The 114,911-nt window shown below is 56.3% G+C and carries 99 protein-coding genes, 2 tRNA genes, 1 other RNA gene and 2 pseudogenes (1 of these 104 running past the window's edge); 62 read left to right on the top strand and 42 right to left on the bottom strand.

Features of this window, described 5'->3' with window-relative positions; genetic code table 11:
• Positions 1-254: the 5' portion of a helix-turn-helix domain-containing protein gene (locus DSD30_RS21875; RefSeq protein ID WP_245418420.1), read on the bottom strand. Its footprint begins 169 nt before the window's first position; the window shows 254 of its 423 coding nt (coding positions 1-254); its start codon is at positions 252-254; its stop codon lies beyond the left edge, outside the window.
• Between the two features lie 455 nt (positions 255-709).
• Between DSD30_RS21875 and ypfJ the strand changes: the two genes are divergently transcribed.
• Entirely contained in the window at positions 710-1,630 is a 921-nt protein-coding gene (gene ypfJ, locus DSD30_RS10305; RefSeq protein WP_114009524.1) for a KPN_02809 family neutral zinc metallopeptidase, read from the top strand.
• 86 nt (positions 1,631-1,716) lie between these two features.
• Here the strand turns inward: ypfJ and carA are convergent, their stop codons facing one another.
• Positions 1,717-2,931, bottom strand: a complete 1,215-nt coding sequence (gene carA / locus DSD30_RS10300; RefSeq protein WP_114009523.1) for a glutamine-hydrolyzing carbamoyl-phosphate synthase small subunit — start codon at positions 2,929-2,931, stop codon at positions 1,717-1,719.
• Positions 2,932-3,543: 612 nt separating this feature from the next.
• Here carA and DSD30_RS10295 point away from each other — a divergent pair.
• The 3 genes from DSD30_RS10295 (at position 3,544) to rpoD (ending at position 8,757) form a co-directional block, all read left to right on the top strand.
• On the top strand, positions 3,544-3,993 hold the full coding sequence (locus DSD30_RS10295; protein ID WP_114009522.1) for a GatB/YqeY domain-containing protein: 450 nt from the start codon (positions 3,544-3,546) through the stop codon (positions 3,991-3,993).
• Positions 3,994-4,206: 213 nt separating this feature from the next.
• Complete coding sequence (gene dnaG / locus DSD30_RS10290) at positions 4,207-6,213, top strand: DNA primase (RefSeq protein WP_114009521.1); 2,007 nt, start codon at positions 4,207-4,209, stop codon at positions 6,211-6,213.
• A gap of 492 nt (positions 6,214-6,705) precedes the next feature.
• Complete coding sequence (gene rpoD, locus DSD30_RS10285; protein WP_114009520.1) at positions 6,706-8,757, top strand: RNA polymerase sigma factor RpoD; 2,052 nt, start codon at positions 6,706-6,708, stop codon at positions 8,755-8,757.
• 76 nt (positions 8,758-8,833) lie between these two features.
• Here the strand turns inward: rpoD and DSD30_RS10280 are convergent, their stop codons facing one another.
• Complete coding sequence (locus DSD30_RS10280) at positions 8,834-9,553, bottom strand: SIMPL domain-containing protein (protein ID WP_114009519.1); 720 nt, start codon at positions 9,551-9,553, stop codon at positions 8,834-8,836.
• A 307-nt stretch (positions 9,554-9,860) separates the two neighbouring features.
• Between DSD30_RS10280 and DSD30_RS10275 the strand changes: the two genes are divergently transcribed.
• Positions 9,861-9,937, top strand: a tRNA-Ile gene (locus DSD30_RS10275).
• Positions 9,938-10,008: 71 nt separating this feature from the next.
• Here the strand turns inward: DSD30_RS10275 and DSD30_RS10270 are convergent.
• From DSD30_RS10270 to DSD30_RS10240, 7 genes are all read right to left on the bottom strand, one after another.
• Positions 10,009-11,232 (bottom strand): efflux RND transporter periplasmic adaptor subunit, encoded by a 1,224-nt coding sequence (locus tag DSD30_RS10270; RefSeq protein ID WP_114009518.1) that lies wholly within the window; start codon positions 11,230-11,232, stop codon positions 10,009-10,011.
• A gap of 25 nt (positions 11,233-11,257) precedes the next feature.
• Positions 11,258-13,621 carry an ABC transporter permease gene (locus DSD30_RS10265; protein ID WP_114009517.1) on the bottom strand — a complete coding sequence of 788 codons (2,364 nt, stop codon included), beginning with the start codon at positions 13,619-13,621 and terminating at the stop codon, positions 11,258-11,260.
• A 16-nt stretch (positions 13,622-13,637) separates the two neighbouring features.
• A complete protein-coding gene (locus tag DSD30_RS10260; protein ID WP_114009711.1) occupies positions 13,638-14,354 on the bottom strand; it encodes an ABC transporter ATP-binding protein in 717 nt (238 codons plus the stop codon).
• A gap of 89 nt (positions 14,355-14,443) precedes the next feature.
• Positions 14,444-15,568 (bottom strand): ABC transporter permease, encoded by a 1,125-nt coding sequence (locus DSD30_RS10255; RefSeq protein ID WP_114009516.1) that lies wholly within the window; start codon positions 15,566-15,568, stop codon positions 14,444-14,446.
• The gene (locus DSD30_RS10250) at positions 15,565-16,506 is read right to left on the bottom strand and encodes an ABC transporter ATP-binding protein (protein WP_114009515.1); all 942 of its coding nucleotides are present in this window, start codon (positions 16,504-16,506) and stop codon (positions 15,565-15,567) included. The genes DSD30_RS10255 and DSD30_RS10250 overlap by 4 nt, the downstream gene beginning before the upstream one ends.
• Before the next feature lie 10 nt (positions 16,507-16,516).
• A complete protein-coding gene (locus DSD30_RS10245) occupies positions 16,517-17,476 on the bottom strand; it encodes an HlyD family secretion protein (RefSeq protein WP_114009514.1) in 960 nt (319 codons plus the stop codon).
• The gene (locus DSD30_RS10240; protein WP_114009513.1) at positions 17,473-18,126 is read right to left on the bottom strand and encodes a CerR family C-terminal domain-containing protein; all 654 of its coding nucleotides are present in this window, start codon (positions 18,124-18,126) and stop codon (positions 17,473-17,475) included. The genes DSD30_RS10245 and DSD30_RS10240 overlap by 4 nt, the downstream gene beginning before the upstream one ends.
• 171 nt (positions 18,127-18,297) lie before the next feature.
• Here DSD30_RS10240 and ung point away from each other — a divergent pair, with 171 nt between their 5' ends.
• From ung to ettA, 3 genes are all read left to right on the top strand, one after another.
• On the top strand, positions 18,298-19,011 hold the full coding sequence (gene ung, locus DSD30_RS10235) for a uracil-DNA glycosylase (RefSeq protein ID WP_114009512.1): 714 nt from the start codon (positions 18,298-18,300) through the stop codon (positions 19,009-19,011).
• Positions 19,012-19,340: 329 nt separating this feature from the next.
• Positions 19,341-20,258 (top strand): sensor domain-containing diguanylate cyclase, encoded by a 918-nt coding sequence (locus DSD30_RS10230; RefSeq protein ID WP_114009511.1) that lies wholly within the window; start codon positions 19,341-19,343, stop codon positions 20,256-20,258.
• Positions 20,259-20,470: 212 nt separating this feature from the next.
• Positions 20,471-22,123 carry an energy-dependent translational throttle protein EttA gene (gene ettA / locus DSD30_RS10225; protein ID WP_114009510.1) on the top strand — a complete coding sequence of 551 codons (1,653 nt, stop codon included), beginning with the start codon at positions 20,471-20,473 and terminating at the stop codon, positions 22,121-22,123.
• A gap of 69 nt (positions 22,124-22,192) precedes the next feature.
• Here the strand turns inward: ettA and tsaA are convergent, their stop codons facing one another.
• Positions 22,193-22,693: a tRNA (N6-threonylcarbamoyladenosine(37)-N6)-methyltransferase TrmO gene (gene tsaA, locus DSD30_RS10220; RefSeq protein ID WP_114009509.1), complete on the bottom strand. Its 501-nt coding sequence runs from the start codon at positions 22,691-22,693 to the stop codon at positions 22,193-22,195.
• A 191-nt stretch (positions 22,694-22,884) separates the two neighbouring features.
• On the opposite strand from tsaA, the gene DSD30_RS10215 reads away from it, so the two are divergent.
• Together DSD30_RS10215 and DSD30_RS10210 are read left to right on the top strand one after the other, a co-directional pair.
• The gene (locus DSD30_RS10215; protein ID WP_114009508.1) at positions 22,885-23,964 is read left to right on the top strand and encodes a DUF2336 domain-containing protein; all 1,080 of its coding nucleotides are present in this window, start codon (positions 22,885-22,887) and stop codon (positions 23,962-23,964) included.
• Positions 23,965-24,122: 158 nt separating this feature from the next.
• The gene (locus tag DSD30_RS10210; protein WP_114009507.1) at positions 24,123-24,527 is read left to right on the top strand and encodes a VOC family protein; all 405 of its coding nucleotides are present in this window, start codon (positions 24,123-24,125) and stop codon (positions 24,525-24,527) included.
• A 105-nt stretch (positions 24,528-24,632) separates the two neighbouring features.
• Here DSD30_RS10210 and galU read toward each other — a convergent pair whose 3' ends face one another.
• Positions 24,633-25,526 carry a UTP--glucose-1-phosphate uridylyltransferase GalU gene (gene galU / locus DSD30_RS10205; protein WP_114009506.1) on the bottom strand — a complete coding sequence of 298 codons (894 nt, stop codon included), beginning with the start codon at positions 25,524-25,526 and terminating at the stop codon, positions 24,633-24,635.
• Between the two features lie 191 nt (positions 25,527-25,717).
• Between galU and DSD30_RS10200 the strand changes: the two genes are divergently transcribed.
• The 3 genes from DSD30_RS10200 (at position 25,718) to hisN (ending at position 29,194) form a co-directional block, all read left to right on the top strand.
• Positions 25,718-26,986, top strand: coding sequence for a lytic murein transglycosylase (locus DSD30_RS10200; protein ID WP_245418419.1), 1,269 nt, complete (start codon positions 25,718-25,720; stop codon positions 26,984-26,986).
• 38 nt (positions 26,987-27,024) lie between these two features.
• Positions 27,025-28,230 (top strand): SGNH/GDSL hydrolase family protein, encoded by a 1,206-nt coding sequence (locus tag DSD30_RS10195; RefSeq protein ID WP_114009504.1) that lies wholly within the window; start codon positions 27,025-27,027, stop codon positions 28,228-28,230.
• 169 nt (positions 28,231-28,399) lie between these two features.
• The gene (gene hisN, locus DSD30_RS10190; RefSeq protein ID WP_114009503.1) at positions 28,400-29,194 is read left to right on the top strand and encodes a histidinol-phosphatase; all 795 of its coding nucleotides are present in this window, start codon (positions 28,400-28,402) and stop codon (positions 29,192-29,194) included.
• Positions 29,195-29,211: 17 nt separating this feature from the next.
• Here the strand turns inward: hisN and DSD30_RS10185 are convergent, their stop codons facing one another.
• Together DSD30_RS10185 and DSD30_RS10180 are read right to left on the bottom strand one after the other, a co-directional pair.
• Positions 29,212-30,219, bottom strand: a complete 1,008-nt coding sequence (locus DSD30_RS10185; RefSeq protein WP_245418418.1) for an alpha/beta fold hydrolase — start codon at positions 30,217-30,219, stop codon at positions 29,212-29,214.
• Between the two features lie 232 nt (positions 30,220-30,451).
• Positions 30,452-30,910: a hypothetical protein gene (locus tag DSD30_RS10180; RefSeq protein ID WP_114009502.1), complete on the bottom strand. Its 459-nt coding sequence runs from the start codon at positions 30,908-30,910 to the stop codon at positions 30,452-30,454.
• Positions 30,911-31,257: 347 nt separating this feature from the next.
• On the opposite strand from DSD30_RS10180, the gene DSD30_RS10175 reads away from it, so the two are divergent.
• On the top strand, positions 31,258-31,722 hold the full coding sequence (locus DSD30_RS10175) for an Hsp20 family protein (protein ID WP_114009709.1): 465 nt from the start codon (positions 31,258-31,260) through the stop codon (positions 31,720-31,722).
• Between the two features lie 191 nt (positions 31,723-31,913).
• Here the strand turns inward: DSD30_RS10175 and DSD30_RS10170 are convergent, their stop codons facing one another.
• The 6 genes from DSD30_RS10170 to DSD30_RS10145 form a co-directional block, all read right to left on the bottom strand.
• Positions 31,914-32,993: a threonine aldolase family protein gene (locus tag DSD30_RS10170; RefSeq protein WP_114009501.1), complete on the bottom strand. Its 1,080-nt coding sequence runs from the start codon at positions 32,991-32,993 to the stop codon at positions 31,914-31,916.
• A gap of 132 nt (positions 32,994-33,125) precedes the next feature.
• Positions 33,126-33,713: a DoxX family membrane protein gene (locus DSD30_RS10165; RefSeq protein ID WP_114009500.1), complete on the bottom strand. Its 588-nt coding sequence runs from the start codon at positions 33,711-33,713 to the stop codon at positions 33,126-33,128.
• A 67-nt stretch (positions 33,714-33,780) separates the two neighbouring features.
• Positions 33,781-34,569 carry an HvfC/BufC N-terminal domain-containing protein gene (locus tag DSD30_RS10160; protein ID WP_114009499.1) on the bottom strand — a complete coding sequence of 263 codons (789 nt, stop codon included), beginning with the start codon at positions 34,567-34,569 and terminating at the stop codon, positions 33,781-33,783.
• A complete protein-coding gene (gene bufB / locus DSD30_RS10155; protein WP_114009498.1) occupies positions 34,559-35,452 on the bottom strand; it encodes an MNIO family bufferin maturase in 894 nt (297 codons plus the stop codon). Before bufB ends, DSD30_RS10160 begins: the two co-directional genes overlap by 11 nt.
• A gap of 55 nt (positions 35,453-35,507) precedes the next feature.
• The gene (locus tag DSD30_RS10150) at positions 35,508-35,807 is read right to left on the bottom strand and encodes a BufA1 family periplasmic bufferin-type metallophore (RefSeq protein ID WP_114009497.1); all 300 of its coding nucleotides are present in this window, start codon (positions 35,805-35,807) and stop codon (positions 35,508-35,510) included.
• 683 nt (positions 35,808-36,490) lie between these two features.
• Positions 36,491-37,393: an N-formylglutamate amidohydrolase gene (locus DSD30_RS10145; protein WP_114009496.1), complete on the bottom strand. Its 903-nt coding sequence runs from the start codon at positions 37,391-37,393 to the stop codon at positions 36,491-36,493.
• Positions 37,394-37,827: 434 nt separating this feature from the next.
• Here DSD30_RS10145 and cpdR point away from each other — a divergent pair, with 434 nt between their 5' ends.
• The 3 genes from cpdR to DSD30_RS10130 all read left to right on the top strand — a co-directional run bounded on the left by cpdR (position 37,828) and on the right by DSD30_RS10130 (position 38,908).
• Positions 37,828-38,187 carry a cell cycle two-component system response regulator CpdR gene (gene cpdR / locus DSD30_RS10140; RefSeq protein ID WP_114009495.1) on the top strand — a complete coding sequence of 120 codons (360 nt, stop codon included), beginning with the start codon at positions 37,828-37,830 and terminating at the stop codon, positions 38,185-38,187.
• Positions 38,188-38,354: 167 nt separating this feature from the next.
• Positions 38,355-38,429, top strand: a tRNA-Val gene (locus DSD30_RS10135).
• Positions 38,430-38,716: 287 nt separating this feature from the next.
• Complete coding sequence (locus tag DSD30_RS10130; protein WP_114009494.1) at positions 38,717-38,908, top strand: hypothetical protein; 192 nt, start codon at positions 38,717-38,719, stop codon at positions 38,906-38,908.
• 640 nt (positions 38,909-39,548) lie between these two features.
• On the opposite strand, the gene DSD30_RS10125 is transcribed toward DSD30_RS10130, so the two are convergent.
• Positions 39,549-40,214 carry a TetR/AcrR family transcriptional regulator gene (locus DSD30_RS10125; protein ID WP_114009493.1) on the bottom strand — a complete coding sequence of 222 codons (666 nt, stop codon included), beginning with the start codon at positions 40,212-40,214 and terminating at the stop codon, positions 39,549-39,551.
• 102 nt (positions 40,215-40,316) lie between these two features.
• Here DSD30_RS10125 and DSD30_RS10120 point away from each other — a divergent pair, with 102 nt between their 5' ends.
• The 9 genes from DSD30_RS10120 to DSD30_RS10080 all read left to right on the top strand — a co-directional run bounded on the left by DSD30_RS10120 (position 40,317) and on the right by DSD30_RS10080 (position 51,041).
• Positions 40,317-41,195: a shikimate dehydrogenase gene (locus tag DSD30_RS10120; RefSeq protein WP_245418417.1), complete on the top strand. Its 879-nt coding sequence runs from the start codon at positions 40,317-40,319 to the stop codon at positions 41,193-41,195.
• 43 nt (positions 41,196-41,238) lie between these two features.
• Entirely contained in the window at positions 41,239-42,255 is a 1,017-nt protein-coding gene (locus tag DSD30_RS10115) for a DctP family TRAP transporter solute-binding subunit (RefSeq protein WP_114009492.1), read from the top strand.
• A 67-nt stretch (positions 42,256-42,322) separates the two neighbouring features.
• Positions 42,323-42,850, top strand: a complete 528-nt coding sequence (locus DSD30_RS10110) for a TRAP transporter small permease (protein ID WP_114009491.1) — start codon at positions 42,323-42,325, stop codon at positions 42,848-42,850.
• Complete coding sequence (locus tag DSD30_RS10105) at positions 42,847-44,121, top strand: TRAP transporter large permease (RefSeq protein ID WP_114009490.1); 1,275 nt, start codon at positions 42,847-42,849, stop codon at positions 44,119-44,121. Before DSD30_RS10110 ends, DSD30_RS10105 begins: the two co-directional genes overlap by 4 nt.
• Positions 44,121-45,053, top strand: coding sequence for a hydroxymethylglutaryl-CoA lyase (locus DSD30_RS10100; RefSeq protein ID WP_157967642.1), 933 nt, complete (start codon positions 44,121-44,123; stop codon positions 45,051-45,053). The genes DSD30_RS10105 and DSD30_RS10100 overlap by 1 nt, the downstream gene beginning before the upstream one ends.
• Positions 45,050-45,886: a sugar phosphate isomerase/epimerase family protein gene (locus DSD30_RS10095; protein ID WP_114009488.1), complete on the top strand. Its 837-nt coding sequence runs from the start codon at positions 45,050-45,052 to the stop codon at positions 45,884-45,886. The genes DSD30_RS10100 and DSD30_RS10095 overlap by 4 nt, the downstream gene beginning before the upstream one ends.
• A gap of 29 nt (positions 45,887-45,915) precedes the next feature.
• A complete protein-coding gene (locus DSD30_RS10090) occupies positions 45,916-47,322 on the top strand; it encodes an aldehyde dehydrogenase family protein (RefSeq protein WP_114009487.1) in 1,407 nt (468 codons plus the stop codon).
• On the top strand, positions 47,322-49,109 hold the full coding sequence (locus tag DSD30_RS10085; RefSeq protein WP_114009486.1) for a thiamine pyrophosphate-binding protein: 1,788 nt from the start codon (positions 47,322-47,324) through the stop codon (positions 49,107-49,109). Before DSD30_RS10090 ends, DSD30_RS10085 begins: the two co-directional genes overlap by 1 nt.
• Positions 49,110-49,169: 60 nt before the next feature.
• Positions 49,170-51,041 (top strand): bifunctional sugar phosphate isomerase/epimerase/4-hydroxyphenylpyruvate dioxygenase family protein, encoded by a 1,872-nt coding sequence (locus DSD30_RS10080; protein ID WP_114009485.1) that lies wholly within the window; start codon positions 49,170-49,172, stop codon positions 51,039-51,041.
• 250 nt (positions 51,042-51,291) lie between these two features.
• Here the strand turns inward: DSD30_RS10080 and DSD30_RS10075 are convergent.
• Positions 51,292-52,143 (bottom strand): annotated as a pseudogene (locus tag DSD30_RS10075) (glutamate synthase-related protein).
• A 146-nt stretch (positions 52,144-52,289) separates the two neighbouring features.
• Between DSD30_RS10075 and DSD30_RS22020 the strand changes: the two are divergent.
• Positions 52,290-52,659: pseudogene (locus tag DSD30_RS22020) on the top strand (transposase); the annotation flags it as partial.
• A complete protein-coding gene (locus DSD30_RS22015) occupies positions 52,654-52,938 on the top strand; it encodes an IS3 family transposase (RefSeq protein WP_425359457.1) in 285 nt (94 codons plus the stop codon). The pseudogene DSD30_RS22020 and the gene DSD30_RS22015, both read left to right, overlap by 6 nt.
• Positions 52,939-53,302: 364 nt before the next feature.
• On the opposite strand, the gene DSD30_RS10055 is transcribed toward DSD30_RS22015, so the two are convergent.
• The 9 genes from DSD30_RS10055 to DSD30_RS10015 all read right to left on the bottom strand — a co-directional run bounded on the left by DSD30_RS10055 (position 53,303) and on the right by DSD30_RS10015 (position 62,236).
• A complete protein-coding gene (locus DSD30_RS10055) occupies positions 53,303-53,749 on the bottom strand; it encodes an EF-hand domain-containing protein (RefSeq protein ID WP_171021905.1) in 447 nt (148 codons plus the stop codon).
• 103 nt (positions 53,750-53,852) lie between these two features.
• On the bottom strand, positions 53,853-55,184 hold the full coding sequence (locus DSD30_RS10050) for a sensor histidine kinase (RefSeq protein WP_114009480.1): 1,332 nt from the start codon (positions 55,182-55,184) through the stop codon (positions 53,853-53,855).
• Entirely contained in the window at positions 55,181-55,849 is a 669-nt protein-coding gene (locus DSD30_RS10045; protein ID WP_114009479.1) for a response regulator transcription factor, read from the bottom strand. Before DSD30_RS10045 ends, DSD30_RS10050 begins: the two co-directional genes overlap by 4 nt.
• Before the next feature lie 180 nt (positions 55,850-56,029).
• Complete coding sequence (locus DSD30_RS10040) at positions 56,030-57,091, bottom strand: ABC transporter ATP-binding protein (RefSeq protein WP_114009478.1); 1,062 nt, start codon at positions 57,089-57,091, stop codon at positions 56,030-56,032.
• Positions 57,092-57,095: 4 nt separating this feature from the next.
• The gene (locus DSD30_RS10035) at positions 57,096-57,941 is read right to left on the bottom strand and encodes a carbohydrate ABC transporter permease (RefSeq protein WP_114009477.1); all 846 of its coding nucleotides are present in this window, start codon (positions 57,939-57,941) and stop codon (positions 57,096-57,098) included.
• Position 57,942: 1 nt separating this feature from the next.
• On the bottom strand, positions 57,943-58,929 hold the full coding sequence (locus DSD30_RS10030; RefSeq protein ID WP_114009476.1) for a carbohydrate ABC transporter permease: 987 nt from the start codon (positions 58,927-58,929) through the stop codon (positions 57,943-57,945).
• On the bottom strand, positions 58,926-60,191 hold the full coding sequence (locus DSD30_RS10025; protein ID WP_114009475.1) for an ABC transporter substrate-binding protein: 1,266 nt from the start codon (positions 60,189-60,191) through the stop codon (positions 58,926-58,928). The genes DSD30_RS10030 and DSD30_RS10025 overlap by 4 nt, the downstream gene beginning before the upstream one ends.
• 73 nt (positions 60,192-60,264) lie before the next feature.
• Positions 60,265-61,443 (bottom strand): aminotransferase class I/II-fold pyridoxal phosphate-dependent enzyme, encoded by a 1,179-nt coding sequence (locus tag DSD30_RS10020; RefSeq protein ID WP_114009474.1) that lies wholly within the window; start codon positions 61,441-61,443, stop codon positions 60,265-60,267.
• On the bottom strand, positions 61,436-62,236 hold the full coding sequence (locus tag DSD30_RS10015) for a FadR/GntR family transcriptional regulator (protein ID WP_198662891.1): 801 nt from the start codon (positions 62,234-62,236) through the stop codon (positions 61,436-61,438). Before DSD30_RS10015 ends, DSD30_RS10020 begins: the two co-directional genes overlap by 8 nt.
• A 78-nt stretch (positions 62,237-62,314) precedes the next feature.
• Here DSD30_RS10015 and DSD30_RS21520 point away from each other — a divergent pair, with 78 nt between their 5' ends.
• The gene (locus DSD30_RS21520; protein WP_157967640.1) at positions 62,315-62,473 is read left to right on the top strand and encodes a hypothetical protein; all 159 of its coding nucleotides are present in this window, start codon (positions 62,315-62,317) and stop codon (positions 62,471-62,473) included.
• Between the two features lie 16 nt (positions 62,474-62,489).
• On the opposite strand, the gene DSD30_RS10010 is transcribed toward DSD30_RS21520, so the two are convergent.
• On the bottom strand, positions 62,490-63,095 hold the full coding sequence (locus DSD30_RS10010) for a histidine phosphatase family protein (RefSeq protein WP_114009473.1): 606 nt from the start codon (positions 63,093-63,095) through the stop codon (positions 62,490-62,492).
• Complete coding sequence (gene kdsB / locus DSD30_RS10005) at positions 63,092-63,874, bottom strand: 3-deoxy-manno-octulosonate cytidylyltransferase (RefSeq protein WP_114009706.1); 783 nt, start codon at positions 63,872-63,874, stop codon at positions 63,092-63,094. The genes DSD30_RS10010 and kdsB overlap by 4 nt, the downstream gene beginning before the upstream one ends.
• A gap of 410 nt (positions 63,875-64,284) precedes the next feature.
• Between kdsB and DSD30_RS10000 the strand changes: the two genes are divergently transcribed.
• Positions 64,285-64,950 (top strand): HAD-IA family hydrolase, encoded by a 666-nt coding sequence (locus tag DSD30_RS10000; protein ID WP_114009472.1) that lies wholly within the window; start codon positions 64,285-64,287, stop codon positions 64,948-64,950.
• A gap of 596 nt (positions 64,951-65,546) precedes the next feature.
• Here DSD30_RS10000 and DSD30_RS09995 read toward each other — a convergent pair.
• Positions 65,547-65,750: a hypothetical protein gene (locus DSD30_RS09995; RefSeq protein ID WP_114009471.1), complete on the bottom strand. Its 204-nt coding sequence runs from the start codon at positions 65,748-65,750 to the stop codon at positions 65,547-65,549.
• 205 nt (positions 65,751-65,955) lie between these two features.
• Positions 65,956-66,330, bottom strand: a complete 375-nt coding sequence (locus tag DSD30_RS09990; RefSeq protein ID WP_157967639.1) for a hypothetical protein — start codon at positions 66,328-66,330, stop codon at positions 65,956-65,958.
• Between the two features lie 276 nt (positions 66,331-66,606).
• Between DSD30_RS09990 and ykgO the strand changes: the two genes are divergently transcribed.
• The gene (ykgO, locus tag DSD30_RS09985; RefSeq protein ID WP_097153051.1) at positions 66,607-66,732 is read left to right on the top strand and encodes a type B 50S ribosomal protein L36; all 126 of its coding nucleotides are present in this window, start codon (positions 66,607-66,609) and stop codon (positions 66,730-66,732) included.
• Between the two features lie 282 nt (positions 66,733-67,014).
• Here ykgO and pyk read toward each other — a convergent pair whose 3' ends face one another.
• Both pyk and DSD30_RS09975 read right to left on the bottom strand, forming a co-directional pair.
• The gene (gene pyk / locus DSD30_RS09980; protein ID WP_114009469.1) at positions 67,015-68,457 is read right to left on the bottom strand and encodes a pyruvate kinase; all 1,443 of its coding nucleotides are present in this window, start codon (positions 68,455-68,457) and stop codon (positions 67,015-67,017) included.
• Positions 68,458-68,467: 10 nt separating this feature from the next.
• Positions 68,468-68,854, bottom strand: a complete 387-nt coding sequence (locus tag DSD30_RS09975) for a DUF1036 domain-containing protein (protein WP_114009468.1) — start codon at positions 68,852-68,854, stop codon at positions 68,468-68,470.
• A gap of 547 nt (positions 68,855-69,401) precedes the next feature.
• On the opposite strand from DSD30_RS09975, the gene DSD30_RS09970 reads away from it, so the two are divergent.
• From DSD30_RS09970 to DSD30_RS09945, 6 genes are all read left to right on the top strand, one after another.
• A complete protein-coding gene (locus DSD30_RS09970; protein ID WP_114009467.1) occupies positions 69,402-69,698 on the top strand; it encodes a DUF1244 domain-containing protein in 297 nt (98 codons plus the stop codon).
• Between the two features lie 215 nt (positions 69,699-69,913).
• On the top strand, positions 69,914-70,171 hold the full coding sequence (locus DSD30_RS09965) for a DUF2312 domain-containing protein (RefSeq protein ID WP_114009466.1): 258 nt from the start codon (positions 69,914-69,916) through the stop codon (positions 70,169-70,171).
• Positions 70,172-70,375: 204 nt separating this feature from the next.
• Positions 70,376-71,347, top strand: a complete 972-nt coding sequence (locus DSD30_RS09960; RefSeq protein WP_114009465.1) for an ArsR/SmtB family transcription factor — start codon at positions 70,376-70,378, stop codon at positions 71,345-71,347.
• A 124-nt stretch (positions 71,348-71,471) separates the two neighbouring features.
• A complete protein-coding gene (gene metF, locus DSD30_RS09955; RefSeq protein ID WP_114009464.1) occupies positions 71,472-72,386 on the top strand; it encodes a methylenetetrahydrofolate reductase [NAD(P)H] in 915 nt (304 codons plus the stop codon).
• 96 nt (positions 72,387-72,482) lie between these two features.
• Positions 72,483-76,181, top strand: a complete 3,699-nt coding sequence (gene metH / locus DSD30_RS09950) for a methionine synthase (RefSeq protein WP_114009463.1) — start codon at positions 72,483-72,485, stop codon at positions 76,179-76,181.
• Between the two features lie 518 nt (positions 76,182-76,699).
• Positions 76,700-77,437, top strand: a complete 738-nt coding sequence (locus DSD30_RS09945; RefSeq protein WP_157967638.1) for a DNA alkylation repair protein — start codon at positions 76,700-76,702, stop codon at positions 77,435-77,437.
• A 15-nt stretch (positions 77,438-77,452) separates the two neighbouring features.
• Here DSD30_RS09945 and DSD30_RS09940 read toward each other — a convergent pair whose 3' ends face one another.
• Entirely contained in the window at positions 77,453-78,745 is a 1,293-nt protein-coding gene (locus tag DSD30_RS09940) for an amidase (RefSeq protein WP_114009461.1), read from the bottom strand.
• 179 nt (positions 78,746-78,924) lie between these two features.
• On the opposite strand from DSD30_RS09940, the gene DSD30_RS09935 reads away from it, so the two are divergent.
• The 3 genes from DSD30_RS09935 (at position 78,925) to DSD30_RS09925 (ending at position 81,309) form a co-directional block, all read left to right on the top strand.
• Entirely contained in the window at positions 78,925-79,626 is a 702-nt protein-coding gene (locus tag DSD30_RS09935) for an extensin-like domain-containing protein (RefSeq protein ID WP_157967637.1), read from the top strand.
• Between the two features lie 160 nt (positions 79,627-79,786).
• The gene (locus DSD30_RS09930) at positions 79,787-80,497 is read left to right on the top strand and encodes a TerB family tellurite resistance protein (RefSeq protein ID WP_114009459.1); all 711 of its coding nucleotides are present in this window, start codon (positions 79,787-79,789) and stop codon (positions 80,495-80,497) included.
• 65 nt (positions 80,498-80,562) lie between these two features.
• Positions 80,563-81,309 (top strand): peptidoglycan recognition protein family protein, encoded by a 747-nt coding sequence (locus DSD30_RS09925; protein ID WP_114009705.1) that lies wholly within the window; start codon positions 80,563-80,565, stop codon positions 81,307-81,309.
• 32 nt (positions 81,310-81,341) lie between these two features.
• Here DSD30_RS09925 and DSD30_RS09920 read toward each other — a convergent pair whose 3' ends face one another.
• The 3 genes from DSD30_RS09920 to DSD30_RS09910 all read right to left on the bottom strand — a co-directional run bounded on the left by DSD30_RS09920 (position 81,342) and on the right by DSD30_RS09910 (position 84,058).
• A complete protein-coding gene (locus tag DSD30_RS09920; RefSeq protein WP_114009458.1) occupies positions 81,342-81,770 on the bottom strand; it encodes a glyoxalase superfamily protein in 429 nt (142 codons plus the stop codon).
• Positions 81,767-83,176, bottom strand: a complete 1,410-nt coding sequence (locus DSD30_RS09915; protein WP_114009457.1) for an MATE family efflux transporter — start codon at positions 83,174-83,176, stop codon at positions 81,767-81,769. The genes DSD30_RS09920 and DSD30_RS09915 overlap by 4 nt, the downstream gene beginning before the upstream one ends.
• 213 nt (positions 83,177-83,389) lie before the next feature.
• Entirely contained in the window at positions 83,390-84,058 is a 669-nt protein-coding gene (locus DSD30_RS09910) for a pyridoxamine 5'-phosphate oxidase family protein (RefSeq protein WP_114009456.1), read from the bottom strand.
• A 121-nt stretch (positions 84,059-84,179) separates the two neighbouring features.
• Between DSD30_RS09910 and pdxR the strand changes: the two genes are divergently transcribed.
• The 22 genes from pdxR (at position 84,180) to ligA (ending at position 112,411) form a co-directional block, all read left to right on the top strand.
• Positions 84,180-85,673: a MocR-like pyridoxine biosynthesis transcription factor PdxR gene (pdxR, locus tag DSD30_RS09905; RefSeq protein ID WP_114009455.1), complete on the top strand. Its 1,494-nt coding sequence runs from the start codon at positions 84,180-84,182 to the stop codon at positions 85,671-85,673.
• A gap of 32 nt (positions 85,674-85,705) precedes the next feature.
• An RNA gene (rnpB, locus tag DSD30_RS09900) (RNase P RNA component class A) lies at positions 85,706-86,094 on the top strand.
• A gap of 539 nt (positions 86,095-86,633) precedes the next feature.
• Positions 86,634-87,119 carry a division/cell wall cluster transcriptional repressor MraZ gene (locus tag DSD30_RS09895; protein ID WP_114009454.1) on the top strand — a complete coding sequence of 162 codons (486 nt, stop codon included), beginning with the start codon at positions 86,634-86,636 and terminating at the stop codon, positions 87,117-87,119.
• Positions 87,116-88,150 carry a 16S rRNA (cytosine(1402)-N(4))-methyltransferase RsmH gene (gene rsmH, locus DSD30_RS09890; RefSeq protein ID WP_114009453.1) on the top strand — a complete coding sequence of 345 codons (1,035 nt, stop codon included), beginning with the start codon at positions 87,116-87,118 and terminating at the stop codon, positions 88,148-88,150. Before DSD30_RS09895 ends, rsmH begins: the two co-directional genes overlap by 4 nt.
• A complete protein-coding gene (gene ftsL, locus DSD30_RS09885) occupies positions 88,147-88,518 on the top strand; it encodes a cell division protein FtsL (RefSeq protein ID WP_114009452.1) in 372 nt (123 codons plus the stop codon). Before rsmH ends, ftsL begins: the two co-directional genes overlap by 4 nt.
• Before the next feature lie 9 nt (positions 88,519-88,527).
• Positions 88,528-90,249 carry a peptidoglycan D,D-transpeptidase FtsI family protein gene (locus DSD30_RS09880; RefSeq protein WP_114009451.1) on the top strand — a complete coding sequence of 574 codons (1,722 nt, stop codon included), beginning with the start codon at positions 88,528-88,530 and terminating at the stop codon, positions 90,247-90,249.
• Between the two features lie 46 nt (positions 90,250-90,295).
• Positions 90,296-91,792: a UDP-N-acetylmuramoyl-L-alanyl-D-glutamate--2,6-diaminopimelate ligase gene (locus tag DSD30_RS09875; RefSeq protein WP_114009450.1), complete on the top strand. Its 1,497-nt coding sequence runs from the start codon at positions 90,296-90,298 to the stop codon at positions 91,790-91,792.
• The gene (locus tag DSD30_RS09870) at positions 91,789-93,192 is read left to right on the top strand and encodes a UDP-N-acetylmuramoylalanyl-D-glutamyl-2,6-diaminopimelate--D-alanyl-D-alanine ligase (RefSeq protein WP_114009449.1); all 1,404 of its coding nucleotides are present in this window, start codon (positions 91,789-91,791) and stop codon (positions 93,190-93,192) included. The genes DSD30_RS09875 and DSD30_RS09870 overlap by 4 nt, the downstream gene beginning before the upstream one ends.
• 45 nt (positions 93,193-93,237) lie before the next feature.
• Complete coding sequence (gene mraY, locus DSD30_RS09865) at positions 93,238-94,323, top strand: phospho-N-acetylmuramoyl-pentapeptide-transferase (RefSeq protein WP_114009448.1); 1,086 nt, start codon at positions 93,238-93,240, stop codon at positions 94,321-94,323.
• Between the two features lie 76 nt (positions 94,324-94,399).
• On the top strand, positions 94,400-95,827 hold the full coding sequence (gene murD, locus DSD30_RS09860) for a UDP-N-acetylmuramoyl-L-alanine--D-glutamate ligase (protein ID WP_114009447.1): 1,428 nt from the start codon (positions 94,400-94,402) through the stop codon (positions 95,825-95,827).
• Positions 95,824-96,966 carry a putative lipid II flippase FtsW gene (gene ftsW / locus DSD30_RS09855; RefSeq protein ID WP_114009446.1) on the top strand — a complete coding sequence of 381 codons (1,143 nt, stop codon included), beginning with the start codon at positions 95,824-95,826 and terminating at the stop codon, positions 96,964-96,966. The genes murD and ftsW overlap by 4 nt, the downstream gene beginning before the upstream one ends.
• 59 nt (positions 96,967-97,025) lie before the next feature.
• Positions 97,026-98,132, top strand: coding sequence for an undecaprenyldiphospho-muramoylpentapeptide beta-N-acetylglucosaminyltransferase (gene murG / locus DSD30_RS09850; protein WP_114009445.1), 1,107 nt, complete (start codon positions 97,026-97,028; stop codon positions 98,130-98,132).
• Entirely contained in the window at positions 98,129-99,538 is a 1,410-nt protein-coding gene (gene murC / locus DSD30_RS09845; protein WP_114009444.1) for a UDP-N-acetylmuramate--L-alanine ligase, read from the top strand. The genes murG and murC overlap by 4 nt, the downstream gene beginning before the upstream one ends.
• Before the next feature lie 4 nt (positions 99,539-99,542).
• Complete coding sequence (gene murB / locus DSD30_RS09840) at positions 99,543-100,496, top strand: UDP-N-acetylmuramate dehydrogenase (protein ID WP_245418416.1); 954 nt, start codon at positions 99,543-99,545, stop codon at positions 100,494-100,496.
• A gap of 284 nt (positions 100,497-100,780) precedes the next feature.
• Positions 100,781-101,704 (top strand): D-alanine--D-alanine ligase, encoded by a 924-nt coding sequence (locus DSD30_RS09835; protein ID WP_114009442.1) that lies wholly within the window; start codon positions 100,781-100,783, stop codon positions 101,702-101,704.
• A complete protein-coding gene (locus tag DSD30_RS09830; RefSeq protein ID WP_114009441.1) occupies positions 101,692-102,624 on the top strand; it encodes a cell division protein FtsQ/DivIB in 933 nt (310 codons plus the stop codon). The genes DSD30_RS09835 and DSD30_RS09830 overlap by 13 nt, the downstream gene beginning before the upstream one ends.
• Positions 102,625-102,650: 26 nt before the next feature.
• Complete coding sequence (gene ftsA / locus DSD30_RS09825; RefSeq protein ID WP_171021967.1) at positions 102,651-103,946, top strand: cell division protein FtsA; 1,296 nt, start codon at positions 102,651-102,653, stop codon at positions 103,944-103,946.
• Positions 103,947-104,150: 204 nt separating this feature from the next.
• Positions 104,151-105,992 carry a cell division protein FtsZ gene (ftsZ, locus tag DSD30_RS09820; RefSeq protein ID WP_114009439.1) on the top strand — a complete coding sequence of 614 codons (1,842 nt, stop codon included), beginning with the start codon at positions 104,151-104,153 and terminating at the stop codon, positions 105,990-105,992.
• Between the two features lie 288 nt (positions 105,993-106,280).
• Positions 106,281-107,246, top strand: coding sequence for a UDP-3-O-acyl-N-acetylglucosamine deacetylase (gene lpxC / locus DSD30_RS09815; RefSeq protein WP_114009438.1), 966 nt, complete (start codon positions 106,281-106,283; stop codon positions 107,244-107,246).
• Positions 107,247-107,609: 363 nt separating this feature from the next.
• Positions 107,610-108,428 carry an outer membrane protein assembly factor BamD gene (locus DSD30_RS09810; protein ID WP_114009437.1) on the top strand — a complete coding sequence of 273 codons (819 nt, stop codon included), beginning with the start codon at positions 107,610-107,612 and terminating at the stop codon, positions 108,426-108,428.
• A gap of 180 nt (positions 108,429-108,608) precedes the next feature.
• Complete coding sequence (gene recN, locus DSD30_RS09805) at positions 108,609-110,288, top strand: DNA repair protein RecN (RefSeq protein WP_114009436.1); 1,680 nt, start codon at positions 108,609-108,611, stop codon at positions 110,286-110,288.
• A gap of 2 nt (positions 110,289-110,290) precedes the next feature.
• Positions 110,291-112,411 carry an NAD-dependent DNA ligase LigA gene (ligA, locus tag DSD30_RS09800; RefSeq protein ID WP_114009435.1) on the top strand — a complete coding sequence of 707 codons (2,121 nt, stop codon included), beginning with the start codon at positions 110,291-110,293 and terminating at the stop codon, positions 112,409-112,411.
• 58 nt (positions 112,412-112,469) lie between these two features.
• Here the strand turns inward: ligA and DSD30_RS09795 are convergent, their stop codons facing one another.
• Entirely contained in the window at positions 112,470-114,287 is a 1,818-nt protein-coding gene (locus tag DSD30_RS09795) for an aminopeptidase P family protein (RefSeq protein ID WP_114009434.1), read from the bottom strand.
• Between the last annotated feature and the right edge of the window lie 624 nt (positions 114,288-114,911).

Raw genomic sequence — 114,911 nt, 5'->3', positions numbered from 1 at the left:
TTCAAGCCAAGCAAATCAGCGGCATCCTTTTGTTTCAGCCCCATATTCTTCCGCCAGATGCGGAACTGTTCCGGAGGCATTGGATCAAGCGTGGTTTCTTTTTTCTGACTGGGCACGAGAAGCATCAACCTTAGACTAAATTTAACTTCGTTCGGGTGGCTTGGTGCAATTTGTGCGCTTTTGTCTGTTGACATTGGCGCACAATGTGCACATATATAGTCGTGTAAGCGCACTAAGTGCAGTTTCAGGTCCATTTAAAGCCTAAGCTTCCTTATGGTCAATCTGATAATTGCCGTTTGGTGCGACAATCATCGGGATGTCATCGTCCCAACAACTTTTGGAGAAACCCAATGTTGGCTGATCTTGTAGCTAGCCGTGCGACGTTGGGCGTCAGTCGTCGGTGTGATGTACATAAGGTTGCTAGTTTCCGTTGCTCGTTTGCACGGATCTGGCGCTCTATTGTAGACTAAAACGCCCAATAATGTCCCGGTAAAAATCCGGGCATTTATAGACAAGAAGAAGGCCCGCACCCTACGCGGGCCTTTCTTGTTATCTGGCCTTTGGTGCAGCCCGATTTCCGCCGAGCCTGCCTCCTCTATCCCGCCTATATTTTGTTGCCATTGGTCAGATTTCTGATTGCAATTCGCTTGAGGCTTCGTGCAAGCTCTTTGTGACTATGGACCGGGTGCGAGATTCAGGGACTTAAGACATGCGTTGGCGAGGACGAAGACAAAGCAGCAATGTGGAAGATCAAAGAGGGATGCGTCCCGCTTCCATGCCAAGGGGCAGCATCCGCCTGCCTTTGGGGCGAGGGGGGCGTCGTGGCAGCCCAAGCCTGATTGTGCTTCTGGTTGTGGGGGGCGTTCTTTGGATGATGGGAGTCAGCCCGACCACAATCCTTTCAATGCTGATGGGTGGGGGGGATGTCTATCTCCCGCAACAGACATCACCGCAGAGCCAGCAGGCCCAACCGGGGCAATCTGCTGCCAATGACGAGATGGCGGCCTTTGTGAAAGTCGTGTTAGCCGAGACGGAAGATGTCTGGGGGAAGATCTTCCAGCAGGCGGGAGAGCGCTATCCCGAGCCGAAGCTGGTTCTCTTTTCCAATCAGGTCCGATCAGCCTGCGGGTCAGCCTCTTCGGCGACCGGGCCCTTCTATTGTCCGGGAGATCAGAAGGTCTATATCGATCTTGGCTTTTACCGCGAGTTGAAGACCCGTTTTGAGGCGCCGGGGGACTTTGCCCAAGCCTATGTGATTGCCCATGAAGTGGGGCACCATATCCAGAATATCACCGGGGTGCTGCCTAAATTCAATCAGATGCGGCGCTCCATGAGCAAGCTGGAAGAAAACCAAATGTCGATCCGGGTCGAATTGCAGGCGGATTGTTATGCTGGCGTCTGGGCCCATCGTACCAACCAGAAAGGCCTGTTGGAGCAGGGGGATCTGGGAGAAGCCCTGAATGCGGCTACCCAGATCGGTGATGATGCCTTGCAGAAGCGCACGCAAGGTTATGTAGTGCCTGACAGCTTCAACCACGGCACGTCCGCTCAGCGCAAGGCATGGTTTACCCGTGGCTATGAGGGCGGCAAGGTGGCGGCGTGTGATACCTTTTCTGTCGCCAATCCCTGAGACACGCCCTTTAAGGACAAAAGAAAACCCGCCGGGCAGGAGCCTTGGGCGGGTTTTCTGTATTTGAATATCAGCGGTTGCGGCTGTTATTCCGGGCGCTGCTCCATGCCTTTTTTCACCCGGATCAGATTGGTGAAGCGGGTGAAGAGATAATGACTGTCCTGCGGGCCAGGAGAGGCTTCGGGGTGATACTGCACCGAGAAGATCGGTTTGCCGTCTACCGCCAGGCCGCAGTTCGAGCCGTCAAACAGCGACACATGGGTCTCGGAGACGCCAGCAGGCAGGGTCTCACCATCAACGGCGAAGCCATGATTCATCGAGGTGATCTCGACCTTGCCGGTGGTCTTGTCCTGAACCGGATGGTTGGCGCCGTGATGGCCCTGATGCATTTTCTCGGTCTTGGCACCAAGAGCCAACGCCAGCATCTGATGGCCAAGGCAAATACCGAACAAAGGAATGCCCGCCTCGATCACCGCCTTGATGGCGTCGACGGCATAGGTGCCGGTTGCTGCCGGGTCGCCGGGGCCGTTCGACAGGAAGACCCCGTCGGGATTAAGGGCAAGGATCTCTTCGCCGGTTGCTATGGCAGGCAGGACGGTCAGCTTGCAGCCCTGTGCTGCCAGCAGACGCAGGATGTTGCGCTTGACGCCAAAGTCGATGGCCACCACATGGAAGGCATCTTCGGCGCGTTCGCCATAGCCCTTGTCCCATTGCCAAGGGGTTTCGTTCCATTCGAAGCTGGCCGCCGTGGTGACATCCTTGGCGAGGTCAGCCCCGACAAGACCATTCCAGCCCGCTGCCTGACGTTTGAGGGCGTCGACATCGAAGTCACCATCCGGAGCGTGGGCGATGACCGCATTGGCCAGACCCTTTTCGCGGATGAGAGCTGTCAGGGCGCGGGTGTCCACACCGGCAATGCCGATGATGCCACGGCTTTTCAGCCAGGCGTCGAAATGGCGGGAGGCACGATAGTTGGATGGTTCCGTGATATCGGTCTTGATGACCGTGCCGCGGACGCCCGTCTCGCTTTCCATGTCGATCGTCTCGACGTCTTCCTCATTGGTGCCGATATTGCCCACATGCGGGAAGGTGAAGGTGACGATCTGGCCAGCATAGGAGGGATCCGTCAGGATTTCCTGATAGCCGGTGATGGCGGTGTTGAAGCAAACCTCGGCAACCGCAGAGCCAGTGCTGCCGATGCCTTGTCCTTCAATGACAGTGCCGTCCGCCAAGACAAGCAAGGCGGTTGGTTTGGTATCTTCCCAAGGTGCTGGGGCCGAGTTGGTAGCGGGGTGAGCCATGCCGAATGCGTCCTGAAAGTGTTTCGTTTCCCTCGTCCAAGCCAGTGACCGTGTCAGGTTCGTGCTGGGTTCGTGCCAGTTTGCAGCCCGCCAGCGCCCGTCAGGCGCTTGCAGAACATGGGCGGTTTGGCGGATTTGGAAACACCTGTTCTCAGAAGACATGATCTAGGGCAAAAGATGGCCATCGTCAATGTGATGTTGAAAATTAATCAGATAATAGTTCTGATTTTCTGACTTATTCGGCATTTTGTGTTGCGATGCTGCGTAAATCTCCTCTGGCGACCGAGATCTTTTTGTTGTACATGCTCAGATCCTTCGTAGCGACGAAGGGCTATAAGTGGAATGTCGACTTGCTCTTTGGCCGCTGTGGCTGTATTCAGGTTAGGTTTTTGTGATAGCCAAATGGCGTCCAAAAGCACTGGTTGCCGCCATGTAACGGTGCATTGTCCGTGAATCTTGACGCACGAGCGATGCGGTAAGTCTTTGAAGAAAGATGTGGTCTGGCTTTGATAGACATTTGTGTCGACAGACTATGTCCAGATGAAACTTCTACCGTCGAGATCTGGCAGCGGTACCATGGGTGCCCGGCCAGTCATGAGATGTGAGGCAAATATGCGTGAGCAAATTTCGGAACACCTGAAAGAAGCGATCAAGGCTCAGGACAAGCGTCGGATTGCGACCTTGCGACTGATCAGCGCTGCGATCAAGGATCGGGATGTCGAAGCACGTGGACAAGGCAAGGAACGGGTTTCTGACGACGAATTGCTGCAAATTCTGGCCAAGATGGTCAAACAGCGCGATGAGTCGATTGCAATTTATGAAGAGGCCGGTCGGCTGGAACTTGCTGAACAGGAGCGGGAAGAAGCGGTGATCATCAAGGAGTTCCTGCCTCAGCAAATGAGTGAAGACGAGGTTGCGGCTACCTGCTCGCGGGCGGTCGAGGAACTGGATGCCGGTGGCCTGCGCGATATGGGCAAGGTGATGGCGCATTTGAAGGCGCATTATCCGGGCCAAATGGATTTTGGTAAGGCAAGCTGCATCGTCAAGGGCATGTTGCTTTGATCTGACCGTCTGTTTTAACAGAGTTTCGCAATGGCTCCCTTGGTCGGGGGCCATTGTGCGTTTGACCTGCCGTCTCTTTACGAGACTGGCATTTTGCCCCACTTTCTGTAGCATGAAGGGGGTGGCAATTGGGAGCCATTCGGCTCGCGAGCCCGGATCAAAGGCTGATGCCTGATCGATGGCTGATAAAAGAATGAAAGTCTGGTCGCATCCATGAAGTTTCCGCAAAGTCTGCTGGAGGAAATCCGTGAACGGATTCCGGTATCGGATGTGGTGGGTCGCAAGGTCAAGCTGCGCCGCCAGGGGCGGGAATATGCCGGTTTGTCGCCCTTCAACAAGGAAAAAACACCGTCTTTCTTCGTCAATGATCAAAAGCAGTTCTATCATTGCTTCTCCTCTGGCAAACATGGGGACATTTTCAAGTTTCTGATGGAGACCGAAGGACTGAGCTTTCCCGAGGCCGTCGAGGCGCTGGCGCAACAGGCGGGCGTTGTCCTGCCTTCACCGGACCCTCAGGTTGAACGGCGGGAACGGGAACGGGCCAGCCTTTATGATGTGATGGAAATGGCTGCGCGCTATTTCCAGCTGCAGTTCAGCTCGGACCTCGGGCGTGAGGCAAGGCGGTATGCGCAGGCGCGTGGCCTGACGGGGGAAACGCTCAAGACCTTCCGCTTCGGCTATTCTGCCAATAGTCGCGATCATCTGAAAAGTTATTTGCTGGAGCGCGGTGTCAGCGAAGATGATATGCTGGCGACCGGGCTGGTGATCAAGCCTGATGATGGTCGGGCGACCTATGATCGATTCCGCAATCGTCTGATGATCCCGATTGAGGATGAAAAGGGTCGCGTGGTGGCTTTTGGTGGCCGTATCCTTGATCCGGACGGCAAGCCGAAATATCTCAACTCGCCCGAAACCAAGCTGTTCTTCAAGGGCACGATGCTGTTCAACGCCCATCGGGCGCGACAAGCTGCCTACGAGGCAGGGTCGGCCATTGTGGTCGAGGGCTATATGGATGCGATTGCCCTGCATCAGGCGGGCATACGCAATGTGGTGGCCTCCCTTGGAACCGCCTTTACCGAGCAGCAGATTGCCCGCATGTGGCGCTTCTCCAATGAGCCTTACATCTGTTTTGATGGCGACCGGGCAGGGCGACAGGCGGCCCACCGCTCGATTGAGCGCATTTTGCCCAGTTTGAAGGCTGGTTATTCCTTCCAGTTCGTCTTTCTGCCAGACGGCAAGGACCCGGACGATCTGGTGCGCAGTGGCGGGGCCGAGGCCTTCCGGCCGGTGCTTGGTTCGGCCAAGCCGTTGTCCGAGGTTATCTGGGAGCGGGAGTTGGACGCTCAGCCGGTCGATACACCAGAGCGCAAGGCGGCGTTTGAGAAACGAATCGAGGATCTGCTCAATACCATTCAGGATGAGCGGGTTCGGCGACAATATCAATTGTCGTTTAAATCGGCGCTCTCGACCCTGTTCTGGCAACAGGAGCGGCAGAAGCGGGATGAAAGCCGCAATCGCGGATTCACCGGCGGTGGGGCGCGGGCTGGTAAGGGGGCAGGGCCATCGAATGCCTTGCAAGCATCGGGCAATATCTCGCGGGTGCCGGAAGAGGGGCAGTCGACCGAATATGAATATTGCCTCATTGGTCTGGCGATCCACATGCCTTTCCTGTTTGAGGAATTTGCCGAACAGATTCTCGAACTGCCGTTCCAAAAGGCAAGCCTTGAGGCCTTCAAGCATGTGCTGGCGCAAATCATCTTCGATCACAAAGCCCAATCCTATGAAGATGTCTATTTTCATTGCGGCGATGACTTGAAGGGGCTGCTTGACGACCTTCATGGGTTTGAGGAACGCAAGGAGGATGGCAGCCTTGTTCATCCATGGGGCTGGCGTCTTGCCGGGCGTCGACGGGTGCATCAACTGGTCTATGGGCCTTCGCGGCTCTTCTTGCAGCGTCTGTTCCAGTCCTATCTGAATGTGCTGGAAGTGCGTGAGATCGAGAAGGACCTCGAGCGGGAAATGGGGCAATTGTCCGGCTCGGTGGATGAGGCCCTGTTCGATCGAATCCGCACCCTCAATAACGAGCTGCATCGGCGGCGCGAGGAAAATCTGCGTGAAGAGCAGGAATTGTCCGAACTCTACAATCAGATGAAGGAAAGCGGGATTTCGGACACTCTGGAAGATACCCTGGCGCAATTGGCCAAGCCGGGCATGGGCTGACCTGTACCGAATCAGCTTCATTCTGGTCAAAACGAATCAGTTGCTTTGCTTACTTGGCCGTAGGGGAGGACTTGATTGCAGGGTAAATTGCGCTAAATGATTCAAAAAAGTCGGTTTTCTGGCGGTTTTTGACGTCTGTGGGGGTTGCCGAATCGAATCACTGCGCTAAATATCATGGTTCGGCAGCGCTATGCGCCAAAGTCAAGTTGGCGAGGGAATGATTGTTAGCTGCGTTATTCAAAGGAAACCTGAGCCGCAGACCAATTGGTCTGACCGGCCTGATTGGGTGTGGATAGGGTCTTGAGGGGTTAAGACAGCTGCATGCAACAGGTTTCGGTTAAGGGGCGTTTAACGTCAACACGGTATGAAGGTCCGATAATCCTGAAAAATCATGCCACTGGCAAGGCGAGTGCCTGATGGATATGAAATAGCGTCCGTGCGAATGGATGACGTTCAGCACAGGGTCTGAATGGAGCATCCTTGGAGACAGGAATGGCAACAAAGGCAACACAGAATACTGAAGAAAAGTCCGGCTCAGAAGGTGCAAGTTCCGACGCACCGCTGCTGGACATGACCGCGTCTGCCGTCAAGCAGATGATCAAGACTGCCAAGAAGCGCGGATATGTCACCTATGACGAGTTGAACGAGGTTCTGCCTTCTGAAGAAGTTTCCTCCGAGCAGATCGAGGATACCATGTCGATGTTGTCTGACATGGGCATCAATGTGATCGAGGCGGAAGAAGCCGAAGAAAACGAAAGCGAGAGCAATTCGACCGAGTTGGTGGAAGCCAAAGGGTCCACGGCTGTAGCGAAAACCACGACCAGCAAGGAGCCGACGGACCGGACCGACGATCCTGTGCGGATGTATCTGCGCGAGATGGGGTCGGTTGAGCTTTTGTCGCGAGAAGGCGAGATTGCCATTGCCAAGCGGATCGAAGCCGGTCGCGAGGCGATGATTGCCGGATTGTGCGAAAGCCCGCTGACTTTCCAGGCCATTATTATCTGGCGTGACGAACTGGTCGAAGGCAATATTCTGCTCAGAGACATCATTGACCTTGAGGCCACCTATGCTGGCCCGGACAATGACGTGGATGACGACGAGGAAGAGGGCGATGAGACTGCGGAGGGCGTTGCCACCGAAGCATCCGGTGCGCCCGCTGCTTCGTCTGATACGCCAAAGCCTGCTGGTGCCGCTCAGCCGAAATCCGGCGAGGAGGGGGAAGAACCCGAGAGCGAAGGAGAAGGCGACGACGATGACGATGACGATCTCGAGAACAACATGTCTCTCGCGGCGATGGAAGCCGAGCTGAAGCCGAAGGTTCTGACGATTTTCGACCAGATTGCCGACGACTACAAGAAGCTGCGCCGCCTGCAGGATCAAATCGTTGAAGTCCGCATGGCCAACAAGGCTTTGTCTCCTCAGCAGGAAAAGAAATATGACAAGCTGAAGGAAGACATCATTGTCGAGGTCAAGAGCCTTTCTTTGAACCAGAATCGTATCGATGCTCTGGTCTCCCAGCTCTATGACATCAACAAGCAGCTTGTCGGTCGTGAAGGGCGTCTGTTGCGTCTGGCCGAAGCCTACGGTGTCAACCGTGGTGAGTTCCTCAAGCAATATCAGGGTCACGAGCTGGATCAGGCATGGTCCGAGCGTGTTGCGACTTTGACCAGCCGTGGCTGGAAAGACTTCATCCATCACGAGATGGACCGGATCGCTGAACTGCGTGAAGACATCCAGATGCTGGCAACCGAGACGGGCCTTGAAATCGGCGAGTTCCGCCGCATCGTTTCCTCCGTGCAGAAAGGCGAGCGGGAAGCCCGTCAAGCCAAGAAGGAAATGGTCGAAGCCAACCTGCGTCTGGTGATTTCGATCGCCAAGAAATACACCAACCGCGGTCTGCAATTCCTCGACCTCATTCAGGAAGGCAATATCGGCCTGATGAAGGCGGTCGATAAATTCGAATATCGCCGTGGGTACAAATTCTCGACCTATGCCACATGGTGGATCAGGCAGGCGATCACCCGCTCGATTGCCGATCAGGCCCGGACCATCCGTATTCCGGTGCATATGATAGAGACAATCAACAAGATTGTCCGCACCAGCCGCCAGATGCTGCATGAAATTGGTCGTGAGCCAACGCCGGAAGAGCTGTCTGAGAAGCTGCAGATGCCGCTTGAGAAGGTCCGTAAGGTGCTGAAAATCGCCAAGGAGCCAATCTCCCTTGAAACGCCAATCGGCGACGAGGAAGACAGCCATCTGGGTGATTTCATTGAGGACAAGAATGCGATCCTGCCGATCGATGCGGCCATTCAGGCCAACTTGCGCGAGACCACGACCCGCGTGCTGGCCTCGCTCACCCCGCGTGAAGAACGCGTGCTGCGCATGCGCTTCGGCATCGGCATGAATACCGACCACACGCTGGAAGAGGTTGGTCAGCAATTCTCGGTGACCCGTGAGCGTATTCGCCAGATCGAAGCCAAGGCGCTGAGAAAACTCAAGCATCCAAGCCGCTCCCGCAAACTGCGCAGCTTCTTGGACAGCTAAGGGCAGCTTGGATTTGGAAACAAAAAGGCCGGACAAATGTCCGGCCTTTTTCGTTCTGGACCATGTTGGCAATGGCTTATTGGGCCAACTCCCAATTGGTGTTGATGGTGATGGACATGGACAGGGTGCCTTCGGCGACGGGGACGTCGGCGACCATCATCTCTGCTTTGCCGGCGCGCATCATCATCGGGACCGGGGGACGATTGCCGCCATTCTCGCTTAGTGAGGTGAGGCGTTTGATGCTGGTGCCCAGCTCAGTGGCATAAAGCTCGGCCTTCGCGCGGGCATTGGCAATGGCCGCCTTGCGGGCTTCGTCCATCAGATTCGCTTTATCAGAGACATCAAAGCGCAGGCCCGACATGTTGTTGGCCCCGGCATTGACCAGAGCGGTGAGAACCGAACCGACATTTTCCAGTTTGCGAATTTTCACGCCAACCTGATTGTTGACCACATAGCCAACAATTTCAGGCGCGCGCTGGATGTTGGAATTGTTGTTTTGCGGATAGACGATTTCAGGATGGATGTTGAAATTGTCTGTCTGGATGTCTTTCTTGTCGATGCCTGCTTTTTCCAGCTCGGCAAACAGGGCCTGCATCTTGGTGTTGTTTTCGGCTAAGGCCTGCTGGGCTTGTTTGGCGCGGGACTGGACGCCTGCACTGACGAGGGCCATGTCCGGGGCCATGTCTATGATGCCGGTTCCGGTGACCGAGATCGTGCCGCCCTTGGCCTCATCAGCATGGGCTGGTAGCGCCAACAGGGGCAGGACGGTGGCAAGGGCCAGAAACTGCTTTTTCATGAGTTATGTCTCCGAATATCAAATGCCTTGGCTTGAAAGCGCGGGGCAATGGTCATTGAAAAGGGACCAGTCGCAGCAAGGACCATGGTTTTGAAACCAAGCCCGATTGTGGGGTGAGTGTTGTGCGACTTTGTGGCTGGATTAGGGAGTGAGGACTTATCGTCGGGGATAACCCGGATGCATGGCTTGGAAGGCCTATTCTGCTATCCACTGGTTGGCGTTGCGGGGCTTGCCTGTCGGCGCATTTCAGTATAGGTCAGATGCACCCTGCTGTTGCAGTCCGCTGTCAGGACGAGCAAGCCGGTTCGGGACAGTAGCTCAATTGGTTAGAGCCGACCGCTCATAACGGTCTGGTTGGGGGTTCAAGTCCCTCCTGTCCTACCAACCTTTTCAATAACTTAGCTATGATTTTACGGTTTGTTTGCGCGGTTGTGCCCCGATTGCGTCTTCCTTTGCTATTCCATCGTCCGCTGGGCAACCTTTACGCCGTTGGTGATGCCGGCGGAAGGGTAGAGGATGATTGGGTCGCCTTCTTTCAGGCCGTCGAGGATCTGGGCCTTGATGCCATTGTTGCGGCCGATATTGACGCGGGCTTGCTGGGCCTTGCCGTCGATCACTTTGAAGACAGCCCAGTCTTCGCCATCGCGGAAGAGGGCGTTGGAGGGGATGATCAGAGCATCTTTGCTTTCCCAAATAACGATGCGGACCTCGACCCGATAACCATGGCCAAGGCGCAGGCGCGTGTCTCTGGGACCGGTAAATTGGATGACCGCATTGACGCGCTGTTCTTCAACGCCAAGGGAGGAGAACTTCTTGAAGCCCCAAGGGTCGACCCGCTCGACCTCGCCGGAGAGGGTGGCTTCCCCACCCCAATCTTCAATGATCACCCGATCGCCGGGGCTGACCTGCACCGCGTCGGTGGAGAGCAGTTCGACCACCACTTCGAGGTCATTCTCGATGTTGCCGATTTCCATGATCGGGGTGCCTGCGGTCAGCGTCGTTTCGCTTTGCTGGATGACGCGTAGGATATGCCCGGTGGTTGGGGCTTTGAGCGGGATGGCATGATCGTCGGCCTGAGCACTGGTTGGCTGTGGGTCATCAAAGCTGATCAGACGGGCACGGGTATTGGCCAGCTCGGCTTCGCGCATGGCAATGGCGGCTTCTGCGGTGTCGCGGATGGCGCTGGCGCTGCGCACCGTGCTTTGCTTGCGGTCCAGCGAGGCTTGGCTTTCGCTGCCTTTGGCGGCGAGTTGCTTGGAACGCTGCCATTCGCTGTCGGCAAATTCCAGATCGGCGATGGCCTTGTTGAGGTCGGCGCGGGCGACCCGCAGGCCGGCTTCAGCAGCGGTGACCGCAGCGCGGGCCTGCTCGCGGGTGCGGATGTCAAGGGCGGCGGGATTGAGCGGCCGCATTTGGGCGACGACGGTTTCATTGCGGATCACCGCGTCACCGGGTTTGGCTTCGACCCGCATCAGGCGTCCGGCCACCGGGGTGGAGACCACATAGGCATCATGCACCCTTGTGCGGCCTTCTTCATTGATGGTCTGGATCATGGCGCCGCGTTTGGCGACATCCATATCGACCATCAAGGGGCGCGGCCAAAAGGCATAGGCCAGCGCGGCGGCGGTGACCAGCAAGGCGGCGATGGTGAGAAAAGAACGAGATTTTCTTTTGGCCATGAGATAACTCCCAGCGTGAACTGGATCATTCCCTGATTTTGAGGGCGGACACAAGGTCGGCCCGGTCGATGTCGCGTTTTACCAGCCAGCCGGAAAAAGCCGCAGCCATGAGGACGGCAAGCGCAGCTGTGCCGTAGCTGGCCGGCGAAAAGATGATGGGGACCTGATAGAGGTCGGTGCTGAAGCCTTCTGCCATGGCATAGACCAGATAATAGCCCAGAAGCGAGCCAAGGGGCAGGGCGGTGAGTGTGATCACGCCCAGTTCACCAAGCAGCACAAAGGCGGCCTCGGCGCGGGTGAAGCCCATGACGCGCAGGCTGGCAAGATCGCGCAGGCGTTCGGCATAAGCGATGCGGGCGGCATTATAGACGATGCCAAAGGTAATGATGGCGGCGATGGCCAGCATGACATAGCGGGTGGAGCCTGCGCCCGTATCCATCATTTTCTGCAAGGCGGCACGGGCGTCGGATTTGAGGCTGACTCCGGCGACATAGGGGCGGTCTTTGAGTTGCTTGAAGATGCGGTCTTTTTGTTTCATGTCGATGCGCAAATAAGCCGTTGAGATGCGCAAAGGTTCTTTCAGCTCGCGATTGAGCGCGTCGAGCTGCATATAGGCGGGGGAACCGATGAGGCTTTCAGCGATGTTGGCGACGGGGATGGTCAGTGTCGGGCGGCGGCCTTCGAGGATCTCAACCGTCAGGCTTTGCCCCGGCACAATGTCGAGCGTTTTGGCGAGGGCTTTGGACAGCACGATGCCTTGCGGCCCCAAGGGGATGGGGGAGAGATCGCGGGCGACGGCGCGTTTGAGCCTTGGGTCCTCGATCAGGCCGGTGATGCCGCCGCGATAGCTGTTCAAGCCATGGCGCAGGGTGGCGGCGACCGAGCGCTCCGGCTCGACCTGCAGGATGCCGGGCATGCTTTGCAGCTCATGAATGGTGCGGCTGGCGAGCGGATGGGTGAAGGTGACGGTGACCTCCGACCGATCCATGACATTGAAGGTCAGGTCCATGGTTTTGTCGAACCCTGCCAGCAGGGAAATCATCGAGACCGACAGGGCCATGCCCGCCGAAATGCCCGCGAGCGAGCCAAGCATGCGGCCCGGCTGGCGGGTGAGGCGGCGCAGGATCATCCGGCTTGGCTGATCAAGCAGGCGGTTGAGGCTGGCCCCCAAACGTCCGGTGCGGGAATAATCCGCTGGCGCTGGCGGGCGCATGGCGACCGCAGGCGTCAAGGCAAAGACCGTGCGCAACACCAACAGGCCCCCGGCGGAAGCCGCCAGAATGGAGGTGGCAAAGGCGGTGACAAAGGCGGCGGGTTCGAGCTGGAAGACCAGAATGGGGAATTTATAATAGGCTTGATACATGGTCAGCATGCCACGTCCCAGCGCGATGCCACCCAAACAGCCGATCAGAGCGCCGCCGATGGCGATCACCAGCACGAATTTGAAATAATGGCCGCCGACCTCCCAGTTTGTGTAGCCAAAGGCTTTGATCAGGCCGATCTGTTCGCGCTCGGCCTGCACCATGCGCGAAATGACGATGTTGAGCAGGAAAGCTGCGACCGCGAGAAAAATGGGAGGCACGACCTTTGACGAGGATTCCATGCCCTTGATTTCTTCGGCGATGAAGCGGTTCGAAGTCTGGTCCTTGAGGCCATAGGCCCCAAGCCCACCATAGGGGTCGAGAATGCGGTCGATCCGGTCGAGGATGTCGGCGAGATTGTTGCTGCGGCCCAGAGACAGGATGGCTTCGTTAAAGGCTCCTTGCATGTCATAGGCCGCCGACAGGGCGGTCTGGCTCATCCAGATGACACCATAACGGCTGTCGTCGGAGATCATTTCCCCCGGCGCGACGCTATAGAGAAATTCCGGTGACTGGGCGAGGCCGACAATCAGGAAAGACCGGCGGGCCCCATTCATCGTGGCGGAGAGATGATCGCCGGGGGTGAGGCCATGGGCCTTGGCAAAGCTTTCGAGCAGCAGGATCTCATTGGCATTGTCGCGGCTGATGCGGCGGCCATCGGTCAGGTGAATTTCATTCAAACGCGGCTTGCCATCATCGGGCAGGGAAACGGCGCTGGCACGCAAGGGAAGCGCCAAGCCCGGAAGGCTGATCAGGGCTGACCCCGTCACCCGACCTTCGGCAACCGAAATGCCGGGCAGGGCAGCCAGATCGCGGATGACATGGAGCGGCGCGCGCTTGACGGGGGCGAAAATGTCGGCCAGCCGGTTGCGCTCATAATAGGCGCGTTTGGTCTCGGACAGGGAGGTGACAACGCCCGACATCATGACCAGCAGCATGACGCCGGTGGCGATGACGGCTGCAATGGCAATGGCCTGCCCCTTCATGCGCCAGAGATCCCGTGCCAGCTTTTGGTTGAGTGGAGACATCCTCACCTCTTTCGCCCTACCATTCGATCTGGTCGGGGGTGAGTTTGGTCTGATTGACCACCACTTCGCGGATTTGCCCGTCGGCAAAATGCACCACCCGGTCGGCCATGGCGGCGGTGTTGGCGGCATGGGTGACGATCAGAAGCGTTGCGCCGAGCCGTTCATTGACGTCGCGCAGCACTTCCAGCACCACCCGGCCCGTGGTGCTGTCGAGCGCCCCAGTGGGTTCGTCGCAAAAGAGCACATTGGGCTTTTTGGCGATGGCCCGGGCAATGGCGACCCGTTGCTGCTCACCGCCGGACAATTGGGCCGGGAAATGATGAGCCCGGTCGGCGAGGCCAACAAGGGCCAAGGCTTCATCCGGCTCCATCGGGTCTTCGGCGATTTCGGTGACCAGCTGGACATTCTCATACGCAGTCAGACTGGGCATCAAATTATAAAACTGGAAGACAAAGCCCACATGATCGCGGCGATAGAGGGTGAGGCGGTCATCGGACAGGGCGGTCAAGTCGAGGTCTTGAAACAAAACCGTGCCATCGGTGGCGCGATCCAGACCGCCGACAATATTCAGCAAGGTGGATTTGCCGCTGCCGGATGCACCCAGCAGAACGACCATTTCGCCATTGGGGATTTCGAGATCGACCCCGCGCAAGGCATGAACGGCGGCGTTGCCTTCCCCATAGACTTTGGTCAGGCCCGTTGTCTTGAAGGCCCAAGAGACGGGTTGGCTCATCGACATGTCTTGGCTCTTTCGCACGAGGGAAAGGATATTGCAGTGGCTTGAATATAAGACCGTCTGGCTGCGACTTCCAGTGGTAAGGATCAATCCAGCGTCTTGCGGAAGCGCAATAAGGCAATGGCCGAAAGCGCTATCGTGAAGATGAGAAGCGCGATCAAGGGGGCGCGCATGGCATGGATATCGGCCCCTTTGAGCATGATACCGCGCACCAGCCGCAGGAAATGGGTCAGGGGGAAAATCTCGCCAATCACTTGCGCCCAGCCCGGCATGCCCTTGAAGGGGAACATGAAGCCGGACAAAAGCAAAGAGGGCAGAAAGAAGAAGAAGCTCATTTGCATCGCCTGCATCTGGCTGCCGGCGACTGTCGAGATGGCATAACCAATCAGCACCAGCGAACAGATGAAAATGAAGACTCCGAGCAACAACAGCCAGAGGGAGCCGACAAAGGGCACGCTGAACAGGGTTTTGGCGGCGACCAGCACCACTGTCACCTGCACCGCGCCGACCGCCAGATAGGGCATAATCTTGCCGAGCATGATTTCAAATGGCGTGGCGGGCATGGCGAGGAGATTTTCCATCGTGCCGCGTTCGACCTCGCGGGTCAGCGCCATCGAGGTCATCATCACCATGATCAGCTGGAGAATGACACCGAGCAACCCCGGCACGATGTTATATTGGGTGATGCCTTCGGGATTGTAGCGGCGATGGACGACGATATCGATGTTGGACGCGTCCGATTCAACCCTGCCCAGTTCACGCTGAAAAGCCTGTTTGGCGACCGTCGTCAATGTGGAGACCGCGCCGGAGGAGGCCGCCGGGTCGGTGGCGTCAGCCTCGATCAGGATTTGTGGGTGATCGCCTTTCAGCACCCGTCTGGAGAAATCGGACGGAATGGTGACGATGAAGGAAACACGCCCCTCTTCCATCAGGCGGCTGGCCTCAAGATGGGAGCTGACCACATGGTCAAAGCGGTAATAATCGGTGACTTCGAGTGCCGAAACCATGGCGCGGGTGAATTGATCCTGCGAGGTGGTGACGAGCGCTGCGGGCAATTGTTTGGGGTCGGTGTTGATGGCAAAGCCAAACAGAGCGAGCTGGATGAGCGGGATGCCAATCATCATGGCAAAGGTGATGCGGTCGCGCATCATCTGGGTGACTTCCTTGGCCAGCAGGGCATAGAGACGGGAAAAGGAGAAATAGTGGTTCATGACCGCTCTCCTTGTTTGTTGTCGGCCATATTGTCGGTCGACTGGCTCATATATTGGATGAAAACATCCTCCAAGGTCGTTTCTCCGGCGGCGGCGCTGATGTCGAACCGGCTGGCGGTCTGGCGGACGATCTGCTCGAGTTTGACTTTGTCTTTGCCAACCACATGCAGATCATTGCCAAAGGGGGCGACCTGATCGACGCCGTCGATCTGTTGCAGGGCCTTGGCAGCCATCAGGGCATTTTTACCCGACAGGATGAAGGTATGCAGACCTGCTTCGGCCACCACTTCCTGCACGGTGCCTGAGGTGAGCAGGGTGCCATAGGCGATGTAATTGATCCGGTGGCACCGTTCGGCCTCGTCCATATAATGGGTGGAGACCATCACGGTCATGCCATCGGCGGCCAGCGTGTGGATTTCATCCCAAAATTCTCGTCGTGCCTTGGGGTCAACGCCTGCGGTCGGCTCATCAAGCAGCAACAGTTTTGGTTTGTGCATGATGCAGGCAGCGAGCGCCAGGCGCTGTTTCCAGCCGCCGGACAAAAGCCCCGCCAATTGATGCTTGCGTGATGTGAGGCCGAGATTTTCCAGCGTATCGCGGACATGGTCACGGGCCGGGCTGAGGCCATAAAGCCGGGCGACAAAGTAGAGATTTTCCTCAATTGTCAGGTCGGTATAGAAGGAGAATTTCTGCGTCATATATCCAACCTGCCGTTTGATTTTCAGCTGATCGTCGTGCAAGTCGAAGCCAAGCACAGTGCCTTCGCCCTCATCGGGGGTGAGCAGGCCGCACATCACGCGAATGGTGGTTGTCTTGCCCGAGCCATTGGGTCCGAGAAAACCGGAAATCTCTCCCTGATCGACGGACAAGGAGACATTGTTGACGACGGTCTTGTCACCAAAGCGTTTGACGAGATTGCGAACATCAATGGCTTTCATGCCGCTCTCCTCACTTCGCTGATGCTGGGGATGGCGCAAGCCGCACCGAGACGATTTGGCCGGGCTTGAGGTCTGAACCAGGAGCCGGGCGTGCCTCGATCTGATAGACCAGCTTTTGGCGATTTTCGAGGGAATAGATGACCGGAGGCGTGAATTCCGGGCCGTCCGAAATGTAATTGACGATCGCCTTGCCGGGGTTTTTGCAACCATCGCATTCAACATCAAGTTGGCTGCCGACCTTGATCGAGGCAAGGTCTTTTTCAGGTAGATAGAGGCGCAATTTGGTGCCATTGTCGGGCAGCAGTGACAGGATCGGGGCTTGCGGGCCTGCGACTTCACTCAGATCGCGGATGATATCGACGATGATGCCAGTCTGGCTGGCTTTGAGCGTGCGTTTGCGCAGGCGCCATTCGGCTTTTTCAAGCGCGGCTTCGGCCTGTTTGACGCTGGCTTTGGCGGCGGCGATTTCGTCCTCGCGGGCGGGTAGCTTGGTATAGGCGAGGTTGGCTTTCAGCTCTTCGACCTTGGCTTTTGCGACATCATAGGAAGTGTGGGCAGAATCGAACTTGCTTTTCGACACCGTGCCCTTTTCCATCAGTTTTTGCTGGCGGTCCATGTCGCGTTTGGCTTCTTCGGCGCTGAACTGGGCCGCCGCGATGGAGGCTTGCAGGGTGGCGATCTTTTCGGGCCGCGCCCCTCTGTTCAGGTTTGCCAGCTTGCTGCGGGCCTGTGCGATGGTGGCTTCGGCTTCGGCGACTGCAATTTCCGCGTCACGGCGTTCGAGCATAGCCAAGGGCTGGTCAAAGGCCACTCTTTCGCCGCGCTTGACCGGAATGGCGGCGATCTGAGCCGTTTCAATCGGGGCGATCAGCACATAATCGCCCTCGACATAGCCGGTGGCCAAAGGTGCAGGCGGCAGGCAGGCATTGAAGAGCAGGCTCAGAAACGGGATGGAGCAAAGAAAGGTCATGATGCGCTCCTGTGGGCGGCAATGATGGCGCGAATGTTGGTTTGCAGGACAGACAGGACAGCGAGTGCTTCCTCGCGGTTATAGCCGTGCCAGTTCAAGTGGCGGGCAACAATCGGCTGGGCGATCCGGAAATAGGCAATTTGTGAGATGATCGAGAAGAGGGTGATGCGGGTGGATTCCTCTTCGGCGACGTGCGGCTCCGCGCCGATGGCTTCGACCCAGTGGCTCAATAAGAATTCCAACAGGGGGCGGAACAGCGTGTTGTAGATGTGATCGAAGACATCGCTCTGTTCATGGGCTTCTCTGAACAGAAAACGGATCATCGGCTCAGCCTCTTGCAGGCTGAGCAGGATATAGGCCTGACGCAGAAACAGTTTTTCGAAGGTGGTCTCGGCTGTTTGAATGATGTCTGGCAGGGCTTGGACGCTCGGTTCCTGACGCAACCGGGTCATATGCTCGATGATGATGTCGGCACAGGCCATTTTCAAACCAGCCTTGCTGCCGAAGTGATAGGGGATCGAGGCGACATTCGTGCCTGCCGCCGCGGCAAGTTCGCGGGTGGACGTTGCGGCAAATCCTTTTTCTCCGAACAGCTGGAAAGCTGCCTTGATCAGGGCCTGTCTGGTTTGGATCGATCGTTCCTGCGCCATGTTGGATGCTCATTGAATGTGGGTTTCGGGATCCAGAATAGACCTAATTGAAAAATTAATCAATCGATTGATTGAATTTATGGGCTGTGGTTTGACGGCCAGGCGATTGCGGGGAGAGTGTGGGTTGTTTATTGAGAGGCGAAGGGTCAGAGACAAGTTTGGGAGAGACAGATGGAAACTTTGCTGGATGAACTGCGTGCCTGTGGTGATTGGTACGAGGCGTTGCGCGACCAGCATGGGCGTCTTGAAGCACTTGAAGCCTGGCTTTGTGAGGAAGAAAGGGGCTATCGGATTTTGCCACATCGGGGATTGCGGCTGAATGCCCTGAAGCAAACGTCACTGGCCTCTGTGCGGGTGGTGATCACGGGACAAGACCCTTATCCGGGCTTGGAAGGGGACGTGCCGCATGCAATGGGACTATCCTTTTCCGTCTCGCCTGGGATCAAGCCGCCCCGTTCGCTCAACAATATCTATAAGGAATTGTCTCAAGATTGCGGTCTTGATGTGCCGCTGCATGGAGATTTGCGCGGTTGGGCAGCGCAAGGGGTGCTGATGCTGAATAGTTGCCTGACGCTTCGCCAAGGAGAGGCCGCTTCTCATGCCAAGAAGGGATGGGAAGACTTTACCGCCGCTGTGCTGGACGTGGTCAATGAGAAAACTGATCCGGTGGTGTTTCTTGCCTGGGGCAAGCATAGCCACAAACTTGCTGCGGCCATCGATGAAAACAGGCACTGCGTTGTTCGGACCTCTCACCCGAGTCCTTTGGGGGCACGTAAGGCCGGTTTGGACTTTGATGCCTTTCTTGGATCGCGCTGCTTCTCCCGCGCCAACGGCTTTTTGAGCGACCATGGTCGAAGCGAAATTGATTGGCTGGCGCTGGGTTAGGCCTTGCGGTGTGGTGCTTGTCTTTGGTGTAAAGCTTAAAAACTACCGCTTCAAAAATTTACATCTTGTAAGGCTTCTGGCTTTAACCAGAGGGCGCAGGCGCGCTTGGCATCGGTGGATTTGGGGTAATAGTTTTCTTTAACCATCTGGTCTATTAGGGACAATTTGTCGCAAGTTTTTATTAACTCAACAATTGGTTTCATGCTTTTGCGTTGCACGCGATTAAAGGATTAATTAGAAACGCCATTTATTCTGCATTGTGGGGGTAATGCCGTTCGGCCCAGATCTGTTCAATTGTGGCAGTCGACCGATGGCAGCATAGACATGTTATGAATGAGTCATTTTACAAGGATATCTTGGATTCACTCAATGACGGCATCTATTTCGTCAACCGTCGTCGCGAGGTGCTTTACTGGAACAAGGCCGCTGAGCAATTGAGTGGATATACAGCCGAGGAAATGCTCGGCAAGCGCTGTGCGGACAATACACTCAACCATGTGGATGAGAATGGTCGCAATTTGTGCCGAAGAGGGTGCCCTTTGGCTGGATGCATGCGCGATGGAGAATCGCGCAACGTCAATGTCTTCATGCATCACAAGGACGGGCATCGGGTGCCGGTGAGTATCCGTTCGCTGCCAATGCGTGATGAAGAGGGCAAGATTGTCGGCTCTGTCGAGATTTTTTCAGATCGCAGTCATACAATGGCAATCAGCTCCGAGGTCGAGGCACTGCGTCAGGCCACTGTGACCGATCCGCTGACCGGCATTGGCAATCGGCGTCAGGCAGACATTTCTCTGAACGGCTTCGGCAATGCATGGCGGCAGAACAAGGTGCCGTTCGGGGTGCTCTATGTTGATATCGACAATTTCAAAAGCGTCAATGATCGTTGGGGGCACGATGTTGGAGACCGGGTGATCAAGGCTGTATCAAGCACCTTGATCGCGACGCTCAGGCCGACCGATGTCGCTTGTCGCTGGGGCGGTGATGAATTTGTCGTCTTTCTGCCCAATATCTCGGAGGGAGGGCTGGTTGCTGTTGGAAAAAGGCTGGTTCTGCTGCTCAGGGAATCATGGATCGAGCTTGACGGGGAGACCGTTTCCTTCACCGCTTCGGTGGGGGGGGCTATGTCTCGGTTCGGTGATCATGCCTGTGATGTGATGGCCCGCGCCGATGCCCAGCTTTACATGAGTAAAAAGTCCGGTCGCAATTGCTTCCATCATGAGGAAGAACTCCGGGAGGCGTCGTAAAAGACGGCACTCCCTCGACCAATCCTGCCGATTCTTTCTGGCTGCGCCTGCTTTGCGGGCCGGCCTATGCTTGATCTGGCATGGGCGAATGGCCGATAGTCGAGCATCGTTCCTTCATGAAAGGGGGAAAGGGGATTGAAACCCGCCTCTTGGCCCATTAAAACGGGGCAACTCTGATTTCCCCCCCCCCCCTTTGAAATGGTGGCGTTTGAATGGCTCGACAGTTTATCTATCACATGCATGGTCTTTCCAAGACCTATAGCGGCGGCAAGAAGGTGTTGGACAATATCCATCTCTCCTTCTACCCGGACGCCAAAATCGGCATCCTCGGCCCGAACGGGGCCGGTAAATCCACCATCCTGCGGATCATGGCCGGTCTCGACAAGGAATTTACCGGTGAGGCCTGGGCCGCAGACGGTGCCAAGATCGGCTATCTGCCACAGGAACCGATGCTGGACGAAAGCAAGGATGTGCTGGGCAATGTGATGGAAGGTGTGGCCGAGAAACAGGCCATTCTGGATCGTTACAATGAGCTGATGATGAATTATTCCGACGAAACCGCGGATGAGGGCGCTCAGCTTCAGGACATTATCGATAGTCAGAATCTCTGGGATCTGGAAAGTCAGGTCGAGATGGCAATGGATGCGTTGCGCTGTCCTCCCTCGGATGCCGATGTTTCCGTCCTGTCGGGTGGTGAGAAGCGCCGCGTGGCCTTGTGCAAGCTGCTCCTGGCCGAGCCTGACTTGCTGCTGCTCGATGAGCCGACCAACCATCTGGATGCGGAAACCGTGCATTGGCTTGAAAAGCATCTGCGGGACTTCAAGGGCGCCGTGCTGATCATTACCCACGATCGCTACTTCCTTGACAATGTTACCGGCTGGATCCTCGAACTCGACCGTGGGTCGGGCATCCCTTACGAAGGCAATTATTCCGCCTATCTGCAATCGAAAGCCAAGCGTCTGGCACAGGAAGGCCGCGAAGAGGCCGCCCGCCAGCGTGCCCTGTCTCGCGAGCAGGAATGGATTGCCGCAAGCCCGAAAGCCCGTCAGGCCAAGTCCAAGGCGCGTATCAAGGCCTATGATGAATTGCTCAAGCGCAACGAAGAGCGTGCGCCGGGCACGGCCCAGATTATCATTCCACCCGGAGAGCGTTTGGGAGATGTGGTGATTGAAGCCGAAGGCCTCAAAAAAGGCTTCGCAGATCGTCTGCTGATCGATGGGCTTGATTTCAAACTGCCACCGGGCGGCATTGTTGGCGTGATCGGTCCGAACGGCGTGGGCAAAACCACCCTGTTCAAGATGTTGACCGGTCAGGAACAGCCTGACGAAGGCGCCTTGCGTCTGGGCGAGACGGTTCATCTGGGCTATGTTGACCAGTCCCGCGATGCGCTGGATGCCGACAAGACCGTCTGGGAAGAGATTTCCGGTGGAGATGATATCATCAAGCTTGGCAAGCGCGAGATGAACAGCCGCGCCTATTGCTCCGCCTTCAATTTCAAGGGTGGCGATCAGCAGCAGAAAGTTGGCTCCCTGTCTGGCGGTCAGCGGAACCGGGTGCATCTTGCCAAAGTGTTGAAATCGGGCGCCAATGTGCTACTGCTCGATGAGCCGACCAACGATCTGGACACCGAAACCCTTGCCGCGCTCGAGGATGCGCTGGAGGATTTTGCCGGTTGCGCCGTGGTCATCAGCCACGATCGTATGTTCCTTGACCGTCTTGCAACGCACATGATGGCCTTTGAAGGCGACAGCCATGTGGAATGGTTTGAAGGTAACTTCGAGGATTACGAGAAGGACAAGATTCGCCGTCTCGGACCAGATGCGGTCAATCCAAAACGCGTGCAATACAAGCCTTTCTCCCGCTAAGGCTTCGCATTGGAAACGGAAAGCCCCGTTCATTTGAGCGGGGCTTTTTTGTGCATGGTTTCCGAAGAATTAAGATCGCGTGCGCTCATCGCGTTGCGAGAACCAGCCGACGGTTGCGTCAGGTACACAATCGGAATGAGCGAAGTAAGGTTTGATGTCCAGCAGAGGGGTGCCATTGACGCAATCGATATGGCGAATTTTCAACCCATCTGGCAGGACTGCAAGCAATTCGACTGTCGAGATGGCAATCGGATTGGGGCGATGGGGCGAGCGCAGGGCAAAGGTGCCGTGGCTCCGATTGTCAAATTTGGGGGCCTGCTCGATCAGACTCCGCATGGCCTGATCCATCCAGTATAAGACTATGAGATGGCTGCATGTTTCCACTGACTTCAGGCCGGGTAGAAAATCCGGTTTGAGACGCAAAAAGGCTTCGGTTTCGCTGTTTGCGCCACTGCGTGGACAGTCTTTGGGCGTCTGGTATTGTGTCTCGATATGGCCGATGAAGGTGAGCCAGGCATCGTTGGCCAGACAGGCGGTGTCGAGTTCTTTCTCTCCGGGGCGCTTGGGCATATGTCAACTCAATCCTTCATGCTGCGGGTCTCATTTGTGTCAAATTTTAAGCAAATTTGGCTCTAGTTTTCAATGCTTTATCCTAAAATCTCAATGCCCTGTTTAGCCGTTTGTATATTCGGTTCTGGTAGTTTGGAATTCAAATAAGTCAGTTTCCCGCCGAGACGGGCGGTCAGAAATGGGAAAAGACAATGAAAACTGCCACCTTAAAAACCGAACTGGTTGACTGGAAAGTCCTTAGCGGTCAAGGCGACAGAAACAAGAGCGATGAGCTCATGCGCCATGTCGCTACATTGTTTTCGCTGACGGCTGAGCATTGTACGGACGAGCAACTCGCCACTTATGATACGGTCATGCAACGGTTGGCTGATCTGGTGTGCGAGGAAACGCGTTCCTTTGCCGCCAAGAAGCTCAGCACGCTTGGCAATGCGCCGCATCAGATCGTTCGCCGCTTTGCTTTTGATGCCATTGCTGTGGCGAATCCGGTGCTCAAGCATTCTCCGGTTTTGACCGATCAGGACCTGATTGAGGTCAGCGATGTCAAAGGCAAGGACCATATGGTTGCCATTTGCTTCCGCAAGCAACTGTCCTGTGTCGTGACCGATGTGCTGATTGAATCAGAACATGGTTCGGTGCTGATCAAGCTGGCAGCCAACGCCGATGCAGAGATTTCGCCGATCGGCATGCGTGTTCTGAAGAATGCGGCGGCCAATGATCAGGCATTGGCCAAGGAATTGTCCCGTCGCGACAAAGCCAATGGGGTCGAGGATGTCAAAGCTGCTGCGCCGTTGAAACGCACCAATGATCTCAGTGTTGCCAGCTTGTGGAAGGACATCGAGGCACAAGTGCCCGGGCCGTTATATGATCTGTCGATGCATTCCTATCTGGCACGCTATCGTTTCGAATCGTCCCTGAACAAGATCGACAAACTGGAACGGCAGGGCGTGCTCGACAAAGGGATCCTGCGGCAATATGCATCCAATGATCAGTTTGCTGATGTTGTCTGCGGCATCGCTCGCATGAGTGGCTTTCCACATCAGATTGTTGCCCGGATGATGGCGACCCTGCATTGGGAGCAGACCCTGTGTCTGTTCAAGTTGATGGGTTTCTCTGATCAGTTGGTCGAAAGCCTGTTGTCGTGCGGTCCATGGCTTTTGTGTCTGTCGCCGAACCAGTCGATGATGATTGTCAAACAATATCGGCTGTTGACGGTTGAACAGGCAAGAAGCCGGGCACTTTTGTGGCCTCAGGATGGATTACTCCTTGACTGACACGTCAAACCATTGCCAAACTGTTGATGCTGGAAGGAAATTTCCGCATCCTCAAGCCAAAGGCTGCTCCCTGTCGGGGGCGGCCCTTTGATGCAGGTGCAGTTTGTTTTCCCGATGGCCAAATCAAAATGACGCTGGTGCGGGTGGATGTCGGTTGAATGGCCCGCATGCGAATGTCGGACAAATGTCCGGGCTATTATGGGGGACGGCCAATGCATGTAACCGCCTTTCGAATATTTGTCAGAGATCTGGCAGCCGCGCGTGAATTCTATGCCAATGCGCTGGAATGGCCGATGGTTTGGGATCGCTCGGAGCAGGGCGCTGTCGGGTTTGAGCCGGGCATGCTGGTGATTATCGAGCAGGAAGACAGCCAAGGACCTCAGTCCTCGTTGATCGGGCGGTTTACCGGCCTGTCGCTGGCTGTCGACAATCTTCCCGACCTTTACAAAGCGCTGAAGGCGCGGGGTGTGCCATTTGTCGCGCCGCCAGAACGGCAATTCTGGGGGGGATCGCTGGCCCATCTGATCGATCCGTCGGGCAATATTGTCAGTCTTGTGGAATAGTGGCGCGTTTGGTGCCGATTGGTTCCATCGAACATCGCGCAGAGTGAAAAAAAAGCGGGCTTGGCCCGCTTTTTTGTTGGCTCTGTTTGTCAGTTTAATTGCGGCTCAGACCGAGCCAGCGTCATAATCGGCAAGAATGCTGCGCAGGGTTTCGACCACATTGGGTGCAATGTCATCGCGCTGCATGCCAAAGGCAACATTGGCCATCAGGAAACCGGATTTCGAGCCGCAATCATAGGTGTCTCCCTTGAACTCGACACCAAAGAATTTCTGGTCATTGTTCAACCGGATCATCGCATCAGTCAGCTGGATCTCGTTGCCGCTGCCGGGAGGCTGCTGGGCGAGATAATCAAAGATTTCCGGCTTCAGGATATAGCGACCCGACAGGATCAGGTCCGAGGGTGCCGTGCCCGGTGAGGGTTTCTCGATCATGCCGAGAATTTCGTGGGCATCCTCGCTCTGTGTACCGGTCTGTACGACACCATATTTGTGGGTTTCGCTCATGGGGACTTTTTCGAGCGCAACGACATTGCAGTCCTGCTTTTCGTAAATGTCCATCATTTCAGCGAGACAGCCGCGTTCGGAGTTCATGATCATGTCGGGCAACAGCAAGGCAAAGGGTTCGTTGCCGACCAGTTCGCGGGCGCAAAGAACAGCGTGACCGAGACCAAGAGGCTGCTGCTGGCGGGTGAAGCTGGTGTGACCTGCTTTGGGCAGCTCCTTGCGCAAGGTGCGCAGAATATCCAGTTTGCCGCGCTGCTCGAGGGTGTGTTCCAGCTCAACCTGAACGTCAAAATGATCTTCGATGACCGACTTGTTGCGGCCAGTGACAAAAATAAAGTGCTCAACCCCCGCTGCCTTGGCTTCGTCCACCACATATTGAATCACCGGGCGATCAACGATCGTCAGCATTTCTTTTGGCATTGCTTTGGTTGCAGGTAGAAAGCGCGTTCCCAGACCTGCGACGGGAAATACGGCTTTGCGGATCGGTCTTGCCATTCTTCAAAGACTCCAAGCTTTTCGACGTCGTACCCAATATAGAAGAAATATATCGCTTCGATGATGGCACAGGCAGCTTGAAACTTGGTTAAGGAAAAGTTCGTAGGATGGTAAACAAAATACAACTTGGCCACATTTGATTGCGATGATTCTGGCCGGGTGTTTCTGATTTGCAGATATAGGATTGTTAGATGCGCAGAATGTCTTGGTTTGCATTGTTCCGGCTCTCCGGGGAATGTGGCTCTTATCCCCGTTCAGTGGTGTCGGCTGGCATGCTGATTCTCGCCCTGTCGACTGGTGAAGGGTGGGCAGCGAGTGAAGCGGGGTTCCAAAAGTGGATCCGCGACTTCTGGCCAACGGCCCGATCCGCGGGCATTTCGAGCCAGACATACAATGCCGCTTTTGCCGGTGCGCGCTATGACAGCTCGATCATCAAACGAGCCAGCAATCAGCCAGAATTTGTCAAACCGATCTGGTCTTATCTTGATGGTGCGGTGAGCGAGACCCGCATCAAGAATGGCCGCAAGATGAAAGCGCAATATGCGACACTTTTGAGTCAGCTTGAACAACGCTTTGGTGTTGATCGGCATGTCCTTCTGGCGATCTGGGGGATGGAAAGCGCCTATGGTGCGATTTTCAAAAACTCCAAGCTGATCAAACCGACGATCCAGTCGCTGGCAACGCTTGGCTATGCGGATAAAAGACGCTCGAAATTTGGCCGCACACAATTGCTTGCAGCGCTGAAGATCCTGCAAAATGGGGACGTCGCTCCGTCCAGCATGGTCGGATCATGGGCAGGCGCCATGGGGCACACCCAGTTCATTCCCACCACCTATCTGTCCAAGGCGGTTGATTTTGACGGCGACGGACGGCGTGATATCTGGTCTTCGGTGCCTGATGCTCTGGCCTCCACAGCCAACCTGTTGTCGACCGCAGGCTGGGAGAGCGAAAAGACATGGGGCTATGAGGTTGCACTGCCAAAGACATTCGCTTTTGAACTGGCGGACGGGCGGGTGACCAAGAGTTTGGCTGAGTGGTCAAAACTGGGCATCAAACGGGCAAAGGGGCAGCCATTCCCGCGGCCAGACGATCAGGCCCGGTTGATCATTCCGGCTGGCTATCGTGGTCCGGCCTTCTTGATGCTGAAGAATTTCTCGGTCATCAAGCGCTACAACAATGCGGATGCCTATGCGCTCGGGGTGGGGCATTTGGCCGACCGGATTCGCGGCGGTGGTGGCTTTACCGGAACATGGCCGCGCGGCGACAGGATGTTGACCCGAACCGAGCGGAAAGAACTGCAGACGCTGCTCAATCGGCGAGGCTATGACACCGGAGGTGTCGACGGCCGGTTGGGATCCAAATCGAAGGCTGCAATCCGTCATTGGCAGAAACGCTCCGGTCGCATTCCGGATGGCTTTCCAAGTGGATATTTGCTTGAGGCTCTGCGCAAAGGCGGGTAAATCTATAGCAACGAGACAGATGAGCATCGATTGAGACCATGAGTGGACAGACGCAACATTGCAAAAGGGGACCAAAGGGCATCAGGCTTTGCCTGTCGCTGATGATTGGCGCCTGTCTGCTGTTGGAGGCGGCTCTGGTCTCTCCATTGTCCGCAGCGCCCCTGTTGCGACACGAAGCGCCTGCAGTGGCGGTTGATGACGGGCGGTATGACGTTGCGCTTGGTTTCTTTGAGCGGCTGTTCAAACGCCGCAGTCGCAAAAAAGAAGAAGAAAAGACCAAGCGTACGAAAAAGCCGGTGCGGCGGGCTGGGCCGGTCAAGCCGGTCATCTCCACGGTCAGCAAGGATCCTGATGCTGCGGTGATTGCCGTGTTTGGCGATGAATTCGGTCAGGATATTGCCTGGGGGCTGAAAGATGCCTTCTCGCAAGTCCCTGACGTGAAGGTGGAAATTCATGCCAAGCCGAGCAGCGGCATTCTCTATAATTCAAGTCGCAATGTCTTGAAGGATCCCGAGGCTTTGTTCGATTCCAAGCCCTTCAGTTTCGCAGTCGTGATGGTGGGATTGAATGATCGCATCAAGATGCCGGCGAAAAAGGATGAAGAAGGCGCTCAGATCTATCCTGCCTATGACTTCAAGACCGATGGCTGGGTCCGGTCCTATGGGCGCGAGATTGATCGGCTTCGGTTGGCTTTTGCACTGCAGGACAGGCCGGTTTTCTGGGTGGGTTTGCCGCCGGTTGGCAGCAAGAAATTGTCCACCGATCTGCGTTATCTGAACGATCTTGTCGCCAGTCGTCTGACGGAGCGTGGCGAGCGGTTCATTGATGTCTGGGATGCCTTTGCTGATGAAGAGGGGAACTTCTCCTATCGCGGCCCGGATCTGACCGGGCAGGATCGCCGTCTGCGTCAGGGCAACGCCATTCGGTTCAACAAAGCCGGGCGGCGCAAGCTTGCCTTCTTTGTCGAAAAACTTGTCGTACGCGCCTTGTCTCAATCGGTGGCCGAAGATGTGCTGCCGGACAATCTGGCCTCGGCCGATGAGGCGGCGCTGAGGGAAGGGCGTGGTGCAAGCCGGGATATCTTTGTCTTGCGCAAACCGCCGCTTGATTCCGACAAGCTGGTCAAACCTGTCTCTCTGGCGCAGCCATCGGATGCGGCAAACAAGGGAGCGCCGGTCACGCCGTCTTCCCTGTCCGTGCCGCAAATGCGGGTGGATAATTTCTCCTGGTCCGACAGCCGCTGACCGCGCCTGTTCATTCAGTGCGAGCGCTACAAACTGTCCGCTTTGGCATTTTTCGTGCTATGGCGATTGCAGGGATGTGGTCGTTTGAGTAAAAGGCTTGCATCCTCTTTAGCCGATCGCTCCGGCACGCCCCAACAGCCTCTGGCGCTCTTAAGGAATGGACGCGACTATGACCGAGACTTCACGCCACCCGGACTATGCTTTTCTCAACCATCTCGCCGATCTGGCGCGGGATGCGGTGATGCCGTTGTTCCGGGCGCCGATTGCTGTCGAGAACAAGGAAGAAGCAGGGTTTGATCCAGTGACCGAGGCCGATAAACAGGCCGAGCTGGAGATGCGTCGGGCGATTTTGGCGCAATTTGCTGATCATGGCATTCTGGGTGAAGAGTTCGAAGACGAAAATCTTGATGCGGATGGGCTGTGGATTCTTGATCCGATCGACGGGACGCGCGCCTTCATCTCCGGTTTGCCAACATGGGGCACCCTGATTGGTTACCGCCATAAGGATGGCGCCTCGCTTGGCATGATGAGCCAGCCCTTTACCGGTGAACGCTATTTCGGCAACGGGCTAGAAAGCTTTTATCAGGGGCCGGACGGCAAACGTTCAATCAAGACACGGGCTTGCCATGACATAAGCGAAGCCACGCTTTTCACCACCACGCCTGATCTGTTTGTCGGGGATGAACTGATCGCTTATCGTCGGGTTGAGGCACAGGCTCGTCTAACGCGCTATGGCACGGATTGTTATGCCTACTGCATGGTAGCGTTGGGCTATGGGGATCTGGTTGTTGAATCGTCCCTGAAGCCAGTTGATATTGCGCCGCTGATTCCGATCATTGAAGGGGCTGGCGGCATTGTCACCAACTGGACTGGTGGCTCGGCCTTTGACGGTGGGCAGGTGATTGCCGCGGCCAATGAGGCTCTACTCGAGCAAGCCATTGCGCTGCTGGCGGGCAAAGCCTGATTGCCACAGACTGGCGGTCAACTTGCCACGTCGGTCAATTCCACGGGATTGCTGCCGGGGATGAAGCTGTCAAAGGCGGCCCAGAATTGTTGGCGCAGGATGTTGCGCTCCATCATCACTTCATGGCGGCTGCCAGCGATGCTGATGGCATAGGCTGCGCGGGTCGATGACGCAAACTGCTCGGCCATGTTGGTGCTGACAATGGTGTCTTGTGAGGCTGTGATAATGAGGGTCGGCGTGTGGATCGTGGCCTGAACGTCGCTTGATTGCAGATGATCCATCGCCTTGCAGCTTTCATGTAGCCAACTGGCCGTCGGTCCGGCTATGGCCAGTTCGGGAAAATCGACGAGATAGCGCCGATTGCGGTCATAGCGCGGACCGTCCGAGGTGAGTGGATTGCCTTCAAAGCCCAGCGGGTCGATTGGTTTGCGGTCGGCACCCAGCATATAGGCTTTGCCCCGTCCAAGGAAACGCAGGAAACCGGCAAGCTTGCGGATGGTCTGTTGCTGGAAGCGAAGACCCATGAAGCGGCGCTGTTGCGATGCCAGTTCCAATAAAGGTGTGGTGATCAGGGTGCGTTCGAACAGAGTGCGCATGTGGGGCAAGTTCGAGAGCAGGATCAGGCCACCCATGGAATGGGCCAGCGCAAAATGCGGTCGCGGCGTGTCGGGAAGGGCGATCTGTTTCATGAACTGATCAAGATCGCGGCCATAATCGGCAAAGCGCCTGACATGCCCCTTCAGCGGATCGTCCAGCAATCTGTCTGACCCTCCTTGTCCACGCCAGTCAAAGGTTGCCACGGCAAAGCCCTTTTGGCGTAGCTCCTGGATCACTTCATAATATTTTTCGATGAATTCGGATCGTCCCTGCAACAGGCAGATGGTGCCCTTGGGTGCGGGGACGGTGGCAGGCCAAAGTGCTGTGCGCAAGGAAAAGCCATCATAGGTTTTCATCGTCTGGCAGCGGGCGTCCATCAGATCTGGATAATTGTCCAGTTTTTTCAAATCTTTGCGCTTGTCCGACATTCTCTTTCCCAGTTGGCGACGCTTGCCCCAGTTTACCCAAATGCTGGGGGATTGGGAGAGGAAATGCTGCCCATTTTGTCTTTTTCCCGCTCAATGGGGCGGCTGGACCCTAGAATAGTGCACCACGGCATCGGCGTAAGGATGAAGGACCGCACAAAACCCCGAACCTTGCTGGAAGGATACGGGGTTTTGCTTCTGCGGGGAATTGCTCTGATGTCATTTGGATCAGGGCTTAGCGAATCCAGAAGGGGCGGCGGTCGTTGCGATAGTCCCAGCGGGCGCTATGGTCATTGGCGCGCCGGTCGACACGGTTGAGGCGTCGCAGCAGCTGACGGTCGATGATCTTGCCGTTGCGGGCATTGACGGTCAGACGGACCAGATTGCCACGCTTGCCACGTGCCTTGACGGTATAGACGCGGCCATCGGTGCGCATGTTTCTAAGACCGGTAAAACCGCGGTTGTTCAGAATGCGAGCGATCTTGCGTGGCGGCAGTGGCTCGAAGCGGCGCTGCTTGCCATGATGTTTGACGGCCTTGCGCTGATCCCAGCCGTAATGTCTCACCTGTTCGGCCTTGCCGATGGAGATAACGAGCTGACCATTCATTGCCGTGAGGTCGATCGGACGGGCCGAGGCTGGTCCACCGATGAGGGTTGCGACGAGAAGGGGAAGTGCGACTGCTATTGCTTTCATGATCTTGCCTTTCCTTTTGCGTTGGTGTGCCTGCTGCCCATTTTGTTGTTGTGATTTCACCCTAGCAGGGGCTAGCTGAACGCAATTGGAAGGTCCTGTTCATCTGGGATTTATCATCGTGGCGATGCTGTGGCAGGCCCAAATCCTGCCACTTTTTGCACGAATTGGCCGCTCGCGGGGTTGGTGCATTTTTTCGAAGAAAAAGTCTTGAAAAGGAATTTGACCATTTCCATATCTCGTATATCGGAGGCCAAAACGGCTCCGGTGCCGTCTCATTCTCGCCACTGAACGGGAGAATGACCATTTTGAAAAATACGCAAACCTGCTGCTCAAAGGAGGGCATTTCCATGCGTCACTACGATTTTACCCCGCTCTATCGCTCCACCGTTGGCTTTGACAAGCTTTTCTCCATGCTGGACACTGTTTCAAGCCCGGATAGCGGAGCATCTTCCTATCCCCCTTACAATATCGAGCGCCTTTCCGAGAATGGCTATCGCATCTCCATGGCTGTCGCGGGCTTCACCGAGAAAGACATTTCTATCGAAGTGAAGGAAAACACGCTGACCGTGGTTGGTGAAAAGGTCGCTGATGAGGCGGACAAGGACCGGGATTATCTGCATCGCGGCATCGCGTCCCGTGCGTTTGAGCGCCAGTTCCAGCTTGCTGACTATATGCAGGTGGAAGGCGCAAGCATGGAGCATGGCCTGTTGCATATCGATCTGTCCCGAGAATTGCCTGAGGCGAAAAAACCACGCCAGATCGCCATCAAAAGCGCATCCGATCAGACGATGATCGAAGGTAACACCCACTAATCATTTCTTCGATCCGACAAGATCAAGGTGGAGCGTGATCCACGCTCCACACACTCCCCCACATTCCTCCCTGACCTTTTCCAAAAGGTCGCTCCGATTGCCTGAGGGTCTTCCTCCCACACACCGTGCCTGAGGGCAATCGGTCCTCTCACAGAACGGCTCCAGCGATACATGTCGCTGGAGCCGTTTTGCTATCCGATTTTGTGGGGTGCTTCGCTTTTGTTGATGGCCGCGAGGAAGGCGTCGACTTCATCTGGTTGGGTGCGGAAGGAACAGACCAGACGAACCAGGCACTCCCCTTCGCCGGGGCAGTCTTCATCCGGCAGGCCTGCTGACGGCCATTCATGGAAATTGCCGCCCGCCTCGCGGGCTTGTTCGGCTGCTGTCTTGGGCAGGATGGCAAAGACCTCGTTGGACTGGCTCGGCCAGGCGATGCGGCTGCTGTTGGATGCCTTAAGGCCATCAATCAGACGGTTGGCCATCTTGTTGGCGTGCGTTGCATTGTCCAGCCAGTGGTCGTCGGCAAAGTAGCCATCAAACTGGGCGGCGGCAAAGCGCATTTTGGAGAAGAGATGGCCAGCCCGTTTGCGGCGATAGATGAAGTCGCTCGCATAATCCTTGTTGAAAAAGACCACGGCTTCAGCGCACCAAGCCCCATTTTTCGTCGCGCCGAACGACAGGACGTCGACACCGGATTTCCATGTCATTTCAGCCGGTGTTGCTCCGATAGCCAGCATGGCATTGGCAAAGCGGGCGCCATCCATATGCAGGGCGAGTTTCTGGTCCTTGGCAATGGTTGCCAATGCTTCCAGTTCCCTCAGTGAGTAGGCGGTGCCGTATTCGGTGGCCTGAGAGAGGGAAATGGCATTGGGTTGGCCATGATGGACAATCCCATGGGGGACTTGCTCCAGACCATGCCGGATGGCGTCTGGTGTCAGTTTGCCATGGCGACCTTCCAGACCCCACATGCGGGCACCCGAAGTCAGAAATTCCGGTGCGCCGCATTCATCAACCCGTATGTGGGCGTCCATATGGCAGAAGACAGTACCGCCCGGACCGGTCAGCGTTGAGAGCGACAGCGCATTGGCGGCGGTGCCCGTTGCGACCATGAAGACGGAACAATCGGTTTCGAAAATGTCCTGAAAACGGGTTTCGATCTGTTGGGTGAGGTCATCACCGCCATAGGCGGGGGCGGCACCATCATTGTGGCGGGACAGGGCGTCCATGACCTTGGCAGAGGCCCCGGCCCAGTTGTCGCTGGCAAATTGCATGTTTGATCCTTGAGGCAAGAGACAAAAACCTCTTCAGGCAGTGGCCCAAAGAGGTGCCTGAAAAGGTGTCTGGCTGGTGTCCCATAGGACCAAGCTCGCTTGCCCGGGTCAAGACCAATTCTGATCTTGTATTCAGGCTGCTGCCAATTTGCCGCTTGGCTGGATCGTTTTTGTCAGCAGATAGTCAAGGGATGCCTTGCCGGGGCCTTTGAGGATCAACAGGAGCAGCGGCAGGATGGACAAGAGGCGGTAGTCGAGAATTTCTGAATTGTGTACCTGATCGAACACCGCTCCAATGGTTTCGCTTTCAAGGCCGTGGAAGGCGATGTCGACATAGGTCTGAACGGCAATAAAGCCAATGAAGGCAAGGCTGGCGAGACGTGTGACCAGACCAAATAGGATCAGAAATGGCAGGATGATTTCGGTGACGGTGCCCAGAATGACGATGATCGTCCAAGGGAAGAAGGCGATCTGGCTGGTGTCATACAGCACGGCTTCGGCGATGGTTGGCAGAATCTGGCCATAGGCACCGGCGGAGGGATTGAATATTCCGAAGAAACCCTCGCCCAGTTTGCTGATGCCGGAGTTGAAATAATAGAAAAACAGGGCGCTGGAGAAAATCAACCGGGCAGCAAGACCGAGGAACCAGTCGGACAGTGCAGCATCCAGTGCTGAGAAAGTGCGGTTGTGTAAGGCTATAAGCCGGTCGAGTAGAGACATGTTCGTATCCGTTGTTAGGCTGTCTGAAGGCTGCGTTGCGGGGGAGGGCAGCTTCAGTTTGTTCGGGTTAATGGGCGCTCAACAAGGCGCCGGTTTGCAAGAGGCCAGTGAAATGCTGGCCAAAATCAAAATTGTCGTAAGCGCTGGCAGCTCGCTCTGCGGCGTCAGCGAGGGTCGCCCCTTCCATGAGGGCGGCAAAGAAGAGGTCTGCGCCATCGGGCAGCATGGTCACCGACACCTGCCAGTGCGGGCGGGTGACGAGAACGGACTGTGCTGCCTGTTCTACGGTGCCAAGGTCGACAGTGTCGCCATGTTCAGAATGAGCCGACCAGATGGAAAAGACCGGATGGTCGGACCGAAGCAAGTGTGCACCGGGATGAAAGGCAAAGGTCAGCGCGCCCAAACGTTGCGGCGGGATTGATTGCAACATGGATGGGTCGAATGGTGCGGCGTCGGCCGCGTGATAGGCATCGAGCCAAGCTCGCTCCAGTCTTGCGACGTCTGCCAGATAGGGCAGTTCGGCAACTGGCGGGAAATTTGCCAGAAACTCGGCAAATGCATCGCCATAGGTGATCAACATCTTGGAACGTGGCGGATGCTGGCGAATGTAGATCGAGCAGGTGGCGTTGAAAAATTCCTCGCCGACCAGATCGCGCACCACCGGATAGACCCCCGCCATGGCTTCGATGAGACTGCTGAGCACATTGTTGCGATAGACGCCAAAGCGTTTGACGGCCTTTTTGCCGGGCTTGGGACCAATTATGTCGGCGGGCACCGGATCCTCGAGATTGAGGAGGGCCGATGCAAAGCCGGTCTGGACCGTGCCCAGATTTTTGACCCGATCATTAGCCAGCATGACGGAGGTCTCCCGCCTTGCGATGCTGATCAAGGATGGCTTCTGCTCGCTCAGCTTCCGCAAACAGCACGTCCCAAGTGGGAATGTTGCCGTCCCATTCGATCAGGGTCGGCACGGTACCGGAGCGTTTGAGCGCGTGGTCATAGAGCTGCCAGACCACATCGGCGACCTCGCGATCATGGGAATCAATCAGCAGAATTTCGCCTTCATCATCTTCATCGCGCGCAAATCCGGCCAGATGCACCTCACCAACATGCTCCACGGGGAAGGCGTCGAGATAGGCGACAGGGTCATAATTCTGGTTGGTCGCTGAGACATAAACATTGTTGCAGTCAAGCAGCAGGCCACAACCGGTGCGGGCCACCAGTTTTTCCAGAAAGGCGATCTCGGACATGGTGGAGCTTTCGAATGCCACATAGACCGACGGATTTTCAATCAGGATTTTGCGACCCAGCAGGGTCTGAACCTGATCCACATGGGCGACGACCCGCTCAAGGCTGTCTTCGCGATAGGGGACGGGAAGAAGATCGTTGAAAAAAAGCTCGTCATGGCTCGACCATGCCAGATGCTCGGAGAAAAGTCCGGGCATGTAACGCTCATTGAGCGCCTTGAGGCGGTCGAGATGGCCCTGATCCAGCGGCTGGTCAGCGCCAATGGAGGCGGCGACCCCGTGCAGGGACAGCGGATAGCGACTGGCGATCTCGGTCAGGTATTTATGCGGCGGACCGCCTGCCCCCATGTAATTTTCAGGGTGCACTTCAAACCAACCAATGTCGGGATTTGTTTCAAGGATCGTCTGATAATGCTCCGCCTTCAGACCGACCCCGGCACGCGCCGGGATCGGTTTGGAAGACGAGGCAGACAGGGTGTTGGACAATGTCATGGGACTTTACCTCTTGCCTGTACCTCTCAAAAATCGTCCGCAGGTGCGGCCGGTCTTACATTTTTTTCGGGGTCAGGCTGCCCATGCCATGTGGGGTTTTCATGGTGGTGCAGGTGCCTTTAGGGACCAGCTTCCAGGCGTTGCCCTGATAGTCCATGGTGGAGGAACCCGAGCAGGTGGTGCCTGGACCAGCCTTGCAATCATTCTGGCCTTTGAGCGCAACACCGTAGCATTTCTCCATTTCGGCAGCCTGTACGCCGTCGGTGGTCAGGGCGGTCATGGCACCGGCGGAAACGAAAGTGGCGACAGCGCCAGCGACGAGGGCTGCGGAGAAGGTTTTTGCATTGTTAGACATGGTAGTCTCCCGGAGTAAGTGATGTGAGCAAAAATGTTGTTTGCGTTTTGAAACTTGGTCCGTCTGATCGGTTGTGCTCAGCGGACAATTGCATCCTGTCGGGAAAGCTGATCAATGGGAAATGAATTGGCTGTGACGCTGATCACACGCAATATCACCAAAGCGTGAGCCTCCGGTCAGGCCATTGGCTGTGCTGGAAAACTCGACTTCTGTGGTGATGGAATTCGCATCAGAACAGGAGGCATATGTCTATTTTTTGTGCAATTATAGTATTTTCGGAAATTGGCCTAAAAATTATGCACAGTAAATTTGAAGGCTGAAATAAAGCCCGGACAAGGGAGGAAATATATTATTATTCAATGATTTGGAGGATTTTTGGAAGTTCGTGAAAAACTCCGATCCGAGCCAGTCTCCGCGCCTTGAGGCAGGATTGTCTTGAATTTCTGGGCTTTCGGTGCCATTGTTGCAGTGCGGAATTTATTCCCGCCGCCCTTGCTGGGCGTTTCCTCCTTAGACTTCGCGGGCCGCATCTTTTTGCGGCCCTTTTTCTTTGCCCAGTCCCCTTTTCTATGCCTTCCCGTACCCCTGTTGGTCCGCAAGCCAATGCGGATGTGTGTGCGCTTTGCATAATCAAGGCGGGGATAGGGGGAGGGGCAGGGGAATAGCAGAGGAGCGCGAGGATACTATTCCGCGGCAGCTGCTTCCGGCAGGAAGGCGTCATTGGCGCACTGCATCAGCAGCTCGGCAAAGCGGGCAAACAGATCCGTCAGTTCATCGAAATGGGCAACCGGCGTGAAGGTATCCTCATCCATATAAAGGCTGCGATCAATTTCGATCTGGAGGGCATGAAGCCCCTTCAGGGGGCGACCATAATGCTGGGTTATGAAGCCGCCGGCATAAGGGCGGTTCATTTCTACCTTGAAACCAAGATGTGTCAGGATTCCTTTTACCGCATCGGTCAGGGAGGCATGACAGCTGGTGCCATAGCGATCACCCAGAATGATGTCTGGGCGGTTTGCCGGATTGGTATTTTGCAGCACGCGGGAGGGCATCGAATGGCAATCGATCAGACAGGCATAGCCGAAATCGACATGGGTGAGGGCCATTTGTCGTCTCAGCGTCTGATGATAGGGTTTGTAGAATGTTTCGATGCGCTCCAGCCCTTCTTCTACCGTCAGGCGGTGTTTGTAGATCTCGCGGCGCTCTGCAACGATTCTGGCGATCGTCCCGAGGCCACCGCCCACCCGAGCACCAGCGCTTTTGACGTAGGAAGGCAGCGGAGCGTCGAACATGCTTGGATCGAGTTCATAGGGCTCCCGGTTGAGATCGAGGAAAGCACGCGGAAAATGGGCCTTCAGCAAAGGCAAGCCAACATCGGGCACCTTTTTAAACAACAGATCAACGAAAGCATCTTCCGACCGGCGTAACTCCATTTCTCCCAATCGGCTGGAGTCCTTGAAGGCTTGGGTGTAGCAGCGGCCTGAATGAGGGGAGTTGAATAGAAACGGGGCCAGCTGCTCCTCTGGCTCATGGAGAAGAAACGCGTTTTCAAGGGTGTCAAATGCTGCGAATTTCGATGATGTCAACGCGGTCTCTCGGCTTCTTGTTTTATTGCCGCAGCTCGCCCCGCCATGTCGCGGTCAAGCCATCGGATTGTGGTCCATGATATTCCCAACTGGCGGATTCGTGCAATCCCCCTCTTGCAAGCAATTGGTTGCTAGCTAGAAGCTGATTTGCGCGGATTGCCATCATCGGCTTGCCGTGGCTCCATCCCGGTCGTGGTGGTTCATACTGGAAGACTATCGCAGATTGCGATAAGGCGGGAGGTTTCTTTCCTTAATATTTGGTTAAATCATCACAATTGATGATGTGCTTGAGGAAAGCTTGTAAAATGTCCGTCAGAATTCACGGGATCTTTACCCGTGAGGACAAGAAATGTAGGATCAGGACAATCCCCGGGCGAAGCCGGGCTCCATCATTGAACGAAAAGCCCGACGAAGCGGCTGGAGACCAAAGAGACATGTCACAGATTTTGCTTGCTGAAGATGATAACGATATGCGCCGCTTCTTGTCGCGGGCATTGCAGAATGCCGGATATGAGGTCGTCTCCTTCGATAATGGTAAAAGCGCTTATGATCGCCTGCGTGAAGAGCCTTTCACCTTGCTGTTGACCGATATCGTCATGCCTGAGATGGACGGCATCGAACTGGCGCGCCGGGCGACAGAACTTGATCCGGATCTCAAAGTGATGTTCATCACAGGCTTTGCGGCGGTGGCCCTTAATCCTGACAGCCAGGCTCCAAAGGACGCCAAGGTGCTTTCCAAGCCCTTCCATCTGCGTGATCTGGTGAATGAAGTCGGCAAAATGCTTGCCGCCTGATCGGGCCCTGTGATCTTCTTTCCATGCGCCATGGTGTTGGTGGTGCATGTTTTTTCACAGATCCACAGCCCTATGTGACAAGTTTGCAAAAGGGGCTTGCAATCACTTCTTGAGGGCGGTAGAAGCCTTCTCACCGCAAGGCGAAAACCATAGATCGCCAACAGGATGGGCGTATAGCTCAGCGGGAGAGCACTTCGTTGACATCGAAGGGGTCACTGGTTCAATCCCAGTTACGCCCACCATCCTTTCTCCTCATTCGTCAAGAAAAACAATGGCTTCGTTCATAGAATGAGCTTGAGGCCCAGCCTTTCAGTCTCTGATTTTATTCACACCAGTCAATGTGAGTGGACAACGAAGTTTTCGCAATTGCCTTCGGCTCTTGCTCTGCGTTCCCGCTGAGCTATACGCCCATCCCGTTGGTCTTACGTCAGTGGTGAGGGGGGGGGAGGTGAGACGCCCGTCCACTGGTTGAACAACCCGGTGAACAATTTCACCATCGCTCCAAAGGCTGCCATCTTCAGAAAGCGACATGCCAGCAGCTTTAGCTATTGTGCAAGCAAATACAAATGTAACGTTGGGCATGCGGCAAATGTCATCTAAAAGCATAGAAATTCAAGGGATTTCAATTGTCACGGGTGTCGCCAAAATTGATTTTGCATTCAAACGGATGATAGATTTAGCGCCAATATTGGATCAAATCTCGAAGATCACAAATATTTGAAAATCTGAAATCTACCAGTCAATCGCATTTGTCGCAGCTATGTTTGACACCGGTGGAAGCCATTCCAAAATAGCCATGACCTGTGCGCTTGACGATCATAAATCCCGGAGTCTCAACGCCCGCGAGAACCTAGCCTGATAGATGCAACGGATCGATTCTATCCACAAGCTTCGTTTCAAGTTCAAGACTGCCCTGACCGATCAACTTCAAACAGCCACGCAATTTGCCGCAGTGATTTTGAAGCGCCGTGTGGGTGAGCGGCATTTCCTCACAGTCAAGTACAAAGAACTATTGCCGAAAAACTCACCAAGGTGGGTGAAAACACCGCGAAGATGACCGACCACAGGAATCCTGATGCAGCCATACCATGCTGGCGTCCAGCCTGTTCGATCATCAAGTCGGAGCGCAGGAAAGAGCCTCTTTCGGCTTGGGCCACTCCAGTGACATCCTGTTCGCGGTACGCTTTGGCGGGAACGCAGCGGTTTTTGCCGACCCCGCAATGCACTCTATATCTGCATCACAATCGACATCATGCTTTTCACTGGCGATGCAGCAAAAGGGGCACGATCTAGAAAACCACATTGATTCATATCTGCCAAACTGTCGCACAAAAGACCCTGACCCGTATGAAGAATTTTCCTCAAAGCTTAGGCTCGGCAATTGCAAGCACAGCCTCAACGACCATGTCACGCAACCGTTCCTGACCGTCGGGCAAAAACAGGGTGCCGCCAAAGACGCGGGCGAAGCTGGGCTGGTTGGAGACATTGAAAAAGGACATCGCGCTGATCATCCAGTGCAACTCCAGCGGTGACAGGTCGGCGCGGATGGTTCCGTCCTCTTTGCCAAGAGCGCAGATCTCATTGATCCGATCTACAGCGCTTTCATTGACCTTGGCAATCAGGGTCGACGTTTCCAGATGACGGCCGTTGTTGATATTCTCAATCATCACCAGTCGGATGAAAGGCTCATTCTTGCGATGATGATCGAAGGTGAATTCGACCAGTTTGCGCAGGGCCTGTTTGGCATTCAGGGATGATAGATCCAGCGCCGCTTCCTCACCGCGTACCTTGCGATAGGCTTCTTCCAGAACACGCAGATAGAGGGTCTCTTTGTCATTGAAATAATAATAGATCATCCGCTTGGTAAAGCGAGAACGATCGGCAATGTCATCGACGCGTGCGCCAGTCAAACCGTGCTCGGCAAACTCCGTCGCAGCCGCCTCCAGAATGCTGGCTTGCACAGCCTCCGGATCCTGCTTCCATCTCTTCTTTCGCTCGGGCGCAGCTGCGCTCTTCTGGTTGGTCATCTGAAGCCTGCATATCGTGTTTCCCTTACCCTAATGGACTGTCCAGTTAAAAACAATTGACAGATTTAACTGTTCAGTTAATTATGGTGCAGGGAGTGAGACATGAACAATCACACAATGCAGCATCAAGCGGAGCCGAAATCCGTCCTGATTGGGCTTATCGGTGCAGGAATCGCAGGATCTCGTACCCCGGCCATGCATGAGGCTGCCGCTCGAGCCCTCGGCTTCCCGCTGGTCTATCGTCGTCTGGACCTCGATTTCGACTGCAAGCTTTCTCTGGAAAACCTTCTAAAGACCGCCGAGTGGATGGGGTTCGATGGTTTGAACATCACCTATCCGTGCAAGCAGGAAATCATTCCTTTCCTTGACGAGTTGTCAGAAAATGCCGAACGCGTTGGTGCCGTCAACACGGTCGTTCTGCGCGATGGCCGCCGGTATGGCCACAATACCGACATCTGGGGGTTTGCCGAAGCCTTTCGAACCGAGTTGACCGGCGTTGCCCGAGAGCGTGTCTTGCAGCTTGGCGCTGGCGGGGCTGGCGCGGCGACTGCTTATGGTCTTCTGTGCGAGGGGGTGGGCGAGTTGCGCCTCTGTGACCCTGAACAAGCGCGCGCCCAAGATCTGGCCAGTGAGCTTTCCAAGCATTATGACCCGCGCCGGATCAAGGTCGTCACCAATGCACAAGAGGCAGTCCAGAATTGTGACGGACTGGTCAATGCCTCCCCTGTGGGTATGGCAAAACTGCCGGGAACGCCCTTGCCTGTTGCCTCCATTCCGCATGGCGCCTGGGTGGCAGATATCATCTATTTTCCAATGGAAACCGAATTGCTTGCAGCAGCGCGCGCTCAAGGATGCCGCACCATGGGTGGTGGTGGCATGGCGCTCTGGCAGGCTGTAAGGGCATTTGCTCTTTTCACCGAGCAAAGCCCCGATCGAGATGTGATGCGTGAGGCCTTTTTGCACGCACACAGTAAGCCCTGAAATCAATAGATCACACTGACTTTATCGAAATGGGAGGAGAACCATGCGTAATTTCACAACCAAAACCCTGTCAGCCCTTGCAGGCCTGGCCATTGGCTTGGGCGTTGCTGCCAGTGCACAGGCCCAGACCATCCGCTTCGCTCACGTTGACCCGGCTGATTGGCAAAGCTCGAAAAAGGGCGCCGCAGCCGAAATCTTCAAAAACATCGTTGAAGGCGAAACCGGTCTGACAGTCGAGTTGTTCCCAGCCGGTGCGTTAGGCAACGAAGATGAACTCGTCGCTCAGGCACAGGACAATCTCACCCAGGTGGTGATGGTTTCCGGTGCCATGTCAAAAATCTGCCGCGCGGCATCCGTGCTGGATATTCCTTACACCTTCCCGTCTGCACCAGTGGCATGGAACGTGCTGGATGGTTCCTTCGGGAGCGAACTGGCCGCACATTGTCTGGATAAAACCGGCCTGCGTACGCTTGCCTACGGGGAAACCGGCTTCCGCAACTTCACCAATGGTGAGCGCGAAATTCGCACCCCGGCAGATATGAAGGGCCTCAAATTCCGTGTCCAGCCGATCCCGCTCTATATTGAGATGGTCAAGGGCCTTGGCGGCGAGCCAACACCGATTGCCTGGACCGAATTGCCAAATGCTCTGTCAACAGGTGTGGTTGACGGTCAGGAAAATCCGGTCGGCGTGATCTACAATAACGGCCTGCATAAACTGCAAAAATACATGACCCTTGACGGTCACGTCTATGCAGCCGACTTCCTGCTCATCTCTGATGAGTTCTTCCAGTCCCTTTCCCCTGCCGAGCAGGCCGTGGTGCAGAAAGCAGCCGTCGTGGCAGGCAATATGGGTCGTTCCATTCAGCAATTCTCCACCGCCGTTGGTGTGAATGCCGTGCAAGCCGAAGGCATGCAGGTCTATTCGCCAACCGCCGAAGAATTGGCGCAGTTCCGCGATGCGGCGCAACCAGCTGTCAAAAAATGGCTGGCTGGCGAGCTGGGCGGCGAAGCCGAGTGGATTGAAAAGCTTGATGCTGCTGTGAAAGCTGCCACCAAGTAAGACCCAAGGATGGGTGGCCGCCCAAACGCCACCCATCTCTCCCACCCAAAGGATCGTGAGACATCGAATGCGTGTAATCAGTCGGTTTACCCAGCGGATTTGGGCTTTTGGCGCAGGCCTTTCCATTGCTCTGGTCTTTGCGATCATTTTGGTCAATTCCGTGCGTCGTTACACCACTGGCCATTCTCTGGCTTGGGGTGAGGAAATGCCGATCTATCTGACCATCTATGGGGTCATGTTCGGCATTGGCTTGGCATATCTGCAGGATCGACATATTCGCTTTTCCATCGTTACGGACATACTGACGGATCAATGGCGGCGCTGGACTTTCGCCGCGATGGATCTGGTCACGCTTGCAACCGGCATTGGCCTCACGCTGTCAGGGATTGCCTTCGCATCCCGGCGACCGCAGATCGAAGCCTCCGGGCTTATCGGTACGGCCAAGGAGCTGGCCCAGAGCCTCGACATGGCCTGGCTCGAATGGCTCGGGCGGGTTGGAACTTGGCAGGCCGCGATTGCCTGCGGCGGCATCATTCTGGCGATTTCCGCTGGCATTCGCTTTATTGAACGCATTCAGGAAAAGGGTGACGCATGACCATTTTCATTCTGACATCCGGCCTGTTGCTGGGGCTGCCCATCGCGTTCGCCATTCTAGTTGCCCTCATTTGGTTCATGACCACAGGCGAAGCACCTTATACCTTGCGCATCGTCGCAACCGAAATGTTCAAGGGGCTCGATTCCTATCCCCTTCTGGCAATCCCGCTCTTTATTCTGGCGGGCGAATTGATGAACGAAAGCGGCATTACCCGCCGCATCATCGCCTTTGCCAATGTACTGGTTGGCGGGTTTCGTGCGGGTCTTGCCCATGTCAATATCTGGGCTTCGGTGATCTTTGCCGGGCTGTCCGGCTCGGCGGTTGCCGACACCTCGGCCATTGGCCGGGTCTTCATTCCCGAAATGGAAAAGCATGGCTATGACCGCGCCTTTGCGGCTGCGCTCACGGCAGCCTCCTCGGTAATTGGCCCGATTATTCCTCCATCCATTCCCGTCATCATTTACGCCCTCATCGTCTCTGGTGTCTCCGTTCCCGCGCTGTTTCTGGCTGGTATCGTCCCCGGCTTGCTGCTGGCGGTGTTTCTCTCGATCTATGTCATGCTGACGGTCAAGGCCGACACGGTCTCAGGTGAGAGAAACATCCACGGCACCTCGAACAGGGACGCCATTATGGGCGGAATCCTGCCACTCTTGATGCCAGTCTTTGTTGTCGGTTCGATCCTGCTCGGCGTTGTCACGCCGACCGAAGCGGCAAGCTTCGCGGTCTGCTATGCATTGGTGCTGGGTCTGTTTGTCTATCGCAAGATTTCCTTCAAACGCCTGCCGCAGATTTTTTCGGGCGCCATGCGCGACAGCGCGGTCATTCTGGTGATCATCGCCGCCGTCGCCGCCGCCAACTGGCTCCTCACCTACAATCGCATTCCCAACATGGTCACCGACTGGGTGCTGGGCAATGTCGACAGCAAGACCACCTTCCTGATCGCGGTCATCCTGCTGTTCCTGTTTGTTGGCCTGTTTCTTGAAGGCATCGCCGCAATGCTGGTTCTGGTGCCGATCCTGCATCCGATCGCCGTGTCGCTTGGGGTCGATCCGGTTCATTTCGGCATTGTCGTCATCTTCAACCTGATGATCGGCCTGATTACTCCACCACTTGGTCTCTGCCTCTTTGTGGCGGAGAGCGTCGCCGGGGTCGGCATGGCCCGATTGATCAAGGCCATCATGCCCTTCTTCGTGGTTGAAGTTCTGGTGCTCATCATCATCACCTTCCTGCCAGACACGGTGACATGGCTTCCTCGGATGATGGGCTTCTGATGATGAAACTCTCAGGTGACATTCTCATCGAGGACGAATTTCTGCGCGACGGGCTGCAGAATGAAAAGCGTCTTTTGAGCTTGGATGAAAAACTGCACTTCCTTGGCCATCTTGAGGCTGCTGGCGTGCGGCGGATCCAGGTCGGCTCCTTCGTTCATCCCAAATGGGTGCCGCAAATGGCCGATACCGATGCGTTGTTTGACCGCATCGAGCCAAAGGAGAGCGTGGTCTATACCGCCTTGGTGCTCAATGGCTCTGGCCTTGATCGGGCCTTGGCGGTTGGGGTCAAGCATCTGTCCATTTCGGTCTCCGCCTCTGAGACCCATTCGCAGAAAAACACCAACCGCTCGGTCGAGGATGGCATCACCCGCATCCTGCCGGTGATCGAAAAGGCTTTGTCCGAAGGCGTCGCCGTCCGCGCAGGCATCCAGTCGGCCCTTGGCTGCGGCTTTGAAGGTCATATCGACCCGGATCAAGTGTCCCGCATTGCCCAGCGCTTTGCGGCGCTTGGGGTGCAGGAAATCAACATTGCCGACACGGCAGGCTTGGCCAATCCGCAGCAGGTCTTCAACCTATGCCAGCGGTTGCGCGGCGAGATCGGCGACGAAACCGCCCTGTCGCTGCATCTGCATGACACGCGCGGGCTGGGACTGGCCAATATGGTGGCCGGACTTCAGGCTGGCGTGCGGATCTTTGACGCCGCCATGGGTGGCCTTGGCGGCTGTCCCTTCGTGCCGATGGCAACGGGCAATGTTGCGACCGAAGATGTCGCCTATGCCTGCGAGGAAATGGGCCTCAAGACCGGCATCAATTGGCAGGCCTTGCGTGGCCCCGTCGCCGAGGCCGAAGCCCTGTTTGAGCGGGCCTTGCCCGGTCGCATGTCCCATATGCCACCGCCCCCTTGGCTGCAATCATCGGAGGATCAGTCATGAGCCATCCCTATGCCCTGTCCTATTTGACGGTTCCCGGGGTGACCCCACCCGAACAGACCTATATCGCTGCCCGCACAGGCTATGATTATGTCAGCTATCGGCTGTTTCATCTGGGTGTGGCGGGCGAGCCGGATATTAACCCGACTGACCCGCAGATCATCCGCGAGACCAAACAGGCGCTGGCGGACACCGATCTGAAATGCTTTGACATCGAGCTGATGCGCATCATGCGTGGCCTTGACCCCAAGGATTTTGTGCCCGCCTTTGAAGCCGGGGCTGAGCTGGGCGCTGGGCAAGTCATTTGCTCTGCATGGACCGATGTGCGCAACGACCGCAAATTCATCGTCGAGACCTTTGCCGAGATCTGCGATCTCGCCGCTCCCTTTGGCCTGACGGTCAATCTGGAATTCCCGGCCTTTTCTCGGCTGACAACGCTCGAAGAGGTAATGGAAGTTCTCGAACGGACCGGTCGGCGCAATCAGGGCATGCTGGTCGACACCCTCTATATGCATTTCAACAAGGCCCCCCTTCTGGCACTCGAAAAGGTGCCGCCAGAATGGATCAATTTCCTCCATATCTGTGACGCCGAGGATCTGGCCTTCACCCGCGAAGCGATGATCGACACAGCCCGCGATGCCCGTCTTTATCCTGGCGAAGGGGCAATCGATTTCTGGGCCGTCAATTATCTTTTCCCCGATCTGCCCCTTTCCATCGAGCTGCCCCATGCCAAACGGATTGCCGAATTTGGCCCCGAGCAGCATGCCCGAAACTGCCTTGAAGCAGCCCGTTCTGTCTTTGATGCCGACCCGGCATCGTTCAAACAAATGGCCTGAGGCCGCAGCGATAATCAGGAGTATCCGATATGGCTCGTGACATTTCACCAGAAGAAATCGAAACCATCGACGCAATGATCATCCGTGCGCGTGCTGCCATGGACGCCATAGCCGACTGGGATCAAGAACAAGTAGACCGGTTGGCACAATCCATTGGTTGGCATTGCGGTAACGAAAAAACCTTTGTCCGCATCGCCCAGATGGGCGTTGATGAAAGCGGCATTGGCGACCGCGCTGGACGCGCAGGCAAGCGCTTCAAGGTGCTCGGTGTTCTGCGTGATGCCTTGCGTGGCAAATCCGTTGGTGTGATCGAGGAAGACGCAGAAAAAGGCCTGACCAAGATCGCCAAACCGGCAGGCGTCATCGCCTCTCTCATCCCCACCACCAACCCGGAATTGACCCCGCCGGTCACCGGCCTTTATGCGGCCAAATGCAAGGATGCGGTAATCTTCTCGCCCCATCCCCGCGCCAAGGCGACAACCAATGAAATGGTCAATGTCATGCGCCATGCCTGCAAACTGGTTGGTGCACCCGAAGACCTGTTCCAATGTGTCACCCAGCCATCCATCCCGGGCACCAATTATTTGATGAGTCAGGCCGATCTGACGCTGGCCACCGGCGGCAAACCAATGGTCCATGCGGCCTATAGCTCGGGCAAACCGGCCTATGGCGTGGGGGCAGGCAATTCCACCATGGTGATTGACGAGACCGCCGACATTGCCGAGGCTGCCGCCAATTCGCGGATGTCGAAAATGTCCGACTTCGGTTCCGGCTGTTCGGCCGATGGTAACCTGATCATCGTCGATGCGGTCTATGAGCAAATGAAAGCAGCGCTGATCAGCGAAGGCGGCTATCTCTGCTCGCCAGAGGAAAAACAGCTGCTTGCCAAGGCGCTCTGGAAAGACGATGGCTCCCGTCGCGTCGAAACCGTGGCTGTGTCGGCCAAAACCATTGCCGACTTTGCGGGGTTTGACCTGCCCGACGATCGCAAATTCCTGATGGTTGAGCAGGACGAGATCGGCAAGGATCATCCTTTCAGCCGTGAAAAGCTGTCCGTCACCATGGCGCTCTATCGGGCCAAGGATTTTGACGACACCCTGCGCATGGTGCGTGAAATTTATGAAGTCGGCGGCAAGGGCCATTCCTGCGGCATCTATTCCTTTGATGAGGAGCGCATTCTGCGTCACGCCGCCAATGCGCCGGTCTCCCGCGTCATGGTGCGTCAGCCACAATCAAAAGCCAATGCCGGCTCCTTCTCCAACGGCATGCCGATGACCTCATCGCTCGGCTGCGGCATCTGGGGCGGCAACATCACCAACGAGAATGTGTCCCTCAAGCATTATATGAATGTCACCTGGGTTGCCCGTCCAATCGCCGAAGACCGCCCGTCTGACGCCGAACTGTTTGGTGAATTTTACAATACAGAGGTGCTCTGATGGAAAAGGATCAAACGACTCTGATCGAGAATGCACCCCAGTTGGTGGATTATCTCGAATATCGCGGCATTGAACATATTTTCGGCCTTTGCGGCCACACCAACATCGCGGTCCTGTCCGCTTTGGCCGACTCGAGCATCAAATTCGTCAATGTTCGCCATGAGCAGGTTTCCGCTCATGCCGCAGACGGCTATGCCCGTGTCACAGGCCGTGCGTCGGTGGTGCTGAGCCATCTCTCCCCCGGCCTGACCAATGCGGCGACCGGGGTGGCCAATGCGGCGCTCGACTGCATCCCGATGGTGGTGATTGCCGGCGACATTCCGTCTTATTATTACGGCAAGCATCCCCATCAGGAGGTCAACCTCCATGCGGATGCGGCGCAATATGAAATCTATCGCCCCTTCGTTAAGCGTGCTTGGCGCGTCGATACCCCGGAGCTGCTACCCGAAATCCTCGAAAAGGCTTTCCTTTTGGCCGAAAGCGGCCAGCCCGGTCCGGTTCTGGTCAATGTGCCGATGGATTTCTTCTCCACCAAAGTTGACCCGGCCTGCTGGGAGCGCGTCAAGACCGGCTCCAAGGTCTTGGCCAAGCCAACCATTGATGAGGCGACAGCGCGTCAGATCGTTCAAACCTTGGCAGACGCCAAACAACCTATCATCCATGTCGGCGGCGGCATCGCGCTGTCCAAGGCCTATGACGAGCTGCGCGCCTTTGTCGATCACATGCAGATCCCGGTTTCCTTCTCCTTGATGGGCAAGGGCGTGCTGCCCGATGATCACCCGATGGTGCTGGGCATGACCGGCTTCTGGGGGATGCAATTCACCAACCAGCAGACCTTGGCCGCCGACTGGATTCTGGCGCTCGGCACCCGCTTTAAGGAAGCTGATTGCTCCAGCTGGTATCCGGACTACACCTTCAATATCGGCAAAGACGCGACCAGCTTGATGCAGATTGACATCGAGCCGCAGGAAATTGGCCGCAACTATCCGGTCGAGATTGGGGCGGTGGCTGACCTGAAGGCGGCGCTCACCGTGCTCAATCGCGTGGCCCGCGAGATGTTGCCCGACGGACGTCCATCCGATGGCCGGGCCTCGCAGATCGCCACTGAGCGCCAGAACTTCAGCGCTCAAAATGTCGAGATGCAGCAGTCCGATGCCTTCCCGATGATGCCGGAACGGATTTTGGCCGATCTGCGGACCGTCATGCCGCGCGATGCCATCCTCACCTCCGATGTGGGCTGGAACAAGAATGGCGTTGCCCAGCAGTTTGACATTTTCACACCGGGCTCGATCCTCATTCCCGGCGGCTTTGCCACCATGGGCTTTGGCCCGCCAGCTGCCATCGGGGCCAAGATCGCAGCGCCTGATCGGGTGGTGATCAGCCTCGTCGGCGATGGAGGTTTTGGCCAGAATCCGGCGATGCTCGCCACCGCCAACGCCGAGAATGTGCCGGTCATCTGGATCATCATGAATAACAATGCCTATGGCACTATCGCTGGTCTGCAAAAGTCGAACTATGGCCTGACCCATGGCACGGTCTTCCCCGCAGCTGACAACCCGCAAGAACAAACGCCAGACTATGCGGCGATTGCCAGAGCCTATGGCTGTGATGGCGTACGGGTCACTTCGGCTGGCGCCTTCCGTCCGGCGCTTGAAGCGGCGATTGCCAGCGGCAAGCCGACGGTGATTGATGTGGCGATGATCAACAACCCGACTCCGACTTCGGGCCATTGGAACATTCTCGACATCTATTCCCCTGATGGAAGCGGTGGCCACGCCAGCACCTAACAAGATCCGGATGCGGCCCCTTTTCGATATTCTGTCCCGGTGTTCAGCAAGGAATGAAAAATGAAGACTTCGATTTCCACTTTGTCCGTTGCCGATGCGTTGGAAGACAAGCTTGCTGCCTTTGCTGCGGCTGGCTTTGACAGCATTGAAATCACGGAACAGGATTTCGCGGTGCAGGGCCGCACCCCAACCGAAATCGGTCAGATGGTCCGCGATCAGGGTTTGAGCATCCGGCTGTTCAAACCGGCGCTCGATTTTGAAGGCCTGCCCGAGGCATCACGCCGTCGGGCCTTTGACCGCATTGAACGCCGCTTCAACGCCATGGCGGAACTGGGCACTGATCTTTTGTTGATCTGTTCAGCCACCTCACCGGACTGCCTGGGTGGCGTAGACCGGATGGCCAATGATTTTACCGAACTTGGTGAACTGGCGCAAAAATACGGCATGCGAGTAGGCTATGAAGCGCTCGCATGGGGGCGCCATATCTCCGATTATCGCGATGCCTGGGAAGTGGTGCGTCGAGCCAATCATCCGGCGATCGGACTCGTGCTGGACAGCTATCACACATTGGCCAGAGGCCTCTCGTCTGAAAGCATCCGTGCCATTCCTGCGGACAAACTGTTTCATGTCCAGTTGGCCGATGCACCTGCTGTCAGCATGGATCTTCAATACAAGTCTCGCAACTTCCGCTCCTTGCCGGGAGAAGGGGATTTTCCCATTCTCGATTTCGTCAAGGCGGTCGCGGCCACCGGCTACTCGGATGGCTACGGTCTTGACTTGGTTGAGAACAAGAGCCGCGCTTCGACCCGACAATTGGCACTCGATGGCTATCGCGCGCTGATTGTCATTGCCGATGCGGCCCGAAAATCCGAACCAAGCTGTCATGTCGATCTGCCTCCCATGCCACAGAAGGCCAAGATTGAAGGCGTCGAGTTCATCGAGTTTGCGGCTGGTGATAAAGACGCCCCTTCGATGGAGGCCATGCTGTCACAATTGGGCTTCAAACCGACTGCCAAGCATATCGCCCGGAAAGTGACGCTTTGGCAGCAAAATGGCATTAATATCGTCATCAACTCCGAAACGAAGGGCTATGCCCATTCCGCCTATGTGATGCATGGCACGAGCGTCTGCGATATTGGCCTGATGGTCGGCGATGCCGAAGCCGCGACCGTGCGTTCGGAACTACTCGGGGCCAAACGGTTCATGCAGAAGCGTCATTCTGGAGAGCTCGACATTCCCGCGATGCGCGGTGTTGGTGGTTCTGTATTGCATTTCCTCGATCGACAGACCGAACTGGGCGAGGTTTGGGAGAAAGAATTTGTTCCGGTGACCGATGAAAGCAATGTTCAGCCCACCGGTCTGTTGCGCATCGATCATTTGGCGCAGGTGATGAAACAGGAAGAGCTCAACAGCTGGACCCAGTTTTACACTTCGATCTTCAATATCAACAAGGCGCCCGATGTGGGGGTGGCAGATGCGGGGGGGCTTGTGCAGTCCCGCTCCCTGCAAAATGCAGATGGCAGTTTCCGCCTGACGATGAATGGCGTCGACACCCACCGCACCTTTGCCGGACGGTTCCTGTCAGACAGCTATGGTGCATCAATGCAGCATTTTGCCTTCCTGAGTGGCAATATCATCGACACCGCTCGAAAACTGGCAGCCAATGGCTTTGAAAGCCTGGAAATCCCGGAAACCTATTATGACGAGTTGGCGACCGAATTCGAGCTGGGGCCAGAAGTGATTGAAACCTTGCGCGCGCGCAACATTTTCTATGATCAGGATGACAATGGCGGCTCTTTCCTGCAGCTTTATTCCCGACCCCATGGGGATGGTTTCTTCTTCGAGGTGGTCGAACGACGCGGCGGCTATAACGGCTATGGTGCCCGCAACGCCCCCTATCGCACAGCAGCCCTAAAACGGTTGGCGCGATGATGACCTGCGCCCATGGAAGAAGCTGACTGACGCGGAGCATCATCATATGAAACCGCTCTTCTTGGTCCAAGAAGAGCATTTGCGGCCCTTTGGAGACCTTCAGCACGGACGACTTTCAAGAAGCCTGCTTTTCCATTCCTCGCATTCGATTGAGACACAACATTTCATCAACCCATCGAGAGGTGAGGGACTAAAGCTGCTGATGCACTAAAAAAATTGAGATCAACAGCGTCCCTCAGTTCCGGGCCCTTCAATCCATCAAACTTCGTTCCAAGTTTTTGGGGGCCTCTGGCAGACCGGCCTCAAGCATCCACGCAATCTGCTCAAGTGATTTTGAAGCGCCATTCGGCTGGACCATCCGGACATGAGCCGGCCCAAGAGCCCTTGCATGCGAAACGCCACACGAATGCGCGATGACGCCGACACCTTTGTGGATCTTCTCGACGTAATTTATAACGCGAACCGATTTGTCTGCAGGATCCAGTCCTCGCTGAAGGCGTGGATTGTGAGTAGTGATGCCCGTCGGACAGGTGTTCCTGTTGCATTTGAGCGCTTGAATACAGCCCAACGCAAATATGAAACCGCGAGCTGAGTTGACAACATCGGCCCCAGCGCAATAGGCTCAGGCAACCTCAGTTGGCGTAACCAATTTGCCTGATGCGGCAACCTTGATCCGGTTGCGCAATCCGGATCGGTGTAAAGCTGCGATCAGCATTGGCAGCGATTCCTTGATCGGCAATCCCATATTGTCCATCAACGGCATTGGAGCAGCTCCAGTGCCGCCGTCGCCGCTATCGACAGTGATAAAGTCGGGAGCGGACCGTTCACCTCGATCAGCAATTATCGAGAATAACTCATCGAGCCAAGCGGTGTCACCGATGACTGTCTTGAAGCCGGTTGGCAAGCCCGTTGTCTCGCGCACGTAATCGATCATGTCGAGCAGCTCCCTAAGGCTGTTGATGTCGGTGTGCCGGTTGGGTGAGAGAGAATCCTGTCCTTCTGCAATTTCACGAACTTTTGCGATTTCAGCAGTGGCCTTGCCGCCAGGCAGAATGCCGCCTTTTCCGGGCTTGGCCCCTTGGCTGAGCTTGATTTCAATCATTCGCACTTGTGGGTGCGACGCAATTTCACGCAGTTTCTCATCAGACAGGTTTCCGTCCGAATCACGCACGCCATACTTCGTGCTCTGCGCCCTAAAAAACTCCTCCAGAATTTGGTAGAGTCCGTCCTACTTAACGGAGACGGATAATGAAGCGCACGCGATTTTCAGAAGAACGGATCATCGGAATGATCAAGGAACAGGAATCCGGGGTTCCAACCGCAGAGGTTTGTCGCAAGCACGGGATCAGCTCAGCATCCTTTTACAAATACAAGGCCAAATATGGTGGCATGGATATATCTGATGCTCGCAAGCTGAAGGCACTCGAAGAAGAGAATGCCAAGCTCAAAAAGCTTTTGGCCGAGCAGATGCTGGACAATGCGGTCCTGAAGGATATCGCTTCAAAAAATGGTGACGCCTGTCGGCAAGCGAGATGCTGTGGCTCATGCCTGTAAAGAGCATGGTGTGAGCCAGCGACGGGCGTGTGCCATTCTTCAAGTTGATCGGTCCAGTGTGCGCTACAAAAGCATTCGGGATGATGACGCAGATCTTCGAGAAGCAATCAAGGCGGTGGCGGCTAAACGCCGCCGCTTTGGGTATAGAAGGATTGCGCTCATGCTGTCCAAGCAAGGCATCCATATGAACCACAAGAAGCTCAGGCGACTTTATCGTGAAGAGAAGCTGCAGGTCCGCAAGCGCCCCTCTCGGCGGCGCTTCGCTTGCCTGCCGGGCAATGGGTGGTCGCAAACGCGCTCTGGGCACCAGAAAGCCTATTGTCGTGCCCAACCAGACAAATGAGCGGTGGTCGCTTCGATGCTTTGCTGAAATGGGCATTCAGCGCTTCATAAAGCGCATCGTCATTGATGATGCCACCGCGAGACGAGCAGACCAGTATCGCATTGGGCTTGATCTTCTCGAAAGGCAGATTTGCCACCTGCAACCACAGGTCTGTTTGAGGCTGCGGACCGGCTGCTCGATCTTGATCACTCCTCTATCCTGCTTGCTGGCCATCGTTATTGTATAGGTTCAAGCTGTTTCTTGCGCCTGATGGTTGCAGTGCTATTGAGGACACCATTTGGTGCTGCCTTAACAAGTGTGGATGTCATTGCAAACAAAAATGGGCAGGAAATACCTGCCCACTTTCAAAGCTTGCAACAAGGCTTCATTGCGCCCATCTCCGGCCCATGCCGCGACCACGCCCGTTTCGATTGCCCCAACCACGGTTTCCCCAACCTCGGTTACCCCAGTTGCGGTTGCCCATATTGCGGGCCATACCCATTCTCTGAGCGCCGGGACGGCTTGGGAGCAATGCGGTCTGGCGGGTGTTGAACTCGCTGGACGAAATCGAACCGTTTCCGTCCGTATCAAACGAGGCAAAGGATGGCGAGGTGGCCTGATTCCTCATGAAGCGCCCTTCGGCGGCGCGCGCAGCCTGTCGTTTGGAACGGATCGACGTGAATTCCTTGCTTGAAATTGAGCCGTCATTGTTCATGTCCCAAGTGGCGAAGGGCAACATTCCGCGTTGAGTCATATCGACAGCAAGCGCTGCCCCACTCGTCAAGCCAAGGGCAATGGCAGCAATTGTGATGGTTTTTGCTAGCATTTTCATGGCACATCTCCTTTTGAGTGATATCGCCATGCCTCATGTGGCAGACGACTTTATATCCCCAAGTCTAGAGCAGCATGCTGAAATGAAGCTGAAAACAATAAGGTCATTTGGCGGCGATCAGCGGCAAGGTCATGTCGACCCTGAGGCCTCCCAGTTCCTCTGACAGGTCAAAGCGCATGGTGCCCCCATAAAGGCTGACAATATCCTTGGCGATGGAAAGGCCAAGACCGGTTCCCCCGACGCTTTCATCCAATCGGACGCCGCGCATGATCAACTGATCCAGCTTTTCTTTTGGCAGTCCGGCGCCATCATCTTCAATGGTTATGCGATAGGTTTCATCAAGGGACATGCGGCAGACCACTTTTCCGTTGGCCCATTTGCAGGCATTGTCCAGAATGTTGCCAATGAGCTCGAGCAAATCCTCCCGGTCACCAAACAAGGGCATGGCACTGGCGCCGATGGCGATGATTTCGAGCTGTTTGTCTCGGTGGGTTTGTTGCATCACTCCGATGAGGTCTGGAAGGTCGCGGCCGGCATCAAACTGTTGGCCGCTGATGCCTCGGCCTGCCATACGGGCTCGCTTCAGTTCCCGCTCGATCAAAAAGTGCAGGCGCTCGGTCTGATCACGGGCTTCCTTCAGGCCCTTGCCATTCAACTGATCGCTTTCATGCAGCTGCTGGATGAGCAGATTGAGAGGACCTTTGAGTGCATGGGTCAAGTTACCCAGTGAGTTGCGCGAACGCTCCAGCCTTGTTGTCAGCAGTGCCAGCAAGTGATTGAAGCTCCTGACGAGCGGCTGGATTTCGGAAGGGACTTCTTCGCGCAGCTTGTCTCTTTTGCCTTGCTCAAGGCTCTTGATGTCCTGCCGGATGGGGTCCAGTTTCCGAAAGGATCTTCGTACCAGCCAGCTTTGCAAGACCAGAAGCGAGGCGAAGCCAAAGGCCAACAGACCGGCAAAGTTGCGCTTGAGCCTGTCGATCTGGGCGAGCATGGGCTCAAGGTCTTCGGCGACAGCCAGTGTGAACCCTTGTCCGTCCTTCTCGAACTGCTTGGCCCAGACCAGAACGGTTTGCCCGTCGGGGGTCTCTATGCGTGTGACGACTTCATCATTCGGAGCAACCTTTGGAACCTGTGGGGTCTGGTCCCACAGAGAGGGTGAGGTTATGACCCGGCCATCGGTGAAGGCGAAAACATAATAATGACCTGAATCGACCTTGTTGTAGATGTCGCTGACACCGCGCCAACGCACCCGGGTAAAGGCCGGATCAGGCTCGAGAGCGCCAATCATGCTTTGAGCGTCATGCTTGAGGCGAGACACCACAAAGTCCTCCACCAGCGTCTGAACCGATTGATTGACCACATACCAGGCCGACAGCATCAGCAGAAGCAGAATGGCCGCCAGACCGACTTGCAGTTGCCGCTCCATCGAATTCATTGGTCACCACCCTCAAAGACATAGCCTTGCCCCCTACGGGTCTGGATCCATTCGTCGCCCAGTTTGTTGCGAAGATGGCGGACATAGACCTCGATGACATTGCTGTCGCGATCAAAGTCGCGATCATAGATATGTTCGGTCAGTGTTGACTTGGAGAGGATCTTGCCTTTGTGCAGCAGGAAGTACCGCAGCAGGCGAAATTCGGTGCCGGTCAGATCGATGGTTCTGCCATCGTCCATGAGGACGCATTGCCGCTCTTCATCGAGCGACAAGCCCTTCGTGTGCAGCTCGCTATTCTGGGTGTTGTTGCTGCGCCGGATAAGGGCTTTGGTCCGCTCGAGCAGTTCCTCGAAGTGAAAGGGTTTGCCGACATAATCGTCTGCCCCGAAGCGAAATCCCTCGACACGCTCATGCCAGGCATCGCGGGCCGTCAAGAGAATGACCGGCAGCGTCAATCCGCTTTCACGCCAATTGTGCAAGATGTCGAGGCCGGGTCTTCCGGGCAATCCCAGATCGAGGATGACCAGATCATAGGCTTCTGTCTCTCCGAGATATTGGCCGTCAATGCCGTTGTCAGCATGGTCGACGACATAGCCGTTTGCTTCGAAGTCCTTTTTCAGCCGCGTTACCAGCCCCTGATCATCTTCTACCAGCAATAGTCTCATGACTGTCTGTTTCTGCGTTGGGGGAACGATTGTGTCATATCATAACGCAAATGCTGGTTCGAATGACATGCCAGATGTCGGCTTATTGTCGCAACGGGCGAGACAAGAGGATAAAGCCATGCCGTGGCTGCTGTTCGCAGCCACGGCATGGCTTTTTGGGGTGGTGGGGAAAGGGGATGTTTACGCCTCGCGCAAAAACAAAGCTTCGCCGTCAGCATTGAAATAGTGGGCCTTGGTGAGGTCCAGCTGCACCTTGACCTGTTGCCCCGATGCAAGCGAAACGTCGCCGCGCTGGCGCACCAGCATTTGTCCAATGCCGTCTGCTTCAATATAGACGTTGGTGTCCGAGCCGAGCCGCTCAGCGATGATGACTTGTCCGGTAAGCTGGTGCTCTCCGTTCTCGATGATCATAGTGTGTTCAGGTCGGATGCCGAAATGGGCGACCTTTGCACTGGCGCTTTGCTTGCTTTTTGGCAGCAGGGTTGCTTTCAGCGCATCGGGCATGGTGTCGGTGCCAACAATGTTCATGTTGGGCGAGCCGATGAACTGGGCGACAAACAGGTTGTGTGGCTGATCATAAAGCTCCATCGGCGTGCCAACCTGCTGGATATGACCTGCATTCATCACCACGATGCGGTCCGCCAGTGTCAGGGCCTCGACCTGATCGTGGGTCACATAGATCATGGTCGCATCCAGACGCTTGTGCAGTTTGGCGATTTCCAGTCGCATTTCAACGCGCAGGGCCGCATCAAGATTGGACAAGGGCTCGTCAAACAGAAAGGCCTTGGGATCGCGGACGATGGCGCGGCCCATGGCAACGCGTTGACGCTGGCCGCCAGACAGGGCTTTGGGTGTTCGGCCAAGGAGCTTGCCAAGGCCAAGGATGCCCGCTGCCTCACCGACGCGTTCTGCCCGCAAGGTCTTGTCTTCCTTTCGGATCTCCATGCTGAAGCCCATATTGCGTTCGACATCCATATGCGGATAGAGGGCATAGGACTGGAACACCATGGCAATGTCGCGTTCGCGCGGGCGCAGCTCATTGACGAGCGTGTCACCGATAAGGATGTCGCCTCCAGTGACGGTTTCAAGCCCGGCAATCATCCGCAGCAAGGTGGATTTGCCACAGCCCGACGGGCCGACAAGGACGATGAATTCGCCCTCGTCAATGTCGAGATTGATGTCATCAAGCACCGAGACAGGGCCATAGGATTTTGAGATATTCTGAAGCTGGATACGTGCCATGTCTCTAGCCTTTCACGGCGCCTGAGGTCAGGCCCTGAACCAAATAGCGTTGAATGAAGAAGAAAAAGAGGCAGCTCGGGATCAGTGCCAAGACGCCTGCGGCCATCATCTGCCCCCAGTCGACGGAGAATTTCGACACGAAGGTCATCAGCCCCACCGGGAAGGTCATGGTGTCGTTGGAATTGATCAGCATCAGCGCAAAGAGCAGCTCGCTCCAGGCGGCGGTGAAGACAAAGCCAAGGGTCGCTGCCATGCCGGGCAGGGTGAGCGGGAAGATGACCAGCCGCAGGGCCTGAAAGCGGGTGGCGCCATCGGTCATGGCCGCTTCTTCCAGATCCTGCGGGATGCCATCAAAGAAGGACTGCATCAGGAAGGTGGCAAAGGGAATGTTGAAGGCGGTGTAGGCGATGATCAGGCCGGTCAGGGTGTTGAGCAGGCCAACGGTGGCAAAAATCTTGTAGATCGGCGAGATGATCATCAATAGCGGGAACATCTGTGTCAGCAGCATCAACAGGATGATCAGATTCTTGCCGCGAAAGACAAAGCGCGAGAAGGCATAACCCGCCGCGCTGGCGACCAAAGTGGTGACGAAGGCAGTGCTCAGCGACACGGTGATGCTGTTGCGGAAATAGATCAGGAAGTCGGTCTGGGTGACGACTGAGCGGAAATTGTCGAAGGTCACCCAGCTCGGCCACAGGGCCGTGCCTTCGGTATAGATCAACTTGTCCGGGGTCAGGCCGATTTTCAAAAGCCAGTAGAGCGGGAATAGGGCAAACAGCAAATAGAGCAGGATGGCCAGATATTTGCCGCCAACAAGGAGGGGGCGCGTTGCACGGTTACGGGTGGACATGTCACACCTTCACAAGCTTTTGCCGCATGCGCAGCAGGATCATCGCATAGAGCATCATCAGCACCAAAAGCACCACGGCAATGGCCGAGGCATAGCCGAAATCGAGTTTTCGGAAGGCGGTGGTGAAGATGTAGGACGACAGGATCTGGGTGGAGTTGGCAGGTCCCCCGCTGGTCATCACATAGATGAGGTCGGCGAAATTGGCGATCCAGATCGTGCGCAGCATCACGGTGATGGCGATCATCGGTGCAAGGAAGGGCAGGGTGATCTTTGTGAAGCGCTGCCATGGGGTCGCGCCATCGATCTCGGCCGCTTCATACATGTCGGACGGGATGGATTGCAGCGCCGCCAGCATGGTGATCGCAAAGAAGGGAATGCCGAACCAGATATTGGCGACGATCGGCCCCCAGAGGGCGAGGTCCTTGTCGCCGAGAATATTGTAGGGCTCGGACAGGATGCCAAGGGCGGCCAGCCAGTGAGGAATGGGACCAATGACCGGGTTGAACAACCAGGCCCAGGTCAGTGCCGAGAGCATGGCGGGGACTGCCCATGGCAGAAAGACGAGCGCCTGAACGATCTTCTTGCCGTGGAACTTGGTGTTCAGCAGCATGGCAAGGCCAAGGCCGAGGAAAAACTGGAAGAAGACGCTATAGAGAGTCCAGCGGACGGTGTTTTTCAGCGCCAGCATGAATTTGGAATCATGCAGCAGGGCCTCGTAATTCTCAAAGCCAACCCAGCCGGTGTCAAAGGGCTTCAACAGGGCGATAGACTGGAAGGAATAGGAAATGCCGATGCTGAGCGGTACCAGAATGACCAAGCCTATGAAGATCACCGCCGGGGAGAGATAGAGGTAAGGCTCAAGCAGATAGGACAGGGACAGACCGAAGCGGCTCCCTTGCGCGGCTTTCGCCTCGTGGGCACTTCTGCGCCTGATCTTGGGCTCCCGGGGTGTCCCCGGGAGCTTGTCGTCATGCAAGGGGCGGCTCATTGATTGGCTTTCCACTTGGTATATTCTTCGTTCATATAGTCAGCCCACTGGTCGGCCATTTCCTTGGCGGTGATTTCACCAAGCAGGGCCTGCTGAGCGGTTTCAACGGCGATGGTGTCTGCGAAATAGCCGAAGCCTTCGAGTTGATGGGGCAGAACGAGGGGCACATAGTCAGCGCCATTCAGGGTCTCGAACCAACCGGCGAACTGTTCGGTCTGGAAGTAAGGGTCCTTGTCAGCGCCGGTGTGAACCGGGATGACGCCGACTTTGCGGGCCCAGACCTTGTTGTTTTCCGGATCGGACAGATGGGCCACCAACTTCCAGGCGTCGCTCTCATGCTCGGTGGTGTTGAAGATCGACCAGCCAACGAAGCCGATGGTTGGATAGGCTTTGCCATGCGGGCCGGTTGGCATCGGGATGACGGCGAAGTCAGCATTGTCCATGCGTTCCTGAACGGCGATCAACGCATCGGGATCCTGATCAAGGAAGGCGCAGGTGCCGGAATAGAAGCCGGCGACGATCTCGTTGAAGCCCCAGTTGACCGAGTCTTTTGGTGCGAGACCTTCCTGATAGATATCAATCAGCTCCTGATAGCCCTTGATGGCTTCAGGGGTGTTAAGGGTGCTTTTGCCGTCTGCGGTGAAGAAGTCGGCACTGCCATTCATGGCTGCCGCATTCATCAGCCAGCCACTGTGGCCGCCGCGGCTGCCGCGCAGGCAGTAGCCGGATTTGCCATCAAGCGCCGAGACCTTGGCCAGTGCCTCATGGAACTCTTCCATGGTTTTCGGTGGCTTGGCGACGCCTGCTTCAGCCAGCAGTTTCTTGTTGTAGAACATGGCGCGCAGATAGAAGCCATAAGGCACGGAATAGGCGGTGCCACCGGCAAGGCGAGCCATGGCCATGGTCTTGTCGGTCAGAGTGGGGCCATGCTCCCAAGCCTTGATGTGATCTTCAAGGCTTGCCAGTTTGCCAGCGCCTGCATACAGCGCCTGCCACTTGTCAGGCATTTCCACCACGTCGGGCACATCGCCACCGGCGACCATGGTTGCCAGCTTCTCGTAAGCCTGTCCCCATGGCAGGGAGACGATCTCAACGGTGACGCCGGGATTTGCGGCTTCGTAGGCGCTGACCATTTCCTTGAGGGTCTCGGTGCGGGCCGGGCTGGTAATCACTTCCACCAGCTTGAGCTGGGTGTCGGCAAACGCCGTGTTGGCCAGCAGGGCAAGGCTGGCGACGGTCAGCCCGAATACGGTTTTCTTCATCTTGTCCTCCACTTTGTAAAAACGAAAAATCAGGGAACTTCTGGATTGTCTGGATTGCTTTGGTCGGTGATGGTCAGCGGTTGCTGCGGCAGGCTGCCAAGCCCTGCTCGAAGTCGGCCCACAGATCGTTGGCGTCTTCCAGGCCGAGGCTGAGGCGAATGATCCGGTCTGAAACCTTGAAGGCTTGGAGGGAGTTGGTTGGATCTTTCTGTTTGAGGCTGATGGCGGTGGGGACCACAAGACTTTCAAAGCCACCCCAACTGACGCCAAGGCGAAACAGTTTGAGGCTGTCGACCAGTGTGCGGATGTCGCCCTCTGGAGCAATTTCGACGGACAACAGGCCCGAGCGACCTTCCAGACCGGGCACTGAGCCCGCAGCGGGGGAATGGACCGCGCGGATCATTGGGTGAGCAGTAAGCTTTTCGACAAACAGATTGGCGGTGGCTTGATGGGCCTGCATGCGGATCGGCAGGGTGCGCAGACCACGGGTCAAGAGCCACGCTTCAAACGGCGCCAGTTTGCCGCCGAGCAGCGTCAGGCTCATGGTGCGGATGGCTGCGATATGCTCTGCACTGGCGATCACAACGCCAGCCACCACATCGGAATGGCCAGAAATATATTTCGACGCTGAATGAAGGACGATATCGATACCCAACTCGATCGGGCGCTGGAAGACCGGGGTGGCCCAACTGTTGTCGATGACGGTGATGGCTCCATGGTTGCGGGCATGGGCGGCAACCTTTGGCAGATCCATCGCCTGCATCATCATGCTGTTGGGGCTTTCAAGATAGGCGAGTTTGGCGCCCGCCATCAGATCAGGATTGTTTTCCATCTCTTCAATGGAATGGTAACTGGTCTCAACGCCGAATGGCCGCAGCATTTTTTCGAACAGCCGGAAACTGTCCGGATAAACATGTTCGATGCAAACCACCCGGTCTCCGGGCTTGAGGAAGGCGAGAAGCGTCGAAGAAATGGCCGCCATGCCCGAGGAAAAGGCAACAGCTGCTTCACCATTTTCCGCATCGGCCATGAGCGTTTCAAAGGCAGTGACCGTTTCGTTGGAAACGCGCGTATAGATGGGGTGGTTGCTGTTGCCGGACACCGTGTCTTCAAAGTCCTGAAAACTCTCAAAGCCAAACAGCGAGCTTTGATAGATTGGCGGTGCAATGGTGCCGGTCGCATCCGCGTGTGGGCGGTTGAGCCGCGTGGCCAGTGCCAGAGTGTTGGTCTCGTCCTGAAGCGTCTTATTCATTGAGCCTTATGGCGACCTCGTCTTCTACTATGGAGAGGATTTTCCGCAAGATGGCTTCTGCCTGATCCGCATCCTGATTGATGACGGCATCTGCCAGATTGCGGTGCAGGGGTATGCTGGAATCAGCCATTTGCGGTTGATCGAAGGGGGCTTCATAGGTCTCTTCAAAAGCCTCATGAAGCTGCAAGATGAGTTGACCGAACAGCGGATTGCCGCTCGCATCATGAATGGCGGCGTGGAAGCGCTTGTCAGCGGCATGCCAGTTTTCGCCCGCTTCGAAAATTGCCATAAGCTCCTCGCATCGGGCATTGATGATGCGTTTGTCCTTGTCAGTGGCATTCTGACAGGCAAGGCGGGTGGCTTCGATCTCGAGCGGCATACGCACCTGATGGGTCCGCATCAATCCGGCGGCCTCCACCTTGACGGTTAGGGGGAAGTTCATCGAACGCTGGGAAATGTCGGCCGACAGGCGCGTGCCTGCGCCCTTGTTGCGCACCACGATGCCCATCCGCTGCCAAGCCATCAAGGCTTCGCGGATGGTGGAGCGCCCAACCCCCAGAGACTGCGCCAGTTCTGTTTCTGATGGGAGGCGGTCACCAGCCTGCAAGCCCGACGCTTCGATGATCTCCACCAGTGCGTCGAGAATGTCCTGAACCCGGCTCGAGCTGCGGCTTTCACCCGACAAAGTCAGGCGGCGCTTCTTGGCTTCGCGAATGACGGTCTCGCGGGATGCCTGCTCAAGTTGCTTGTCGGTGGCGTCGCTCATCGGGGTGTCAGATCGTTGGTTGCTCATGGGTGCTCCTGATATTGAAACAACTATGTCAGACAATGTAAAGGATTATATCAGACATAATTTGAAAGAATGACGGGAATGGCTGATTTTCTGCGCGACAAATCGGCCGATTCTGTTGATTTTGTCGGACATAGTGGCCAAGAGGTGGCCGCTTGGCAATGTGGAGATCTGCTCAATCAAAGGGCTGTTTTGCAACAAAAAGCCCCCTGCAAGCTCTTGCAGAGGGCTGCTTGTTGATCGGGCATGGGGTGGATCAGACCAACGAACGGGTGTTCCAAAGAGCGACCGTTCCGTTCTCGATCACACAGATATGGCCGGTGCCGACCTTGGCCTCTTCGGCTTTTATGCAGTAAGTGGGAGCAGCCATGCGCAGGATGCCATTGCTGGTAACAATGATGGCGGTGGCGTCCGGGCCATGTTGTTCTTCGATGCTGGCGATCATGGCATTCCAACCATTGAGAATGGCTTCGGGGCTTGGGGTCCAGCCATAGCCTTCGGGCCATAGGCTGCTCTTTTGCCAGCCGTCAATGTCCCTGTCGCCATGGGCTTTGCGGATGTCGTCGTTGGATCGACCTTCCCACGCGCCATAATCGATTTCGCACAGGGCGTCATCGACCTGTGGCTCCAGATCGAGCCAGCCTGCTGTCTCGGCCATGATGCTGGCGGTCTGGCGGGTGCGTTTGAGCGGGCCACAAACAACGCAATCAGGGCGGATCGCGGCGGCCTTCATGGCCTCGCCAACCTCTTTGGCCTGAGCGCGACCTTTTTCAACGAGATCGAGATCAGAGCGTGCCCCGACCCAGACGACCTTGTCGTCGGGACCAAAGGTGTTGCCGTGTCTGACAAGGATCAGTTTCATGCCACCAACTCGCCTTCCTGTTTGATGATGTCTTCAACAATCTTGACGTCGTCGGGCGCATCGACCGAGGCATGGGTGCGCCCCAGATAGTCGACCGTGACGATGCGCACTGTCATGCCATTTTCCAGCGCTCGCAATTGCTCGAGCCCTTCGGTCAATTCCAGCGGCGAGGGGGCAAGATTGACATAACGCTCAAGTGCCTCGCGGCGATAGCCATAAAGCCCGATATGGCGATAGACCGATGTGTGACCGGCTGCGCGGATATAGGGCAGGATCATTTTGGAGAAATAGAGCGCATTGCGGTTGGCATCGAACACCACGGTGGTGCCACTGGCGGGATTGGCCTTTTTGCTCTCCACAAGGTTTGCCAGCATGGTGTCATCCAGCACGGTCGCCGGGGTGACAATGTCGAAATCACCTTCCCCCTTTGCAAATTCATCGATCATCGCCTGCAGCACCCATGGCGGGGTGAGGACCGCGTCGCCCTGAAAATTGAGGATGGCCTCTTCGGTGATGTTGGCAGCTTCCAGCGTGGCAAAGGAGCGTTCCGAGCCATTGCGACAGCTTTCCGGGGTCAGGACGGCTTCGGCGCCAAAGCTCATGGCGTGTTTGATGATGCGTTCATCCTCGGTGCTGATGACGACACGGGAGCAGCCCGTCGTTGCCTTGGCGATCCGCCAGATCCGCTCGAGCATGCTGGTGCCAAGGATCGGTAACATCGGTTTGCCGGGCAGGCGGCTGGATCCATAGCGCGCTGGGATGATGATGGCGGTGGACATGGCTGCATTCCTTTCCAGATATCGGCCGCGGGCTTCCGGGCGGTGATGCCGTGGCTTCACTTTGGCGCCAGATATGGCACGAATGGCAGCCAAGTGCGACCCAAAAACGCGTCTATTCTGATTGCTGGTGTGGTGTGCCTATTGGGCTCCCTTTGCGACCCGTCGGTCGTGGGTGGTCAAGGAAAAGCCCCGATGAAGGCGCGCTTGGTGCATTGCTGTTGTTGATAGGCGGACGATCTCCGTGCGGGCATGATGACGTCGCTCCGGGCAATCTGCAAAGCCGTTATGCACTTGAAATTTTGCCTTTCCCCTCCACCAAGCGGGTGGTAAGCAGAAGCGCACCGGGTGGCCCTTAGATGTTGGTGCACTGACCGAGTGTCCGGGCCGGTTTCTGCTTTAACGAGGTATCCATGTCCCATTCCCTGCTGCTTGACGCCTGTCTGTTTGATCTTGATGGGACATTGATTGATTCCACTCCGCCGGTCGTCCGCTGCTGGAGTGCATTGCTTGAGCGTCATGATCTGGATCCGGCAATCTATCTTGCCAAAATTCACGGTCGTCCGGCGCACGAATCCATTCGGGATCTGCTGTCAGGCAAGGATGAGGCTATCATTGAAGAAGAGATCCGGTGGTTGCAACATATGGAAAGCACCGATGTGGAGGGCATTGTTGCTCTTGACGGGGCGCTTGACTTTATCGCCGAGCTTGATCGCCTGTCAGTGCCCTGGACAATCGTAACATCAGGCTCGGTGCCGGTTGCCGGTGCACGGATCCGGGCCGCAGGCATCCCCACGCCCGCGCGTATGATCACCTCCGATGACATCACCAACGGCAAGCCAAACCCTGAACCGTTCCTGAAAGGGGCGGATCTGGTTGGTCTGGCGCCAGAACAGTGCGTTGTGTTCGAGGATGCCGCAGCCGGGATCACAGCCGGGCTGGCGGCCGGAGCGCAAGTGATTGGCATCACTGCAACGCAAACCGCGCATGTTCCTGCCGGTATTCCCGCCATTGCAAGCTATCGGCTTCTGTCCATCGCTCCAAGCGGTGGACGGTTTGCGTTGACGATCGCGCGCTGACCGAAAAACGCGTCAGGTGCCATCGATTCGCAACAAGCCGCTCGATGGTCGCTTTTCCCTGAAGTGATGGGCCGGGCGGTGGATAAGAAAATCGGCAGGTTTGCCTTTTTCAGGGGATTTTTCCCTGAGGGCGGGCATTCCCTTGGTGCGCTGCCGGTGACAATTGGTATGCCAATTGCGACAAATAAGTGCAGTGGTTGAAAGGTGTCGTCTCAGCGGTTGCAGTTTTGATTATGAAATGATAAAAATACCACTGCTTTGGGGGATCGGGGGACTCTCCAAAAGCGGACTGGCCTACAGGGGGGTATATCTTACATTTTCTCTTCAAAAGGCTGGTGATTGCCGCTGACGGTTCTGCCCTGCAGAATGGCATGTTTGCGCGGTCAGTTTTGTGTTGCAAGTCTGATCCGCCTGTCAAATTGGCAATCGGTGTCGTGAACCGTCAAGGTTCATGGCAATGAGAAGCGCCATAGATCAATCGGCCCTTTGGTCGGATGATCTATGGCTCTTTTTTTTGGCTCATTTTTTGAGTGTCAGGTCACATTTTTCCCGCTTCACTTGTCCCCGCTTCATTTGTCAGTGTCTTTGGAGACGCCTCACGGAGAGGTTTCGCTTAGTCTTGCACGCAATCGGGCACGGGTTTGATCGGAAAAGCGATATTCCGTTCGATCCGCATGATCGATCAACAGGGCAAGGGATTGGTCGAGATTGCCAACCAGCAAGGTTGCGCTGAGGTCGCGTCCGAGTTGGATGAGGGAGGGGTCTGTGGTCCGGGTTTGGGAACTTGGCTGGTTGTTCACGATTCAACCTTGTTGCTTGATAATGCAATTACTGATTGCAATCTATCATGCTCCAGTGAGAAGTGCGAGACCTTTAGGCACTCTTTTGGGATACCATTTCGCCAATCCAGTCGATTGCTTACGCATATAGGGCACGCCCCGCCTCCTGGCGGGAAGCGGGTGTGTGGATAAGGCATGCTGGTATGTTGTTTGCGGACGTCGCTTGTCAGGCGACGATTTCCCATTTCACGTTGCCCGCGGAATTGGGATTGGCCTGGTTGATGCGACCAATCAGTTTGTCCTGATGGTCGAGAGAGACCAAGAGGCGCGTGCCTGCGCGGCCTGAAACAACAACGAGATCCTCAGTCTTTGAGGGTGTTTTGCGCGTCAGGATGACTGAGGGCGCGTGGCCTTGATGTTCGGCCTCCTCGAATTGTCGCATTTCGACATGGACGACAATTGTCTTGTTGACCCACTTCATGTCCACAAGCACTGTTTCTTTATGATGCCAGTTTAAATCTGCTGACCCGCCAAAAGCCATAGTGCATTCACCCCTTGCAACCTTGAGACCTTTTGGAAAAGCGTATTTAAATGCGGCCAACCTGTCGAGCTTTTTCGAAAGAATCGCTCCTAAGGGATGATCTGTTGATCAAAGGCTGGGTTGTTGTGGACTGGGACGGGGATGACCGTGTGATTCCGTTGTTAAGATGCAAATGCTGGCCATGGGGGCGTGATAATTATGAAAAGATCGCGTGAATCTTGCGATTCAAGGTCATTTGCTAGTTGACAAGCCGTGTCTCTGGCCGTAGTTTCCGCTTCGAATTTTGCGCGCCTCGGCGCGCTTTTTGTTTCGAATAAATGGCCGAGGCTTGGGACAATGAAAATCAAGAATTCTCTGAAAGCACTTGCCAAGCGTCACCGTGACAACCGCATGGTTCGCCGCAAGGGTCGCGTATATATCATCAACAAGAAGAATCCTCGCTTTAAAGCTCGTCAGGGCTAAGTCAGGTTTCTTGATTGCATGAACATAAGGCGCGCAGGAGTGTAGCTCACGCGCGTTTTTTGTATAGATTGGCAATGGATGGCGCAAGGCGCTGGATAAAGTCAATCTGTTTCATACGCAAAGCAGAAGACAGAAAAAGGCCGGTTCCTCAGGGAACCGGCCTTTTTGTTGTTTGATTTGATCCAAGTGCTTTGGCCAGGTGCCTGCCCCTGAACAAAAAACGCGACAGACATCGGATGATATCTGTCGCGTTTGAATTTTTATTGTGGGTCGTGGTGCGCTTTAAATGCCGCCCAGACCGTCGCTGCCGACAAAGGCGATGCGCAGCATGTTGGTTGCACCCGGGGTGCCCAGAGGGACACCGGCGGTGATGATAACGCGCTGACCGGGCTTGGCGAAACCTTCCTGATAGGAGGTGGAGCAGGCGCGGTCGACCATTTCATCCAGAGTGCCGGAATCTTCAGACACGATGCAGTGCAGGCCCCAGACGAGGGACAAGCGACGCGCGGTGGCGTTGATCGGGCTCATGGTGATGATTGGCGTCTGTGGGCGCTCACGGGCCGCTCTGAGGCCGGTGGTGCCTGAAGAGGTGTAACAGACGATGTTGGCCAGCTTCAGCGTCTCGGCGATCTGACGGGTTGCAGCAGAGATGGCATCGGCACCGGTTGCTTCGGGTTCGGCGCGCTGCGCGTAGATGATGTTGGAATAGTAAGGGTCTTTTTCGACCTGCTCGGCAATCCGGTTCATCATGGCAACCGCTTCCTGCGGATATTCACCGGCAGCGGATTCGGCGGACAGCATGATCGCGTCGGCGCCTTCGAACACTGCTGTGGCGACGTCAGACGCCTCGGCGCGTGTTGGCATTGGCGACGTGATCATTGATTCAAGCATCTGGGTGGCAACCACCACCGGCTTGCCGGCCTGTCGAGCGGCTCGGGTGATCTGCTTCTGAACGCCGGGGACCTGTTCCAGCGGCATTTCAACGCCAAGGTCACCACGGGCCACCATGATCGCGTCGGACAGCTCAATGATCTCGGCCAGATGTTTGACGGCCTGCGGCTTTTCGATTTTCGACAGGATGCCGGTCCGGCCACGGGACAGTTTGCGCACTTCGGCGACATCTTCGGGACGCTGCACGAAGGACAGGGCAATCCAGTCGACATCGGCATTGACGGCGGCTTCCAGATCGGCACGGTCCTTGTCGGTCAGGGCCGAGAAGGAGAGGGTGGAATCGGGGAAGCTGATGCCCTTGCGGTCAGAGATTGGGCCGCCGGTGACGACTTCGGTGTGGATGGCGTCGGCTGCGGTGCCGATGGTGCGCAGGCGAACCTTGCCATCGTCAAGCAGAAGCATGTCACCTTCCTTGACCGAGCCAAAAATTTCCGGATGGGGCAATTGGACGCGATGGACGTCGCCGGGCTCATCCTTCATGTCGAGGGTGAAGTTGGCACCATTTTTGAGGCGCACTTTGGTCTCGGCGAATTTGCCAAGACGCAGTTTGGGGCCCTGAAGGTCAGCCAGAATGCCAATCGGGCGGCCGACTTCTTTTTCGACAGAGCGAATTTTTGCGACGCGCTCGCGCATTTCGTCATGGGACGAGTGGCTCATATTGATGCGGAATACATCCGCACCCGCCAGGAACAGAGCCTTGATCTGTTCCTCTTTATCTGAAGCCGGGCCCAAGGTGGCCAGGATCTTGACCTTCCGATTGCGTCTTACAGTCACGGTTTTTTTCCTATTCTTGATCGGTCAATTGGACCGTATAATCCTGCTTCCCGGCCGTATCGATTTCGAAAAAGCCGGTGCGCTCAAATCCCCTCGCGACACATTCGTGCGTGCCCTTGATCTTGAATTCAAGATCCTGTGTGCACATGAATGCCTCGCCGTTCCACTGTCCGCCCTTGTCATAATCGATGGCATGGATCAGATAGCGATTGTTTACAAGCACGCCCTTGAGGACAGTCTCGCACTTGCTCTGGTCAATGTTCCACCAGCCCTCACTGATCCATTCGCCCTTCATCTTATATCCGATGGCCAGACCGATCGTGCTGCTGGTCTTGTTGCATACACGAAGGTCGGCTGCCGCCTGAAGACTGCTTGCCAGCAGCATCAGACCTGCCATGGTGCATGTCCGGATATGGGTCTTTACCAAGGTGTTGGTCGCAGGAGCTGTTGTCTTTTTTGAAACAATCATTGGGCTCAATATCATCTTGAAGCTGTTCGTAAGCCGCCTTTTGTTTCGCGTCTTGCGCCCGTAATGTCAATGCAGGAACTCTACAATAGTCGAAGACTGTGCGTTAAAGGGGATCAAACATTCCCCATTTTGTGCGGTTTTCAACTGACCGGGGTAATCTGTACCAACTTCTGCACCACAGTTTGAGAGACGCTGTGCATGGGTGGGCTGACTGACCGGATGGATATTCTAGGGCTTCTGACTGACATGGGCCTGTTTAGCGACTGTGCTTGACGGCTGTGTGACGGGATATGATCGGCGATCAGTTGGGCGAAAAAGCGGCTGTCATACGGGTTCCTCACAGGATCTGTGCACGAGGCGTCAAATGGGGGATCGGAAGGCAGATTGGCCTTGTTGCTGCCATCACCTTCGATATGATGCGGGCTTTCTCGCGCTCGCGATCAATCGGTGGGCGAATGACAGGAAGGGGAGCCGTATGAGTGAGATCAGTCAGACCGAATTGGAAGCCGCAGCCTTTCGCCGCTTGATGGCGCATTTGCGCGAACGCACCGATGTGCAAAATATCGACATGATGAATCTTGCAGGCTTTTGCCGCAATTGCCTGTCGCGCTGGTATATGGAGGCGGCCAATGAGGCCGGACTCGATATGAACAAGGAAGCTGCGCGCGAAATCGTCTATGGGATGCCCTATGACGAATGGAAAGAAAAATATCAGAAAGAGGCAAGTCAGGGCCAGCTTGACGCGTTCAAAATTTCGCACAAACACGACTGAGTGCGGGCAATTGAGCGTATCTGGTCCGCAAGCCCTATTCTGAAGGACTGGCAAAAATGGTGTGCTCGGTGTCAAAGAGACTTTGCGCCGGAATGGATCGCTGTTAAGGATGTCGCAACACAAATTTGGTTGAAGAGCGGTTACGCTCGCCCAGGCATGTTGGCCCCCGAGTGCCGATGCTTTCGGGCGACGAACCGATAATTGGAGTGTAGGATATGTCAAATCCAGGTGGTGTCGCTGCCGATCAGCTGCGTGCTTTTGTCGAACGCATTGAACGCCTAGAAGAAGAAAAGAAAGCCATCTCTGATGATATCAAGGATGTCTATGCAGAAGCCAAGGGCAATGGCTACGACGTCAAGGTGATGCGTCAGGTGGTTCGCTTGCGCAAGCAGGACAACAATGAGCGTCAGGAAATGGAAGCTCTGTTGGATCTGTATCTGCATGCCCTCGGCATGGCGCCAAGCGCCGAATAAGCACCTTTATCGATGCTTTTCATCAAAACCCTGCCTCACAAGAGGCGGGGTTTTTTGATGTTTGGCTGACCTATGAGGCATTTTTGACCATTGGGTCGGCAATCAGTGCATGTGTATGTGCACAGGATATCAGGGAGCGTCTTTCCGGCTTGCATCTTCTGCATTTGTCGCATAAAGATATCTTTATATCTTTGGGGAGTTCAGATGCTATCACTTGATGAAATGGTTGGATTGTTGAAGGCGAGCGGGGAACCAACCCGTCTGCGCCTTCTGTCGCTGCTTGCGGAAGGGGATTTGTCGGTCAAGGACTTGACTGCGATCCTCAATCAGAGCCAGCCAAGAATCTCACGTCACCTGAAGCTCCTTTATGAGGCCGGTCTGGTCGACCGGCTGCCGGAAGGGGCCTGGGTCTATTATTGCCTGACGCGGGATCAGGCCAAGGGGGATCTGGTTTCCGCTTCCCTGCGGCATATCGATCAGGACGATCTGATGATTCGCCGTGATATGGAGCGTCTCTCCCAGATCAAACTAACCCAGCGACAGCAGGCGACGGAATATTTCCAGCAGAATGCCGAGCGGTGGGACGAATTACGAGCGCTGCATGTGCCTGAGAGTGCCGTGGAAAGTGCCATTGTCGAGGCGCTGGGCGACAAGCCGATCCAGCGGATGCTTGATCTGGGCACCGGCACGGGCAGCATGTTGTCGCTTTTGGCGGATCGCTGCCGCTTTGGCCTTGGGGTGGATGCCAACCGTTCAATGTTGGCCATCGCACGGACACGTCTGGATGGCCCCCATCACAATCACCTGCATGTGCAGCAGGGCGACATTCTCGATCTGACGACGCTGGAGCGGAGCTTCGATCTGGTGACGGTGCATCAGGTGCTGCACTATCTGGACGATCCGTCGGCGGCGCTGAATGAGGCGGGGCGGGTGTTGCTGCCCGGTGGCCGCATTCTGGTGGCTGACTTTGCGCCCCATGATTATGAATTCTTGCGAAAGGACCATGCTCACAGACGACTGGGTTTCTCCCATGACGTCATGAGCCGCTGGATGAAACAGGCTGGCTTTGCCGTTGTCTCGGCGACTGATCTGTCGGAAACCCGCCGGATCGACGAGATGAGCGATACGCCGCTGACGGTGACGATCTGGGTTGCCGAAAAACGAATGCCTGATTGAGCGCCGAGACTTTGCCTTTACCGATTTGGGTGTCGCCTCACCAATGAAGGGGTGGATCACCAAAGTGATGACAGGACTGGCCCGAACCTCCCAAGACAGGGCCGTCAAGACTGAGAGAAGACTGATGAACCATAATGCAGAACGCAGCGGACGCCGCAGCCAAAGCGCCGACAAGCTGAATATTTCCTTCGAGTTCTTTCCACCAAAGACCCCGAAGATGGAAGAAAAGCTTTGGGAATGCGTTGAGCGTTTGGCCCCGCTCGCCCCTGACTTCGTGTCTGTGACCTATGGCGCTGGCGGCTCGACCCGCGAGCGGACCCACGCCACTGTCGAACGGATCATCAGGGAGACCTCTGTTCCGGCTGCTGCGCATCTGACATGCGTCGGGGCGACCAAGGAAGAAGTCAATGATGTGGTGCGCTCCTATATCGAGGCTGGCGTCAAGCATATTGTTGCCTTGCGTGGGGACCCGGCCGACGGGGTAGGCACCAAATATCAGCCGCATCAGGGGGGCTATATCAATGCGGCCGATCTGGTCGGTGGCATCAAGCAATTGGGTGATATCGAGGTGTCCGTCTCGGCCTATCCGGAAAAGCATCCCGAAAGTCCGGACTTTGCGACCGATGTCGAAATGCTTCGCCAGAAGGTCGATGCAGGGGCGACACGGGCGATCACGCAATTTTTCTTCGACAATGATCTTTATGAGGCCTATGTCGAGCGGGTGCGGCGGGCCGGAATATTCATTCCCATCGTGCCGGGCATTCTGCCGATTCACAATTTCGTGCAGATGGCCAATTTCGCCTCACGCACGGGGGCGAGTGTGCCGCAATGGCTGGCCAACCGGTTTGAAGGTCTGGAAAATGACGAGGAAACCCACCGGTTGGTGGCTGCTGCCATTGCTGCCGAGCAGGTGAATGATCTGCATGAACGTGGTGTCGATGATTTCCATTTCTACACCATGAACAGAGCCAATCTGTCTTATGCGATCTGTCATTTGCTTGGCTTGCGTCCGATCAAGGGCGCGGCAGAGCAAGATTAAGCTGAGCAACAAGATCAAGACCGAATAGACATAAACTGACAGAGCCGTGCGGGAGAGCGACCCGCCTTGCTCTGGATAGACAAGGAACCAGTCATCATGTCGAGCTTGCCTCTTAGCCCGTCCTTTGACGCGCTGCGTCGTTTGGCGTCCGACCGTATCCTCATTCTCGATGGGGCAATGGGTACCATGATCCAGCGGCTCAATCTGACGGAAGAGGATTTCCGCGGGGAGCGCTTCAAAAGCTGGAATCAGGATCTGAAGGGCAACAATGATTTGCTCTCGATCACCAAGCCGGAAGCCATTCGCGATATCCATCGGCAATATTATGAAGCCGGGGCCGATTTTGCGGGCACCAACACCTTTTCCTCGACCACCATCGCGCAGGCGGACTATGCGATGGAGCATCTGGCCTATGAGCTGAATGTCGAGAGCGCCAAAATTGCCAAGGAAGCAGCCGAAGAGGTAATGGCCAAGGAGCCGGGCCGCCAGTGCTTTGTGCTGGGTGCCATGGGGCCGACCAACCGGACCGCCTCCATTTCGCCCGATGTCAACAATCCCGGTTTCCGGGCGGTGTCATTCGATGTGTTGAAGGACGCCTATCGCGAGGCGGCGCGCGGTCTTATCGATGGCGGTGCGGATGCGCTGGCCGTTGAAACCATCTTTGATACGCTGAATGCCAAGGCAGCCTTGTTTGCGATTGAGGAAGAGTTTGAAGCGCGCGGCATGCGCTGGCCGGTGATCATCTCGGGCACCATCACCGATAAATCGGGGCGCACCCTGTCTGGCCAGACGGCGGAAGCCTTCTATCATTCGGTCCGTCATGCCAAGCCTTTTGCGGTTGGTCTCAACTGTGCCCTCGGGGCAGCTGAATTGCGTCAGCATGTGGCGTCGATTTCGCGTGTTGCCGAGACACTGGTCTCGACCTACCCGAATGCGGGTCTTCCGAACGAGTTCGGGGAATATGACGAGAGCCCGGAACATATGGCCGGACTGATCAAGGAATTTGCCGAATCTGGCCTTGTTAACATTGTCGGTGGCTGTTGTGGCACGACGCCGGACCACATTGCGGCCATTGCCGAAGTGGTCAAGCCGGTCAAAACCCGCGTCATTCCGACCATCGAACAGCATATGCGTCTGTCGGGGCTGGAGCCCTTCACGCTGACGCCTGAGACCAATTTCGTCAATATCGGGGAACGGACCAACGTTACCGGGTCGGCGAAATTCCGCAAGCTGATCAAGGATGGCGACTATGAAGCCGCACTCGATGTGGCCCGCCAGCAGGTGGAGAATGGTGCCCAGATCATCGATGTGAACATGGATGAAGGCTTGCTCGACTCGGAAGAGGCAATGGTGACCTTCCTCCATCTGATCGTGGCCGAGCCGGACATTTCCCGTGTGCCGGTGATGGTCGATAGCTCGAAATGGAGCGTCATCGAGGCGGGCCTGAAATGCTTGCAGGGAAAATCGGTGGTCAACTCGATCTCGATGAAGGAAGGCAAGGAGGCCTTTATCGAACAGGCCAAACTGGTGTTGCGCTATGGTGCGGCGGTGGTTGTGATGGCCTTCGATGAGAAGGGGCAAGCCGATAGCCTTGAGCGCAAGATCGACATCTGCAAGCGCTCCTATGACATTCTGGTCAATGAAGTGGGCTTCCCGCCCGAAGACATCATTTTCGATCCAAACGTCTTTGCGGTGGCAACGGGCATCGAGGAGCATAACAATTACGGGGTCGACTTCATCGAGGCGATCCGCTGGATTCGCCAGAATCTGCCCGGTGCCCATGTGTCTGGTGGCCTGTCAAACCTTAGCTTCTCCTTCCGCGGCAACAATCTGGTGCGTGAGGCGATGCATTCGGCCTTCCTGTTCCATGCCATCAAGGCAGGGCTGGATATGTCGATCGTCAATGCTGGCCAGCTGATGGTCTATGATCAGATCGACAAGGAGCTTTTGGAGCGGATCGAGGATGTGATCCTCAATCGCCGGTCTGACGGCACCGACCGTCTGCTGGAAGTGGCCGAGCGGTTCCTGCACCAGAAGGGCGAAGCCAAAGTGGTCGATCTGGCATGGCGTGAGTTGCCGGTCGAAAAGCGCCTTGAGCATGCTTTGGTCAAGGGCATTGGCGACTATGTCGATGAGGATGTCGAGGAAGCCCGTCTGGCCGCCAGCCGCACGCTCGATGTGATCGAGGGACCGCTGATGGATGGCATGAATGTGGTCGGCGATCTGTTTGGCGACGGCAAGATGTTTCTGCCACAGGTGGTGAAGTCTGCCCGCGTTATGAAAAAGGCTGTGGCCTATCTGCTGCCTTACATGGACGCGGAGCAGGAAGGCGAGCGCCAGAGCGCCGGCAAGGTGCTGATGGCGACCGTCAAAGGCGATGTGCATGATATCGGCAAGAATATTGTCGGCGTGGTGCTGCAATGCAACGGCTATGAGGTGGTTGACCTCGGCGTGATGGTGCCAGCCAATGACATTCTGGAAGCGGCGCGGCGCGAGAAGGTCGATATCATCGGCCTGTCCGGTCTGATCACACCGTCGCTGGATGAAATGTGTCATGTGGCGGCTGAAATGGAGCGGCAAGGCTTTGATCAACCGCTGATGATCGGTGGGGCTACGACCTCGCAGGTGCATACGGCGGTGAAGATCGATCCGAATTATGATCGTGGTCAGACCATTTATGTGACCGATGCCAGTCGCGCAGTCGGAGTTGCGACCAAGCTGCTGTCGCGGGACAAGGATGCCTATATCGCCGAGATCAAGGACAGTTATGTCGGCGTGCGGGCCAAGCATGAGGCCGCACAGGACAAGAAGCGCCGCTTGAGCATTGATGAGGCACGGACCAAGAAAATGGCATTGGACTGGACTGCCTATCAGCCAACCAAGCCCGCTTTCCTTGGCACCAAGGTGATTGATGATATCGATCTGGCGGATCTGGTGCCCTATATCGACTGGACGCCGTTTTTCTCGACCTGGGAAATGAAGGGGCGTTATCCGGCGATCCTCAGCGACGATGTCTATGGGGAAGCGGCGAGCAGCCTGTTCAAGGATGCACAGGCGATGTTGAAGCAGATCGTCGAGGAAAAATGGCTTACGGCCCGTGGTGTGTTTGGCCTCTGGCCTGCCAACGGGGTTGGTGACGACATTGCTGTCTATGCGGATGAGAGCCGCGACAGCGAGCTTGGTCGCTTCTATGGTCTGCGTCAGCAGATGGCCGGACGGTCGGCGCGCGCCAATGTGGCGCTTGGGGACTTTGTTGCCCCGCTCGACAGCGGTGTTGCCGATTATATCGGTGGCTTTGCGGTCTCGACCGGCTTTGGTGAAGCTGAGCGAGCCAAGGCCTTTGATGCGGCTGGAGATGACTATTCCAAGATCCTGCTGCAGGCTCTGGCGGACCGTTTGGCGGAAGCCTTTGCCGAAGCCATGCATCACAAGGTGCGCAAAGAGCATTGGGGCTATGCCAGCGATGAAACACTCAATGTTGAAGATCTGATCGCCGAGCGTTATCAGGGCATTCGTCCGGCTGCAGGCTATCCGGCTCAGCCGGATCACACCGAGAAGGGCACCTTGTTTGATCTGCTCGATGCGGAAGCGGCGATCGGAATCAAACTGACGGAGAGTTTTGCGATGGTGCCGGGATCAGCCGTGGCGGGGCTGTATTTCTCCCATCCTGATTCGCACTATTTCGGTGTCGGCAAGATCGAAAAGGATCAGGTCGCAGATTATGCAGCCCGGAAAGGCTGGACAACCGAAGAAGCCGAACGTTGGCTTGCGCCAATTCTGAACTATCGGCCATGAGGAACTGCCCGGTTCCCTCGACGTAATCTGCGAGGAAGCCGGGCTAATCCTTCTTTATGTATAGTTCTGCTTTTACATGTAGTATTCGCAAATAAAAAAACCGGGAAAAATCCCGGTTTTTACGCTTCCTAACTTCAGAAACAGCGTTGTTTTTCAAGTGCCTCTCTGAGCTTTCCTCCCGGATGCGTGCTTTTGTGGCTGGTTCCTTGTTTTAAATAATTCCAACCACAATAGCTGCAATGAATGCGAAAGCGGCACACAAAATCATGAAATTCATTGATTTGACCATGTAACCTCTCCTATCTGCTTTTATTGCTTGTGATCGAGTCTACGGCAACTTCGGTAATTCGCGAAGAGAAAAACATGCTGCGCTGCAAAATAATATCAGCCGCCAGTCACTATTTGCTCATAACTCCTTGTGGATTCAGGGGGCAACGTGCGACAATCGAGAGCATCAAAACCGGGGACAGGATCGGAATATTGCGATGCAGCATTCACAAAAGTGTCAAGAAGCGCTTGTGGAAGTGCAAGCTGCCCTTAAGGCAGATGCACGGGGCATAGATCCGCACAAAGCCGCAGAGCGGGCGCATTTCATGAAGGCGACCATGCCGATGTTCGGGCTTGGCGTGCCTGCGCAAAGAAAGCTGCTGCGTTGCGGTTACAGCTTCTCTCACTTGCCGTTCGAGGTGCAATTGCCGCTCTGGGCTCATATCTGGTCCGAGGCGACCCATCACGAAACCAGAATGCAAGCAGCCTTCTTCATCGAGAAACCGCCCGCAGGGACAGATCTTGTCTGGCTTTGGGGGGCAGTGAAAGATTGGGTGTCGAGCGTCAATTGCTGGGATCAGTCGGACACCTTGTCAAACCTCTATGCCCGGATCAACGAAGCCCATCCGGAGCTGGTGGTGCCGGTGCTCAGGCACTGGAATGGCAGCGACAATCCGTGGGAACGCCGGCAGTCGCTGGTGGCCTTGCTATGCTATTCGCGATTTCGGCGCTCATTTCCCGAACAAGCGTTGGTTTTCGAGCTGGTGGAGGCCCTGCTGGCGGATCCTGACTATTATGTGCAGAAGGGGCTTGGCTGGACATTGCGCGAAGCCTGGCATGTTTGGCCGGAGCCAGTGATGGCCTTTCTGGATAGGCATATCGTCACACTTGCCCCTGCCGCCTGGCAGGCTGCAACTGAAAAACTCGATCCATCGGTCAAGCAACGGTTGAAGGCCAAGCGGATGGCTGGGCGCAAGGCCGGACGCTGATGTGATTTTTGTGCTTTATGATCGAGCGCGGGCAATCGCTCCTTCTAGCCAGTGAGCAACATGCAAGGTGTGATGGTCTTCCATGAAGGGGCCGATGATCTGAACGCCAAGTGGCAGTCCATCCTCTGTTTGCATGCCTGCCACATTGACACATGGCAAGCCGAACAGGGTCCAGATGCGGTTGAAGATGGAGGAGCCGGTGGAGGCAAGTCCCAGGGGCGCAGGGCCGGGGGCAGACAGGGAGAGGAAGGCATCGAGATCTTCAAGATGCTCAGCGGCTTCGATGCGTGCCTCTTGTGCGCAGAGATGGGCTTCGTCATAGTCGGCAGCGGTGATGGTTTTTGCGAAATCGAGGGTCTGTTTCAAAACCGGGCTGAGCAGATCGCCGTGTGTGTCATGTTCCCAAGCCAGGGATTGACGGATTTCATAATCCTGAATGATCTGATGAGCATGGAAGGCGGCAATCCAGGTTTCGCTGGGTTCGATTTCGACCAGCTCCGCTCCCAGAGAATGGAGATGCTCCAGCAGGCTATTGAAACGGGATTTGTAGCCCGGATCCGCTTCGGGCCAGCTGTGGCTGCGAACGATGCCAAATTTCGGGGTGCGGAAGGGGGCTCTTGGCTGGATGGAGCAATTGCGGCCAGTCAGTGCCGACATGGCATAGGCGACATCAGCAACCGTGGCCGTATAAAGGCCGATCGTATCAAGCGACCATGCGCCGTCTTTCATGCCCGGTTTGGGTAACAATCCTGCGGATGGCTTGTAGCCGGTGATGCCGCAAAAAGCGGCGGGGCGGATGATCGAGCCACCGGTCTGGCTGCCGATTGCCAGATGGGCCATGCCCGAGGCGACGGCCGCTGCCGAGCCGGACGAGGAGCCGCCGGGAGTATGATCCAGATTGTGGGGATTGCGGGTCGGGCCGGGGTGGAAGAAGGCAAATTCGGTGGTGACGGTCTTGCCCAGCAGGGTGCATCCCGCCCGTCTGGCCTGCATGACAATGCTGGCGTCGCGTGCGGGATTGTGGGCGTGGTAGATGGGAGATCCATGGGCTGTGGGCAGATCGGCGGTGTCAAATATGTCCTTGACCGCAAGGCCAATCCCCTTGAGCGGACCGGATGAGGCAATCTGGCTGGTCGCGTTGGCATTCAAGGCGCAGAAGGCTTTCAAATGCTCTTCGACTTGATCAATGCGCTCAAGGCAGGCTGCGATGGATGCCTCTGGGGACAGACTGCCCTGTTCCATGGCCTTCAATTGATCAAGCAGGCTGACCGGGCCGACAAGCCCTGAATTGCTTTTTGTCTCCACCATGGGTTCCCCTCCCTTAATCTTAACACTTTCCTAGCGCGTTTCGAAAATAATCAGAGCAATCCGATTGAAACGACGTGCCTGATTTCATCTTTTGGGCGCATTTGCGCGGCCTGACTTGCGCGAAACAAACTCTAACAGGATGCGCCTTTCTTGGATGGGCTGCAAGCGGGAAGCCAATGATGGTGAAGGCAATAGACCTTGCGAAGACGGCATTGTGGGGCCTCGTTGGTGTCATGGTGCTGGCTGGTTGCAGCGCGGTTGCGGACCTGGAACCGGTTGATCAGGGCGCTTTGCAGGAAGACGCGGTTTTGCCTGGACTCGATGGTTTGGAGGGTCAATGTCCGGTGTTGGAGATGGGGCTGGTGTCCGGTCGGGAGTTGCCTGGAGTCAAGGAACGCAAGGTCTGTGGTCACCCCTATCCTTACACAATTGCCGGGATCAATGGACGCAATCCGGTTTCGTTCAATACGGACGCCAAGATCAACTGTGTGATGGCGACACAGTTGCAGCGCTATTTTGCCGACAGTGTGCAGCCGATGGCTTTGTCGATGCTGCGCCAGCCTGTGGTTGAGGTCCGTGTGGCCGCGAGCTATTCCTGCCGGACGCGCAACAGCAAGCGCGGGGCCAAACTGTCAGAACATGCCAAGATGAATGCCTTCGATATGAGTGCTCTGACACTGGCGGATGGCACAGTCCTGACCATCGAGGATGACTGGCATTCGATGGGACGCAAGGGGCGGTTCCTCAGGGCGATCAATCGCTCGGCCTGTCGCTATTTCACGACAGTGATCGGTCCGGGGGGTGACAAATATCATCAGGATCATCTGCATCTGGATCATGGTCGCCATGGCCGCAAGGGGACGTGGCGGTCTTGCCAATAGGGGCATCGGCGCGGGCGCGCTCCGGCCTGTCCCAATGGGTTGGTGGATGTGCGTTATGGTGCTTTCACTCTCGCATTTCCCAGTGAAGTCGCCTATGGTCTGGGTTTAGGGCGTGTCCCGGACGAGACTTGTGCGAGCTGGGGGAAGATCAGGAACTGCAATGAGTATCTGGAGCCAGATCGGCACACTTATTGACGGGCTCCGTCAGAGCGAGACTTTATCGGCCTTTGTTGACAAAGCGGCGGCGGTGGTGCGTGGCATGGGTGCCGGTGTTGATCGCAAGCAACTGACCTTCACGGTGGCGATGATCGCGCTTTCAGCCAAAATGGCCAAGGCGGATGGTGTCGTGACCCACGACGAAATCCTCGTCTTTCATGAAATGTTTGAAATTCCCGAAGGGGAAGAGCGCAATGTGACGCGTCTGTTCAACCTCGCCAAGCAGGATGTGGCCGGATATGACGCCTATGCGCGGCAGATTGCCGATCTGTTCGAGGAAGAACGCGATGTGCTCGAAGACATCATCGACGGGTTGTTCATGATTGCGGCCGCCGATGGGGTGATGCATGCACGCGAAATGCTCTATCTGGAGCATGTGGCCGACATTTTCGGTATCCCCGAGCGTTGTTTCGAACGCATAAAGATGGGACATGTGCAGCCCGATGAACAGGATCCCTATACCATCCTGGAAGCCAATCGCGGCATGTCGGATCTGGAGATCAAAAGCCATTATCGCAAGCTTGTGCGGGAGAATCATCCGGATCGGTTGATCGCCCGTGGTGTGCCCGAGGAGTTTGTCCGCATTTCAACCGACAAACTTGCGGCGATCAATCTGGCCTGGTCACAGGTCCAGTTGGAGCGCGGCTTGCGTTAGATTTGTGGCCTGTCCCAGACAAGGCATCGAAACAAATATCAAGACAAGACAGAATGGAGACGACAATGCTGTCAGCGACCCAGACCCAATGCGCTTGCAGTTTGAACCCTTCCCCCAATTTCGGTGATCGCAAGAATGATGGCAGAATCGATATGATCCTGCTGCATTATACCGGCATGGAGGATGACGATCAGGCGCTCAACTGGTTGTGCAATGAGACAAGCGAAGTGTCGTCGCACTATTATATCGACCGAGCCGGTGCGACCCAGCAGCTGGTGGCCGAGGAAATGCGCGCCTGGCATGCGGGGGAGGCTTTCTGGAAGGGCGAAAAGGACATCAACAGTTGCTCGATCGGTATCGAAATCGCCAATGCCGGGCATGAAGACTTTACCGAGGAGCAGATCGAGGCGGTGATTGCCCTTTGTCAGGACTTGATGGCACGCCACGATATTCCGGCCTATCGGGTGCTGGGCCATTCCGATGTCGCTCCGGGACGCAAAATCGATCCGGGAGCGAAATTCCCGTGGCAAAAACTGGCCGATGCCGGTGTTGGTCTGATGCCAGAGCCGGAAACGGCGCAAGGGGGGCGAACGTTCCAGCGTGGCGATGAGGGGCAGCCGATTCAGGCTTTGCAGACGATGCTGGCGGTTTATGGCTATCGGGTGGATGTGACCGGTGTTTTTGACGCTGCGACAGAAGCGGTGGTCAAGGCGTTCCAGATGCATTTCCTGCCAGAGAGAGTGGATGGGGTGGCGGACGCCGCGACGATCACCACCCTCTACAAGCTGAACACCCTGATGCCGAAGCTTTAAACCGGCTTCAGGGGGCTCGTTGCCTGGCTGGTCTAGAGTTCGAGCACCATGTGGGGGCGCCCGTCCGATGTCTTCTCTCGTGTCATGCCATCCGGGCCGATCACCTGTGTGGTGCGCTGTCGGAAGGCGGACCAGCTCTCAAAGGTGATGATATCAACCGGCTCATCAAACTTGAAGGTGAGCCGGAACCAGCCGTCGCCCATGCGGGTGACGCTGAGGATCTCGGCCCGGAAAGGCTGGGAGAGATAATGGCCGGACACGATGTCGCCGACCTGCCAGTTCCGTTTCGGCCGGTTGCCATAGTCTGCGAACAGGCTGTTCCAATCCCGAAAGCCATATTGCTGGGCAATCAGTTCCAGTGACTTGGAATGGGAGATGGCAGTGCCGTCGTCCGCCAATTTGTTTCTTAGTAATTTGGCCTGTTTCTTGGCTGCATCGATGGATGCGGGTTTGTTTGTCATGATTGCACCTTTGCGGGGGCTGCAAACAGACCCCATTGATATCCTGTCTTTCGTGCCGCATGACGCAGCAGCGCAAATGTGATGGCCAACATCAGGGCATCCGCCAGCGGACCGGTGAACCAGATGCCGATTTCACCTGTCAGCATGGGCAGGAGGAACAGCAGCGGCAGCATCAGGCAGTAGGTTTTCATCAGGCTGAGGATCGCTGCGCGTGGCACGTCGCCGATGGCCTGAAAATAGGTTGCCAGAATGAAGAGTGGCCCTGCCGTAAACATCATCATGGTTGTCTTGGGCAGGATGCGGATCATCTCGTCAATCACCCCTTGCTCGGAGATGAACAGGCTGGCAAGCATGCCGGGTGCGAGCATGAATAGAGCCTGAGCCAGCAGGCTGTAGATCAATGCTACACCAAGCGCGATGCGCAAGGCATGGTCGGAGCGATGCCAAAGGGCGGCACCAAAGTTGGATCCGAGAATCGACTGCATGGCTTGTCCCATTCCTAACAGAGGCAGGAAATAGAAGGTCATCATGCGGGTGATGATGCCATAAGCCGAGATGGTTTCGCCATAGTGGCTGGTGTTGACCAGTTGCAAGGCGGTGATCGTGGCTGTGGCGATGAGCGACATGCCGATAAAGCCAAAGCTTTGCGTTGCGCCAAGCGCCAGAATCTGCCGCCAGCCCGTGGCAAGCGAATGGCGCATCAGACCCATTGGCTTGAAGGCACTTGGCCCCCAATGGCGAAAGCCGAGAATGATTGTGAATGCCAGAGATTGTGCAGCTAGGGTGCCATAGGCCGAGCCTGCAATGCCCAAATCATAGTGGATGATGAACAGGGCGTTGAAGCCGATATTGGCAAGGGACACCAATAGGCTCATTGCAGCCATGATGGGAGCAAAGCCCTCATTGCGCAAGGTATCGACATGGAGCGAGAGGACCATGACCATCGGTGTGGCAAAGACCATGATGCGCAAATAGATCGTGCCAAGATGGGCAAGTGTTTCTGACCCATTGGCGGCGATGAGGGTCAGTTCCTTGCCAAATGCGAGATAGCTGGCGATGAAGAAGAAGCCGATCAGTAGAGCGAGGCCGTGCGCGCCGCTGAAATGGGCGCGTGCCTCATCAATATTGCCAGCGCCCAGTTGCCGGGCGATCAAGCTGGCAAGACCGCTAGAGACCAGCGTCGACAGGGCCACCATCAGCATATAGATGGGAAAGATCAGGGTGACCGCCGCCAAGGCCTCGGGGCCGACATAGTGACCGAGAAAAATGGCGTCGACGACCGTCAGTAGACCGTTCATGCCCATCACGAAAATGATGGGTAGGGCCGTGCGAGCAAAATGCGCACTGAGGGCACCGCTTAAAAACGGGCTATGCGCGTGCGATTGGGAAGAGTTGTCCGATGACATCTCAGCCTCCTAACAAGACGCATTTCCAAATAAGGATGGGGCTCGCATTGCCACCCGCATGAAATGCATGTGGGGCAGAGATTTCGGATCTATCATCAGGACTTCACCATGGGCTGTCGCCTTGCGAGCGGCAGGTGCCTGCAACCTGAGGGCGGATATAAACCTGTCCTCAGATCTTGTCAAGCTTGGCAAGGTTGCCTGTTTTTGAAGGCGCTAGCGGCGAGCGACCAGCTTCTTGATGCTGTCGGCGACCGGAATGCCGTCTTTCAGACGGCTGTCATCAATGGCTGGGCCGAAGCTGGTGGCAATCGGCACGATGCCGGCCCAGAAGTCGGTCGCATAGTCTTCCTCGTCATCGACCGGCATGCCGGCGCGGCATTTGGCAGCGGCGGTTTCGATCTCGACCGCGATCACCGTGGTGGCATTGATTTCCTTGTCTGTGGTCTCGCGGGTTTCGTCCCAGCGGCCCGGCGCGATATGGTCGGTGACCGCGACCAGAGCATCGTATTTTTCATCTCTGTCTTCCACAAGACGGCCGATGCCATGAATATTGGCCGAACGGTAATTCATTGAATGATGGAAGGCGGAACGCGCGACGACAAAGCCGTCGACGATGGTCACATTGATGCAGATCGGCAGGCCCTTTTTCAGGGCCTTGAACATGCGTGCGCCCTTGGCTCCATGGATATAAAGCTGGTCGCCGATCCGGCCATAGGCCATGGGCAGAACGAAGGGTTGATCATCGAGGGAAAAGGCCACATGGGCGATGAGACCATCATCGAGGATGGCGTGAATGGTTTGCCGGTCATAGTTAGCGCGGTTGGCCGTCCGTACCTTGTTGGTGGCTGTGATGGGAACCTGTTGGCTTGTTTGCTCACTCATTGGTTTGCTCTTGTCTTGACGCCTTGCGGGCGTAGATGCGGTGCTGTTTGGGTTTGGCTTGATCCAAACAGGCTTTTGGTTCTTAATGAAGATCCAATAGCATCAATTTGTAGGAACCAATATGCTTGCAAGTCACATCACTCTGGATCGTGCCGGGGGGAAGGGTCTCGTGCCGCAATTGTTTGAACAGCTCAGAGGGCTGATCGAGACGGGTGTGCTTGGGGCTGGCAGTCGCTTGCCGACCAGTCGACATCTGTCCGCCCAGCTGGGCGTGGGACGCAACAGTGTGGTGGCTGCCTATGACTTGCTGCTGGCAGAAGGCTATTTGCGCTCTGAAGGGCGGCGCGGCACCTTTGTCAGCGAAGCCTCACGGGGATTTGTGCCGGTCGAGCCCCCGGCGCGAGAGGAGCCGCCGCAGGCGCGTCCCCTGCGCTTGTCGCGCAGCGCCCAAGCGCTGATCGCGGTTGGGCGGCGGGATCAACCGACACCGCACACTTTTCAGCCGGGATTGCCAGATGTGCGCCACTTTCCCCATGACTTGTGGGGACGCTGTTTGAGGCGTGCGGCACGGGGGATGCATCAGCAGCCCCTGCTGGGGGGCTATGCTCACTATTATGGCCTGCCGGACCTGCGTGAGGCGCTGATAGATCATGTGGCCGTGAGCCGAGGAGTTTCTGCGTCTGCGGAGCAGGTGATTGTCTTTTCCTCGGCGCAAGCCGCTCTGGATCTGGTCGCGCGCCTGTTGCTGGATCCGGGCGATGTGGCGTTGCATGAAGAGCCGGGCTATGCGGGAATGCTGTCGGTGTTGCGCGGGGTGCATTCGGATGTCCGGCCAATTGAGGTGTATGCGGCAGACCGGTTTCAGCGGCTTGACGACTTGGTGGCTGATGGGGCTGTACCACGGTTGATCTATGTTTCGCCGTCCCATCAGTTCCCTTCCGGGCAGGTGATGGCGCTGGAGGATCGTTTGGCGCTGTTGGCCTTTGCTGCCAAACATGGGGCATTCGTTCTGGAGGATGATTACGACAGTGAGTTTCATTTCTCCAACGCGCCACTCTCCTGTTTGCAAGGGTTGGGTCGCGGCGAGCGGGTGCTCTATATGGGCACTTTCGCCAAATCGCTGATGCCCTCCTTGCGCCTTGCCTATCTGGTGGTGCCGCCGCCTCTGGTCGAGCCGGTCAGGAGGATGCAGCGCAATATGGGAGGGGTGCCGGGTTTGACGGTGCAAATGGCGTTGGCAGAGTTTTTGACCAGCGGGCATTTTCGCAGCCATGTGCGCGACATGAACAAGCTCTATCAGGCACGGCGGGATTGTTTGGCCGAGGCTCTGGCGGCTCAGTGTGGTGACATCTTGATGCCGGAAGTGCCGGATGGGGGCATCCAGATGCCTGCCTATCTGACACCGCGCCTGCTGGAAGCCGGGGTGCGGGATGATGCGCTGGCGGCGGCACTGGCAGCAATCGGCATCGAGTGCACGCCTTTGTCGGCGCTTTACTGGTCCGGTCGCTGTGAGGTGCGGCAGGGATTGTTCTTTGGCTATGCGGCATCCAATGAGGCCGAGATTGTTAACGCTGTCGCGGCAGTTGCGCACTGTCTCAAGCGCTTCGTCCCTTGACCTGCGATGCAATTGGGCTTAGGTCCGGGAGACCAGTCGGTCGGGCAGCCGCACCGGTCACGCGAAAGCAATCCGGTGAGGAAAGTCCGGGCTCCATGAAAGCACGGTGCCGGGTAACGCCCGGCGGAGGCGACTCTAGGGAAAGTGCCACAGAAAGCAAACCGCCCGACATCGCGTCGGGTAAGGGTGAAAGGGTGAGGTAAGAGCTCACCGCGTCTTCAGCAATGCGGACGGCATGGTAAACCCCACCGGGAGCAAAACCGAATAGGAATGGCGCGGGCGCAAGTCCAGCCGGCTTTCAGGCCAGTCATTCGGGTGGGTTGCTAGAGGCATTCAGCAATGGATGCCCCAGATGAATGGTTGCCGCGTGTGGCCCTCGGGCCGCGCCGTACAAAACCCGGCTTACAGACCGACTGGTTCTTCTTTTTCTTTCTTTTGCGTTTCTTCGCCTCCTGATGGGTGTCGCAGCGGAGTTGGTTGCGTCGCAAGACGCAGAAACCTTCTCTGGTGGTTCATGGGTTCTGTTCGTGGGTTTTGTTCATGGGTTTTGTCGGGCAAGTGCAAAATCCAGACGCCATTTGCCTGTTTTTAACCTGTTAAAAGTGCCTTTGGGCCTTTTGGACCAAATTGGCTTCAACCCTTTGTTAACGCTAATTTTCTTAAAATGGGAGATCGCGGCTGCTGTGGCGTGACTCCATGGGATTCCATTGACGCCCATATAATCCCATGATATCCCATATCCATGCGGTCCGGGGTCGTGTCGTCTGAAATGACTCGATCCCACAGACTATGCGGCGGACTACTCCCTTATCGGGAGGCAAGAGTGAAACAATGAGCGTTGAGGGCGGTTTGGGAACGCACCGGTAAAACGGGGCGGAGCAGAGCGCTGGATTTTCAGTGTTGTGAGGCATTTTTCGATCAGCCAAGGCGCGTCGAAAATGGTCCAGTAGGCGGGATAGGATGCAGGCATTTGTATCCAAATATGTGAACCGGTTGGATTCCAAGGGGCGTGTGTCGATACCTGCTCCCTTCCGGCAGTTGCTCGCACAGGATGGACAGGACAGCCTATTTTGCAGTCCTTCTCTTGACCAAGTCTCCATCGAGGCCGGTGGCTTGGTTTATCAGCAGGAAATCAACGATCAGCTCAACCAGTTCGATCCCTTCTCGGAAGAGCGCGAAATGCTCTCGACTGCCCTGTTGGGGGAGAGCGAGACTTTCAAGATCGACAAGGATGGTCGCATCGTCCTGAGCGAAAGCATCAAGGAATATGCGGGCATCACGGATGTGGTGGTGTTTGTCGGTCAAGGGACGAAATTTCGCCTCTGGCAACCCGATCGCTATGAGGTCCATCGCAAGGAAGCGCAAAAGCTTGCCCTGTCGAGGATCCGTCAAGGAAAAACAAATGTGGCCCCCAAAGAAGGGCAAGGCGGAGGAGACGAGGCATGAGCGAGCTCAGCGCGATGATCGATGGTGAAGACGCTCAGCGTCATATCCCTGTGCTGCTTGATCCTGTTGTTGATGCCCTTGATGCCCGTGACGGCGAATGGGTGCTCGATGGCACCTTCGGTTTTGGCGGCTATTCCAGCGCCATTCTTGATCGGGGTGCTTCGGTGCTTGGGGTTGACCGGGATCCGGAAGCTGCTGATCGGGCGGCGGTGCTGCAGACCAAATATGGCGAGCGGTTGCGGTTCGTGGCGGGCTGTTTCAGTGAGCTGGCCGATATTGCTGCCGATGAAGGGCTGACACCACTTGATGCGGTTGTGCTGGATATCGGCGTTTCTTCGATGCAGCTGGATGAAGCCGAAAGGGGCTTTTCCTTCATGCAGGATGGGCCGCTCGATATGCGGATGTCCCAGAGCGGGCCGAGCGCGGCGGACGTGGTCAATGGTCATGACGCAGTGGAACTGACCCGGATTTTCCGTCAGTTGGGCGAAGAAAATCAGGGGCGCCGGATCGCCGCAGCGATTGTTGAGCGCCGTGCGGTAACGCCGTTTGAGACCACGCTTGATCTGGCGAACCTGATCGAGAAGACCATTGGCCGCAAACCGACACAGAAGATACATCCGGCGACCAAGGTGTTTCAGGGTCTGCGGATCTATGTCAATGGCGAGCTTGACGAACTGGTCGACGGGCTGATGGCGGCGGAACGCTGTCTCAAGCCAGGCGGTCGGCTGGTTGTCGTGACCTTCCATTCGCTCGAAGATCGTATTGTCAAACGCTTCTTTCAGGAGCGTTCCAAGACCCATTCCGGCGGGTCACGTTATATGCCGGAGCAGGATCTCGCAGCCCCGAGTTTCGAAATGGCGGTGAAAGGCGGGGTGGGACCTGACGAGGTAGAACTGGCGCGCAATCCACGGTCCAGGTCAGCAAAGATGCGGGCTGGCATACGGACCGATGCTGCGCCTCACCCATTGGATGCAAAAGGGCTTGGATTGCCCAGAATGCTGGCGGAGAGCCGCTCAGGAGGCCGATCATGAGCAGACTCATCAATACCGTTCTGTTTCTCTTTGTGTTGCTGGGGGCCTTTTGGCTCTATCAGGTCAAACATGAAGCCAAAGAGGAAGAGAGCAGGATTGTCAAGCTGGAGCAGCAGATCGAGGACGAAAAGGAAGCCTTGCTGTTGTTGAAAGCCGAATGGAGCTATCTCAATCGACCCGAGCGGGTGCAGCAGCTTTCCGAGCGCTTCGCCGATCAGCTGGGATTGAGCGAAGTGCAGCCTTATCAGATTGGAACGGTTGCCGATTTGCCCGAACGGGTGCAGGAACCGTCAGAGGTTGGTGCAGACAAGCCGACCATCGACGAGTTTCTCAAGCAGGCACAACCGACAGCAGTGATCGTGGAATAGGGGCGGGCCATGACCGATCTTCTCGCCCGACAGGGGCAAATACGAACCGTGGACCATAATTTCGATTTTGACGGCACCAACAAAGTGCGCTCCAAGGAAACGGGCGTGCGTATCCAGATGTCGCTTGTCGTCTTTGTCTTTTGTTTCACTGTCATTGCTGCCCGACTGGTGATGCTTGGCTTTGCCACTCCGGCTGAAGCCAATCACCGCTCCAGTGCACAGGATGCCATGGCGGCAGCGCGGCCTGATATTCTTGATCGCAATGGCGAAATCCTTGCGACCGACATCAAGACCGCTTCGGTCTTTGCCGAGCCTTACAAGATCATCGATGTGGACGAAGCGGTGGATGCGCTGACCGGCGTGTTTCCAGATCTGGAAAGCGAAAGCCTGCGCAAGCGGCTGTCGGGCGACGGCAAGTTCACCTGGATCAAGCGTGAAGTCACGCCACGGCAACAACAGGCTGTGCATGAGGCCGGCATTCCGGGGCTTGGATTTTTGAGTGAAAATCGCCGCTTCTATCCAGCCGGAGCGACGGCATCGCATATTCTGGGGCTGGTCAATGTTGACAATGAAGGCATCGCGGGTATCGAGAAGTTTGTCGATGAATCCGGCTTGTCGGTGTTGCATGAAACCGGCTTTGCCCGCACGGCGGACCAGAAGCCGGTGCAATTGTCTCTGGACTTGCGGGTTCAACATGTGTTGCGTGACGAGCTGCGCAAAAGCATGGAGAAATACAAGGCCGAAGCAGCGGCTGGTGTTGTTCTGAATGCGCGGAATGGCGAAGTGGTCGGCATGGTTTCCTTGCCGGATTATGATCCAAATGATCCAGTGGATGCGCAAAAGCCGGACCGTCTCAACCGGATGACTGCCGGTGTCTATGAGATGGGATCGGTGATGAAGCTGGTCACCACTGCAATGGCGCTCGATACAGGCACCGTCAATATGCAGGACAGCTTTGATGCGCGCCAGCCGATCCGGGTGCGGGGCGGTACGATTAGCGATTTCCATGGCAAAAAGCGGATCCTGTCCGTGCCGGAAGTGTTCATTTACTCTTCCAACATCGGCACTGCCAAAATGGCCCTGAAAGTGGGTCGTGAAGGCCATAAGGACTTTTTGCAGAAGGCCCATTTGCTGGATCGGGTCCAGACCGAATTGCCGGAATCACGCACACCTTCCTATCCGAGCAAATGGACTGATCTGTCGACCATGACCATTTCCTTTGGGCATGGTATGACCGTAGCCCCTCTTCAATTGGCAGCGACTGCGGCGGCTCTGGTCAATGGCGGCACCTATGTGACGCCGACCTTCCTCAAGCGCAGTGCCGATGTCATCATCTCGAAGGGTGACCGCATCGTCAGTCAGGAAACCAGTGAGAATGTGCGCTATTTGCTGCGTCTGAATGCGGTCAAGGGCTCGGGCAAACGCAGTCGGGTTGATGGCTATCTGGTTGGTGGCAAGACGGGCACGGCGGAAAAGGTCGAGAATGGCAAATATTCTCACAACAAGCTGCTGACATCTTTCCTGTCAGCCTTCCCGATCGACAATCCCGATTATGTGGTTCTGGTGATGCTGGATGAGCCAAAGGGCATCAAGGAAACTTATGGTTACGCCACTGCTGGCGTGAATGCCGCACCGACCGCAGGAGCAGTTATCCGCAGGGTTGGCGCAATTTTGGGGGTTAAGCCCCGTTTTGGCCAAAAGGTTGTTCCAACAGTGGCTGCATCCTTCTAAAGCTGACACCCGCAAGGGTGCGAATTGAAAGCCGGAGAGCCGTTGGATGAATGTGGCCGAACTGCTGGGCGCGCTGGAACAGCCCACTGAACAAGGCGGACTTGCCGCTGTTTCTGGACAGACAATTGTCGGCGTGACCGCCGACAGTCGGGCGGTGAAGCCCGGATTTGTCTTTGTCGGGGTGCCAGGGTCAACAGTGGATGGTGCGCAGTTCGTGCCGCAGGCGCTGGCGCAAGGGGCCGTGTTTGCTCTCATTGCACAATCCTCTGAGCTGCCTGCTGAGTTGGACGACGCTACAGCGCCGATTGTTCGGGTTTCTGATCCACATTTGGCGTTGGCCCGTCTGGCGGCGTTGTTGCATCCGGTTTCCCTTCAGCATGTTGGAGCGGTGACGGGCACCAATGGCAAAACGTCGATTGCTTCTTTCCTCAGACAGATTTGGGCCCATGCGGGTGCCGTTGCGGCCAATATTGGCACCATCGGCATCGAAGGGCCAAAAGGCACCAGCTATGGTGGCCTGACAACGCCGGATCCTGTCGGTTTGATTTCTTCTGTGGAGGGGCTGGTCGCGGAAGGGGTGACCCATCTGGCGCTTGAGGCCTCCAGCCACGGTCTGGAGCAGAAGCGCCTTGATTGCCTCAGCGTTGACGTTGGCGCCTTCACCAATCTCACCCGCGATCATCTCGACTATCATGGCACGCTGGAAGCCTATCGCGATGCCAAGGCTTTGTTGTTCAAGCGTTTGGTGCGCGAGGGTGGTGCTGCGGTGATCAATCTTGATGACCCGCATGGGGCTTTCTATCTCGATATTGCCGAGGCGCGCGGGTTGACCTGCTATACGGTGGGGCATGCGGCCGAGGCTGATCTGGTGATCGAGGCCATCGAGATTGATGGCTTTGACCAGTCGGTGACTCTGTCCGGTCTGTGGGGCGATGTGACCTGCCATGTGCCGCTGGTTGGTAGCTTTCAGGTGTCCAATGCTTTGGTCGCGGGCCTGATGGCCTATAGTGGCGGGGTGGAACCTTCTGTCATTCTGGAGGCCATTGCCAAGCTGAAAGGCGCCTGCGGGCGGATGGAGCTGGTGGGCCATGCGGGTCCAGAGACGGCGATTTATGTCGACTATTCTCATACGCCAGATTCGCTTGCCGTTGCGCTTCAGGCTTTGCGGCCTTTTGTTAAAAACCGGCTGATTTCAGTCTTTGGCGCAGGCGGTGACCGCGATCCCGGCAAGCGGCCGATGATGGGGCAGGCGAGCAATGATTTTGCCGACTATTCCATCGTCACCGATGACAATCCGCGTTCTGAAGATCCGGCCCTGATCCGGGCTGCTGTGATGGCGCCGGTGACCAACGGGGTGGATGTTGGCGGACGTCAGGATGCGATCACCCTCGGGGTGCGCATGATGGAGCCGGGCGATATTTTGCTGGTGGCTGGCAAGGGGCATGAAACCGGCCAGACGATTGGCAAAGAGGTGCTGCCTTTCTCAGATCATGACGCCGTGGCGCGCGCCTTGGCCGAAACCGGGAAGGGGACAGCGCAATGAGTGTTCTCTGGACGACTGAGGCCTTTGTTGCGGCAGTCTCTCCGGTCTCCCAGCCGGGAGGCATCAAGGATGTGACCGGTATTTCCATCGACAGCCGAACGATTGGTGAAGGCGATGCCTTCTTTGCCATCAAGGGCGACCAGTTTGACGGCCATGCCTTTGCACGGACCGCCTTGGAAGCAGGCGCTGCTGTGGTGGTGCTGGATGAGGCTCAGCGGGCTGACTTTGCCGACATTGGCGAGCGGGTGGTGTTTGTCGACGATGTTTTGAAGGCGCTGGAGCGTCTTGGTCGTGCGGCGCGGGCGCGGATGAAAGGCAAGGTGATTGCCATCACCGGCAGCGTGGGCAAGACCAGCACCAAGGATGCCTTGCGCGCGGCTTTGGCACCAAGTGGCCGGCTGCATGCAGCCAATGCGTCCTTCAACAATCATTGGGGCGTGCCGCTGACCTTGGCGCGGATGCCTGAGGATGCAGAATTTGGCATTTTTGAAGTCGGGATGAACCATCCCGGTGAGATCCGCACCCTGATCGACATGGTGAAACCGCACCTTGCGGCGATCACCACGATTGTTGCCGCTCATATCGGGAATTTCAATTCGATTGACGAGATCGCCGCAGCAAAGGCTGAAATCTTTGAAGGTGTGGTCGAAGGCGGTGCGGTGTTGCTCAATGCCGACAATGCGTTTGATGGCTATTTGACCGATACCGCCAAGGATCTCGGCATTGCCCATATCCATCATTTCGGACGTGCCGCCCATGCGGATATCCGCCTGGAAGCACTTGATTTGCAGGCCGATGGCTCGGATCTGACTTTGTCTTTGTTCGGTGAGCCTGTGTCCTGCCATGTGGCAGCGGCGGGGGAGCATCTGGCGATGAATGCCTTGGCCGTGCTTGGCTTGGTGCGCCTTGCTGGTGGGGATGTCGAGGCTGCTTGTCTGGCGCTTGGGACCCATGGGGCGAGCAAGGGGCGTGGTGAACGCCATAATCTTGCCGTGCGCGGCGGCACAGTTTCGTTGATTGATGAAAGCTACAATGCCAATCCGTCTTCTGTTGCTGCAGCTCTGGCGACTCTTGGTCTTTCAGAGACCAAGGGGCGGAAAATCGCCGTTCTTGGGGACATGTTGGAACTGGGTGAAGAGAGCGCAGAGATGCATGCTGCGCTTTTGCCAGCCATCCAGTCGGCGGGCATCGATCGGCTCTATCTCTGCGGGCCGATGATGGCTCACCTATGGGAAATTGCCCCTGTTGAACTGCGGGGCATTTATGCTAATAGCTCTGCTGATCTTGTCGCCCCGTTGTGCGAAGCGCTGCGGGATGGTGACGCGGTCATGGTCAAGGGATCATTGGGATCCCGGATGGGGCCGATTGTTCAGTCATTGCTTGAAGAGTTCAAACAATAGGCCCGTCAAAGGACAGGCTGCGTTTCAGAAAGGCCAGATACCCAGATGCTGATGTATCTTGTTGAATTTTCGGATCAAATCTCGGGATTGAACGTTTTCCGATATCTCACCTTTCGAACCGCGGGCGCGATCATCACCGCTCTGCTGATGGTGTTTCTGTTTGGGCCGATGATTATCAATGCTCTTCGGATGCGTCAGGGCAAGGGCCAACCGATCCGCGAAGACGGGCCGGAAAGCCACCTTCTGACCAAGAAAGGCACCCCAACCATGGGGGGCTTGATGATTCTGAGTGGTCTGATCTCGGCGACTTTGTTGTGGGCCAATCTGGCCAATCCCTACGTCTGGATTGTGCTGTTTGTCACCGTCGGCTTTGGCCTTATTGGCTTTTACGATGATTTCCTGAAGGTCTCCCGTTCGTCTCACAAAGGCTTTTCAGGTCGCATGCGCCTGTCGATTGAGGCCGTGATTGCGGGCATGGCCTGCTTCGCCGTGGCGCAGCTGGGCGAAACATCTTTCACCACCTCGGTGACGTTCCCCTTTTTCAAGGACATTTTGCTTGATCTAGGCTGGTTCTTCGTGCCGTTTGGTCTGTTCGTGATTGTCGGGGCAGGCAATGCGGTCAATCTGACCGATGGGCTCGATGGGTTGGCGATTGTGCCGGTAATGATTGCAACAGCGACCTTTGGTCTGATCGCCTATCTGTCTGGTAACGAGATTTTCGCTGATTATTTGCAGATCCATTATGTTCCCGGAACCGGTGAGCTGCTGGTTTTGTGTGGCGCGATGGTCGGCGCGGGGCTGGGATTTCTGTGGTTCAATGCGCCGCCTGCTGCGATCTTCATGGGGGATACCGGCTCTCTGGCGTTGGGCGGCATGCTGGGGTCGATTTCGGTTGCTACCAAGCATGAGTTGGTGCTGGCGATTGTCGGCGGTCTGTTTGTGCTCGAAGCCGTGTCGGTGATCATTCAGGTCGCCTCCTTCAAACTGACTGGCAAACGGGTCTTCCGGATGGCACCAATCCATCACCATTTCGAACATAAAGGCTGGACCGAGCCACAGGTGGTGATCCGCTTCTGGATCATTGCGGTGGTGCTTGCCCTGATCGGTCTGGCCACCCTCAAACTGCGCTAATCTCTATGCCGGGCACTGCTGTGCCCGGCTTTTCTGGCTTTCCCATCCTTTCAGCTTTCAGCAAGGCAACAGTGTCATGATCCCGGTTACCATTTTCAAGGATGAAACGATTGCGGTATTCGGGCTTGGAGGCAGTGGTCTGGCGACCCTTGAGGCATTGGTGGCGGGCGGTGCGCAGGTGATTGCCTATGATGACAATGCGGCAAGTTGTGCCAAGGCGTCTGCGATTGAGGGTGTGAGCGTCAAGGACCTGCGCAAGGCGGACTGGACCGGCTTTGCCGCACTGGTGTTGGCCCCCGGTGTACCCCTGACCCACCCCGAACCCCATTGGAGCGTCAAGCTGGCTCAGCAGGCTGGCGTTGAGGTGATTGGTGACGTGGAGCTGTTCTGTCGTCAGCGCCGGGCCTTGGGTATTGATTGCCCTTTCATTGCCATCACCGGCACCAATGGCAAATCAACGACAACGGCGCTTGTGAGCCATTTGCTTGGTGATGCCGGGCTTGATGTGCAGATGGGGGGCAATATCGGCACGCCCATTCTGGCGCTTGAGCCCTTGTCGCCGGACCGGGTTTATGTGATTGAGGTGTCCTCCTACCAGATCGATCTGGCACCAACGATCAATCCCTCTATCGGCTTGTTGCTCAATGTCTCGGCGGATCATCTCGATCGTCATGGAGATTTGCTCAATTATGCCCGGATCAAGGCGCGGATGATCACGAGTTCCGACCTCGCCGTCGTTGGGCTGGATGATCGGCTGACTGCCAATGTGGCTTCCAATATGCGCCTCAAGGGCAAGCCTGTGGTGACCATCTCCGGCTTTGGCAATGAACGTGCCATGATGGCGGCGCCCGATGGCATCCTGCAAAGCATGGAAGGGGACTTCCTGTTCAATCTGGATCAGGCGCGCGCCCTGCGTGGCACCCACAATGCCCAGAATGCGGCGGCGGCTGTGGCGATTGCCCGTCAATTTGATATCACGCCGGCGTCCCTGTCCCGTGCGTTGATATCTTTTGGGGGGCTTGCCCATCGGATGGAAGAAGTGGGTGTCGAGGGACGGCTGGTCTTCATCAATGATTCCAAGGCCACCAATGCGGATGCGGCAGCCCGCGCTCTGGCCGCCTTCAAGCATGTCCACTGGATCCTTGGAGGCAAGGCCAAGGATGGCGGCATCGAAAGTCTGATTGATTATTTCCCGCGGGTCGATCATGCCTATCTGATCGGCGAAGCAACGGATCTCTTTGCCGAGACCTTGGCGCGCCACAATGTCGCCTTCAGCCGGTGTGAGCATATGGATATCGCGTTGGAAAAGGCCATTGTTGTGGCCAAAACGGACCATGATGGTGCGGGCGAGGTGGCCATTTTGCTGTCTCCGGCCTGTGCCAGCTTTGATCAATTCCCGAACTTCATGGTCCGGGGGGATCAGTTCCGTCAGGCGGTGGTGACCTATCTCGAAACCGGCAGCGTGCCGGTCGATCCCGACCATGCCAGAGGTGGACAGGCATAATGCGGCGGACGCGGAAAAATCTTCTGACCGAATGGTGGTGGACGATTGATCGACCCATGCTGCTGGTGTTGATCCTGATCCTGTTTTCCGGTCTCATCCTGTCGATGGCGGCGAGTCCGCCCGTGGCAGAGCGTCTGGGGCTCGACAGTTTTCACTTCGTCAAGCGACATGCCTTCTTTATTCCCATTGCCCTGACCCTGATGATCGGCATGACATTCCTTGATCCGCGCACCATCCGACGTGTTGCCTTGGCTTTGCTGATCGCATCGTTGGTGGGCATGGTGATGACCCTGTTTATCGGCTTTTCCGCCAAGGGGTCTCAGCGCTGGATCACCATTCTGGGCTTTTCGCTGCAGCCCTCGGAGTTTTTGAAACCATCCTTTGTGGTGCTTGCGGCATGGCTGTTTGCCGAGAATGACCGGCGGCCCGAAATTCCGGGCAATCTGTTCTCGATTGTGCTGTTCATGGTGTCCGTGGTGTTGCTGGTGGCCCAGCCCGATATCGGCCAGACCGTGCTGTTGGCCTCGGTCTGGGGCGGCTTGTTCTTCATGGCGGGGATGCCGCTTTTCTGGATTTTCCTATTGGCCGGGCTTGGGGTCGGCGGATTGACCATGGCCTATTTTTTCGTGCCTCACGTCACCGGCCGTATCAATCGCTTTCTGGATCCGGAAACCGGCGACACCTTTCAGGTGGATACGGCGATGGACTCGATCGTGCGCGGTGGCTGGCTTGGCACCGGACCCGGCGAAGGCATGGTCAAAAGAATCCTGCCCGACAGTCATACGGACTTTATTTTCGCTGTGCTGGCTGAAGAGTTTGGCATCATTGTTTGCCTGTTGCTGGTCAGCGCCTATCTTTTCGTGGTGTTGCGATCGCTGTCGATGGCGCTGAAAACGCAGGATTTGTTCAAAAGGCTGGCCATTTCCGGTCTGGCGCTGTTGTTTGGTCTGCAAGCGGTGATTAACATCGCGGTGAACTTGCAGTTGCTGCCTGCCAAGGGTATGACGCTGCCATTCATTTCCTATGGTGGCTCATCGCTGCTCTCGGTCGCGATTGCCATGGGCTTCTTGCTGGCCCTGACAAGGCGGCGGCCTGAAGTGGGACTGGAGCAGTCGCAGTTTTATCAGTCACAAAAGTGACGGACGCGCAGACCTGGCAACGATCCGCGCAGTAACAGAAACCCGATGGGGTAGAATTGATGGCAAAAGTCGCTTTGTTGACCGCCGGTGGCACGGGTGGGCACTTGTTTCCAGCCCAGGCGCTCGCGCATGCACTGATTGCGCGGGGTTGGAACGTGCATTTGGCAACCGATGGCCGGGCGACCCAATATGGGCATGATTTCCCAGCCGAGAGCATTCTGATCATCCCGTCAGCGACCCCGTCAGTGAAAAATCCGATTGCCCTGGCCAAGGCCGTGTTCAAACTGATCAAGGGGTTTGTGGCCGCTCGCAAGGTGATCAAGCAGTTGAAGCCTGATGTGGTCGTTGGCTTTGGAGGCTATCCGACCGTGCCGCCAATGTTGGCGGCGAAAAGCCTCGGGGTGCCAAGCTGCCTGCATGAGCAGAATGGCGTGATGGGCCGCGCCAACCGGATGCTGGCCAAGGGCGCCAAAGCAATTGCTGCGAGCTTCCCGATCCTCAAAGGGGCCGAAGGGCTGGAGGCCAAGACCACGCTGACCGGCAATCCGGTGCGGCCGATGGTCGAGGAAGCCGCTAAATTGCCCTATGCGCCGCTGAGCGCTGATAGCGAAATCCGGTTGGTGGTGTTTGGTGGCTCGCAAGGGGCGCGGTTTTTCTCGGAATATATGCCCGGTGCCTTGGGCCGGTTGCCGCAGGATATGCGCGCCCGGATCAAGCTGGTGCAGCAATGTCGACCTGAGGATCTGTTGAAGGTCAAGGTTGGCTATCGCGAGCTGGGACTGGATGCTGAGCTTGCGCCTTTCTTTGCTGACATGCCGCAAAAAATCGCCAAGGCCCATCTGGTCATTTGCCGCTCAGGGGCGTCATCGGTTGGCGAGTTGGCGGCGATTGGCCGCCCGTCAATCCTTGTGCCGTTGCCCGGCGCGCTTGATCAGGACCAGAAAGCCAATGCCTCCGTGCTCGTCAAGGTGGGCGGTGCCTGGATGATGGAACAGCGCGGCCTTCGCCCCAATGATATTTCTGATTTGCTGGAAGAACTTTTTGCCCATCCCGACAAGCTGAACGCAGCAGCCGAGGCTGCGCGCAAGGAAGGCAAGCTGGATGCTGCCGACCGACTGGCTGATCTTGTCGCGAGCGTGGCCGAGACAACAGGAGTTGCCAAATGAAAATGCCTCAAAATATCGGCCCGGTGCATTTTGTCGGGATTGGCGGGATCGGGATGTCAGGCATTGCCGAGGTGCTGGTGAAGCTGGGCTATACCGTGCAGGGCAGTGACATTGCCGAAAGCGCCAATGTGTTGCGGTTGCGGAACAAGGGCATTCAGGTGGCCATCGGCCATGCTGCGGAGAATATCGCCAATGCGGAAGTCGTCGTGGTGTCTTCGGCAATCAAGGCGGACAATCCCGAGTTGGTCGAGGCGCGCGCACGGTTGTTGCCTGTGGTCCGACGGGCCGAAATGCTGGCCGAATTGATGCGCTTCAAATCAGCCATCGCGATTGGCGGCACCCACGGCAAAACGACGACCACCTCGCTGGTCTCGGCCTTGCTGGATGCGGGCGGGATGGACCCGACCGTGATCAATGGCGGGATCATCAATGCCTATGGCACCAATGCGCGGATGGGTGAGGGCGACTGGATGGTCGTTGAGGCCGACGAATCCGATGGCACTTTCGTCAAGTTGCCCGCCGATATCGCGGTGGTGACCAACATCGACGCTGAGCATCTGGATCATTATGGTGACTTTGCCGCGGTGAAGGCTGCCTTTACCGCCTTTGTCGAAAATGTCCCTTTCTATGGCTTTGCGGCCATGTGCCTTGATCACCCGGAAGTGCAGGCTCTGGTCGGCCAGATTGAGGATCGCCGGATCGTCACTTACGGCACCAATCCGCAGGCCGATGTGCGTTACAAGGATTTGCGCTCGGAAGGCGGCGTCAGCCGTTTCTCGATTGTCATCAGCAATCGCCAGACCGGAACGAGCGAAGAAATTACTGGCCTTAGCCTGCCGATGCCCGGCGAGCATAATGTGGCAAACGCCACCGCCGCGATTGCGGTTGCCCATCAATTGGGTATTTCGGGTGAGGCGATCCGTCGAGGCCTGTCGAGCTTTGGGGGCGTCAAACGGCGCTTTACCCGTACAGGCAGTTGGAACGGCATCGAAGTGATTGACGATTATGCCCATCACCCGGTCGAGATTTCGGCGGTGATGCAGGCGGCCCGTCAGGCCAGTCAGGGCAAGGTGATCGCCGTGATGCAACCGCACCGCTATAGCCGCTTGCGCGACCATTTCGAGGATTTCTGCACCTGTTTGAATGTTGCTGATCGTGTGTTGGTGGCTGATGTCTATGAAGCCGGTGAACAGCCGATTGAGGGCGCAAGTGCCGAGGCTTTGGTGACTGGGTTGAAGAGCCACGGTCATCGCCATGCCTCCTTGATGGGCGCGCCGGAGGTTCTGGCAGAACGCATCCGTGATATGGCCGAGCCGGGAGATTATGTGGTCTGCCTCGGGGCTGGCAACATCACCGCATGGGCGAATGCCCTGCCGGGGCAGCTCAAAGCATTGGCCGGGGAGTGAGCGCGTGTTTGAAGATCTTCTGCCCGGTCTTGGTGACTGGACAACGAAACTGCGCGGGCGTCTCAAGAGCAATTTCGATATTGCGCCTTATACATGGTTCCGTGTTGGCGGACCGGCTCAGCTCTTTTTCAATCCGGCGGATGAAGCCGATCTTGCGCTGTTCCTGAAAAACCTGCCAGAAGAGATGCCGGTGACGGTGATCGGTCTTGGCTCAAACATGCTGGTCCGTGATGGCGGTGTCGAAGGGGTGGTGATCCGCCTTTCTGGCAAAGCGTTCAGTGATGTGGTGATCAACAGTGATCACACGGTCAGTGTCGGGGCCGCTATGCCGGACATGCGCTTTGCAACCCAGATGGCCAAAGCTGGCATTGCCGGCTTTGCCTTTTACAAGGGGATACCCGGTGCGATTGGTGGTGCTTTGCGGATGAATGCCGGGGCGCACGGATCGGAGACCAAGGACCGGCTGATCTCGGCCCGGGCGGTGGATCGCAACGGCACTATTCATGTGTTGACCCCGGCTGATCTGGGTCATGCCTATCGTTCCTGTGCTGCACCTGCTGACTTTATTTTCACCCAAGCTACCTATCAGGGCGAAGCGGGGGATCCGACTGCGCTGAAGGCCGAGATGGATGAGGTTTCGGCCTATCGCGAGGACAATCAGCCAACCAAGGAACGGACCGGCGGGTCGACCTTTAAGAATCCCGATGGCATGAGCGCCTGGAAGCTGGTCGATGACGCGGGCTTTCGGGGCTTTGAGCTTGGCGGGGCGCAAGTCTCGCCCAAGCACACCAACTTCCTGATCAATACGGGCGCAGCCACCGCAGAAGACATTGAGCGTCTGGGAGAAATGGTGCGCGGCAAGGTCCGTGAGATGACCGGCATTGAACTGCATTGGGAAATCAAACGCATTGGCCGCTTTGTTGAGGGGGGTGAGGTGAAACCTTTCCTTGCAGAATAGACGAGGCACGCCATCAACATATTTTTAGACTGTCTTTTCGGATGGGCCGCCCCGTATTTCGGGGCGGCTTTTTGCGTTTTTGCTGTCTGCTTTATGTGCACTCGATCATCGGCGGTGACGGTCGCTCATACTTTGTTAGGTATTTTTAACCATAAATGGGAGGAAGCCGTGCAATTTGCATGACCTGCGATTCTCGCCATGTTCCGGTCCTGCTTGCATGAAAAGTTGCTGTCAGACGGGAAAAGTGCCGCGCACTTGCGGTCTGACATGAAAGGTGAAGTGAAATGGTCAAGCATGTTGCAGTGCTGATGGGGGGATGGTCTTCCGAGCGTCCTGTGTCTTTGAGTTCCGGAGCTGCCTGCGCCGACGCGCTCGAAAGTGCCGGTTTCAAGGTGACGCGGGTCGATGTTCAGCGGGACATTGCACAGCTTCTTGCTGACCTCAAACCAGACGTTGCCTTCAATGCCCTGCATGGTCCATTCGGCGAGGATGGCTGCATTCAGGGCGTGCTGGAGGTTCTTGATATTCCCTATACTCATTCCGGGGTGATGGGCTCTTCTGTGGCGATGAACAAGGAAAAAGCCAAAGATATCATGCGTGCAGCGGGTATCCCGGTGGCTGAGTCCAAGGTGATGCACCGGCTGGAAGCGGCCAAGGCGCATGCTTTGCCGACCCCTTATGTCATCAAGCCCGTTTGTGAAGGCTCCAGCTTTGGCGTGCTGATCGTCAAGCAGGGGCAGGAACATCCACCGCAAGAGCTTTATTCCGATCAGTGGCCCTATGGTGACATCGTGATGGTCGAGCGCTATATCGCCGGTCGCGAATTGACCTGTGCTGCGATGGGCGACAAGGCGCTTGACGTTATCGACATCGTTTCCAACAACAATAGCTTCTACGATTTTGACGCAAAATATGCGCCCGGTGGCTCTTCTCACATTTTACCGGCAATTCTTAAACCGAATGTTTACGAATATATACAATCGTTAACCATAACCGCGCATAAAGCGCTTGGTTGTCGAGGCATCTCCCGCGCCGATTTTCGTTATGACGAGAGCGTTGGCGAGGATGGTGAGTTGATCTGTCTGGAAGTGAATACCCAACCCGGCATGACACCGACTTCTCTTGTTCCTGAATTGGCAGCAGAGGCCGGCTTCGATTTTGAACAATTGGTAACCTGGATGGTGGAGGACGCTTCGTGCGGGCGTTGATCGAAAAATGGAAGAAGAGAAAGGACCGCGGGTCTGCATCCAAGATGCAGTTGGACTCGATGGTTCCGCGCGCGTTCGCTTATGAACAGCGCCGTCTGCCATTTTATCGTCGCATCATTCCAATGGCAGAAACCTGGTTGCCCAAGGGCATCGGCTGGGGACTGTCGATCGGCTTTCTGGCTGTCACGGCGCTGTATGGCGCGACCATCAGTGGTGGAAATCAGTCTGCTTTGGAACGGGCTTCCGCCGTTTTTGGTCTCAAGGTCGAGGCCGTGCTGATCACCGGCCAGAAGGAAGTGAGCGAAGCGGAGATTCTGACTGCTCTGGGGATCAATGCCGATACGTCGCTGCTGACATTCAACGCCTATCAGGGGCGCAAGAACCTTGAAGCCATCAGTTGGATTGCTGAAGCCTCGGTTCAGAAGCTCTATCCGAACAAGATTCAGGTGGTGGTTCAGGAGCAGAAGCCGTTCGCCTTGTGGCAACGTGGGCAATATGTCTCGTTGATTTCTTATGACGGCTCGGTTCTGTCCAATCGCATTGATCCGGAATTTGCCGATCTGCCTCTGGTTGTTGGCCATGGGGCACAGCGCAAGGCAGCACAGATTTTCGAGGTGCTGGCACAATATCCGTCTCTGGCCCGCAAGACACGGGCCGTGGTCTATGTGTCGGAACGACGCTGGGATCTCTATTTCAAGAATGGCGTTCAGGCCAAATTGCCAGAAGTCGATGTCGAGGATGCGCTCGAGAAGCTTTTGGTGTTTGACGAAGATGGCTCCCTGTCACGCAAGGATATCACGCTGGTGGATATGCGCCTGTCAGACCGGATGTTTGTCCGGATGAGCAAGGATGCCGCCGAACGCCGCCGCACGACCCTGCGTGGTCTTGGGGCCAATTTGCCCAAAGAGGTGGAAACATGATCGGAACACCTTGGGGCAAAAAAGACATGCGTGGTCGCTATCTTACCAGCAAGCGGTCCTCGGTCATTACCATTCTGGATATCGGCTCGACGAAGGTCTGCTGCATGATTGCGCGCCTAGTGCCGCGCCCTGCCGGCGAAGCCTTGCGTCACCGTACCCACACAATCGAGGTGCTTGGCTTCGGACTGCATCAGGCGCGTGGCATCAAGTCTGGCGTGGTTGTGGATCTGGATCAGGCCGAGAATTCCATTCGTCTGGCTGTGGACGCTGCCGAACGGCAGGCTGACATCATGGTCCAGTCGCTGATCGTCAATGTGTCCTGCGGTCGGATCAAGAGTGATACGCTCAGCGCTTCAGTGTCCCTGAATGGGCATGAGGTGGATGAGCTGGACATTCGTCGGGTGCTTCAGGCCGGGGCCGGGCATCTGCTGACCATGGATCGCACCGTCGTTCATTCGATGCCGATCGGCTATTCGCTGGATGGCGGCAAGGGCATTCAGGATCCACGCGGTATGATCGGCGATGATCTGGCTGTCGATATGCATGTGGTCACCGCCCAGACCGCGCCACTGAAGAATCTGGAATTGTGCATCAATCGCTGTCACCTCGAAGCCGAGATGATGGTGGCCACTCCTTATGCCTCCGGGTTGGCATGTCTTGTCGATGACGAGGCCGAACTTGGTGTTGCCTGCGTTGATCTTGGCGGCGGGACAACCTCTGTGTCGATCTTTGTCGACGGCCAGTTTGTCCATTCCGACGCGATCACCATTGGCGGGCATCATGTGACGATGGATTTGGCTCGTGGGCTATCGACCCGTCTGGCGGATGCTGAACGGATCAAGACCCTGCATGGCAGTGCGCTACTGTCCCTGTCTGATGATCAGGAGCTGATCGCCATTCCGCCTGTGGGGGATGATGATCGGGATTTGCTCAATCAGGTGCCTCAGGCCGCGCTGACCCGGATTATCCGGCCGCGGGTTGAGGAGATTTTCGAGCTGGTGCGTGATCGCATCGAGGCCTCGGGTTTTGCTGGCCATGTCGGCAAACGAGTGGTGCTCACTGGTGGTGCGAGCCAGTTGACGGGGATGGCAGAAACGGCCCGGCGGATCCTGGGGCGCAATGTGCGCATAGGTCGACCGCTCGGGGTGGCGGGCTTGCCGGAATTTGGCAAGGGCCCAGCCTTTGCCACCGCGGTGGGCTTGCTGATTTATCCGCAGGTGGCCCAGATTGAGCAGTTTGAACGGGTTCAGGTCAAGCCACGCTTGACAGGCACCGATGGCTATTTGTCCCGTATGGGGCAGTGGCTGAGAGAGAGTTTCTGATCCTGATTGGATTGATTTCGTGAAACATGCGTGAATCGTTGATCAGAATCAAAGGGTTGGGTTATATTGTTGGGAAGTGATTCGCAGCTTTGTCCCAATCGGAAAAAAGACAATTGGAAACGGAGCCGCGCGTTCAATTGCGGCTTGGATTAATGCGAATTGAGATCGGTAACAATTCGATCCATGCAGTGAGATGAGGGTACTATGACCATCAATTTGAAGATGCCCGACATTACCGAATTGAAGCCGAGAATTACGGTGTTCGGTGTCGGCGGTGCTGGTGGAAACGCAGTCAACAACATGATCGAAACCGGTCTTGACGGCGTGGATTTTGTTGTTGCCAATACGGATGCTCAGGCCTTGACCCTGTCAAAGGCTGAACGCATTATCCAGATGGGCATCGCAGTGACCGAAGGCCTCGGTGCCGGGTCGCAGCCCGAGGTTGGCCGTGCGGCTGCCGAGGAAGTTATCGATGAGATCAACGATCATCTCAATGGATCGCATATGGTCTTTATCACCGCCGGTATGGGCGGTGGCACGGGCACGGGCGCCGCGCCTGTGATTGCCCGCACCGCGCGCGATCAGGGGATCCTGACCGTCGGTGTTGTGACCAAGCCATTCCACTTTGAAGGCCAGCGCCGCATGCGCCTTGCGGAAACCGGTATCGAAGATCTGCAGAAAAATGTCGACACGCTGATCGTCATTCCGAACCAGAATTTGTTCCGCATTGCCAATGAGAAGACCACCTTTGCGGATGCCTTCTCGATGGCCGACGAAGTGCTCTATTCCGGTGTTGCCTGCATCACCGACCTTATGGTCAAGGAAGGTCTGATCAATCTGGACTTTGCTGACGTGCGTTCGGTCATGCGCGCCATGGGCAAGGCGATGATGGGGACGGGTGAAGCCTCTGGTGAAAACCGTGCTCTGGCTGCTGCCGAAGCGGCGATTGCCAACCCGCTGCTGGATGATATCTCGATGAAGGGTGCGCAAGGCTTGCTGATTTCCATTACCGGTGGTCAGGACCTTACCCTTTTTGAAGTTGACGAAGCTGCGACCCGTATTCGTGAGGAAGTCGACGAAGATGCCAACATCATTCTTGGCGCGACATTCGATGAGAATATGGATGGCATGATCCGCGTTTCTGTGGTTGCCACGGGAATTGATCAGGTGCTGTATGAGCAGGTTGTTCCTGCCGATCAGCGGATGCGTGAGCTGTCCGAGCGTCTGCGCACTGTTGCCGCACCCACCGGTGAGGCCGAAGCAGAACAGACCGTATCCCAGCCTGCCGAACCTGTCGCCTTCGAGGAAGAAGCCGCAGCCGCTGTCGCGGAAGCTGTTGAAACGGTTGAGCGTCAAATGGAATTGCCACAGGCAACCTTTGCACAGCCTTCGGTTCAGGATCCTGCAGTCTCCATTGCTCCTTTCACACCACAGGCAGCAAGTGAGCCGGTTGTTGAAGAGGAATATGAAGCGCCACGCGTGGCCGTGGAAGAGCGCCCGGTGGTTGCCGAGCAGCCTTTCATTCCGCCAACCGCTGAAGTGCCTGAAAATCTGCATCGTCAGATGCCGAATGTTGACGAGTTGCCTCCGATCATCCAGCGTGAGCTGGAAGCTCTGCGCAATGGTGAAAATCTAAACCATCATGATGATGACAGCCGTCCGATGAGCCTGTTGAAGCGCTTGGCCGCGGTTGGTCTGGGCCGCCGTGACGATGAGCCGGACATGGCTCAGCCATCGGCACCGGTTCAACAGCAGCCTGCCTATCAGCCAGTGCAGCAGGATTTGCCTGTTATGCCGACGATGAATGCGCCTGCTGCACCGCAAGCGCCGATGTCGGCTCAGCCGCAGATGGCAGCGCAGGATTCTCCGCTGAACGAGTTCGCTCCACGGCCGCAGCGTCCTGCTCAGCATGGCATGTATCAGCCACAGCAGGGCCAGCTGGATGCTCAGGGTCGGGCAATCCCGGCAGCGCCCATGCAGCCGCAGGGAATCAGTGAAGAAGACCAGGTTGAAATTCCCGCCTTCCTGCGTCGTCAGGTCCGGTAACAGTCTGTTACAAAGCCAAGTTCTAAACGCCACGTAAAAAGCCGGATCTCTGTGAGATCCGGCTTTAACTATTTGAATTACAGTTATAATTTTCCCATTTACTGTTCAAGCTTCCTTTTGCGGAAACGCGTAACATTGGGTAAGAAAGCGTGATTTGGAAAAGGGGATGCCGACAAGCTATTGTGGCCTAAATTCAACTTGTTGACGTATTGTTAACGCTGTCCGCCAGAGACGCGTAGACTTCCCCGGGAAGACGTCAGTCAGCATGAAAAGATTAGGGGCAGAATTATGGCCAACCTGCTGAATGCCAAGCAAACCACTCTGCGTGAACGCGTTGTTGTCTCCGGAGTTGGTGTGCATAGCGGCAAGCCAGTGGAGATGATCCTCCATCCAGCCGATGCCAACACAGGCATCACCTTCCTACGGACGAACCGTGAAAAAGGCACTGAGCTGGAAATCAAAGGCACCTATCAGTCGGTTATTGACACCCGCCTCTGCACCATCATCGGTCACCCGGAAAAAGGCATGATCGCCACCATCGAACATTTGATGGCGGCTTTGGTCGGTTATGGGGTCGACAATGTGTTGGTGGAAGTGGATGCGGACGAAGTGCCGGTCATGGACGGCAGCTCTCGTGCCTATATCGATGCCATTGACCAGGTTGGTCTCAAGGACTTGTCGGCACCGCGCCGTTACATTCGTGTGCTCAAGCCAGTGCGTGTGCAGAATGGCGATTCCGTCGGTGAGCTGCTTCCTCATGATGGCACACGCTTTGATGTCACCATCGATTTCGATTGTGAGACCATCGGCGTTCAGACCTTTAATGAAGAAATGACCCCTGCAGTCTTCAAGCGCGACGTCAGTCTTGCGCGCACCTTCGGCTTCATGTCGGATGTCGAGCGGCTTTGGGCTGCGGGTTATGCGCTCGGGTCGTCTTTAGAAAATTCCGTCGTCATTGGTGACGATCAGAAAATCGTCAATCCGGACGGTCTGCGTTATGAAGACGAGTTTGTGCGTCACAAAACGTTGGATGCTGTTGGCGATCTGGCGCTGGCTGGCGCGCAGCTGTTGGCCCATTTCCGGTCTTACAAAGGTGGTCATAAGCTGAATTTCAATATGCTCGAAGCCCTGTTCGCTGATGACAGCAACTGGGAGTGGGTGGAAGCCTCCATCACCAAGCGCAATGCGGCGCGGGTGGATGTGTCTCATGCCAACTCCTCCATTCAGGCAGCGATGGGTCCTGAGACCAACTGAAAGTCAAAAGAGACAGTGTGAGTTTATTCGGGGCGGCTTCGGTCGCCCTTTCGCATATTTGGCGTCCCTCTTGCGGTCCTGGTACAGATAGAAGGTGCAAGACTGTTGAGACTGGTGCTTTTCACGTAGTGACGGACACATTTTGTCCCTATTTGTCACGAGACTGTTGGCAAATTTGGTTGCTTTCTTGTAAAGACAGAATGAGCCACTAGGCAAAAAGCCTTTCGCTTTTGGGTGACGGGCAAGGTATGACATTTTCCGCGCATGAATTCATTGCGTGCAAGCAAGCCGGGAGCATCCGGTCAGAAGAGACAGGACTGAGTGGGGCACCACTCGCCGTCTGATGGAAGGGTAACAGTACAGATGGGTTTTCTTTCTGCAAAACAGAGCCGTATCGGGTTTGCTCTGCTGCTGACACTGGGCGTGGCTGCCTGCGCAAGCAAAGATCCATCCGAACTTGCCTTCGAAGAAGTGCCTGCGGAGAAGCTCTATGCTGAAGGTCTTCGTGCAATGGAGACCGGCGATAGCAAGGAAGCCAAGAAGAAGTTTGAGGAAATCGATCGCCAGCATCCTTATTCGAGCTTTGCGCGCAAATCGATGCTGCTGACCGCTTACCAGAATTTTCGGAACGGCAACTATACCGAAACCGTTACGGCTGCCAAGCGCTTCATCGCGCTGTATCCCGGCGATGAGGATGTGCCTTATGCGTATTATCTGATTGGTGAAAGCTATTATCGTCAGATCCCGGACGTCACACGCGATCAGGAAGCCGCCGAACGCGCCATGGGTGCGATGAACGAACTGGTGCAGCGATACCCGGATTCGGAATATGCCGATGATGCGCGCCGGAAAGTCCGCATCACGCTCGACCAGTTGGCGGGCAAGGAAATGCAGATCGGTCGTTACTATCAGGAACGGCGCGAATATATCGCCGCCATCAACCGCTTCAAGGTGGTGGTGTCCGATTTCCAGAATACCCGTCACATCGAAGAAGCCTTGATGCGATTGGCTGAATCCTATCTGGCGATGGGCATTGCCCACGAAGCCCAAACTGCGATTGCCGTTCTGGGGCACAATTTCCCCGACAGCCCATGGTACAAGCGTGGTTATAACATGCTGAATGAGGGCGGTCTTCAGCCTCAGATCCAGAAAGGGTCCTGGATTAGCAATGTCTTCAGCTAAGACCAGTGTGATTTGATGAAACTCGTTTCCCCGGTTTGCGATTTCTGGGGAAATGATCACGATTTGTTCTGTGTGGTCCCGTTCTGCCTGATTGCCTTGTCGACCTTGTTTGGCATAGCATGACCTCCAAATCTGAATCAGGCTTTCGGCCATGCGGGCCGACTGATCCATGGGGGACTGATGCTCGCCTCTCTTTCTATTCGCAACATTGTTCTGATTGATCGTTTGGATCTCGAATTCGGCGAGGGCATGACTGTGCTCACCGGTGAGACCGGAGCGGGCAAGTCGATCCTGCTGGATTCGCTGTCGCTGGCCATGGGCGGGCGCGGGGATGGCGGTCTTGTTCGGGCCGGTGAAAAGCAGGGGCAGGTCGTGGCGATGTTTGACCTTGTTCCCGATCATCCGGTTTTTGCCTTTCTTGAAGAACAGGGCATCGACAGCGAAGGTGATCTTGTGCTGCGCAGGGTCCAGAATGCCGATGGCCGCACCCGTGCCTTTGTCAATGACCAGCCTGTCAGTGCTGGTACGCTGCGGCAAGTGGGCGAGGGGCTGGTTGAAATCCACGGTCAGCATGATGACCGGGCGTTGGTCGATGTTTCTGTCCATCGTGGTCTGCTTGATGCCTTTGATGCGCTGACACCCCACGTGGAGAAGGTTGCGAAGCTGTTTCACGGTTGGCGCAAGGCCGAGAAGGATCTCAAGGCGCTGGAGCTTTCCATCGAAGAAGCCCGCAAGGAAGCGGACTATCTCAACGCCTCTGTCGAGGAGCTGACAGCTTTTGGCTTGATGGACGGTGAGGAAGAGGAACTGGCCACCAGACGCACCACCATGATGCAGTCGGAGAAGATTGCCGGCGACCTCAACGAAGCGTTTGATATGCTTGATGGCAATGCGTCGCCAATCCCGACGCTGGCTGGCATGATGCGGCGTCTGGAACGCAAGACCGAGCAAATGCCGGGGCTGCTGGACGAGACATTGGGCCACTTGAATGTTGCCCTTAATGGGCTGGAAGATGCCCGTGGCTGTCTGGAAACCGCTTTGCGGGCGACCGATTTTGACCCCCATGAACTGGAACAGATCGAAGAGCGCTTGTTTGCCCTGCGTGCTCTGTCGCGCAAGCACAAGCTGCCAGCCGACGCGTTGTCGGGTCTGCTTGACTCGATGCGGGCCGAGCTCGATACGCTCGATCATGGCGAGGAGCGTCTGGTTGCCTTGCGGGCAGAGGCCATCGCGACCAAGAATTCCTATGACAAGGCGGCAGCGGAGTTGAGCAAGAAACGCGAGCGGACCGCCAAACGGTTGATCAAGGATGTCATGAAGGAATTGCCGTCCCTGAAGCTTGAGGCTGCGCAGTTTCTTGTTGAACAAAGCACTGACCCAGAGAACCGCGCCGAGGAAGGCATCGACCAGATCGAGTTCTGGGTTCAGACCAACCCCGGCACCAAGCCCGGCCCGATGATGAAGGTGGCATCGGGCGGTGAGCTGTCCCGCTTCCTGTTGGCACTGAAGGTGGCAATGGCAGACAAGGGCTCTGCTCCGACACTCGTATTCGACGAAATCGATACCGGAGTTGGAGGGGCGGTGGCTGCCGCCATTGGTCGGCGTCTGGCGCGGCTGGCCAGCAATGTGCAGGTGCTCTCGGTCACCCATGCGCCGCAGGTGGCTTCTCAGGCTCATGCCCATATGCGGATTGCCAAGACCCCGGTGAGGGGCGAGAAGCGCGTTGCAACGGGTGTCACCGTGATTGACGGCGATCATCGCGAAGAGGAAATTGCCCGGATGTTGGCTGGCGAAGTCATTTCCGACGAAGCCCGTGCGGCCGCGCGGCGGTTGATGGCTGGTGAAAAGACGGAGGCCTGAGGATGGATCGCCCAACATTGCGTGCCAAATCGGTTGATTTGCTCGATGGAGCGGAAGCCGAACAGGAACTGGCCTATCTGGCCGAGGAAATTACCGAGGCAGATCGGCTTTACCACACCGAAGACAATCCTGAGCTCAGCGATGCTGACTATGATGCGCTGCGCAAGCGCAATATGGCGCTCGAATTGCGGTTCCCGAACCTACGGCGCGCGGACAGTCCGACAGGACGTGTTGGGGCTGCCCCATCGGAGAAATTCTCCAAGATCACCCATGCGGTGCCGATGTTGTCGCTCGACAATGCGTTTGACGATGAAGATGTAAGGGACTTTGCCACGCGGGTGCGCAAGTATCTCGGCTTGCCACACACCGAGACGGTTGCGCTGACCGCCGAGCCGAAGATTGATGGCCTGTCGGCGTCCCTGCGCTATGAGAATGGGGCGCTGGTCTACGGGGTGACCCGTGGTGATGGCACGGTGGGTGAGGATATTACCGCCAACCTGAAGACCATCGACAGCATCCCCCACGCGCTCAAGGGTGACAAAATTCCGGCGGTGGTCGAAGTGCGGGGCGAGGTCTTTTTCCCCCGTTCGGAGTTTCTGGCGCTCAACGCCCGGCAGGAAGCTAGTGGCGGCAAGGTGTTTGCCAATCCACGCAATGCGGCGGCGGGGTCCTTGCGACAGCTGGATGCGAACATCACTCGCTCGCGCAATCTGGCTTTCTTTGCCTATGCATGGGGAGAGGTGAGCGAGCCGCTGGCCGAGACCCAATATGGGGCTGTTCAGCGGCTGGCGGACTGGGGCTTCGTGGTCAATGAGCAAATGCGTCGCCACGACAATATCGATAGTCTGCTGGAGCATTATCGCGCAATTGAAGGGCAACGCGCCTCGCTCGATTATGACATTGACGGGGTGGTCTACAAGGTTGACAGCCTTGACTATCAACGCCGTCTGGGCTTTGTCTCCCGGGCGCCGCGTTGGGCCATTGCCCACAAATTCCCGGCAGAGCAAGCGACGACGCGGCTGCTGGATATCGATATTCAGGTGGGCCGGACCGGAGCCTTGACCCCGGTTGCCAAGCTTGAACCGGTGACGGTCGGTGGTGTGGTCGTCTCCAATGCGACCTTGCATAATGAAGGTGAGATCGAGCGCAAGGGTGTGCGGATTGGTGACATAGTTGTCGTCCAGCGGGCCGGCGATGTGATCCCGCAAATCGTTGCCCCTGTCATTGAGCAACGGCCCGAGGGGTTGGAGCCTTTTGTCTTCCCTGAAACTTGCCCCATTTGTGGGTCTCACGCCGTGCGCGAGAAGAAGGAAAACGGCGAGCTGGATGCCATCCGCCGCTGTACGGGTGGCCTGATTTGTCCCGCGCAGGCCGTAGAGCAGCTCAAGCATTTCGTCTCGCGCAATGCGATGGATATTGACGGGCTGGGGGAAAAGCAGGTTCGGGCCTTCTTCGAGCAGGGCATGATTGCCAATGCGGCGGATATTTTCAGTCTTAGGCAGCTGGATGCCGAAAAGGGTCGCGGCGAGCGCCTGCGCGATCAGGATGGCTGGGGACCGGTTTCAGCCCGCAAATTGTTTGATGCCATTGATGATCGACGCTCGGTCGAGCTGCATCGTTTCATCTTCGCCCTTGGCATTCGCCATGTGGGCGAGGGCAATGCCAAATTGCTGGCCCGGCATTATGGCAGTTTCGTTGATCTTCGCGCGGCGATGGAAAAGGCCGGGGAGGGCGACAGTGACGCCTGGCAGGAATTGTTGGGGATTGATGGCATCGGGGCGATTGTTGCCCGTGCGGTGGTGGAATTCTTCAAAGAAAGCCACAATGCCGAAGTGCTCGACAAGCTGCTTGATGCGGTAACCCCGCAAGAGGCTGCTGCTGTTCAGACCGACAGTTCGGTGTCGGGTAAAACCATCGTTTTCACCGGCAGTCTTGAACGGCTGAGCCGGACGGAAGCCAAGAATCAGGCCGAGAGCCTGGGGGCGAAAGTGTCAGGATCGGTGTCGAAGAAGACCGATATTCTGGTTGCCGGGCCGGGGGCCGGGTCGAAGCTTAAAAAGGCACAGGAGTTGGAGATCCAAATCCTGACCGAGGACGAGTGGATCGAACTGGTGGGCCAATAAAATAGAAAAGCCGCGCATTGCACGGCTTTCGTTTGCATGGCTTTGTGCTGTATTGGTCTTACCGATGCAGGGGCTTGGTGGCTTCCGCCAGCCAGCTGCGCGTGTCTTCCTCAAGTGCGTCGGACAGTTCGGCAAAGACCCGCTCGTGATAATCGTTCAGCCAGTTCAATTCGCGGTCATCAAGCAGGCTGACATCGATCAGGCGCTGGTCTATCGGGCAAAGGGTGAGGGTTTCAAAGGCGTGAAGCGGCTCTTCGCCCCCTTCCACCAAACTCGGCTCTGTTACAATCACCAGATTTTCGATGCGAATGCCCCAGTGGCCGGCCTTGTAGTAACCCGGCTCGTTGGACAGGATGTTGCCCGCCTCAAGCGGGGTGGTGCCGGTCTTGGCAATGCGCTGCGGGCCCTCATGAACGCACAGGAAGGACCCGACCCCGTGGCCGGTGCCGTGGGCATAGTCAAGCCCTGCCTGCCAAAGGGGCATCCGGGCCAGCGTGTCGAGCTGGGCGCCTGTGCTGCCTTTGGGGAAGCGGGCGAGTGAGATGGCAATCATGCCCTTGAGCACGCGGGTGAAGCGGTCCTTCATCTCGGCGGTCGGCGTGCCCACCGCCAATGTGCGGGTTATATCCGTGGTGCCGTCGGGATATTGAGCGCCGGAATCCACCAGATAGAGGGAATTCTGATCGAGCTTGCGATTGGTGCTTTCCGTCACGCGATAATGCACGATGGCTCCGTTGGGACCTGCGCCGGAAATGGTTTCGAACGAAATGTCTTGCAGCTTTCCTGTGGTGGCTCGGAATTGCTCCAGAGCCCGGGCCGTGGCGATTTCGTCGAGGCTGTCCTTCGGCACCATGGTGTCGAACCAGGCCAGAAACCGGCACATGGCGACCCCATCACGCAGGTGGGCGGCGCGCATGCCGTCAAGTTCTGCTGCATTCTTGGCGGCCTTGGGCTTCAGGCAAGGATCGGTGCCGGGAATGATGGCCGCGCCAGTCGCCTCGATCATCTGCTTGACCGCATAGGGCACGAGGCTTTCGTCGAGCATCCAGGTGGTGTCGTCACTGGAAAGACCTTCAATCGTGCTGGCAAGGCCGCTGGGTGCCATCAGCGTCACATTGGCAGGTAGGGCCTTGTTGACTTCCGGTGACACCTTGGCAGGATCGATGATCAGGAAGGCGTCGCCACTGGCGGTGATAATGGCAAACGCCAGAGGCAGAGGGGCACAGGGCACATCGTTGCCACGGATGTTGAACAGCCATGCGATGCTATCGCCTTGCGTGATGAAGGTGGCTGTCGCCTTGCCTTTGAGGATTTTGACAATGGCGGCGAGTTTGTCTTCCGCTGTTTGGCCCGCCAATTTGGGGGGATGGAGGCGCAGCTGGCCTGTTGGGCGGGCTGGTTGATCGGACCAAATGGCGTCAATCGGATTGGTTGTGCAGGGGCGCAGCTCCGCTCCGGTCGCCGCACAGGCCTTGAACAGGCGCCTTGTATCGTTGGCGCTGTGAAGCCATGGGTCAAACCCGATCACCTGTCCGGCCGTCGTGTTTTCCTTGAGCCATCCCGCGACAGAATTTTGCGGGATGGAGATCGGGTCTAAAAGATCGGTATCCACTTGATCCTTCACTTGTAACGTATAGCGCCCATCAATGAAAATGGCGGCTGATGTTTTCAGGATGACGGCGGCACCTGCCGAGCCTGTAAAACCGGTCAGCCAACTCAGGCGTTCCGCATAGGCAGCAAGATTTTCACCCCCGAACTCATCGGCACGTGGGACAATGAAGCCGGTCAGGCCTTGCTCTTGCAATTCTTCTCTGAGGAGCGGAATGCGTACGCGGCCCTGATCCGGGCAGGCCTGATCGGCGAAGTCTTGAAACATCAATGAGATCCTGTGGGCTGGAAGTGTCTTGTGCTGCGACTGTGCCAGTTTTCAGGAGGGGGGGCAAGGGTGCCTTTTGCTGGCTTTGCGGTCATGTCGGCGATGTCGGAATTGTAATTGAAGATTGCCGTCAAAATAGGGAAAGATGCGTAATGAATTCGATCTCTTGCAAATGGCAAATTTGCCTAATTGTTTGTGATAGGGCTGATTGGATAATTAATCCAAATACTTAAATCAAGCATGTCAAGGCGCCATAATCATCGAACCGGGTGCCGTAAAAACTTTTTTCAGAATTTTCGAGTTTCCGGACTTTTATGAAATAAGTAAAGACCCATATAAGTGGTCTATTCCATCGCGTAAGGGTGGTGACAGCGAAGATGTTTCGACGTTGTTCTCAAGCAGCCAGCCCCAGCATATTGACCGATCGCTGTATCCCACAAGGCAAGTTGTTTGGCTTGGCATCGTTCGGGACATTTTGAAAGGACAGAAAATGAGCTTTTTCTCCATGCTTGTCGGCAAGGACGTTCAACATATCGATGGCTCTGTTGAGTCCTATGTCCGTAACTACATGACTAACCGTGGTATGGAACGCTACTTGGACATGACTTGGGAATATCAGGGCAA

Origin of the sequence: Cohaesibacter intestini, from assembly GCF_003324485.1 — a bacterium.
Lineage (GTDB): Bacteria > Pseudomonadota > Alphaproteobacteria > Rhizobiales > Cohaesibacteraceae > Cohaesibacter > Cohaesibacter intestini.
Note: the sequence above shows the minus strand (reverse complement) of the source record. Positions and strands in the feature narration are given on the sequence as shown.

What these genes read in the sequence shown, in the direction of transcription:
- ypfJ (WP_114009524.1), top strand. Translation starts at nt 710, where the DNA reads ATGCGTTGGCGAGGACGAAGACAAAGCAGCAATGTGGAAGATCAAAGA.
- carA (WP_114009523.1), bottom strand. Translation starts at nt 2,931, where the DNA reads ATGGCTCACCCCGCTACCAACTCGGCCCCAGCACCTTGGGAAGATACC.
- DSD30_RS10295 (WP_114009522.1), top strand. Translation starts at nt 3,544, where the DNA reads ATGCGTGAGCAAATTTCGGAACACCTGAAAGAAGCGATCAAGGCTCAG.
- dnaG (WP_114009521.1), top strand. Translation starts at nt 4,207, where the DNA reads ATGAAGTTTCCGCAAAGTCTGCTGGAGGAAATCCGTGAACGGATTCCG.
- rpoD (WP_114009520.1), top strand. Translation starts at nt 6,706, where the DNA reads ATGGCAACAAAGGCAACACAGAATACTGAAGAAAAGTCCGGCTCAGAA.
- DSD30_RS10280 (WP_114009519.1), bottom strand. Translation starts at nt 9,553, where the DNA reads ATGAAAAAGCAGTTTCTGGCCCTTGCCACCGTCCTGCCCCTGTTGGCG.
- DSD30_RS10270 (WP_114009518.1), bottom strand. Translation starts at nt 11,232, where the DNA reads ATGGCCAAAAGAAAATCTCGTTCTTTTCTCACCATCGCCGCCTTGCTG.
- DSD30_RS10265 (WP_114009517.1), bottom strand. Translation starts at nt 13,621, where the DNA reads ATGTCTCCACTCAACCAAAAGCTGGCACGGGATCTCTGGCGCATGAAG.
- DSD30_RS10260 (WP_114009711.1), bottom strand. Translation starts at nt 14,354, where the DNA reads ATGAGCCAACCCGTCTCTTGGGCCTTCAAGACAACGGGCCTGACCAAA.
- DSD30_RS10255 (WP_114009516.1), bottom strand. Translation starts at nt 15,568, where the DNA reads ATGAACCACTATTTCTCCTTTTCCCGTCTCTATGCCCTGCTGGCCAAG.
- DSD30_RS10250 (WP_114009515.1), bottom strand. Translation starts at nt 16,506, where the DNA reads ATGAAAGCCATTGATGTTCGCAATCTCGTCAAACGCTTTGGTGACAAG.
- DSD30_RS10245 (WP_114009514.1), bottom strand. Translation starts at nt 17,476, where the DNA reads ATGACCTTTCTTTGCTCCATCCCGTTTCTGAGCCTGCTCTTCAATGCC.
- DSD30_RS10240 (WP_114009513.1), bottom strand. Translation starts at nt 18,126, where the DNA reads ATGGCGCAGGAACGATCGATCCAAACCAGACAGGCCCTGATCAAGGCA.
- ung (WP_114009512.1), top strand. Translation starts at nt 18,298, where the DNA reads ATGGAAACTTTGCTGGATGAACTGCGTGCCTGTGGTGATTGGTACGAG.
- DSD30_RS10230 (WP_114009511.1), top strand. Translation starts at nt 19,341, where the DNA reads ATGAATGAGTCATTTTACAAGGATATCTTGGATTCACTCAATGACGGC.
- ettA (WP_114009510.1), top strand. Translation starts at nt 20,471, where the DNA reads ATGGCTCGACAGTTTATCTATCACATGCATGGTCTTTCCAAGACCTAT.
- tsaA (WP_114009509.1), bottom strand. Translation starts at nt 22,693, where the DNA reads ATGCCCAAGCGCCCCGGAGAGAAAGAACTCGACACCGCCTGTCTGGCC.
- DSD30_RS10215 (WP_114009508.1), top strand. Translation starts at nt 22,885, where the DNA reads ATGAAAACTGCCACCTTAAAAACCGAACTGGTTGACTGGAAAGTCCTT.
- DSD30_RS10210 (WP_114009507.1), top strand. Translation starts at nt 24,123, where the DNA reads ATGGCCCGCATGCGAATGTCGGACAAATGTCCGGGCTATTATGGGGGA.
- galU (WP_114009506.1), bottom strand. Translation starts at nt 25,526, where the DNA reads ATGGCAAGACCGATCCGCAAAGCCGTATTTCCCGTCGCAGGTCTGGGA.
- DSD30_RS10200 (WP_245418419.1), top strand. Translation starts at nt 25,718, where the DNA reads ATGCGCAGAATGTCTTGGTTTGCATTGTTCCGGCTCTCCGGGGAATGT.
- DSD30_RS10195 (WP_114009504.1), top strand. Translation starts at nt 27,025, where the DNA reads ATGAGTGGACAGACGCAACATTGCAAAAGGGGACCAAAGGGCATCAGG.
- hisN (WP_114009503.1), top strand. Translation starts at nt 28,400, where the DNA reads ATGACCGAGACTTCACGCCACCCGGACTATGCTTTTCTCAACCATCTC.
- DSD30_RS10185 (WP_245418418.1), bottom strand. Translation starts at nt 30,219, where the DNA reads ATGTCGGACAAGCGCAAAGATTTGAAAAAACTGGACAATTATCCAGAT.
- DSD30_RS10180 (WP_114009502.1), bottom strand. Translation starts at nt 30,910, where the DNA reads ATGAAAGCAATAGCAGTCGCACTTCCCCTTCTCGTCGCAACCCTCATC.
- DSD30_RS10175 (WP_114009709.1), top strand. Translation starts at nt 31,258, where the DNA reads ATGCGTCACTACGATTTTACCCCGCTCTATCGCTCCACCGTTGGCTTT.
- DSD30_RS10170 (WP_114009501.1), bottom strand. Translation starts at nt 32,993, where the DNA reads ATGCAATTTGCCAGCGACAACTGGGCCGGGGCCTCTGCCAAGGTCATG.
- DSD30_RS10165 (WP_114009500.1), bottom strand. Translation starts at nt 33,713, where the DNA reads ATGTCTCTACTCGACCGGCTTATAGCCTTACACAACCGCACTTTCTCA.
- DSD30_RS10160 (WP_114009499.1), bottom strand. Translation starts at nt 34,569, where the DNA reads ATGCTGGCTAATGATCGGGTCAAAAATCTGGGCACGGTCCAGACCGGC.
- bufB (WP_114009498.1), bottom strand. Translation starts at nt 35,452, where the DNA reads ATGACATTGTCCAACACCCTGTCTGCCTCGTCTTCCAAACCGATCCCG.
- DSD30_RS10150 (WP_114009497.1), bottom strand. Translation starts at nt 35,807, where the DNA reads ATGTCTAACAATGCAAAAACCTTCTCCGCAGCCCTCGTCGCTGGCGCT.
- cpdR (WP_114009495.1), top strand. Translation starts at nt 37,828, where the DNA reads ATGTCACAGATTTTGCTTGCTGAAGATGATAACGATATGCGCCGCTTC.
- DSD30_RS10130 (WP_114009494.1), top strand. Translation starts at nt 38,717, where the DNA reads ATGCCAGCAGCTTTAGCTATTGTGCAAGCAAATACAAATGTAACGTTG.
- DSD30_RS10125 (WP_114009493.1), bottom strand. Translation starts at nt 40,214, where the DNA reads ATGACCAACCAGAAGAGCGCAGCTGCGCCCGAGCGAAAGAAGAGATGG.
- DSD30_RS10120 (WP_245418417.1), top strand. Translation starts at nt 40,317, where the DNA reads ATGAACAATCACACAATGCAGCATCAAGCGGAGCCGAAATCCGTCCTG.
- DSD30_RS10115 (WP_114009492.1), top strand. Translation starts at nt 41,239, where the DNA reads ATGCGTAATTTCACAACCAAAACCCTGTCAGCCCTTGCAGGCCTGGCC.
- DSD30_RS10110 (WP_114009491.1), top strand. Translation starts at nt 42,323, where the DNA reads ATGCGTGTAATCAGTCGGTTTACCCAGCGGATTTGGGCTTTTGGCGCA.
- DSD30_RS10105 (WP_114009490.1), top strand. Translation starts at nt 42,847, where the DNA reads ATGACCATTTTCATTCTGACATCCGGCCTGTTGCTGGGGCTGCCCATC.
- DSD30_RS10100 (WP_157967642.1), top strand. Translation starts at nt 44,121, where the DNA reads ATGATGAAACTCTCAGGTGACATTCTCATCGAGGACGAATTTCTGCGC.
- DSD30_RS10095 (WP_114009488.1), top strand. Translation starts at nt 45,050, where the DNA reads ATGAGCCATCCCTATGCCCTGTCCTATTTGACGGTTCCCGGGGTGACC.
- DSD30_RS10090 (WP_114009487.1), top strand. Translation starts at nt 45,916, where the DNA reads ATGGCTCGTGACATTTCACCAGAAGAAATCGAAACCATCGACGCAATG.
- DSD30_RS10085 (WP_114009486.1), top strand. Translation starts at nt 47,322, where the DNA reads ATGGAAAAGGATCAAACGACTCTGATCGAGAATGCACCCCAGTTGGTG.
- DSD30_RS10080 (WP_114009485.1), top strand. Translation starts at nt 49,170, where the DNA reads ATGAAGACTTCGATTTCCACTTTGTCCGTTGCCGATGCGTTGGAAGAC.
- DSD30_RS10055 (WP_171021905.1), bottom strand. Translation starts at nt 53,749, where the DNA reads ATGAAAATGCTAGCAAAAACCATCACAATTGCTGCCATTGCCCTTGGC.
- DSD30_RS10050 (WP_114009480.1), bottom strand. Translation starts at nt 55,184, where the DNA reads ATGAATTCGATGGAGCGGCAACTGCAAGTCGGTCTGGCGGCCATTCTG.
- DSD30_RS10045 (WP_114009479.1), bottom strand. Translation starts at nt 55,849, where the DNA reads ATGAGACTATTGCTGGTAGAAGATGATCAGGGGCTGGTAACGCGGCTG.
- DSD30_RS10040 (WP_114009478.1), bottom strand. Translation starts at nt 57,091, where the DNA reads ATGGCACGTATCCAGCTTCAGAATATCTCAAAATCCTATGGCCCTGTC.
- DSD30_RS10035 (WP_114009477.1), bottom strand. Translation starts at nt 57,941, where the DNA reads ATGTCCACCCGTAACCGTGCAACGCGCCCCCTCCTTGTTGGCGGCAAA.
- DSD30_RS10030 (WP_114009476.1), bottom strand. Translation starts at nt 58,929, where the DNA reads ATGAGCCGCCCCTTGCATGACGACAAGCTCCCGGGGACACCCCGGGAG.
- DSD30_RS10025 (WP_114009475.1), bottom strand. Translation starts at nt 60,191, where the DNA reads ATGAAGAAAACCGTATTCGGGCTGACCGTCGCCAGCCTTGCCCTGCTG.
- DSD30_RS10020 (WP_114009474.1), bottom strand. Translation starts at nt 61,443, where the DNA reads ATGAATAAGACGCTTCAGGACGAGACCAACACTCTGGCACTGGCCACG.
- DSD30_RS10015 (WP_198662891.1), bottom strand. Translation starts at nt 62,236, where the DNA reads ATGAGCAACCAACGATCTGACACCCCGATGAGCGACGCCACCGACAAG.
- DSD30_RS21520 (WP_157967640.1), top strand. Translation starts at nt 62,315, where the DNA reads ATGGCTGATTTTCTGCGCGACAAATCGGCCGATTCTGTTGATTTTGTC.
- DSD30_RS10010 (WP_114009473.1), bottom strand. Translation starts at nt 63,095, where the DNA reads ATGAAACTGATCCTTGTCAGACACGGCAACACCTTTGGTCCCGACGAC.
- kdsB (WP_114009706.1), bottom strand. Translation starts at nt 63,874, where the DNA reads ATGTCCACCGCCATCATCATCCCAGCGCGCTATGGATCCAGCCGCCTG.
- DSD30_RS10000 (WP_114009472.1), top strand. Translation starts at nt 64,285, where the DNA reads ATGTCCCATTCCCTGCTGCTTGACGCCTGTCTGTTTGATCTTGATGGG.
- ykgO (WP_097153051.1), top strand. Translation starts at nt 66,607, where the DNA reads ATGAAAATCAAGAATTCTCTGAAAGCACTTGCCAAGCGTCACCGTGAC.
- DSD30_RS09975 (WP_114009468.1), bottom strand. Translation starts at nt 68,854, where the DNA reads ATGGCAGGTCTGATGCTGCTGGCAAGCAGTCTTCAGGCGGCAGCCGAC.
- DSD30_RS09970 (WP_114009467.1), top strand. Translation starts at nt 69,402, where the DNA reads ATGAGTGAGATCAGTCAGACCGAATTGGAAGCCGCAGCCTTTCGCCGC.
- DSD30_RS09965 (WP_114009466.1), top strand. Translation starts at nt 69,914, where the DNA reads ATGTCAAATCCAGGTGGTGTCGCTGCCGATCAGCTGCGTGCTTTTGTC.
- DSD30_RS09960 (WP_114009465.1), top strand. Translation starts at nt 70,376, where the DNA reads ATGCTATCACTTGATGAAATGGTTGGATTGTTGAAGGCGAGCGGGGAA.
- metF (WP_114009464.1), top strand. Translation starts at nt 71,472, where the DNA reads ATGAACCATAATGCAGAACGCAGCGGACGCCGCAGCCAAAGCGCCGAC.
- metH (WP_114009463.1), top strand. Translation starts at nt 72,483, where the DNA reads ATGTCGAGCTTGCCTCTTAGCCCGTCCTTTGACGCGCTGCGTCGTTTG.
- DSD30_RS09940 (WP_114009461.1), bottom strand. Translation starts at nt 78,745, where the DNA reads ATGGTGGAGACAAAAAGCAATTCAGGGCTTGTCGGCCCGGTCAGCCTG.
- DSD30_RS09935 (WP_157967637.1), top strand. Translation starts at nt 78,925, where the DNA reads ATGGTGAAGGCAATAGACCTTGCGAAGACGGCATTGTGGGGCCTCGTT.
- DSD30_RS09930 (WP_114009459.1), top strand. Translation starts at nt 79,787, where the DNA reads ATGAGTATCTGGAGCCAGATCGGCACACTTATTGACGGGCTCCGTCAG.
- DSD30_RS09925 (WP_114009705.1), top strand. Translation starts at nt 80,563, where the DNA reads ATGCTGTCAGCGACCCAGACCCAATGCGCTTGCAGTTTGAACCCTTCC.
- DSD30_RS09920 (WP_114009458.1), bottom strand. Translation starts at nt 81,770, where the DNA reads ATGACAAACAAACCCGCATCCATCGATGCAGCCAAGAAACAGGCCAAA.
- DSD30_RS09915 (WP_114009457.1), bottom strand. Translation starts at nt 83,176, where the DNA reads ATGTCATCGGACAACTCTTCCCAATCGCACGCGCATAGCCCGTTTTTA.
- DSD30_RS09910 (WP_114009456.1), bottom strand. Translation starts at nt 84,058, where the DNA reads ATGAGTGAGCAAACAAGCCAACAGGTTCCCATCACAGCCACCAACAAG.
- pdxR (WP_114009455.1), top strand. Translation starts at nt 84,180, where the DNA reads ATGCTTGCAAGTCACATCACTCTGGATCGTGCCGGGGGGAAGGGTCTC.
- DSD30_RS09895 (WP_114009454.1), top strand. Translation starts at nt 86,634, where the DNA reads ATGCAGGCATTTGTATCCAAATATGTGAACCGGTTGGATTCCAAGGGG.
- rsmH (WP_114009453.1), top strand. Translation starts at nt 87,116, where the DNA reads ATGAGCGAGCTCAGCGCGATGATCGATGGTGAAGACGCTCAGCGTCAT.
- ftsL (WP_114009452.1), top strand. Translation starts at nt 88,147, where the DNA reads ATGAGCAGACTCATCAATACCGTTCTGTTTCTCTTTGTGTTGCTGGGG.
- DSD30_RS09880 (WP_114009451.1), top strand. Translation starts at nt 88,528, where the DNA reads ATGACCGATCTTCTCGCCCGACAGGGGCAAATACGAACCGTGGACCAT.
- DSD30_RS09875 (WP_114009450.1), top strand. Translation starts at nt 90,296, where the DNA reads ATGAATGTGGCCGAACTGCTGGGCGCGCTGGAACAGCCCACTGAACAA.
- DSD30_RS09870 (WP_114009449.1), top strand. Translation starts at nt 91,789, where the DNA reads ATGAGTGTTCTCTGGACGACTGAGGCCTTTGTTGCGGCAGTCTCTCCG.
- mraY (WP_114009448.1), top strand. Translation starts at nt 93,238, where the DNA reads ATGCTGATGTATCTTGTTGAATTTTCGGATCAAATCTCGGGATTGAAC.
- murD (WP_114009447.1), top strand. Translation starts at nt 94,400, where the DNA reads ATGATCCCGGTTACCATTTTCAAGGATGAAACGATTGCGGTATTCGGG.
- murG (WP_114009445.1), top strand. Translation starts at nt 97,026, where the DNA reads ATGGCAAAAGTCGCTTTGTTGACCGCCGGTGGCACGGGTGGGCACTTG.
- murC (WP_114009444.1), top strand. Translation starts at nt 98,129, where the DNA reads ATGAAAATGCCTCAAAATATCGGCCCGGTGCATTTTGTCGGGATTGGC.
- DSD30_RS09835 (WP_114009442.1), top strand. Translation starts at nt 100,781, where the DNA reads ATGGTCAAGCATGTTGCAGTGCTGATGGGGGGATGGTCTTCCGAGCGT.
- ftsA (WP_171021967.1), top strand. Translation starts at nt 102,651, where the DNA reads ATGCGTGGTCGCTATCTTACCAGCAAGCGGTCCTCGGTCATTACCATT.
- ftsZ (WP_114009439.1), top strand. Translation starts at nt 104,151, where the DNA reads ATGACCATCAATTTGAAGATGCCCGACATTACCGAATTGAAGCCGAGA.
- lpxC (WP_114009438.1), top strand. Translation starts at nt 106,281, where the DNA reads ATGGCCAACCTGCTGAATGCCAAGCAAACCACTCTGCGTGAACGCGTT.
- DSD30_RS09810 (WP_114009437.1), top strand. Translation starts at nt 107,610, where the DNA reads ATGGGTTTTCTTTCTGCAAAACAGAGCCGTATCGGGTTTGCTCTGCTG.
- recN (WP_114009436.1), top strand. Translation starts at nt 108,609, where the DNA reads ATGCTCGCCTCTCTTTCTATTCGCAACATTGTTCTGATTGATCGTTTG.
- ligA (WP_114009435.1), top strand. Translation starts at nt 110,291, where the DNA reads ATGGATCGCCCAACATTGCGTGCCAAATCGGTTGATTTGCTCGATGGA.
- DSD30_RS09795 (WP_114009434.1), bottom strand. Translation starts at nt 114,287, where the DNA reads ATGTTTCAAGACTTCGCCGATCAGGCCTGCCCGGATCAGGGCCGCGTA.